Source organism: Pararobbsia alpina, assembly GCF_965118125.1.
GTDB lineage: Bacteria > Pseudomonadota > Gammaproteobacteria > Burkholderiales > Burkholderiaceae > Pararobbsia > Pararobbsia alpina_A.
Genome location: NZ_OZ221287.1, coordinates 691457 through 805353, shown reverse-complemented (window position 1 = coordinate 805353; position 113897 = coordinate 691457). Strand labels below are relative to the sequence as shown.

General features: G+C 61.8%; 106 protein-coding genes, 1 tRNA gene and 2 pseudogenes (2 of these 109 running past the window's edge). 47 read left to right on the top strand and 62 right to left on the bottom strand.

The features are described from left to right. Positions 1-1180, top strand: partial view of an NAD(P)/FAD-dependent oxidoreductase gene (locus tag ACMFWR_RS03405; protein ID WP_413193624.1) — the 3' portion only. The gene continues 74 nt to the left of window position 1, outside the view; 1180 of the gene's 1254 nt are visible here — the last part of the coding sequence; its start codon lies off the left edge, out of view; the stop codon is at positions 1178-1180. A 142-nt stretch (positions 1181-1322) separates the two neighbouring features. Further along, positions 1323-1838 carry a DUF1697 domain-containing protein gene (locus ACMFWR_RS03400; RefSeq protein WP_413193623.1) on the top strand — a complete coding sequence of 172 codons (516 nt, stop codon included), beginning with the start codon at positions 1323-1325 and terminating at the stop codon, positions 1836-1838. Positions 1839-1993: 155 nt separating this feature from the next. Here ACMFWR_RS03400 and ACMFWR_RS03395 read toward each other — a convergent pair whose 3' ends face one another. Beyond that, positions 1994-2632 (bottom strand): OmpW/AlkL family protein, encoded by a 639-nt coding sequence (locus ACMFWR_RS03395; RefSeq protein ID WP_413193622.1) that lies wholly within the window; start codon positions 2630-2632, stop codon positions 1994-1996. Positions 2633-3302: 670 nt separating this feature from the next. On the opposite strand from ACMFWR_RS03395, the gene ACMFWR_RS03390 reads away from it, so the two are divergent. Further along, positions 3303-4865, top strand: a complete 1563-nt coding sequence (locus ACMFWR_RS03390) for a methyl-accepting chemotaxis protein (RefSeq protein ID WP_413193621.1) — start codon at positions 3303-3305, stop codon at positions 4863-4865. A 106-nt stretch (positions 4866-4971) separates the two neighbouring features. Here the strand turns inward: ACMFWR_RS03390 and ACMFWR_RS03385 are convergent, their stop codons facing one another. Then, positions 4972-6183: a DUF2252 domain-containing protein gene (locus ACMFWR_RS03385; protein WP_413193620.1), complete on the bottom strand. Its 1212-nt coding sequence runs from the start codon at positions 6181-6183 to the stop codon at positions 4972-4974. Between the two features lie 393 nt (positions 6184-6576). Here ACMFWR_RS03385 and ACMFWR_RS03380 point away from each other — a divergent pair, with 393 nt between their 5' ends. Next, a complete protein-coding gene (locus tag ACMFWR_RS03380) occupies positions 6577-7134 on the top strand; it encodes a nucleotidyltransferase domain-containing protein (RefSeq protein WP_413193619.1) in 558 nt (185 codons plus the stop codon). A 14-nt stretch (positions 7135-7148) separates the two neighbouring features. Here the strand turns inward: ACMFWR_RS03380 and ACMFWR_RS03375 are convergent, their stop codons facing one another. The 11 genes from ACMFWR_RS03375 to ACMFWR_RS03325 all read right to left on the bottom strand — a co-directional run bounded on the left by ACMFWR_RS03375 (position 7149) and on the right by ACMFWR_RS03325 (position 18335). Next, the gene (locus ACMFWR_RS03375) at positions 7149-7295 is read right to left on the bottom strand and encodes a DUF3563 family protein (protein ID WP_413193618.1); all 147 of its coding nucleotides are present in this window, start codon (positions 7293-7295) and stop codon (positions 7149-7151) included. 397 nt (positions 7296-7692) lie between these two features. Beyond that, complete coding sequence (locus ACMFWR_RS03370) at positions 7693-7983, bottom strand: XRE family transcriptional regulator (protein ID WP_413193617.1); 291 nt, start codon at positions 7981-7983, stop codon at positions 7693-7695. 65 nt (positions 7984-8048) lie between these two features. Further along, entirely contained in the window at positions 8049-8408 is a 360-nt protein-coding gene (locus tag ACMFWR_RS03365; protein WP_413193616.1) for a type II toxin-antitoxin system RelE/ParE family toxin, read from the bottom strand. A gap of 653 nt (positions 8409-9061) precedes the next feature. Next, positions 9062-10621, bottom strand: coding sequence for a DHA2 family efflux MFS transporter permease subunit (locus tag ACMFWR_RS03360; RefSeq protein WP_413193615.1), 1560 nt, complete (start codon positions 10619-10621; stop codon positions 9062-9064). A 331-nt stretch (positions 10622-10952) separates the two neighbouring features. Continuing rightward, complete coding sequence (locus ACMFWR_RS03355; protein ID WP_413193614.1) at positions 10953-11837, bottom strand: NmrA family NAD(P)-binding protein; 885 nt, start codon at positions 11835-11837, stop codon at positions 10953-10955. Positions 11838-12162: 325 nt separating this feature from the next. Then, entirely contained in the window at positions 12163-12975 is an 813-nt protein-coding gene (locus ACMFWR_RS03350) for an oxidoreductase (RefSeq protein WP_413193613.1), read from the bottom strand. A 71-nt stretch (positions 12976-13046) separates the two neighbouring features. Then, positions 13047-13934: an alpha/beta fold hydrolase gene (locus ACMFWR_RS03345; RefSeq protein WP_413193612.1), complete on the bottom strand. Its 888-nt coding sequence runs from the start codon at positions 13932-13934 to the stop codon at positions 13047-13049. A gap of 57 nt (positions 13935-13991) precedes the next feature. Then, entirely contained in the window at positions 13992-14456 is a 465-nt protein-coding gene (locus ACMFWR_RS03340) for a TIGR01244 family sulfur transferase (protein WP_181157008.1), read from the bottom strand. A gap of 137 nt (positions 14457-14593) precedes the next feature. Continuing rightward, positions 14594-15469: an MBL fold metallo-hydrolase gene (locus ACMFWR_RS03335; RefSeq protein WP_413194764.1), complete on the bottom strand. Its 876-nt coding sequence runs from the start codon at positions 15467-15469 to the stop codon at positions 14594-14596. Positions 15470-15664: 195 nt separating this feature from the next. Beyond that, entirely contained in the window at positions 15665-16606 is a 942-nt protein-coding gene (locus ACMFWR_RS03330; RefSeq protein WP_181157003.1) for a helix-turn-helix domain-containing protein, read from the bottom strand. Positions 16607-17000: 394 nt separating this feature from the next. Continuing rightward, positions 17001-18335, bottom strand: a complete 1335-nt coding sequence (locus tag ACMFWR_RS03325; protein ID WP_413193611.1) for an RES family NAD+ phosphorylase — start codon at positions 18333-18335, stop codon at positions 17001-17003. Positions 18336-18499: 164 nt separating this feature from the next. Between ACMFWR_RS03325 and ACMFWR_RS03320 the strand changes: the two genes are divergently transcribed. Continuing rightward, entirely contained in the window at positions 18500-19201 is a 702-nt protein-coding gene (locus tag ACMFWR_RS03320; protein ID WP_413193610.1) for a hypothetical protein, read from the top strand. Next, entirely contained in the window at positions 19155-20282 is a 1128-nt protein-coding gene (locus ACMFWR_RS03315; RefSeq protein WP_413193609.1) for a helix-turn-helix domain-containing protein, read from the top strand. The genes ACMFWR_RS03320 and ACMFWR_RS03315 overlap by 47 nt, the downstream gene beginning before the upstream one ends. A gap of 224 nt (positions 20283-20506) precedes the next feature. On the opposite strand, the gene ACMFWR_RS03310 is transcribed toward ACMFWR_RS03315, so the two are convergent. Continuing rightward, positions 20507-21025, bottom strand: a complete 519-nt coding sequence (locus ACMFWR_RS03310; RefSeq protein WP_413193608.1) for a hypothetical protein — start codon at positions 21023-21025, stop codon at positions 20507-20509. 149 nt (positions 21026-21174) lie between these two features. Next, entirely contained in the window at positions 21175-21585 is a 411-nt protein-coding gene (locus tag ACMFWR_RS03305) for a hypothetical protein (protein ID WP_413193607.1), read from the bottom strand. 566 nt (positions 21586-22151) lie between these two features. Between ACMFWR_RS03305 and ACMFWR_RS03300 the strand changes: the two genes are divergently transcribed. Next, on the top strand, positions 22152-22403 hold the full coding sequence (locus ACMFWR_RS03300) for a helix-turn-helix domain-containing protein (RefSeq protein WP_169496865.1): 252 nt from the start codon (positions 22152-22154) through the stop codon (positions 22401-22403). A 195-nt stretch (positions 22404-22598) separates the two neighbouring features. On the opposite strand, the gene ACMFWR_RS03295 is transcribed toward ACMFWR_RS03300, so the two are convergent. From ACMFWR_RS03295 to ACMFWR_RS03270, 6 genes are all read right to left on the bottom strand, one after another. Next, positions 22599-23033: a hypothetical protein gene (locus ACMFWR_RS03295; protein ID WP_228977512.1), complete on the bottom strand. Its 435-nt coding sequence runs from the start codon at positions 23031-23033 to the stop codon at positions 22599-22601. Then, positions 23030-25036, bottom strand: coding sequence for an integrase (locus ACMFWR_RS03290; protein ID WP_413193606.1), 2007 nt, complete (start codon positions 25034-25036; stop codon positions 23030-23032). Before ACMFWR_RS03290 ends, ACMFWR_RS03295 begins: the two co-directional genes overlap by 4 nt. Further along, complete coding sequence (locus ACMFWR_RS03285; protein ID WP_413193605.1) at positions 25033-26577, bottom strand: site-specific integrase; 1545 nt, start codon at positions 26575-26577, stop codon at positions 25033-25035. The genes ACMFWR_RS03290 and ACMFWR_RS03285 overlap by 4 nt, the downstream gene beginning before the upstream one ends. Then, a complete protein-coding gene (locus tag ACMFWR_RS03280) occupies positions 26552-27814 on the bottom strand; it encodes a tyrosine-type recombinase/integrase (protein WP_413193604.1) in 1263 nt (420 codons plus the stop codon). Before ACMFWR_RS03280 ends, ACMFWR_RS03285 begins: the two co-directional genes overlap by 26 nt. Before the next feature lie 133 nt (positions 27815-27947). Continuing rightward, positions 27948-28502, bottom strand: coding sequence for a single-stranded DNA-binding protein (gene ssb / locus ACMFWR_RS03275; RefSeq protein WP_413193603.1), 555 nt, complete (start codon positions 28500-28502; stop codon positions 27948-27950). Between the two features lie 161 nt (positions 28503-28663). Further along, entirely contained in the window at positions 28664-29890 is a 1227-nt protein-coding gene (locus ACMFWR_RS03270) for an MFS transporter (RefSeq protein ID WP_413193602.1), read from the bottom strand. 96 nt (positions 29891-29986) lie between these two features. Here ACMFWR_RS03270 and uvrA point away from each other — a divergent pair, with 96 nt between their 5' ends. After that, positions 29987-32872, top strand: a complete 2886-nt coding sequence (uvrA, locus tag ACMFWR_RS03265; protein ID WP_413193601.1) for an excinuclease ABC subunit UvrA — start codon at positions 29987-29989, stop codon at positions 32870-32872. 271 nt (positions 32873-33143) lie between these two features. After that, positions 33144-34214, top strand: a complete 1071-nt coding sequence (locus ACMFWR_RS03260) for an AI-2E family transporter (RefSeq protein ID WP_413194763.1) — start codon at positions 33144-33146, stop codon at positions 34212-34214. Positions 34215-34278: 64 nt separating this feature from the next. On the opposite strand, the gene purU is transcribed toward ACMFWR_RS03260, so the two are convergent. The 4 genes from purU to ACMFWR_RS03240 all read right to left on the bottom strand — a co-directional run bounded on the left by purU (position 34279) and on the right by ACMFWR_RS03240 (position 38954). Continuing rightward, the gene (purU, locus tag ACMFWR_RS03255; protein WP_413193600.1) at positions 34279-35154 is read right to left on the bottom strand and encodes a formyltetrahydrofolate deformylase; all 876 of its coding nucleotides are present in this window, start codon (positions 35152-35154) and stop codon (positions 34279-34281) included. A gap of 112 nt (positions 35155-35266) precedes the next feature. Further along, the gene (locus ACMFWR_RS03250; RefSeq protein ID WP_413193599.1) at positions 35267-36292 is read right to left on the bottom strand and encodes a DUF4743 domain-containing protein; all 1026 of its coding nucleotides are present in this window, start codon (positions 36290-36292) and stop codon (positions 35267-35269) included. Beyond that, positions 36292-36927, bottom strand: coding sequence for an adenine phosphoribosyltransferase (locus tag ACMFWR_RS03245; protein ID WP_413193598.1), 636 nt, complete (start codon positions 36925-36927; stop codon positions 36292-36294). The genes ACMFWR_RS03250 and ACMFWR_RS03245 overlap by 1 nt, the downstream gene beginning before the upstream one ends. A gap of 23 nt (positions 36928-36950) precedes the next feature. Beyond that, positions 36951-38954, bottom strand: coding sequence for a cation:proton antiporter (locus ACMFWR_RS03240; RefSeq protein ID WP_413193597.1), 2004 nt, complete (start codon positions 38952-38954; stop codon positions 36951-36953). An 80-nt stretch (positions 38955-39034) separates the two neighbouring features. Here ACMFWR_RS03240 and ACMFWR_RS03235 point away from each other — a divergent pair, with 80 nt between their 5' ends. The 11 genes and pseudogenes from ACMFWR_RS03235 (at position 39035) to ACMFWR_RS03185 (ending at position 48987) form a co-directional block, all read left to right on the top strand. After that, on the top strand, positions 39035-40021 hold the full coding sequence (locus tag ACMFWR_RS03235; RefSeq protein WP_413193596.1) for a KpsF/GutQ family sugar-phosphate isomerase: 987 nt from the start codon (positions 39035-39037) through the stop codon (positions 40019-40021). 89 nt (positions 40022-40110) lie between these two features. After that, positions 40111-40599 carry a KdsC family phosphatase gene (locus ACMFWR_RS03230; RefSeq protein WP_413194762.1) on the top strand — a complete coding sequence of 163 codons (489 nt, stop codon included), beginning with the start codon at positions 40111-40113 and terminating at the stop codon, positions 40597-40599. Between the two features lie 14 nt (positions 40600-40613). Then, complete coding sequence (gene lptC, locus ACMFWR_RS03225) at positions 40614-41204, top strand: LPS export ABC transporter periplasmic protein LptC (RefSeq protein WP_413193595.1); 591 nt, start codon at positions 40614-40616, stop codon at positions 41202-41204. A 71-nt stretch (positions 41205-41275) separates the two neighbouring features. Next, positions 41276-41890: pseudogene (gene lptA / locus ACMFWR_RS03220) on the top strand (lipopolysaccharide transport periplasmic protein LptA); the annotation flags it as partial. A 146-nt stretch (positions 41891-42036) separates the two neighbouring features. Further along, positions 42037-42819 (top strand): LPS export ABC transporter ATP-binding protein, encoded by a 783-nt coding sequence (gene lptB, locus ACMFWR_RS03215; RefSeq protein WP_413193594.1) that lies wholly within the window; start codon positions 42037-42039, stop codon positions 42817-42819. Positions 42820-43261: 442 nt separating this feature from the next. Beyond that, a complete protein-coding gene (locus ACMFWR_RS03210; RefSeq protein ID WP_413193593.1) occupies positions 43262-44767 on the top strand; it encodes an RNA polymerase factor sigma-54 in 1506 nt (501 codons plus the stop codon). A 235-nt stretch (positions 44768-45002) separates the two neighbouring features. Then, entirely contained in the window at positions 45003-45374 is a 372-nt protein-coding gene (gene hpf, locus ACMFWR_RS03205) for a ribosome hibernation-promoting factor, HPF/YfiA family (protein ID WP_413193592.1), read from the top strand. 368 nt (positions 45375-45742) lie between these two features. Next, positions 45743-46198, top strand: a complete 456-nt coding sequence (gene ptsN / locus ACMFWR_RS03200) for a PTS IIA-like nitrogen regulatory protein PtsN (RefSeq protein ID WP_413193591.1) — start codon at positions 45743-45745, stop codon at positions 46196-46198. Between the two features lie 122 nt (positions 46199-46320). After that, a complete protein-coding gene (hprK, locus tag ACMFWR_RS03195; RefSeq protein ID WP_413193590.1) occupies positions 46321-47289 on the top strand; it encodes an HPr(Ser) kinase/phosphatase in 969 nt (322 codons plus the stop codon). 168 nt (positions 47290-47457) lie between these two features. After that, on the top strand, positions 47458-48333 hold the full coding sequence (gene rapZ / locus ACMFWR_RS03190) for an RNase adapter RapZ (RefSeq protein WP_413193589.1): 876 nt from the start codon (positions 47458-47460) through the stop codon (positions 48331-48333). 27 nt (positions 48334-48360) lie between these two features. Further along, positions 48361-48987 carry an LON peptidase substrate-binding domain-containing protein gene (locus tag ACMFWR_RS03185; RefSeq protein ID WP_413193588.1) on the top strand — a complete coding sequence of 209 codons (627 nt, stop codon included), beginning with the start codon at positions 48361-48363 and terminating at the stop codon, positions 48985-48987. Positions 48988-49115: 128 nt separating this feature from the next. Here the strand turns inward: ACMFWR_RS03185 and mutY are convergent, their stop codons facing one another. Next, the gene (mutY, locus tag ACMFWR_RS03180; RefSeq protein ID WP_413194761.1) at positions 49116-50222 is read right to left on the bottom strand and encodes an A/G-specific adenine glycosylase; all 1107 of its coding nucleotides are present in this window, start codon (positions 50220-50222) and stop codon (positions 49116-49118) included. 149 nt (positions 50223-50371) lie between these two features. Next, a complete protein-coding gene (gene mutM / locus ACMFWR_RS03175; protein WP_413193587.1) occupies positions 50372-51202 on the bottom strand; it encodes a bifunctional DNA-formamidopyrimidine glycosylase/DNA-(apurinic or apyrimidinic site) lyase in 831 nt (276 codons plus the stop codon). A 94-nt stretch (positions 51203-51296) separates the two neighbouring features. Here mutM and ACMFWR_RS03170 point away from each other — a divergent pair, with 94 nt between their 5' ends. The 8 genes from ACMFWR_RS03170 (at position 51297) to hisC (ending at position 58774) form a co-directional block, all read left to right on the top strand. Next, complete coding sequence (locus tag ACMFWR_RS03170) at positions 51297-53123, top strand: tetratricopeptide repeat protein (RefSeq protein ID WP_413193586.1); 1827 nt, start codon at positions 51297-51299, stop codon at positions 53121-53123. Between the two features lie 10 nt (positions 53124-53133). Continuing rightward, complete coding sequence (gene lolB / locus ACMFWR_RS03165) at positions 53134-53724, top strand: lipoprotein insertase outer membrane protein LolB (RefSeq protein WP_413193585.1); 591 nt, start codon at positions 53134-53136, stop codon at positions 53722-53724. A gap of 171 nt (positions 53725-53895) precedes the next feature. Continuing rightward, positions 53896-54768: a 4-(cytidine 5'-diphospho)-2-C-methyl-D-erythritol kinase gene (gene ispE / locus ACMFWR_RS03160; RefSeq protein ID WP_413193584.1), complete on the top strand. Its 873-nt coding sequence runs from the start codon at positions 53896-53898 to the stop codon at positions 54766-54768. Between the two features lie 49 nt (positions 54769-54817). Then, positions 54818-54894: transfer RNA gene (locus ACMFWR_RS03155), tRNA-Gln, on the top strand. A gap of 69 nt (positions 54895-54963) precedes the next feature. Further along, positions 54964-55923: a ribose-phosphate pyrophosphokinase gene (locus tag ACMFWR_RS03150; protein ID WP_413194760.1), complete on the top strand. Its 960-nt coding sequence runs from the start codon at positions 54964-54966 to the stop codon at positions 55921-55923. 174 nt (positions 55924-56097) lie between these two features. After that, complete coding sequence (locus tag ACMFWR_RS03145; protein WP_413193583.1) at positions 56098-56718, top strand: 50S ribosomal protein L25/general stress protein Ctc; 621 nt, start codon at positions 56098-56100, stop codon at positions 56716-56718. A 287-nt stretch (positions 56719-57005) separates the two neighbouring features. Beyond that, a complete protein-coding gene (gene pth, locus ACMFWR_RS03140) occupies positions 57006-57596 on the top strand; it encodes an aminoacyl-tRNA hydrolase (RefSeq protein WP_413193582.1) in 591 nt (196 codons plus the stop codon). Between the two features lie 101 nt (positions 57597-57697). Beyond that, positions 57698-58774 (top strand): histidinol-phosphate transaminase, encoded by a 1077-nt coding sequence (gene hisC, locus ACMFWR_RS03135; RefSeq protein ID WP_413193581.1) that lies wholly within the window; start codon positions 57698-57700, stop codon positions 58772-58774. Positions 58775-58809: 35 nt separating this feature from the next. Here hisC and ACMFWR_RS03130 read toward each other — a convergent pair whose 3' ends face one another. The 3 genes from ACMFWR_RS03130 to rsmD are packed head-to-tail and all read right to left on the bottom strand — an operon-like array spanning position 58810 to position 60251. Beyond that, positions 58810-59070: a YfhL family 4Fe-4S dicluster ferredoxin gene (locus ACMFWR_RS03130; RefSeq protein WP_121083035.1), complete on the bottom strand. Its 261-nt coding sequence runs from the start codon at positions 59068-59070 to the stop codon at positions 58810-58812. A gap of 18 nt (positions 59071-59088) precedes the next feature. Next, positions 59089-59580, bottom strand: a complete 492-nt coding sequence (gene coaD / locus ACMFWR_RS03125) for a pantetheine-phosphate adenylyltransferase (protein ID WP_413194759.1) — start codon at positions 59578-59580, stop codon at positions 59089-59091. 53 nt (positions 59581-59633) lie between these two features. Next, entirely contained in the window at positions 59634-60251 is a 618-nt protein-coding gene (gene rsmD / locus ACMFWR_RS03120) for a 16S rRNA (guanine(966)-N(2))-methyltransferase RsmD (RefSeq protein WP_413193580.1), read from the bottom strand. A 155-nt stretch (positions 60252-60406) separates the two neighbouring features. Here rsmD and ftsY point away from each other — a divergent pair, with 155 nt between their 5' ends. Then, positions 60407-61786: a signal recognition particle-docking protein FtsY gene (gene ftsY / locus ACMFWR_RS03115; protein ID WP_413193579.1), complete on the top strand. Its 1380-nt coding sequence runs from the start codon at positions 60407-60409 to the stop codon at positions 61784-61786. 55 nt (positions 61787-61841) lie between these two features. Here the strand turns inward: ftsY and maiA are convergent, their stop codons facing one another. Further along, positions 61842-62498, bottom strand: coding sequence for a maleylacetoacetate isomerase (gene maiA / locus ACMFWR_RS03110; RefSeq protein WP_413194758.1), 657 nt, complete (start codon positions 62496-62498; stop codon positions 61842-61844). 17 nt (positions 62499-62515) lie between these two features. Then, positions 62516-63214 (bottom strand): fumarylacetoacetate hydrolase family protein, encoded by a 699-nt coding sequence (locus ACMFWR_RS03105; protein WP_413193578.1) that lies wholly within the window; start codon positions 63212-63214, stop codon positions 62516-62518. Between the two features lie 195 nt (positions 63215-63409). Here ACMFWR_RS03105 and ACMFWR_RS03100 point away from each other — a divergent pair, with 195 nt between their 5' ends. The 4 genes from ACMFWR_RS03100 (at position 63410) to leuA (ending at position 68476) form a co-directional block, all read left to right on the top strand. After that, positions 63410-64066 carry an ANTAR domain-containing response regulator gene (locus tag ACMFWR_RS03100; RefSeq protein ID WP_413193577.1) on the top strand — a complete coding sequence of 219 codons (657 nt, stop codon included), beginning with the start codon at positions 63410-63412 and terminating at the stop codon, positions 64064-64066. An 81-nt stretch (positions 64067-64147) separates the two neighbouring features. Further along, entirely contained in the window at positions 64148-65278 is a 1131-nt protein-coding gene (locus tag ACMFWR_RS03095) for a CmpA/NrtA family ABC transporter substrate-binding protein (protein WP_413193576.1), read from the top strand. 65 nt (positions 65279-65343) lie between these two features. After that, positions 65344-66300 (top strand): DNA-binding protein YbiB, encoded by a 957-nt coding sequence (gene ybiB / locus ACMFWR_RS03090; RefSeq protein WP_413193575.1) that lies wholly within the window; start codon positions 65344-65346, stop codon positions 66298-66300. 493 nt (positions 66301-66793) lie between these two features. After that, positions 66794-68476, top strand: coding sequence for a 2-isopropylmalate synthase (leuA, locus tag ACMFWR_RS03085; protein WP_413194757.1), 1683 nt, complete (start codon positions 66794-66796; stop codon positions 68474-68476). 36 nt (positions 68477-68512) lie between these two features. Here leuA and ACMFWR_RS03080 read toward each other — a convergent pair whose 3' ends face one another. Next, positions 68513-68911 (bottom strand): nuclear transport factor 2 family protein, encoded by a 399-nt coding sequence (locus ACMFWR_RS03080; protein ID WP_413193574.1) that lies wholly within the window; start codon positions 68909-68911, stop codon positions 68513-68515. A 263-nt stretch (positions 68912-69174) separates the two neighbouring features. Here ACMFWR_RS03080 and rpoH point away from each other — a divergent pair, with 263 nt between their 5' ends. The 5 genes from rpoH to cydX all read left to right on the top strand — a co-directional run bounded on the left by rpoH (position 69175) and on the right by cydX (position 73801). Beyond that, the gene (gene rpoH, locus ACMFWR_RS03075) at positions 69175-70095 is read left to right on the top strand and encodes an RNA polymerase sigma factor RpoH (protein WP_413193573.1); all 921 of its coding nucleotides are present in this window, start codon (positions 69175-69177) and stop codon (positions 70093-70095) included. A 525-nt stretch (positions 70096-70620) separates the two neighbouring features. Further along, the gene (gene cydP, locus ACMFWR_RS03070; protein WP_413193572.1) at positions 70621-70842 is read left to right on the top strand and encodes a cytochrome oxidase putative small subunit CydP; all 222 of its coding nucleotides are present in this window, start codon (positions 70621-70623) and stop codon (positions 70840-70842) included. Further along, positions 70832-72445 (top strand): cytochrome ubiquinol oxidase subunit I, encoded by a 1614-nt coding sequence (locus ACMFWR_RS03065; protein ID WP_413193571.1) that lies wholly within the window; start codon positions 70832-70834, stop codon positions 72443-72445. Before cydP ends, ACMFWR_RS03065 begins: the two co-directional genes overlap by 11 nt. A 49-nt stretch (positions 72446-72494) precedes the next feature. After that, entirely contained in the window at positions 72495-73634 is a 1140-nt protein-coding gene (gene cydB / locus ACMFWR_RS03060; protein ID WP_413193570.1) for a cytochrome d ubiquinol oxidase subunit II, read from the top strand. A gap of 11 nt (positions 73635-73645) precedes the next feature. Next, positions 73646-73801, top strand: coding sequence for a cytochrome bd-I oxidase subunit CydX (cydX, locus tag ACMFWR_RS03055; protein ID WP_413193569.1), 156 nt, complete (start codon positions 73646-73648; stop codon positions 73799-73801). 221 nt (positions 73802-74022) lie between these two features. On the opposite strand, the gene nagE is transcribed toward cydX, so the two are convergent. The 10 genes from nagE to ACMFWR_RS03005 all read right to left on the bottom strand — a co-directional run bounded on the left by nagE (position 74023) and on the right by ACMFWR_RS03005 (position 86546). After that, complete coding sequence (gene nagE, locus ACMFWR_RS03050; protein ID WP_413193568.1) at positions 74023-75765, bottom strand: N-acetylglucosamine-specific PTS transporter subunit IIBC; 1743 nt, start codon at positions 75763-75765, stop codon at positions 74023-74025. A gap of 313 nt (positions 75766-76078) precedes the next feature. Beyond that, a complete protein-coding gene (gene ptsP, locus ACMFWR_RS03045) occupies positions 76079-78730 on the bottom strand; it encodes a phosphoenolpyruvate--protein phosphotransferase (protein ID WP_413193567.1) in 2652 nt (883 codons plus the stop codon). Positions 78731-78767: 37 nt separating this feature from the next. Further along, positions 78768-79775, bottom strand: coding sequence for an SIS domain-containing protein (locus ACMFWR_RS03040; RefSeq protein WP_413194756.1), 1008 nt, complete (start codon positions 79773-79775; stop codon positions 78768-78770). After that, positions 79768-80874 (bottom strand): N-acetylglucosamine-6-phosphate deacetylase, encoded by a 1107-nt coding sequence (gene nagA / locus ACMFWR_RS03035; RefSeq protein WP_413193566.1) that lies wholly within the window; start codon positions 80872-80874, stop codon positions 79768-79770. The genes ACMFWR_RS03040 and nagA overlap by 8 nt, the downstream gene beginning before the upstream one ends. Before the next feature lie 169 nt (positions 80875-81043). Then, positions 81044-81778 (bottom strand): GntR family transcriptional regulator, encoded by a 735-nt coding sequence (locus ACMFWR_RS03030; protein ID WP_413193565.1) that lies wholly within the window; start codon positions 81776-81778, stop codon positions 81044-81046. Between the two features lie 463 nt (positions 81779-82241). Beyond that, a complete protein-coding gene (locus tag ACMFWR_RS03025; RefSeq protein WP_413194755.1) occupies positions 82242-82835 on the bottom strand; it encodes an SCO family protein in 594 nt (197 codons plus the stop codon). A 13-nt stretch (positions 82836-82848) separates the two neighbouring features. After that, the gene (gene cyoE / locus ACMFWR_RS03020) at positions 82849-83754 is read right to left on the bottom strand and encodes a heme o synthase (protein ID WP_413193564.1); all 906 of its coding nucleotides are present in this window, start codon (positions 83752-83754) and stop codon (positions 82849-82851) included. Positions 83755-83761: 7 nt separating this feature from the next. After that, positions 83762-84895, bottom strand: a complete 1134-nt coding sequence (locus tag ACMFWR_RS03015; RefSeq protein ID WP_413193563.1) for a COX15/CtaA family protein — start codon at positions 84893-84895, stop codon at positions 83762-83764. 164 nt (positions 84896-85059) lie between these two features. Next, positions 85060-85692: an SCO family protein gene (locus tag ACMFWR_RS03010; protein WP_413193562.1), complete on the bottom strand. Its 633-nt coding sequence runs from the start codon at positions 85690-85692 to the stop codon at positions 85060-85062. Between the two features lie 38 nt (positions 85693-85730). Then, on the bottom strand, positions 85731-86546 hold the full coding sequence (locus tag ACMFWR_RS03005) for an SURF1 family protein (protein ID WP_413193561.1): 816 nt from the start codon (positions 86544-86546) through the stop codon (positions 85731-85733). Between the two features lie 223 nt (positions 86547-86769). On the opposite strand from ACMFWR_RS03005, the gene ACMFWR_RS03000 reads away from it, so the two are divergent. Continuing rightward, positions 86770-86979 (top strand): twin transmembrane helix small protein, encoded by a 210-nt coding sequence (locus tag ACMFWR_RS03000; RefSeq protein ID WP_413194754.1) that lies wholly within the window; start codon positions 86770-86772, stop codon positions 86977-86979. 143 nt (positions 86980-87122) lie between these two features. Here ACMFWR_RS03000 and ACMFWR_RS02995 read toward each other — a convergent pair whose 3' ends face one another. The 6 genes and pseudogenes from ACMFWR_RS02995 to ACMFWR_RS02970 all read right to left on the bottom strand — a co-directional run bounded on the left by ACMFWR_RS02995 (position 87123) and on the right by ACMFWR_RS02970 (position 93329). Further along, on the bottom strand, positions 87123-87980 hold the full coding sequence (locus tag ACMFWR_RS02995; protein ID WP_413193560.1) for a cytochrome c oxidase subunit 3: 858 nt from the start codon (positions 87978-87980) through the stop codon (positions 87123-87125). Positions 87981-88233: 253 nt separating this feature from the next. Further along, entirely contained in the window at positions 88234-88494 is a 261-nt protein-coding gene (locus ACMFWR_RS02990) for a DUF2970 domain-containing protein (RefSeq protein ID WP_413193559.1), read from the bottom strand. A 249-nt stretch (positions 88495-88743) separates the two neighbouring features. Beyond that, a complete protein-coding gene (ctaD, locus tag ACMFWR_RS02985) occupies positions 88744-90366 on the bottom strand; it encodes a cytochrome c oxidase subunit I (protein WP_413193558.1) in 1623 nt (540 codons plus the stop codon). A gap of 22 nt (positions 90367-90388) precedes the next feature. Next, positions 90389-91555, bottom strand: a pseudogene (gene coxB / locus ACMFWR_RS02980) (cytochrome c oxidase subunit II); the annotation flags it as partial. Positions 91556-91599: 44 nt separating this feature from the next. Beyond that, complete coding sequence (locus ACMFWR_RS02975; protein WP_413193557.1) at positions 91600-92076, bottom strand: DUF2244 domain-containing protein; 477 nt, start codon at positions 92074-92076, stop codon at positions 91600-91602. Between the two features lie 272 nt (positions 92077-92348). Then, a complete protein-coding gene (locus ACMFWR_RS02970; RefSeq protein ID WP_413193556.1) occupies positions 92349-93329 on the bottom strand; it encodes a methyltransferase domain-containing protein in 981 nt (326 codons plus the stop codon). 73 nt (positions 93330-93402) lie between these two features. On the opposite strand from ACMFWR_RS02970, the gene ACMFWR_RS02965 reads away from it, so the two are divergent. Both ACMFWR_RS02965 and trmL read left to right on the top strand, forming a co-directional pair. Next, positions 93403-94245, top strand: a complete 843-nt coding sequence (locus ACMFWR_RS02965) for a ComF family protein (protein ID WP_413193555.1) — start codon at positions 93403-93405, stop codon at positions 94243-94245. 18 nt (positions 94246-94263) lie between these two features. Next, positions 94264-94734 carry a tRNA (uridine(34)/cytosine(34)/5-carboxymethylaminomethyluridine(34)-2'-O)-methyltransferase TrmL gene (gene trmL / locus ACMFWR_RS02960; protein WP_413193554.1) on the top strand — a complete coding sequence of 157 codons (471 nt, stop codon included), beginning with the start codon at positions 94264-94266 and terminating at the stop codon, positions 94732-94734. A 163-nt stretch (positions 94735-94897) separates the two neighbouring features. Here trmL and ACMFWR_RS02955 read toward each other — a convergent pair whose 3' ends face one another. The 4 genes from ACMFWR_RS02955 to ACMFWR_RS02940 form a co-directional block, all read right to left on the bottom strand. Then, the gene (locus tag ACMFWR_RS02955) at positions 94898-95908 is read right to left on the bottom strand and encodes an NAD(P)H-dependent glycerol-3-phosphate dehydrogenase (RefSeq protein ID WP_413193553.1); all 1011 of its coding nucleotides are present in this window, start codon (positions 95906-95908) and stop codon (positions 94898-94900) included. 11 nt (positions 95909-95919) lie between these two features. After that, entirely contained in the window at positions 95920-96420 is a 501-nt protein-coding gene (gene secB, locus ACMFWR_RS02950; protein ID WP_413193552.1) for a protein-export chaperone SecB, read from the bottom strand. 159 nt (positions 96421-96579) lie between these two features. Beyond that, positions 96580-96870, bottom strand: coding sequence for a glutaredoxin 3 (gene grxC, locus ACMFWR_RS02945; protein WP_413193551.1), 291 nt, complete (start codon positions 96868-96870; stop codon positions 96580-96582). 12 nt (positions 96871-96882) lie between these two features. After that, the gene (locus ACMFWR_RS02940) at positions 96883-97290 is read right to left on the bottom strand and encodes a rhodanese-like domain-containing protein (protein ID WP_413193550.1); all 408 of its coding nucleotides are present in this window, start codon (positions 97288-97290) and stop codon (positions 96883-96885) included. Between the two features lie 255 nt (positions 97291-97545). On the opposite strand from ACMFWR_RS02940, the gene gpmA reads away from it, so the two are divergent. From gpmA to ACMFWR_RS02925, 3 genes are all read left to right on the top strand, one after another. After that, complete coding sequence (gene gpmA, locus ACMFWR_RS02935; RefSeq protein WP_413193549.1) at positions 97546-98292, top strand: 2,3-diphosphoglycerate-dependent phosphoglycerate mutase; 747 nt, start codon at positions 97546-97548, stop codon at positions 98290-98292. Between the two features lie 490 nt (positions 98293-98782). Next, complete coding sequence (locus ACMFWR_RS02930; protein WP_413193548.1) at positions 98783-100375, top strand: S41 family peptidase; 1593 nt, start codon at positions 98783-98785, stop codon at positions 100373-100375. Between the two features lie 193 nt (positions 100376-100568). Further along, positions 100569-101324, top strand: a complete 756-nt coding sequence (locus ACMFWR_RS02925; RefSeq protein ID WP_413193547.1) for a HesA/MoeB/ThiF family protein — start codon at positions 100569-100571, stop codon at positions 101322-101324. A 135-nt stretch (positions 101325-101459) separates the two neighbouring features. On the opposite strand, the gene ptsP (ACMFWR_RS02920) is transcribed toward ACMFWR_RS02925, so the two are convergent. From ptsP (ACMFWR_RS02920) to ACMFWR_RS02890, 7 genes are all read right to left on the bottom strand, one after another. Next, on the bottom strand, positions 101460-103220 hold the full coding sequence (gene ptsP, locus ACMFWR_RS02920) for a phosphoenolpyruvate--protein phosphotransferase (protein WP_413193546.1): 1761 nt from the start codon (positions 103218-103220) through the stop codon (positions 101460-101462). Between the two features lie 405 nt (positions 103221-103625). Next, positions 103626-103895: an HPr family phosphocarrier protein gene (locus tag ACMFWR_RS02915; protein WP_413193545.1), complete on the bottom strand. Its 270-nt coding sequence runs from the start codon at positions 103893-103895 to the stop codon at positions 103626-103628. Beyond that, on the bottom strand, positions 103864-104343 hold the full coding sequence (locus ACMFWR_RS02910; RefSeq protein WP_413193544.1) for a PTS sugar transporter subunit IIA: 480 nt from the start codon (positions 104341-104343) through the stop codon (positions 103864-103866). Before ACMFWR_RS02910 ends, ACMFWR_RS02915 begins: the two co-directional genes overlap by 32 nt. Positions 104344-104609: 266 nt before the next feature. Beyond that, complete coding sequence (gshB, locus tag ACMFWR_RS02905; protein ID WP_413193543.1) at positions 104610-105590, bottom strand: glutathione synthase; 981 nt, start codon at positions 105588-105590, stop codon at positions 104610-104612. Positions 105591-105675: 85 nt separating this feature from the next. Further along, positions 105676-106974 carry a glutamate--cysteine ligase gene (gshA, locus tag ACMFWR_RS02900; protein WP_413193542.1) on the bottom strand — a complete coding sequence of 433 codons (1299 nt, stop codon included), beginning with the start codon at positions 106972-106974 and terminating at the stop codon, positions 105676-105678. Between the two features lie 444 nt (positions 106975-107418). Further along, complete coding sequence (locus tag ACMFWR_RS02895) at positions 107419-108897, bottom strand: ammonium transporter (RefSeq protein ID WP_413193541.1); 1479 nt, start codon at positions 108895-108897, stop codon at positions 107419-107421. Positions 108898-108916: 19 nt separating this feature from the next. Then, entirely contained in the window at positions 108917-109255 is a 339-nt protein-coding gene (locus tag ACMFWR_RS02890) for a P-II family nitrogen regulator (RefSeq protein WP_121082910.1), read from the bottom strand. A 524-nt stretch (positions 109256-109779) separates the two neighbouring features. Between ACMFWR_RS02890 and ACMFWR_RS02885 the strand changes: the two genes are divergently transcribed. Both ACMFWR_RS02885 and ACMFWR_RS02880 read left to right on the top strand, forming a co-directional pair. Continuing rightward, complete coding sequence (locus ACMFWR_RS02885) at positions 109780-110031, top strand: accessory factor UbiK family protein (protein WP_413193540.1); 252 nt, start codon at positions 109780-109782, stop codon at positions 110029-110031. Positions 110032-110259: 228 nt separating this feature from the next. Next, complete coding sequence (locus ACMFWR_RS02880; RefSeq protein ID WP_413193539.1) at positions 110260-111861, top strand: YifB family Mg chelatase-like AAA ATPase; 1602 nt, start codon at positions 110260-110262, stop codon at positions 111859-111861. 374 nt (positions 111862-112235) lie between these two features. Here ACMFWR_RS02880 and ACMFWR_RS02875 read toward each other — a convergent pair whose 3' ends face one another. Continuing rightward, positions 112236-112796 (bottom strand): hypothetical protein, encoded by a 561-nt coding sequence (locus ACMFWR_RS02875; RefSeq protein WP_413193538.1) that lies wholly within the window; start codon positions 112794-112796, stop codon positions 112236-112238. Positions 112797-113085: 289 nt separating this feature from the next. On the opposite strand from ACMFWR_RS02875, the gene ACMFWR_RS02870 reads away from it, so the two are divergent. Continuing rightward, positions 113086-113607 (top strand): TlpA family protein disulfide reductase, encoded by a 522-nt coding sequence (locus tag ACMFWR_RS02870; protein WP_413193537.1) that lies wholly within the window; start codon positions 113086-113088, stop codon positions 113605-113607. Positions 113608-113755: 148 nt separating this feature from the next. Here the strand turns inward: ACMFWR_RS02870 and lipA are convergent, their stop codons facing one another. Then, a protein-coding gene (lipA, locus tag ACMFWR_RS02865; protein WP_413193536.1) for a lipoyl synthase crosses the window boundary here: on the bottom strand, positions 113756-113897 show its 3' end. Its footprint extends 857 nt past the window's final position; the window shows 142 of its 999 coding nt (coding positions 858-999); the start codon falls outside the window, past its right edge; its stop codon occupies positions 113756-113758.

Below are 113897 nucleotides of genomic sequence, written 5' to 3'. Positions count from 1 at the left end.
TGCAGCGTTGTTGCGAAAGGCCGGGCGTTCTGTCCTCGTGCTCGAGCGGCAACACTTCCCGCGCTTCTCGATCGGCGAAAGCCTGCTGCCGCAGAGCATGGCGTATCTCGAAGAAGCCGGCATGCTTCAGGCGGTGGTCGAAGCCGGCTTCCAGTACAAGAATGGCGCGCATTTCTGCTGGCGGGACAAGACATCGTCGTATGACTTCCGCGACAAGCATTCGGCGGGCTGGGGCACGACCTATCAGGTCGAGCGCGCGCAATTCGACGACGTGTTGATTCGCTGCGCGGCGCAGCAGGGTGCCGAAGTCCGTTTCGGCCAGACTGTGCGCGCGATGCGCACTGGCGATGCGCCGGTGCTCGAGGTCGTCGACGAAGCCGACGAAAGCGGCAAGGGCTACGAGGTTCACGCGCGTTTCGTGCTCGATGCGAGCGGATTCGGTCGCGTGTTGCCGCGCCTGCTGAATCTCGAGGCAGCGACCCGCATGCCCACGCGCGCGGCCATCTTTACGCACGTGCGCGACGGCATTGCGCCTGATGCGCACGATCGCAACAAGATCACCATCGCGACACACCCCGAGCATCGGGACGTGTGGTTCTGGATGATTCCGCTTGCGGGCGGCCGCTCGTCGGTGGGCTGCGTCGCGGAAGCCAGCTTTCTGAATGCCCCCGACGCCGAGCGCGAGGCACTGCTGCGCAAACTGATTCGCGAAGAGCCGACCCTCGCGCGCCTGATCGGCGATGCGCCGTTCCTGATGCCGGTGCGTCATATCGGCGGATATGCCGCCAACGTCGAACGACTGCACGGCCCGGGTTATGCGCTGCTCGGCAACGCGGGTGAATTCCTCGACCCCGTGTTCTCGTCAGGCGTGACGATCGCGCTGCGTTCATCGCATCTCGCGGTCAAGGCGCTCGAGCGGCAGCTCAACGGGGACGCCGTCGACTGGCAGAGCGAGTACGACAAACCGCTGCGCAAGGGCATCGATGCGTTCCGGGCCTTTGTCGAACGCTGGTACACGGGTGAGTTGCAGGACATCATCTACTATCCGAAGCAGACCGAGTTTGTGCGCCGCTATATCAGCGCCATTCTCGCGGGCTACGCGTGGGATGAGACGAACCCGTATGTCGCCGACCCCGAACGGCGCCTGAGCGCGCTTCACGAGGTTTGCATGGTGTATTGAGGTCGTTCGCGGTCGGGCGGCTCGGCGGTCAGGCCGTTGAGCCGTTGAGCCGTTGAAGCGGTAAAACGTGATGCGTTGAACGGCTGGATATCAGAGCCGGCGACGGTGTGACGCCAATTTGCCGAGCAAGCCAGGAGCACCGATGACGGTCTTTGTCGCACTACTTCGCGCCGTCAATGTCGGCGGAACGGGCAAATTGCCGATGGCCACGCTCGTCGACATCTGCAACGACGCGGGCTTTACCGACGTGCGGACCTATATCGCCAGCGGCAACGTCGTGTTTCGCAGCACGCTGACGGAAGCCAAGGTGCGTTCGGCGCTTGAAGCGCGGCTGCATGCGTATGCGGGCAAGCCAGTCGGCGTGCTCGTGCGCACGGCCCGCGAGATGTCCGAGGTGCTCGATCGGAATCCGTTCTCGAACGAAGCCGGCAACCGCGTGATGGCGCTATTCTCCGACGCCGCGCTGCCTGTCGATCCCAACGAGGGCGCGACAGGCACGCGCGACGAACAACTCCGCCTCGGGCCGCGCGCCCTGTACGTGTTCTACCCGAGCGGGATGGGTACATCCAAGCTCAAAGTACCCTGCGCCAAGGATGGAACCGGGCGGAACATGAATACGGTGGCCAAGCTCGTCGAAATGGCCGCGGCGCTGGGATAGGTGCGTGGGGGATGGGCTGCTTGGATAGGTTGTCGTTGCAGTCGCCTCCCAAGGCCTGAACGCCATTTCGACGTACCCGCCAGCACGCGGCGCCGACAATGGCGCGTTCCGATTCCATGCCGATGGACCGCTGGCGGCGGCTCGGCCTACGCCGCTCAAAATCGCCGTCCGACGCCGAACCCTACGATCCACGGATCGATCCGCAATCTGCCGAGATCGGTGCCGCCGAGTGAGGCGTCCGTCCGGATCCAGACTTTCTTTACGTCGAGATTCACGAACCATGCGTCGGACACGGCGAAATCAACGCCTGCCTGCAGCGCCGGTCCGAAGCTGTGGTTCGTGATATCAACACCCTGCCCGCTGACCGCCAGGCTGTTGTGATAGAACAAGGTGTAGTTGATGCCCGCGCCGATATAAGGCCGGATTCGGCCCGCGTCGTTGAAGTGATACTGCAGCGTCAGTGTCGGCGGTAACACACTCACCTTACCGAGGTTACCGAGGTCCGACGTGACCCCGTGACGGCTCGTTGCAAGAATCAGTTCCGCACCGAAGCTGTCGGTGAACATATAGGTGAAATCGAGTTCCGGAACGGCGGTCGTATCGACTCCCGAATGAATCGTCGACAGCGTGCCGGTCGACGACACGTCGGGCGCCACCACTATTCCCCGCAATCGGACGATCACGTCACCCTGCGCCGCTTCGGCATGGGTCGACGCAAACCCGCCGAATATCACCAGCACTGCGCTTACCCATGCAGCACCCAACCCCCGCAATGTTTTTTTGAGTCCAGACATTTTTTCGCGATATCAAAACCGTCGCGAGACGCAGCCGGCCGCCTCAGCCAGCACTGGATTGCTTCGCGAACGCGTCCAGACTAGGGTTTTCGACGACGCGTTTTTTTGATTTGCGTCACGCGGGGCAAGTCGTGGCCCGGATATCGCAGTGCGTTGATGCGGATCAAAACGCCTCGCATCGATATGTTTAATGCAGCGAGCGCCCATCGCAGAGACGGGTAATGCGTTACGTCGCAATCATTTTGTCGAGACATTGTCGACGTGATTTCGATCAAGTTGCCGTTTATTCACCCTCTATCATTTTATTGACAAGACAATAAATAATATCTGAATGTATTTATCCTATCATCGTGAAATAGGATTTATTGCATTGAAACCTTTGGTTAGATATGTGCGATTTTGAGATATTTTCTGCTGCAGGAATACAACATCAAAAAACACGATTCACGAATATGTTGTTTTGCCATGTTAGAAACGGCCTGCGCGCGTTGTATCAAGCCAGTTCTCTGCGATATCGGAACACCCATGTCGTCTTACGGCATGGCCGGCTCGATTCGGCGCGACAGCGCAATGATTCACCCACGGGGAAGCTGGGGATTCATTGCGAATTCGTTTAAATAAATCGCCCGTTTATTGGCGATCGGTCATTCACTGGTAAATCAGAACACAAATGAGCGTAAGAGCAAAATTAATGGCCGGATTCGGCCTGATGTGCATATTGCTGGTCGTGATTTCCTTCATGTCATTAAAGACCTTGCGCGAGACCAACGCGCAATTCACGCGGTATGTGACTGGAATCAACGCGCGTGAAGCCGAAGCGACGCAAGTGCGCACCGCCGTTGACCGCCGCGCGATCGCGGCACGTAATCTCGTGCTGGTAACTCAGCCGTCCGATGTCGAGCTCGAGCATGCGGCCGTCGTGAAAGCGCACGAGGACGTCAAGAGTCACCTTCAGAAGCTCGACGCGATGATCGCGGCTTCCGACGCGACCGAACAGGCGAAGGCACTCGTCGGCAAAATCGACAGCGTCGAAGCGCAGTACGGTCCCGTCGCCCTCGCCATCGTCGATGCGGCGTTGAAGAACCAGCACGATCAGGCGGTGTCGATGCTCGACGAGCAATGCCGTCCGCTCCTCGCAGCTCTGGTGAAGGCCACCGACGACTACACCGAATACACCCGTGCTCGCGAAGCGTCGTTGATCCAGAAGGCCGACGACACCTACGCGTTTCAATTTGCTGCGCTGATTGCGCTGAGCCTCGCCGCCATTGTGAGTGCCGTTGTCGCCGGCGTCATGATCACGCGCGGTTTGCTTCGCGATCTCGGCGCCGACCCCGTGGCGTTGATTGAGGCCGCGAAGCGCGTCGCATCAGGCGACCTGAGCCAGCCGATCATGACGCAGCGTACGCGGGGCAACAGCGTCTTGACGTCGATCGCCGAGATGCAAACCCAGCTGGCCAACCTGATCGCCGCGGTGCGCGAGGCATCGGAAGGCATCGTATCGGGATCGACTCAGATAGCCGCGGGGAATTCGGATCTGTCAGCGCGCACCGAACAACAGGCTGCGTCGGTCGCCGAGACCGCATCGAGCATGGTGCAACTGACTGCCACGGTGAAACAGAACGTCGACAACACCATCCAGGCGCGCAGCCACGCTGAAAGCGCTTCCACCGTATCCGCCAAGGGCAGTGCAGTCGTCGGTCGCGTCGTCAGCACGATGTCGAGCATCCGCGAGAGCTCGACCAAGATCAGCGAGATCATCGGCATCATCGAAAGCATCGCATTCCAGACCAACATCCTGGCGTTGAACGCTGCCGTCGAAGCCGCTCGCGCCGGCGAGCAGGGACGCGGTTTTGCTGTCGTCGCAAGCGAGGTGCGTAACCTTGCGCAGCGTTCGTCCGTCGCCGCCAAGGAGATCAATGACCTGATCTCGGCCTCGGTCGAAACCATTCGCACGGCGTCGTCGCTCGCTGACGATGCGGGGACCACCATGGCCGAGATTCGCGACGCGATCCAGCACGTCGCCGAGCGGATCAGCGCCATCGCAAGCGCGTCGGAAGAGCAGAGCCACGGTATCCGCGAAGTCAATCTCGCCATCTCGCAGATGGATGAGACCACCCAACGCAACGCTGCACTCGTCGAAGAAGTCGCGGCCGCGTCACGTTCGCTCGAAGATCAGGGCGCGCTGCTCAGACAGACGGTGTCGGTGTTCCGTGTCAGCGGGGCGTTGGCATAGCAAGGGCGGCTTCGCCCGGATCCAGATTCCGCCCTGATAGGCGGCATCTGGATGGGTCTCCCGAACCGCGCACGTGGCTTCGGCGGCGTCCGCCACGTCCACGTCGCTACACGCCCGTTGCGTATCGTCGGCAATGTTCGAGATACCCCGCTTCATGGCTACTCACGAGTTCGACGATGCTGTTCCACAACCACAGCGGCGCGTCGATCGTTTTTGAGCGACTCTTGCGAAGTTCAGCGAGCCATTGCTTGCGTGTCGCATGGTCCATCTGACGCGCATGCGCTTTGCCGATCACCATCGCAAGGTAGCCCGATAGCTTCATCGCATCCTTTTGCGTGAGTTGCTCGACGTCCAGCTTGAGATCCTGAGGCAGCAATTCGCGAATCACGACTGCGCGATCAAGAAGGCGTGCAGCGCGCATTCGCTCGCCGAGAAACGGTGATAGATGACGTGCCCCTTCGACGACGCGTTCCGCGTTATCGCGCGGCATCGCTGACTGCGTGTAGCGAGGTGCCGCCGCCTTCACGCCTTCCTTGATGTCCATCAGGCAAAGATCGTCACCATCGATCACTCCACCGTCGACATCGAGCAGCACGGCATAACGCAGTCGCCCCAGCGAACTGCATCCTTTAACCCAGTACGCGGCATCGATCAGCGAAACGGCGCCCGAGTCACTTCGCCCCTTCAGGCTCGTCGCCAGCCCGGACAACTCCGAGCGCTCGAAGAGCGCGGTGATCTCTTTGCGCTCAGATTTGTCGAGCGGCCAGAAGCGCTTGCCCAAGGGAATCGTCGGCTGGAGATCTTCGATGCGCTCGCGCGCGAGGTGCTGCCACGAACGACGCACCGCTTCACGCATCACGACATGCACCGGAGTCGGACGCTTGCTCAGGTGCACCTTGTCCGGGTCGCTTTCGAGTGCCGATTCGTACCCTGCCGCGAGCGCTTCGACAATATGCACCGTCGTCAGGCCGGAAAGATCCGATCCGCGCGCCGCCGTGGCCAACGACAGACCAAGCCGAATCACGTCGTGACATGGATTGCCGATCACAGCCTGGTCGAGATCGCGAATCTGAATTTCGACCTTGCCTCGGCTGTTGGCGATCGGACCGAGGTTGCCCGTGTGACAGTCGCCACAGATCCAGATCGCCGGACCTTGCGGCAGCGTACGGATATCCGCTTGCTCGAGCCATTCGTAGAACTGCGCCGTATTGCCGCGCACATAGGCATGCGCGGACCGGGCCATCTTGAGGTTGCGCAACCGGGTCAGGGCTTCGGAGCGAGACTTGGGAGTGGGCGGCTTGTTTGAAAGCATTTTCATCGGGCGCGAGGTGGTTGTTGTAATGGTTGCGGTCATTGCGCAGTCGCAGGACCCTCACGTCAGCAATTTGTGTGCGCACTGATTACATTTTCCCAACGCGCCCTCCCGTTCCTGCACCTCGAACGGCCATTCTCGTGGAATAGATCGGCGAGCCTCGTGGCATCCGGCAGATCGGACTCGCCCCGCCCGGCTTGTCGGACTGCGACTTCCGATGCTTCCGATCTCAGTCCTTCGATTTGACGCGTGCCGGTACATCGGCGCGAAGCGCCAGCCGCCTACTCGCTGAGGGCGAGCATCCACCGAATCCTCAAAAGAGGGACAATCATCCTCAAGTTGAGGATTTACGCAAAATCCCTATAATAAGGACAAATATCCCCATATTAAGGATTCGAAATGAGCCTGGCGGATTTTCTGTTCACTCCGGGCTTGCAGCGCGTGCTCGGTGCAACGCTTCTCGATCCAGAGCGAGCTTTTACGCTGCAGGAGCTGCTGCGTCTGGCCGACAGCGGGCGCGGGAGCGCGCAGAAGCAAGTCGACCGATTGGTGGAAGTCGGTGTGCTTCAGGAGGACGCCCGCAGGGGACGGCAACGGAGCATTCGAGCGAACACCGAGTTCGTTTTCTACCCGGAGTTGCTCAGCATCGCCCGCAAATCGTTCGCGGTTGCGGAGCCGCTCAAAGAAGCGCTCACCCCCTTCTCCGACCACATCAAGGCCGCGTTCGTATTTGGATCTGTAGCGAAGGGCACTGACAGCGGCCGAAGCGATATCGACCTGATGGTGATCGGCACCGCTCCACTTCTCGAACTCTCGGAAGCCCTGCACACAGTCGAGCAAACCCTTCGACGCCCGATTAACTTCGCTTTGTACGAGCCGAGCGAATGGGAAGCCCTGACAATCTCGGATCCCGTAATGGGCCAGATTGCTCAAGGCCCCCTGCTAAAGATCCTGTGATGCCACGGCCGGCCTCAACGATCGATATCGATCGCCTGCATGCGGCGCTCAAGTTCGCTGATGTCGTTGGCAGATGCGAGGTACGCGTCGCGACGGCTATGCTCGGCGCGGTCGAGTGCCTTTCGCAAGAGCGGGAACAAATAGATGAACAGGATGAGCATGACGTCCTCCGAACGACGGCCGGGTGAAGTACGTATCGGCCGAATCGGGGGCACGACACTGACGAGCCAGGCGCGCATCGGGTGCGGATCCAGATGGTCGGATCGGCGAGTCATGCTACGGCTGGGACCCAATCCATTGCAGAGTCCGTGCCAAAAGGCTCGAACCTATATCTGGCGGGCATTCCCGGCGTCCGGGAGGACAATTCGAAAGCTAAGTGTCAGGTGCCGGCAAACGGATAGGCAGATAGGTGTCGGGGCAGACCTGACACGCATCCGGCCCCTTCGGCGACGCGCCATTTTTTGTACGTAGCGACGTGCCCCTATCTCTTCAATTCGCTTGGTGGAGGGTGCTTTCCGAGGCTCACGTCGCCTTCCGTCGTGAGCGCCTTGTGCAGGATTACGCGGGCAAAAAAGAAATACTGAGCCGCTTTCCAAGCGCCGTTGCGGCGCTCATGAGGGTGGCAAGGGTAAGGCTCAGATCCTTCTCGTCGAGCAGACGGTTAAGCACGGTCCTGCTCGTCTGCATGCGCTCGGCCATCGCAGTTTTCGTGATCTGTTGCGCTTCCATCTCCTGTTGGATCAGCATTGCGATGACGCGTTTGGTCGCCGCTGCGTGCACCTCTTCAAGGATCCCTTCATCGGCGAGGAAATCGTCGAAACTGCTACCAATGTGCTTGCTCTTTGCCATGATTCACCTTCCAGCTAACGAAAGATCCTGATACCCGACCACGTACTGAGGCCGGTCACGTGCGTTCAAATCAGCGCCTTCCGAATCCGCGCGATGTTGATATCTGCGTCTGGTGTGGCTTGCTGTTTTTTAATAAAACCATGCAGCAACACCATGTCCGCTCCTTCAAGCGAGAAAAGCACGCGTGCAATCCGCGTTGGTAGATTGACGCGCACCTCGAACAATCCTTTTCCCATCGGCCTTACGAGCGGTAACCCGAGCGGCCAGCCGATCTGAACTTCGAGGATGGCCTGCCCCACCTTTTTGCGGTCGTCGATCGGCAAGCCGACCAACCACTCACGCACAGGTTCTTTTCCGACATCCGTCGCAAAAAAGACCACGCTCAGCTTCTTGACTGGAAGTGGCCGTGAAAATGAAAGGCGCATAGTTCCGACCCACAAAGCGTACCGAAATCGGTACGAAAAGTAAACCCCAGGAAATCGGGGCTAGCCGCCGACGGCCGCTCGAATTTCGTCCCAAAAAAGCGAAAGCCCCAGGGACTCGTCATCCCTGGGGCTTGTTTGTCGCTGTGAGGCGCGCTTGTTCGGATCAGAACGGTTATCCACATTCGTAAGTGTTGGTAGATGAGTCAGTGCCAATAAGCACGGCACTTTCATGCCACCATACCCTCAAACAATGTGGGTAAGTGTAACTAGAAGCGCATTTTCCACGCAAAAATCGACGCGAATCACCAAACTGTGGGTAGCACTTCGTTTGCCGCAAATGCCCGCACAGCGGGTGTTTGCGGCATTTTGTCGTTTTAGACGTTTAAACAACAATATCTCTCCTTGGCACGAGGGGGTGCGGGGGAGTAGTGAGCAAAAGTTATCCACAAGCAATTGCCACGGCGATCACGCGTGCCCATCTGCAATAGGAAGCCCGTGTTAGCTGGAAAACATGCGGCCGGTCCACCACACAACCTCCGACCCCTGCCCGATACATTCAGCGAGCGACGCCTATAAGCTATTTTGTACCGTCTACCAGGTACAACAAGCGAAAGCAATGTTTTGCGACGCGACCGCTAAGGCCCGATCGCCGCTCAGTGCGCCGCCGAGGCGGCGTCACTGGCACCACCGGCCTTGCCTGGCTTCGTTATCCAGATCAGCGGAATGATGATGATCATAATGATCGCCGCGCCGTAGAACACGTCATTCAGCCCGAGCATCGCTGACTGGGTCTGCACCATATGATCGAACAGCGCATAGGACGCGTTGGTACCGAGTCCAAGCAGCGAATGGTAGGCATCCATCTGCTGGTTGAACTGCGGGTTGGTCAGGCTCGACTGCTGCGTCAGGATCTCATGGTGCATGATGGTGCGGTCGTTCCACACCACGCCCGCAAGCGAGGTGCCGATGCCGCCGAAGAACATGCGGGCAAACGTCGACAGGCCGGCCGCGGCCGGCACCTTCTCCGGCGGCTGCCCCGACAAGATGATCACCGTGAGCGGCGCGAAGAAGAGCGCCATTGGGACGCCTTGCAACAGGGTCGGCAGTATGATGTAGCCCTCGCTTAGATCTGTGTAGAAGAAGCTGCGCATGTAGTAAACGATCGCGAAGCCGATGAACGCGAGCGTGCCGATGATGCGAGCATCCGAGCGTGGCAGGATCTTGCCCATGATTGGCGCGCCGATCACCGCGAAGATGCCGAGCGGCGCAGTTGCGAGACCAGCATCCACCGCGCGGTAGCCAAGATACTCCTGCATCCACTGCGGCAATAACACTAGCGTGCCGAAGAAAATTGCGTACGCGACGGCGATCGAAACCGTGCCACCCAGGAAGTTGCGCTGCCTGAAAAGCGTCAGGTCGACCACGGGATTCTTCTCCGTCAACTCCCAGACAATGAAAAACGCGAGCCCCACCACTGCGACGATGGTGAGAATGACGATCGTCTTCGACGAGAACCAGTCAAGATCCTTGCCCTTGTCGAGCATCACCTGCAGCGACGCGACCCAGACGATCAGCAGCGCGAGCCCGACGACATCAATGGGGATCGTCCTCGTAGGTGTATCGCGGTGCCGGTAGAGCATCCAGACCATCGCCGCCGCGAACAGTCCGACCGGAATGTTCAGGTAAAAGATCCAAGACCAGCTATAGCTGTCGGTCACCCAGCCACCGAGCGCGGGCCCGACGATCGGTCCGGTCACCACAATCATCGAGAAGATCGAGAGCGCCAGCGACGACTTCGCCTTGGGCCACGAACTGAGCAGAAGCGCCTGGGACATTGGAATCAGTGGTCCGGCCACGGTCCCTTGGAGTATGCGCGCTGCCAGCAGGATGGGCAGCGACGGCGCGATGCCGCACAGCCAGGAAGCGAGCGTAAATAGCAGGATCGAACCCACGAACAGACGGACCTGCCCCAGCCTCTGCGTGAGCCAGCCCGTCAGCGGTATTGCGACGGAGTTGGCCGCCGCGAACACGGTGATGACCCACGTGCCTTCATCGACCGATACGCCCAGGTTGCCTGAGATGGTCGGAATCGCGACGTTGGCGATCGACGAGTCGAGCACGGTCATGAAACCCGCCAGGCCCACACTCAGCGAGCCTAGCGCGAGCGTCGCCCCGCTGAGCGGGGGATGTTGAGGTTGAGTAGTGGTAGACATGATGGCGGACGCTCATTCGTTGGCGACGATGATTCCGAGGATCGCAGCATCCGCATCGTTGCCGTACCTCGTGCACATCTCAGTCCTGTTGGTTGACGTCGGCGTTGCCGACGAATCAGGCCCGTCACCGCTGAGATGTTTCGAGTTCACGTCCACGTTCATCAAAAGGCCCACGCGCAGCGGCTTCTGTTGCAGTTCGGCGGGTGGAATGGCAACGTTTCACCGGTCTGACGTAAGGAGCCGCCTCGGGTCACAGAAATCAATCGTGGATGTCACCTGCGCTCTTCGTTCCCCACCCGGGGCGTGGCTGCTGTCGTAGATAACTGGCACCCTAGTCGGCGAATACTGCAGCATGTTTTCGGATGTACGTTTCGACGGTCATCGGCGGTTCACCGGTTATATCGGCGACGACGTCATTGGTCCCCGCGAAAACACCGTTCTGATAGTCGAGAGCGACGGACAAAAGATGCTGCGCGAACGTATCGCTGAACCTACTATCGCTATCGAGACGCTTTTTGAAAAGCTCAAGGTCGATTGGCTCATATTTCACATCGCGGCCCAGCGCGCGTGTCATCTCAGCAGCAATTTCGTGGTGATTCATTTCGACCGGTCCATGGAGCGGATAAACCTTACCCGCATGGGTGCCAGGCTCCCTGAGAATCGCCGCGATGACCCGTCCCTGGTCTTCAGCCGCGATAGGCGCATGACGGCCTTCGCCAAACGGGAGCCGAAGCATGCCATCTTTCTTGACGTTGGCAACTTGCCCTGGATATGTCAGCCATTGTGCAAAAAAGGTTGGACGGATATGCGTCACCGGGGTACTGAAGCCGTCGAAGACACGCTCCGAAATCCAGTGGTCGCGAGCGGCACGACTTTTTGCCATCCGTCGTGCGGAGATTTGCGACATGTTCACGATGGCGGTCAGGCCTGCCTCTTCGGCGGCCTGCGCAAAATAGGCGCTTGCCTGAATACCGCCTGCTTCGATGGGAAACACAAAGTACGCAGAAAAAATTCCCTGCAGAGCGCCCGCTACATCGTCGAGGTCGCCAAGGTCACCGACGATGACCTCGACACCTTGTGACTTGAGTCGCTCGCTTTTTTCGCTCTCCTTGCGCACCAGGGTTCGCACTTTTTCGCCTGCGTGTAAGAGTGCGTCAGCCGTAGCACCGCCTGTATCGCCAGTCGCGCCTGCGACGAATAATATCCGGTCAGTCATTTCAGGTACCCTCACATGTCGAGACGGGATTGGCAGCACCGTCCATTCAAGGAATTGATGAAACTTCGTATCCTGTGGCTCGCCCGCCAGACGCAACGCAGCGAGAAAAGTTTCGTACGCTTGCCGCTAAGGCGCCCGAGCCGCGAGGCGGCGCCTCGCGGAATCGTCGTATCCGTTCGCTCCTGGCGCGCGAGGTCATGGCATCTAGCAGCCTGTTCGCGCCAGTCGCGTATGACGCTACGGAGCCCACGATACTGTTCGTGAGCCTGGCTGTCGCGCAAACGCCACCACTTGAAACTTCGCAAATGGAAGCGCCGCGATTTGCTCAAGACTGAAGTCCGAACGCCCGCCTCAAGCTTTTGTCGACCTGCCCGAACGGCGCAAAGCGACGCAAGAGGCTGAGCACCCTCGCCCTGCCGTCCGCAGGCTGTCTCAGCCGATACGTGCCGCGAACTATCGAAAGGATTTTTCCCGCCACCTCCTCGGGCGCTGGCCCGTCGTTGATCTGCTGCCGCACGGCGCTGACGCTTTGGGCGCAAGCGGCGGCGTAATCTTCGATCACCGCCTGGGTCCGCGTTGCGTTTATGTCCAGATTCGTTCGACTGAAGCTTGGCTCAACGAGCACGACTCGCACGCCAAACGTCCGCACCTCGTGATCGAGCGATTCCGAGAGACCCTCCAAAGCGTGCTTGCTGCTCGCGTACAGCCCCATGTAAGGAGCAGGCAGAAAGCCCAGTACCGAACTGATATTAAGGACGAGGCCGCTTCGATTTCTGCGCATGGACGGCAAAACGGCCCTAATGACCCGCAGCACACCGAATACATTCACATCGAACAGTGCCGTCGCCTCGGCATCGCTGGTGGCTTCGACAGGGCCAACCAGCGAAACGCCAGCGTTGTTAATCACAATGTCGATTCGCCCGGCTTTTTCAATCACTTTGCTCACGGCCGCCACGACGGATGCATCGTCTTGCACGTCCATTCCGACGTACTCAACGCCGGGTGCCGTTGCAGCGGCTTCAGGTCTGCGAACGCCGCCAAACACGCGGTAGCCAGCGCCCGCCAGCGTCCGTGCGGTCGCGCCACCGATACCAGAGGACGCCCCTGTAATCAACACCACTGAACCTTCAGCCTTCATATTCTCTCCAAGACGTCTCGGGGCACCTCAGAACCTCTGCCGGTCACTCGCAGCGAACAGCAGAGATGGGTTCAGCGCACGCCGAGCATGATTTGCGCAACTTCGTCGGCGGCGTCGATCTGAGGCCAGTGCCCAGCATCCAGTGCGTGGAGTGAGGCGTTCTTCGCCTGCGACTGAATGTGTTGCGCGACGCTCAGGTGAAGGTAAGGGTCGGCATTACCCCAGACCAGATGAAGCGGAACCGCAGAGCGCCTGAAATCGACGATCCGAGCCGTGTTCGCCGCCACCTCTTCATGCAACTGCGACGTCATTTGCGCGAACGCGATGGCTGCGCTCGGCTGTTGGCGAAAGTTGTTGTCAATGACAGGGCCTAGGAACTCAAAGTAGTTCACTTTCTGTTCGTCGGTCAGCCCGTGCTGAAGCAGGTTGCGCTGGAAATCAATCAGCCAGGCAAACTGCTGCGGACTTTGCAGGAAGTGCATCGCCAGCTTGCGCAATTCCCTGTTCGAAAAAAGCTCGATCAGCTCAGGCACCCGCAGGCCTGGTGCATCTCCGTAGAAGGCGTTCATCACCACGACCGCGCTTGTACGGTCGGGGTGCTTCAGCGAGAAGTTGATGGCTGCGGGTCCACCGGCGTCGTGGCCGACAGGAATGATCTGCTCGAGGGCGAGCGCCTCGACGACCGCTTCGAGATCTCCCAGTTGTTGCGGGAAACTATATTGCGCCCCGACCGCCTTATCGGACCCGCCAAATCCGAGGAAGTCGACGGCGACCACTCGTCGGCCCGCCGAGACGAGGCGAGGAATGAGCAGGTCGTAGATGTGCGAGTCGTCCGGAAAGCCGTGCAGCACAACGAATGCGGGACCAGTGCCGGCGAAGTCGCGGACGTAGACACTCCCGCTGTCACGCCTGACGCGATGCTCGACGAATTGCGGCAGGGGGGGATTGGTGGTTGCCATTTCGAACTTCTCCTTTCTAGTCGGGGTTGGGCACACAGTGAATTGCGCGGTGCAACGCTATCCGCGTTTGCCAGCATCTGGTTCGCCGCCTGGCTGATCGCTTCTGTAAAGTGCTTCAAGTCGAGGGCGTAGCCCGCTCAGGTCGTAGCCAGCGGCGGTGATCCGTTGCAGGATTTCCTCCGGCTCGATCGACGCGCCGACCGATAGCGCCCACAGCGTGGCGGCCCGTACACCGGTGCGGCAATACGCAATCACGGGGCCATCCAACGTTTCGAGCGCGGACGAAAACTTCGCGGCGTCGTCAGCCGTGGCTTTTCCAGGTAAAACGGGAATCGCCGCGAAACCAAGCCCGACCATGCGGGCGGCCTCACGCATTTCGGCGATGGTGGGCTGCCCCGGTTCCTCGGCGTCGGGACGGTTGACGACGACGGAGAGAAAACCGCGCGCCTTTGCCTCGCCGATATCGGCAATGCTCAGCTGCGGACTGACCGAGAGGTTCGGCGCAAGCTCTTTGGGGTTCATCAGAATCCTTCCTGGGGGGTTCGTTCATGGGAACAAGTGGCCGGGGCGAGAGAGGCTCCGCGCATTCGCTTTGAGCGACTGAACCGGGACGCTTCGCTATCGGACCGCAAACGGCTCCTGCGCGCGCGTCCAACTAATCAGATCGTATCGAGCGGAATCCTGAGGTAGCGCCGGCCATTGCTTTCCACGCGCGGTAGTGCACCGCCGCGCATGTTCACCTGGATGGCAGGAAGGATCAGCTTCGGAACGGCCAATGTTGCATCGCGCGCGTTACGTGCGGCGACGAACTCGCCTTCCGTCACGCCGTCACGAGCATGCACATTCGCCATACGTTCTGCGCCAATCGTTGTTTGCCAGGCATAGATGTCACGTCCCGGAGCCTTGTAGTCGTGACAGAGAAAGAGCCGCGCTTCGTCGGGCAGGCTGAAAAGCCGCCGAATCGAGCGATAGAGCTGGCCTGCATCGCCGCCTGGAAAATCTGCTCGCGCGGTTCCGTAGTCCGGCATGAAGAGCGTGTCACCGCAAAACACGGCGTCGCCAATCACATAAGCCACGTCCGCCGGCGTGTGGCCTGGAACGTTGAGCACGGTGCATTCAAGCGTCCCGATCGTGAACGATTCGCCGTCATCGAAAAGATGATCGAACTGCGATCCGTCTCGCTTGAATTCCGGCTCGGCGTTGAAGATGTCGCCGAAGATCTTCTGTACGGCTGTGATGGCACGCCCGATGGCGATCTTGCCGCCCACCTGCGCCTGCAGAAAAGGCGCAGCGGTGAGATGGTCCGCATGAGCGTGGGTTTCAAGCAGCCATTCTATCGATAGCCCCTCCGACTCGACGTAGGCAACAATAGCTTGTGCCGACCGCGTTGAGGTGCGGCCCGCGGGTGCATCGAAGTCCAGCACGGAGTCAATAATAGCTGCCGTAAGTGTGACCGGATCGTGCACGACATAGCTTGCCGTGCACGTGCCCTCGTCGAAGAACGAACGTACGATCGGTGCTTTGCGTTTGCCAATTCGCGTCTCGACAATGCCGGCCGACGCGTGTTCAAGCAACTGATCCAAGATTTTTCTCCCCAGCTCGATGTAGTTGCAGCGTAGCTGGGTGAGGCGGCCCGGTCTTGGATAAAGCGACGGCGCGATGGACAAAACGCGGATAGGCGCCTGGAATCAAGGCGGGCAGGCTGGGGACGCGACGCGTCAACGCATGCGTCAGCGGGCGCGGTTGTGTAGCCGCCAATCCTTCGGCCTGCAACCCACGAGGCGGACGAACACCCGAGAAAAATGGCTCTGATCAAAAAAACCACAGTCGGCTGCAATGGCGGCAAGGCTCGCGTCCGTGCCGCTGAGTAGCGATTTCGCGCGATCAATCCTGCGCCTCAGTAGCCATTGATGCGGCGAGAGCCCGGCTGTCTGTTTGAAGGCTTCCGCAAAGTAGCTCGCGGAAAGATCGCATTGGCTTGCGAGATCCAGAATGGACGGGTTGCCATTCAGGTTCGCCTCGAAGAAATCGATAATGCGCTGCATCTGCCAGGGAGCCAGCTTGGGCCGCTGGACAGGTTCTGAAGTGACGCTTGCACCATATCGGGCTATCACGTGCTCGCAAAACGCGACGGCGAGGGCATCGACCAAAAGCGTATTTACCTCGCAGGGGCGCTCCAGGACCGACATTAATGTCTGCGAGAAGTGAAATAGCACGGCGTCCCACTCACCGAAGCCCTGCTGCACGAGCCCGTGGATGCGGCGCCGGCCCTTCTGATACACAAATTCGTCGATCGTGCGCTGCGAGATGTAGAGTCGCATGTTATCGAACGGCGTGTCGAGCCGGCGTGTGGGGCCATCGCGCAAGTCCAGCAGACAAGACCAGCCAGGCTTGCCAGCGTCTGCTGAACGGGCGGTCGGCTTGCCGGAGTAGCGAATATCCGGGTCAGGGTTAGCAATGAGCGGTACCTGAAAGATGAACGCTTCTTCCGGTTTTGGCGCGAGTGAGCGACCTGGCTGAGGGCGATTGTTGGTCAACCTCGAAAATATTACAGGAGGTGCCAGCGTCGCCACGCCGGCCCGCAGCGTCGGTACATCCCTTAGGGAAAAGCTTTTCGCAAGGCTCGCTTCAAAAGTAAGCGGCCCGTGGTCAGCTCGACTTGTTTCATTCATATCCATTTCCCGTGATACCGGAGTGTCGGCGCTGGTACTGCGGTTTCACCGGTGTTTCCGCCGTAGTCTCCCGGCCAGGTTGAATGACAGGGGAGTAGCTTAGCTTAATCCGATTTATTTTCCGGACCAGCACCAGCCTCGAATCCCGGCAGTCCGGCGTGGGCAACTGCTGCTCCGATCGCGGATGACCGTTTTGGAGCGATATCCGAGCGGCGGCGATGGGTCGACTTTGGCCGGTGAGCCATCAAAGGCTCAGACTAACCGCCAATAACAACGCCCGGAACTCCCGGGCGTCTTGACCTTCACTAGCTATCGGATTTTTCGTTATCTATGTCAGAAATTTTTCACTTACCTGACAGCTTGCACTTTCCGTGTCATTCGACATCTCGGGCGCCTAGTCCCAGTCGCCATCGTCAAGATCTTCGTCAGCGTCGTGAATGAACACGTACTCTTTGCCAACAGAGAAGTGGAGTTCATGGTGCGAGTATTCAATTGATCGGGTTACGAAGAGTTTCGCACTGCCTGTCACATACTCAACGGGAAAGCTCAGCACTTGCTTTGGCTCGCTTCCCGGCAGCGCCGGTGCGAAAAGCGGCAGCGCGCCCGAGTCATCCTCTGTGACGTCGATCACCGGCTCAAAGACATCACGGCCGAACAGGACCATGTTCGCGCCTCCTTGACGCTGAACCGACTGAAAGATCACGCCGTCAAAGGCTGGCAGATGCACGTGTGCTAGATATTCGGTCAGTGTCTGCGTAATGAGGTACTCATCCTCATGCCCCGGGACCACTGGACGGCTAATAAGGCCATGCAGCCGCCGCAGAAATACGGCACGCTCCCGTTGCTCTGCATACTTTGAATCGAAGTAACTGAGTGCGGCGAGCTTCGCAGCTTCGAGCCGCCGAAAGTCGAGGATACGTAGTGCCTGAGTCGTCCGAAATTCACCGACCAGCACTCGCCCCCCAAGTGCCGGGCGCATCTCGGCAAGGCAGGTGCCCGAGTCCAGAGCCCCGTAGAAAACAGCGATTCCTGCCGCGTTCATCCGGCCGGCCGGCGCCTTCTCGGCCGGCGGCGCACCCAGTTCCCGCGACGGCGCTTCGACGAACGCCCGTAGCTCAGGGTCTGAGCGAACCACGCGCGCACGAAGAACATCCGTCCCTGCCGGCAGGTCATTCACCACGGGCAGCCACTGATCAGTGTCTTTGTCGAAGAATTTCAAGCCCGTAACGCCTTCGAATAGCCGATCGAAGAGCGCCCTCGCGCCGTCGCTGAAGAAACGTCGCCGATGCGCCAACTCTTCCCGAAGGTAGTGCCATTCAGCCATCCAGGTGTGCGGCGTTGCCTTGCACGGCACGTAGAGCTGGGTGTCGTCGTAGAAGGCCTCCTCGCCGTCGCCTGGCCAATAGTCTTCGGCGTCCATAAGCGCGGTGACAAGCGCGTCCGGATCGTCAACGTCCTGGCCTAGCACCATTTGGACTATGTCCGACAACAAGTCGCCCTCCTGTTCCCAGCCCTCCTTGTCGTCATCGTAAAACTTTCGAACCGTCGGCCCGAGTTGAAAATGCTCACGGACGATTGGCTCCAACTCCTCGCCAAGCCGTTCATAGGAAAAGGCGTTGTTGCTCTCTTCACCGCAGCACTCGCAGAGCAGTGGTTCACCGTCGCTCTCGACTGTCCCGCGCAGTACCTCGTCCTCGATGCACTTGAAGCAGATGGCGTGTTCGGTCATGTATTAAGGCCTTCATCCTCTGTGCATTCCATTCTATGTCTACCTGCGTGCTGGCCCGAAAAGACTTTGCTCATGCCAGCCGCGCCCGCGCACCCTCGTCACCCTGAGGCACGTCACCAAGTAGCGTGAGCAAATAACACCGCTAGAGCGGGCTGGAATAATTTTTGGAATATTTTGTTGTGCATTTTGTAGTCGCCCGCTATGATAGCGCCCATGTCATCTGCCTGAGTGTTGCTATGCCTTTCATCGCCGAAGAAGAAGTGCGCAAGGTAGTGCTCCCTTATTTTGCTGATTTCCAGCACATCTATGCTTCGGCATGGAAAGATTGGCTTGCCAGCCCAGTGGCGTCTCGGATGCAGCACAAACGCGTGCGTGCAAACCTGATGTGGAATCAATTGATCTCGCACGCCAAAGTACGATTCGACGGCCACCCTACCGCACGCGTCGAAACATTGCGCAATTGGGATGGGGTGTTGATCGATGACCGAATTTTCATTCGCATGAAGAAGGCAGAAGAGTCGCTTCTGTCTCGCAACTATCCGACGCAGGCCGCTCTGGCGTTTCACGATCAAATTCAGGATCTTTTCGGCGGGATCGCCAGACTGGAACTGCTGTATGTGCTCTCGAAAGACGAAACCGAGATCGAGCAAATCGTACTGGTGCAGCGACACAAGAAGCAGATCCTTTGGAAAATCGACGTGCATGGCGAGTCGGGCACCGACACGCAAACGGTAATGCCGTTTGCCCCGTCCCCGACGATGGACGGAGTGGCAGTTGCCGACCGCGTTATCAAGCCGAAAACAGACGGATCACGGAAAGATGGAACTCAAGACAAGGCAGCCGCTGGCGGAGACATTCCGACCTGAGCTTGTTTCACTGCGCAGGCGGATGCTCGGGCTGGGACAAATTCAACTCGCTGAGCGAGCCGGAATTGCGCAAGGAACTCTCTCAAAGCTTGAACAGGGACTTCGGCCGGCTACGGACGACGTAATAGAGAAACTGGGCGTCGCGTTGGACTGCCCGGTTTCGTTCTTTTGCCGTACGGAGCGCGTGTACGGCGCGCCGCTGAGTGCGCACCCGATGTTTAGGAAGCGAGCGGCGACGGGACAAAAGGTGATCGACAAATTGATCGCTGAGATCAATGTCCGCATTGGCCATGTCAGAACTTTACTGGAAAGTGCAGATATCGCACCGGAGTTACCGTTTCCGCACTATGACCTTGATGATTTCAACGGGGATACGGCACAGATAGCACGCAATGTCCGTCGCGCCTGGTATATGCCGTCCGGCCCCGTTAGTAATCTGGTCGAGTATGCCGAAAGGGCGGGATGCATCGTCGCCTTCTGTGAAATGGCAGACGCTGGAGTGGACGGTATTAGCTACCGCGTTGCCGGGCTTCCGCCGTTGATTTTTCTAAACAAGGATCGACCAGCCGATAGGCAGCGGTTCTCGCTCGCGCATGAACTCGGACACCTTGTGATGCACGACTATCCGACGCCGAGCATGGAGGAGGAAGCAGATCAGTTCGCATCCGAATTGCTCATGCCAGCCGACGATATTGGGCCGTACCTTGGCAATCTGACGTTGGAAAAAGCTGCCTATATGAAACCGTTCTGGAAGGTCTCGATGGCAGCCTTGATTGTGCGCGCAACGTCACTTCATCGGATCGATAGCAACAAATCACAATGGCTTTGGCGACAGATGTCGAGCCGTGGTTATCGAACTCAGGAACCGCAAGCACTCGACTTCGCCCCTGAAACGTCTACGGTCATGAACGGCTTGATCAACAACCTAACTACGACCCTCGGGTATTCGGACGAAGACCTCGTTGGCGCGCTTTGCCTTCATTTCGAAGAGCTGGCTCGACTATATGGTCTACGTCCTCAAGGTGGTCTCAGGCTAGTAAAGCAGGACGGGGCAACACCGAAGCAAATCACTCGCAACTGAGCGAAGCGGCCGCAAACCGCACGAGCACGAAAGTTGGCACCATCCAGTCAAGGCGGCGAACGACGCCGCCGACGGCTTGCGTAAAACTGCGTCGTTTAGGAGCGTGCCGGTCGTCCCGCCCCCTCCCGATGGATGAATGCGTTAGTAATGCGTCGTTTGCGACGCATTACAGCGCGATCGGACACCGTCACCTTGTGGGACTGGTGTCCTGCGGCGGTCTGGACTCAAGGGAGATCAGGAACCCGCCCGTCGAGCCAGTCCGACCAGTCCCACACATATATACAGTCGCCGCAGCCATCCGGATCGAACAACGGCAGGCACCACATCCGCCACCACTCCCTCAATTCCTCCCGCAGAGGCTCGGGCACTTCCGCGATCCGCACTGCGTACGGCTCGCCTACGTCCTCAATCACGGGCACGGCTTGCTGCAGAACCTGACGGTCGTCCCGGGTCAGAGGAGTGTGCAGACCCAGCGCGAACCGCAGCCGCCGTCGCTCCCATGACGGCAGCAGAAACCGGTGAGAGCCGTCAGCGTTCCAGCCGCGCTTCGCGACCATCGTCAGTCGGGAGCCAGCGGGCAGATCCAGGACATGCTGCACTTCGTAGCGTTCGACGTCGATCGCCAGTGCCAAAAGTTGGTCGTCCTCCGGCGTGCCAAGCGCCGGGTCACGCCTAACCAGATCGAGGAGTGTCTGTCGGGCTTCGCGATACTCCTGGCGATTCTGGATGATGCGCACAGTCATGGTTCGCCCCCGGGAAAAATGCTACCAATGTACCGGCCAGCGGGCCGCCTGCTGTTCGTTATCACCTCGCCGCGCCGCGGACCCAGTCCGCAGAGTGCCAAGCATGCGCGAGACGGAAATCCTGCCCGCCGCACGGGCCAGTTGATAATTCACCAGGTCGCCTCGCGATCGCCCAGAAATTCCTCTCGCGCAACAGCGATCACCCGCGCCGGATCGTCAATAAAGATCTCCGCGGGCGTCCGGTCATCAAGCAACGCATGCGGCGAATATAGCCAGAACGTCCGTCTCCAGCCTCCGCGATCGTCTTCGCTGGGCAGGACGACGAGGAGGCCGGCAACGTCCTTCCGTATCGCGCCCGAGCGGTGGAACTGGAAGTCGGGGTAGAGGAAGCAACGCCGGGACGCAGACCATACTCCCAGCAGCTCACCGCTCGCTTGCGCCCGGAACGCAGATGTTGTGAGTTCCGGGCCGGGCGCCTCGCCGGCCAGCACGGCAACCCGAAGATCGTCGGGCCATCCCTTCTCAAGCAGCAGTTCGTCACGGAACTCGATCGCTGACACGATGCTTGGCTCCTAGCTTTCGCTTTGACGACCACTCAACCGTCAATTGGTGGTCGGAACTCGCACGAGGCTGCCAAGGGAGGCAAGGAGTAATGGTGCCGTCTGTGGTGACATATGAAAACCAAGTCACGCCGTCTTCGCAATAGCTCGTGATATCGACGATCGCGTTCATGACACATCGCTCGTCCTCCATTGGTTGCGTCGGAAATGCATAAACGCGACTGCAACCGGCTTCGAGTTGCCCAACGACTTCGAGAACGTCCTCGGCCTTCGTCACAAGATAAGTGTCCAAGGGTAGTGAATCTTCCTCGATGTCCTCGCGAGTGTGCTGAATTAAAAAGCAAGGAGATTCGCTGGAGACAGCCACGCATCGGAAGGCGGTGTAGGGGCTGACTAGTTGTCGGCGTACGGGATTCTTTTCTTCCCAGGTCGTCTGAGTCAAAAGCATGGGTGTGCTGGGTGTCTACCATGAGCACGAGTGCAGAACGACTCGCATCTGGCGCCTACAGTAAAAATGCTAATCTTAGTATGTAGAATCAAAGTATGCAACGACGGACATTTCATAGATGTCCGTTGCTCCCACTCAGTGCCGCCTGGTTGCCATTTTCGCCGCTAACGTTCGGCGAAGACGCATCGAGTTAGATCTCTCGCAAGAGGCCCTTGCAGAGAGGGCCGGCGTCCATCGTACGTATGTTGGGATGTTGGAGCGCAGCGAAAAGAACGTGACGATCTATAACATCGAGCGTATCGCTGACGCTCTGGGGGTCGAGCCAGCATCGCTGTTGCAGGATCGCAAGAAATCGGCGCGTCGAGCGTAAGCGGCAACGACGGCAATTCGTTGACGGGTTGGGGAAAACATCAACTTCCGCGCGCGAGCGTGGCTTGTCTACGTAAAATGGGACCGCGGCAACGCAGCCAGAATGCTTGATAACCGCGACCTGCGCCATTTCAGCGTCGAACTGCACCATTCCCAAGTCTGACGTTTTCTTCTGTAAGTTGCTGTCCACTCGCCATCACTCCACCCCTTTGGTTCGGTCGCGCGGGGGCTTGGGCAGGGGGGCATTTAGCATCATCACCGTCACCCCCTTGAGCTCGGCGTTGTGCGCCCAGGTCACGAATTGCTCCAGGAGCAGTTGGTTTTGCATTTCGAGACGCTCGACCTTGGCCTTGTAACGTTCGACCTGCTCAAGGGCGGCCCGGACACGTTCGTCCCGAGGCTGACCGCCTTCGCCCTTCCAGGTGCCCCGCAAAGCGTCTTTCTTCAGCGAGAACGCGTTGGCAATTTCCGTGTATTCCGCGAACGTGAACCGCGAGTACGTGTGGCCGGTATCCTTCCGGATCGCGTCAATCAGCAGGTCCCAAGTCAATTTGCCTTTCCACCGATCCAGAGTATCGAGCACAAGCTTGATACGCTCTGCGGTCAAATCAGGTGCGCGGGTCTTCTTCATGGCAGCAGCTTTTGGTCCTCGGCTTTGAGGAAGTAGACGGGTTGCGTGGACTCAGCGGTAATCAGGGCAGCGTTCTCCAGGTTGAGCCGAATCCGAGCTCCGCGTTCTACCGACGGGTCGTCCATTAAAGACAGGAGGGCGTTCACGCGCTCCAGCGTCCTTGATTGATGCACCACCCAGACATCGGCACCGTATTCTTCGTCGTTCAACGCCTCCCGCGCCTCATTCAGAAGGAACTCGGTTTCTTCCTTCAGCAGGCGCAAGTTGGCTTCCTTGTGCGCATCGCCTTTGACGCACTCCTGCTCCTCGCAGTTTATGCAGTCGCGGTACATCTGACATGGCTCGCTAGCGAAGTTGTGCATGCACCAGCCATATTCCGTCGTATGGGCGGCGACGACCCCAAACCTCTTGAACTCGCTACGCGTTATCAGATCCCGCGTCGCCGCAGGAACAAGGCCGGCTGTAAAACCCGCCTTCAGAGCTTGACTGATGGGTGCCTGAGCCTCGTCCGAGCTCATGTGGTCATAGGCCCTGTTCTGACGAACGTCCTTACGACCGGAGAAGATAGCGATCTCTGCGTTGCTAAGACCACCCAACTGGGCGAGCATGTTCAGGTAATGCCGAAGAGCATGGCTTCGGAGCTCGATGGGCGAACCGTCGTCCTCCGTGTAGTTGAAGCGCTCAAAGATCGAAGACCGACCCTCCCGTGCCCCGAGCGGATTCGTTATCGAGCTGTAGTCGACGCAAGTAATCATGCAGAGGTACGTCGCCTTCTGCGCGTGCATCTCGTTTGTCCGGATGATGGCCACGGCGTCCTTGCAAAGAAGCTCGGGAGCACCCGGAACGAACGGAAAGGTCTCTGGAAGCATTGCCAGTACCGCGAGCTCAACGTCTTCGAACCGGTACCCAGCCTTGCGACCGGCAAGCTGAACTTTCGGCAACTCAGCTGTCATCCGAGCCCAAGTGTTAGCCTGGTCAGTCGCATCCTCATCTCCCCACAGGATCAGCGCCACTTCTGCTGCCGTAAGGACCTCTTGACCGCGGAGGTGCGCCGCGCCGTCGTGAAGGTAAAGCGTGTTCGAATTGTCGGTGTACCACGCTGCTATATTTTTGGCGGGTGCTGTCACTTTCAGCAGGTTGGAAATAGCCTGCCTTGCCACTGGGACCATCTGGGTGGGGAGCCATTTCGTCGTGTCCTTCGCACCTTTGGACCCCGCCCAGCGGAGGCCAAGCTTCCCGTCGAATCTCCCGTCGCCCTCGACCAGACAGTTGCGCGCCAGTCGGAGCACCTCGTTGATCCGCTCCGGCGCACAGAGCATCACCGCCAGGTAGCTGGACACCGCCACGTCTGCCGGTTGAACCGCCTCCTGGAAGATACCGCCTAGCGCTCGTAGCACCGCTGCGGAAGGTAACTTCTCCTGGCGAGCATCGAGAGCCTCTTTAGAGATTCGCGAACCGAGCTCCCGAGGCCTCTTCATCCCATGGACCCATGTCTGCCGATGCGAGATGAAGCCTTTCGAATTCATGAATTCCGCAATCAGCTGCAGTTGGCCGGCAATACGGTAAGCCACCGCATCCGAGACCTGCTTTTTGGCTAACTCGACCGCAGTGTTCAGCACCTCAACGTTAACCGCCGCCGGGCGCGACGCCTTGTTCCATTCTCGCAACGCCGCCTCTAAACATCGAAGAGCCGCGATGCGCTGAGCTTGAGACGTGACCGGGCGCTTATCGTGAAGGTAGACGATAGTCGCCTTCGCGAAGTCCAGAAACGGATGTGGCAGACTCGGCTCGGACCTGTCTTCGCGGGATGCTTCGAGGGTGCTGAACACAACCCGATTTACTTTGTTCTGTCCTTTGACGTATCCGACTTCCCAAGCGTTCTTATCGAACTGCTCCCGGGCACCGAGCACGTCCGAATTCCTGCAGAGCGCAATGAAAGCCTCGAGATTGGCCTGCGGCTCCAGCTCTGCGCGGGGAGTGAAATGAAGGACAGGCGCGTTCATGCGGCCCCTCCCGATCTGCGCTGTTCATTGGCCTGTGCACATTCCGCAATGACCTCTCGTACCGCCCGGATGGCGTCATCGTTAATAGCCGCCAGTCGCTCGTCGCCTTCCGCACGTTTTCGCTCATCTTGTAGTCGCCGGAGCACCTTGTCATGAGGTGCATCAAGCCACGGCTCGAACTTGAAACAGGTGTAGCAAGCAGTCGGACGGGAGAATCCGCACCCTTCGCCTTTGCAGCCGCAACTTCCGACGGGCGCCTTTGACACGCGGAAGTCAATGATGCGGCTACCGGGAGCGCCCCTGTGTGTCGAGTGTTCCTCGTCCGCAATGAGGCGCCCCTTGAAGGCTTGCGCCAAGGGCGCAAGTTGAGGGTCCATCGCTTTATCGATGTTTTCAATAATCTTCGGAGAGGCTTCAAAGTACACGTCTACATTCTGAAGATCCGCGTGACCCAGGCCTTCCGCGATGACAGCTTTACTGGCACCTTCCTCCGCAAGTCGTGTCCCGAATGTGTAACGGAATCGCTTTGGCGCAACCGGAGTCGGTCCGAAAGCAAGACGCTCGGTCGGCGGAGCAATCGGATTCACAATACCCATGAACGCTCTGGAGAGAGCATCTCTCGTACAGTGGCCAAAGAACAGATCTCCCTTAGATCGAAGCTGCTCCCGTGGACCCCGTGTCATCACCACAGTCGCCGGAAACAGCGGCGCATTGTCATCGAAACCTCGCGACTTCAAATCTTCGATGTGCTCCAGCACAAGTCTGCCCGTTTGCGGGCTTAGGTCGAACTCTTTGAAAGAAACGCGAGAGTGCACTTCCCTTGTTTTGACCTGTGGAAGACTAAGCACGAAGGGGGCTTGGCGCCCGGCAAGATCCGACATTTTGAGAGAGGCGTACTGCGAAATCCGGCCGCCGCACGCGAACAGTAGCCGGGTCAGGACGGCGATCCACCGCGGCACCTCGCCCGAGCCGTACGCCGCATCTACCGCTTTGTAGAGTGCCGAGTATTCCGCTTCGCTGAATGGACCCACCTCAGGGTCGCGGGTGCGTACGGCGGCCCCCTTCTCATTACCTGGCTTGCGCCGCTCGCGCAAATACCGCGTGCAATCCGGTTCGACGCCGCAGAGGGAAAGGGCTGCCCACTTCTGAAGGAGCACATTCAAGGTCCCGACTCGCCATTTTTCGTGGTCTTGCAGCCGAGCAGCATAGTTCGAAACCTCTTGGGCAGTTATCGAGACCAGCGGCGCGGCGCCCACCCGAAGAGCAAGAAAGTGCTGGAATACGTTGAACAGATTGATGACATGCGATGCCGAGCTACGTTTCGCGAACACCAGCAACGTGTGCTTCAAGGAATCGCGCAGGAATGCCGCGTGCACCTCCACCTTGCCAAAGTCCAAATGTAGGCGAAAGGGTCCGTCGGTCCAATGCCAGACATCGTCATGTGGTCGAAATTCAACGCCGCTTCTCGTGAACGCAGTCTCGGGCAGGTGGAGCGCGAGTCCAGTCGGAGGGCCTTCACTTGTCGCGATCGAGCTTGTCATCAAGTCGTTCCTGAAGTTTCAAAGACATCTCACGTCCCTTTTTCGCGGTATGTCTACGTGTGTATGTCGCCGCCATTTCCGAATTGTCGCTCCAGCCTTGCTGGCTGTTACGGGCCTTCTGCTCCACGGCATCACTAAGGCCCATCGTTTCAGCTTGCTCCGAAAAACGCTCGTTCCACGTATGTCGCATCACATGGCTCGTCAGCGCTACCGACAAACCAGGGCACGCCTCACGCAGTTGCGCGAAGATCTTGTCAATGCTCGACTGGGATAGTGCCTTCCCTTTGCCAGATACAATGACCTGCGGAACAGCACGCGCTGCCTTGATCTGATAGCGCACCTTGTTGATGTGGTTCCACAACACCCTCATGATGACGGGCGTCAGCTCAATCTCACGGTCATATGTCTTCGTGTTGGCTTGAATAGGGCGGGAATCTTCCACCGCATCGGCCCGCCGGATGATGCGCAGCTTCGGTTGGCTCGGATGCAGGTCTCCGATCTGCAAGCCAAGCAGTTCACCACTTCGCATTCCAGTGGCGAGCAGGAGGACCACAATGAGCCAGTTACGCTGGCGACCGAAGCCTCGGGCCCATAAGTTCTCTGGTGAATCAGGATGCACCAAGCTGACAAGCCGGTCCTGTTCCTCTTGGCCCAGACCTACGCGGGCGTCAAGTTTCGCTCGTCTAGACACAGGGGGAATGTGTTGCCGAAACGCGGTCAGCGCCTGGTCACTTTCCGCCTTGAGTTCCCGTTTTAATTCTTTTGGAAGGGTGGAACCGACGTAGTCGGATATGAAGGCGAGAAAGTCGGCGATGTATCGGAGGCGCGACGCCTGGGTTCCAGGGTCGACAGGCTTGCGATCGGCGGCGTTGCTCCGCCGACGCAGGCCCATTTTTGCAATGTGAATGACGTTGGACTTACTTTCATCTTGCTCATCCTCATCGAGGTCTCGGGCCCGATACTGGACCGCCGACGCTAGTCGGTTAAGTTCCACAGTGCTCAGAAACCGCCCCTCTGCCAACCGGTCGAGCAAATTGACCTTCGCATTGCCTAGCTCCCGGTAAAGAAGAGCAAGACTGCAACAGACGAAGTGGATCGTGTTCGCAGCTCGGCCCCGCTTTCGGAACGTGTCCAGAAAAACTGTCACTTCATGAACTGGAAGTCCATAAGGAACCTGTAGAACTGAGCAATGCTCTCCGTTCCGAAAGCGGATTCGCTTCGCGACATATTGCGGCATCTACCCACCTTTTTTTTCGAGTAGTGGTTTAGTTGTTTATTCAGTAAAGCACAAAAAAATGTGTGGGTAAAGAAAAAGCCCGCGCTCCAAGGGAGGGCGGGCTGCTACCAACAAAAAACTGTGTTAGTCGGAATTAGAACGGAATATCGTCGTCCATCTCGTCGAACCCGCCGCCGGCCGGCGCATTCGAACGGCCGCCGCCGCCCGGGTTCGAGCCGCCACCGCCACCCGAACCACCACGGCTGCCGCCACCCGACGGTGCGCGCGAACCGCCACCACCGCCGCCACCGCCGCGCGATTCCATCGGCTCACGGCTGTAACCGCCGTCATCGCCACCGCCGGCGCCCATGCCGCCACGGCCGCCCAGCATCTGCATTTGCTCACCGACGATTTCGGTCGAGTAACGCTCTTGCCCCGATTGATCGGTCCACTTGCGCGTACGAATCCGGCCTTCGACATACACCGACGAACCCTTCTTCAAGTACTCGCCCGCGACCTCGGCCAGACGACCGAAGAACGCCACGCGGTGCCATTCGGTCATTTCCTTCATATCGCCCGACGCCTTGTCCTTGAACCGGTCAGTCGTTGCGAGTCGCACGTTGGTCACGGCATCGCCGCTCGGCAGATACCGCGTTTCCGGATCGGCACCGAGGTTGCCGACCAGAATGACTTTATTGACGGATGCCATGATTTCTCCTCTGAATGCCTTAACGCTATCCCGTAGATCGCCGCATGTCGATTCTGGCTTTCGGCCAGGTCGTCCCGGTCACGCCGGGGCGGCTGCTGATGTGTATCTGTACTTTCCGAACTGTCCAGCCAAGCCGCGACGCACCGCCGCGGCAGGAGATTTCAATGCTGTCCCGTCGTCGCCTTGCCATGGCCGCGCTGAGGCGGCCGGGCCATGCTGGCGGCGATTATAAGCCACAGGAAAACGAGCACGGAGCACGCCCCGAACACGGCGTTCGCACTCACATGAGCGAGCAGCCAGCCACCGCCTGCACCGCCCACCGCGTACCCCAAAGACTGCGTCGTGTTGTACACGCCCATGGCCGCACCCTTGCGCTCGCCGGGTGCGAGTTTCGACACCAAAGACGGCTGACACGCCTCGAGAATATTGAAGCCCAGGAAGTACACGAACAGGAACGCAGCCACCAGCCACAGCGTGTGCGGCATGGTCGCGAGCAGGATCTGGCCCGCCAGCAGCAACACGATTGCGCCGAGCAACACCGGCTTCATCTTCCCGTGCTTCTCCGCCACGATGATGGCCGGGACCATGAGCACAAAGGTCAGGCCCATCACCGGCAGATACATCTCCCAGTGGCGCACGACCGGCAGCCCCGCGGCGACCAGCGCGCGCGGGATCACGACGAACAAGGCGATCTGCGTCGCATGCAGCGCGAACACGCCGAAGTTGATGCGCAGCAGTTCCGGGTTATGCAGCACGACCGAAAACGGCGCCTTGCGGTGTACGGGCTTCGACCCCGGATCCGGCACGATCCAGAAGACCACGCCGATGGCCACGACGGCCAGCGCCGCGATCAGCAGGAAGATCCCCTTCATGCCGATCCACTCGAACAGCACCGGCGCGGACACGATCGCCACCGCATACGAAATGCCGATAAACCCGCCGACCATGGCCATCGCCTTGGTCCGGTTCGCCTCGCTCGTGAGGTCGGCGACAAAGGCAATGACCGCCGACGATACGGCCCCAAGCCCCTGGATCGCCCGCCCCAGAATCAACCCGTTCATATCGTGCGCGAGCGCGGCAACCACGCTCCCTGCGGCGAAGATCGCGAGCCCCGCGGCGATCACCGGCTTGCGGCCAAGGTGATCGGACATCCATCCGTACGGGATATAGAAAAGGGCTTGAACGAGACCATAGATGCCGATCGCGATCCCGACCGTTGTCGCATTCTCGCCGCCCGGCACGGAGCGCGCGTAGATCGTGAAAACGGGGATGATCATGAACAGCCCGAGCATGCGCAGGCCGATCACGGCGGCCAACGATGCGCTTGAACGGACTTCCAGGGGGCTCATTCGCTCTGCGGCCTGCGGCGTGACGGTCGTTTGCGACATGGGATAGCTAGGTGGGAACGGCCTTGGGCGGGCCGATCGGCTCGCCGCAAAAGTCGTTATAGTAGCAGGTTTGGCCCCCCCTAAATTCGGCAGGACATGGAACAGATCCGGATCCGTGGCGCTCGCACCCACAATCTGAAAAACGTCAATCTCGACCTGCCGCGGCACAAGCTGGTCGTGATTACCGGTCTGTCGGGATCGGGCAAATCGTCGCTCGCGTTCGACACGCTCTACGCTGAAGGCCAGCGCCGGTACGTCGAAAGCCTGTCGGCCTATGCGCGGCAATTCCTTCAGTTGATGGAAAAACCCGACGTCGATCTCATCGAAGGGCTCTCGCCCGCGATCTCGATCGAGCAGAAGGCCACCTCGCACAACCCGCGCTCGACGGTCGGCACCGTCACCGAAATTCACGACTACCTGCGCCTGCTCTACGCACGCGTGGGCACGCCGTATTGCCCCGATCACCATATTCCGCTGCAGGCGCAAAGCGTCTCGCAGATGGTCGACGCGGTGCTCGCGTTGCCAGAGGAAACGAAGCTGATGATCCTGGCGCCGGCCGTCGCGGGCCGAAAAGGGGAGCATGTCGAACTGTTCGAGGAGATGCAGGCGCAGGGTTTCGTGCGTTTTCGCATCAAATCGGGCGGCGGCACCACGCATGAAGGCGAGGCGCAGGTCTACGAAGTCGATTCGCTGCCCAAGCTCAAGAAGACCGACAAGCACACGATCGACGTCGTCGTCGACCGCCTGCGTGTGCGCGGCGACATGAAGCAGCGCCTCGCCGAATCGTTCGAAACGGCGTTACGCCTTGCAGACGGACGCGCGATTGCGCTCGAAATGGATTCGAACCACGAGCACCTGTTCAGCTCGAAGTTCGCGTGTCCGATCTGCTCGTATTCGCTGCAGGAACTCGAGCCGCGCCTGTTCTCGTTCAACAATCCGATGGGGGCGTGCCCGCACTGCGACGGCCTCGGCCAGATCACGTTCTTCGACCCGAAGCGGGTCGTCGCCCACCCGTCGCTGTCGCTCGCCTCAGGCGCGGTCAAGGGGTGGGACCGCCGCAACCAGTTTTACTTCCAGATGCTGCAGGGCCTCGCCGCGTTCTACGATTTCGATATCGATACGCCGTTCGAGGACCTGTCGGCCGAGACGCGTCAGGTGATCCTGCACGGGTCGGGCAAGCAGACCATCCCGTTCACCTATATGAACGAACGCGGGCGGCCCACGGTCCGCGACCACGCCTTCGAAGGGATCATTCCGAACCTCGAGCGCCGCTATCGCGAAACGGACTCGGCCGCGGTCCGCGAGGAACTCGCCAAGTACCAGAACAACCAGGCCTGCCCCGACTGCGAAGGCACGCGCCTGCGTCGCGAAGCGCGCCATGTGATGCTCGGTGAAGGCGACGAGGCGCGCCCGATCTATTCGATCAGCAACCAGCCGCTGCGCGATGCGCTGAGCTACTTCCTCACGCTGCATCTCGAAGGCTCGAAGCACGAGATCGCCGACAAGGTCGTCAAGGAGATCACGGCGCGCCTGAGCTTCCTGAACAACGTCGGCCTCGACTACCTGTCGCTCGATCGCAGCGCCGATACGCTCTCGGGCGGCGAGGCGCAACGGATCCGGCTCGCGTCGCAGATCGGCTCGGGCCTCACGGGTGTCATGTACGTGCTCGACGAACCGTCGATCGGCCTGCACCAGCGCGACAACGACCGGCTGATCAAGACGCTCATGCATCTGCGCGATCTCGGCAACTCGGTCATCGTGGTCGAGCATGACGAGGACATGATCAACGCGTCGGACCATGTCGTGGATATGGGTCCGGGCGCGGGCGAGCACGGCGGTATCGTCGTCGCCGAGGGCACGCCCACGCAGATCAAGCAGAACCCTGCATCGATGACGGGCCAGTACCTGTCAGGCGAGCGTTCGATCCCGCGCCCGACGAAGCGTAACGAGCCCGACGAGCGCCGGCTCACGATCGTCGAGGCGTATGGCAACAACCTCAAGCACGTCACGCTCGATCTGCCGGTCGGCCTGCTGACCTGCGTGACCGGCGTGTCGGGCTCGGGCAAATCGACGCTGATCAACGACACGCTCTATCACGCGGTCGCACACCATCTGTACGGCTCGGCGACCGAACCGGCGCCGTACGAATCGATCGACGGTCTCGAGCACTTCGACAAGGTCATCAACGTCGACCAGTCGCCGATCGGGCGCACGCCGCGCTCGAATCCGGCAACGTACACGGGTCTGTTCACGCCGATTCGCGAACTCTACGCGGGCGTGCCGGCCGCGAAGGAACGCGGTTATGAAGCCGGGCGCTTCTCGTTCAACGTCAAGGGCGGCCGCTGCGAGGCCTGCCAGGGCGACGGCGTGATCAAGGTCGAAATGCACTTTCTGCCCGACGTCTACGTGCCCTGCGATGTTTGCCACGGCAAACGATACAACCGCGAGACGCTTGAAATTCTCTACAAGGGCAAGAACATTAGTGAGGTGCTCGACCTGACCGTCGAGCAGGCCCATGAGTTTTTCCGGCCGGTGCCGGTGATCGCGCGCAAGCTGAAGACGCTGCTGGAAGTCGGGCTCGGGTATATCCGGCTTGGCCAGTCGGCGACGACGCTGTCGGGCGGCGAAGCGCAGCGCGTGAAGCTTTCGCTGGAACTGTCGAAGCGCGATACCGGTCGCACGCTATATATCCTCGACGAGCCGACGACGGGTTTGCACTTTCACGATATCGCGCTGTTGCTGGAGGTCATTCACAGGCTTCGCGATCAAGGTAATACTGTCGTTATCATCGAGCATAATCTGGACGTGATCAAAACCGCCGACTGGGTCATCGACCTGGGCCCCGAGGGGGGCGCAGGCGGCGGGCAGATCATTGCGCAGGGGACGCCGGAGGTGATCGCGAAGGCCAAGGCAAGTTTTACCGGGCGGTATCTCGCACCGTTGCTCAAGCGCGGCGCGCCCGTGACGAGCGACGACGCGTAGGCAGGACGGCCGGCGACGACCGGCATTGACGGACCAAAACGGGGGGTCCGGCAATTGCTGCGCAATAAAAACAGCAACACAAGCACCTTCCCGACAAGGGAAGGCGCTTCAGGCAAGGCGCGGGCGAGGTTGCCCGCAGGTACGATTGGAATGAACCGGGTGCCCCGGCGGCACCCACGGAGACTACGCGATGTCACGTCAGGCGCAGGATGCCCGCAGAGACAGGCAGGAACGCCCCGCGTCTCAGGAAGGTGACCCCGGGGCGGACATCGTGCGCCCCGGCCCGTCTCCCGAAAGGCGAATGAACGCGCGCCAGCTCAGGTCGATCGTCCGCGAGCAGGCGGATTACACCAAAGTGGAAATCGCGAGCTTCCTGCTCGCCGGCATCGCGCTCGTCGCGATCATGGTGCTGCATCTGCTATCCGGCGTGCTCTCGGCGCTGCTGGTGTTCCAGTTAATCCAGCTCACCAAGCCGCTGCTCGAACGGCGGCTGTCGAGCAAACGCTCGATCTGGATTTCCGTCGTATTACTCTCGGCCGGGATTATCGGGCTGCTCACGATCGCCATTCTCGGCATGATCGAGCACGTCGAGCACGCATTGCCGCATGCGCAGGTGCTGGTCCAGCAACTCGGCAGCATTCTCGACGGCGCACGTGCACGGCTACCCGAGTGGGCGCAGATTTACGTGCCGGCCGACAACGCCGACATGCGCGACAAAGTGATCGAATTCGGCCGTTCGCATATGGTCGATCTCCAGCAGGGCGGGATCAGCGTCGCGCGCACGTTCACGCATATCGTGATCGGCATGATTCTCGGCGCGATGATCGCCATCAGCGTCGCATCATGCCGGCGGGACAAGCTTCCGCTGACGGCCGCGCTCACGACGAGAGCCTCACGGCTCTCCGACGCGTTTCGCCGCATCGTGTTCGCGCAGGTCAAAATCTCGTTTATCAATGCGGTGTTCACGGCAATTTATTTGCTCGTCGCATTGCCGATTTTCCACTCGTATTTGCCGCTGTCGAAAACGCTGGTGTTGCTTGCGTTTATCGCGGGCCTGTTGCCGGTAATCGGCAATCTGATTTCGAATACGGCGATCCTGATTATTTCGCTGTCGGTCGGACTGCCGGTTGCGATCGCATCGTTTGTGTTTCTCGTGGCGATTCACAAGCTCGAATATTTCCTGAACGCGCGCATTATCGGCGGCGAGATCGAGGCGCGTGCGTGGGAACTGTTGCTGGCAATGCTCGTGATGGAGGCGACGTTCGGACTGCCGGGCGTCGTAGCGGCGCCGATTTTCTATGCGTATATCAAGCGCGAGCTGATCGTCGCGCGGCTGGTTTAACGCAGGCTTCCGGGCCGGCGATCCGCTGAAACGCGGTCGCCTTCGGCCCGGGTGCAAACCACCGTTACTTGAACACCACCGTCTTGTGACCGTTGAGCACGATCCGGTGCTCGACGTGCCATTTGACCGCGCGCGCAAGCGTCACGCATTCGACATCGCGGCCGATGGCCGTCAGCTGATCCGGGTCCATGCCGTGATCCACGCGCTCGACTTCCTGCTCGATGATCGGACCTTCGTCGAGATCGCCCGTCACATAGTGCGCCGTCGCGCCAATCAGCTTCACGCCACGATCGAACGCCTGGTAATACGGCTTCGCGCCCTTGAAGCTCGGCAGGAACGAATGGTGAATATTGATCGCGCGGCCCTCTAGCTTCCGGCACAGCGCAGGCGACAGGATTTGCATATAGCGCGCAAGCACGACGAGATCGATATTCTCGGCGTCGATGATCTCAATGATCTTGGCTTCCTGCGCGGCCTTCGCTGCATCCCCCGCCCCTGCGGCCAGCGGGAAATGATGGAACGGGATGTTGTAGCTCGCGGCGAGCTGATAAAAATCCTTGTGGTTCGACACGATCGCGGCAATCTCGATCGGCAACTGATCCGTGCGGTGGCGGAACAGCAAGTCGTTGAGGCAGTGACCGATCTTCGACACCATGATCAGCACGCGTGGCTTGACGTTGGCGTCATGCAATTGCCAGCGCATGCCGAATGTGTCGGCGAGCGCGCCGAAATCGCCACGGAGCTTGTCTTCGCCCGGATCGCCACCGATCTGCTGAAAGTGCACGCGCATGAAGAACTCGCCCGTATAGCGGTCTCCGAATTGCGCCGAGTCAAGAATGTTGGCGCCACGTTCGAACAAAAAGCCCGACACCGCGTGGACAATCCCGGGCCGGTCGGCGCATGAGAGCGTGAGAATAAAGCTGTGTTCAGTCATGGTCATGCGATGGTGTCCTTACGGCGTTGTTCTTACGGCGTTGCTCTTGGATGTTGTTCTTGAGACCGGGCTATTGCGTTCGTCATGTTGCGATCGTGTCGTTGCGCCGGGTTCGTTGCTATACCGGGGCGTTCGAAAGCGCAGCAAGTTCGGCGCGTGCGACCTCACCAAGCGCCCCGTGGCGCGACATCCAGTCGAGCGCGGCAAGGCTCGCGTCGACCGTCATGCGGCCTTGCTGAATCCATTGCAGGACATCGTCGATCGCCGCAAGACGATGATCGGCGACTTCGCCGTCCTGATTTTGCGGCTCGAAATCCGCCCCGACATCGAGGTCGAAAATAAACAGCTGCTCGGCCTGCGTGCCTTCTTCGATTTCCTGGAGCACGTGGATCGTGCCGCCTCGCACCGCGCGTCGCGCGAGCGAATCGGGGATGCCGGACTCCTCCCAGCATTCCTTGATCAGCGTTTCCTCGATGCCGTAGCCCCAGCCGATCCCGCCGCCGACGAGATTGTCGAGCATGCCCGGATCGGTGGCCTTTTGAAGGCTGCGGCGCGCAATCCACATGCGCGTGGTTTCGCGCGCGGCGTCGGAAAGCTGGCCACCTGCGCTACGGAGCGCATCGCCCGCCCCGATGACGTCGCTGACGCCGATGACATCGCCTTCCGACGTGCCGGCCCGACCGAACACCACGCCATTCAGATGCACGGCAAACGTCTGCGTACCGAAGAACCGCGAAGCCGCGCGTTCGATATACGCGAGCGGCGCATCATCGAAGTGATTGCGGATCGCATACGTTTCATCGCGCCACCCGGGAATGCAGCCCTCGGCTGCAAGCGCGCCGATGACCTCTCCAAGCACGCGCGTGCGCGCGTCGACGGTGTCGAACTCCGCCCGCAGCGCGACGCGCGCGTCGTCGATATCGAACACGTGCCGCCACACATCGAGGCGCGCGAGGTCGCTGCGGCGAATCCAGCCCACCCGGATACCCGCGATATCGAACACGACGTGACGCGACGCATCGAAGCGCCGCGCCGCACGGATGCACGGAAACGGGCCGTGTGACACGGCAAGCCGCTGCTCCACACCCACCGCGGCCGTCAAGTTTTGAGTCGCCTGCTCTGCGTCGGACCGCTGACCTGCCATCACTCCCCCGCGAATTCGCAGATCGAGAACACCGGCAAGCCCGCGGCGCGCAAGCGCTCCGAACCACCGAGATCGGGCAGGTCGATCAGCGCGGCGGCTTCAATGACAGTCGCACCGAGCTTCTCGAGCAGGTTCTTGCCCGCGAGCATCGTGCCGCCGGTGGCGATCAGATCGTCGATCAGCACGACGCGATCGCCGGGGTTGCACGCATCGGCGTGGATCTCGACGGTCGCGCTGCCATATTCAAGTTGATACGACTCGCGCACGGTCTTCCACGGCAGTTTGCCGGCCTTGCGAACGGGCACAAAGCCGATATTCAGTTCGTACGCGACGATCGGCCCGATCATGAAGCCGCGGGCGTCGAGCCCGGCGACGTAGTTCAGCTTCGCGTCGAAGTACCGGTCGACGAGCACATCGACAAGCGTGCGCAGGCCTTTCGGGTTCTTGAAAACCGGCGTGATATCGCGGAATTGCACGCCCGGCTCCGGCCAGTCCGGCACGGTGCGCACGAGGCTGCGCACATAGGCGCTCGCCTCACGCGGCGCGAGCGCGGCAGGTCGCGCGCCGGCGCCCTGCGTCTCGTTTTGGGTGACAGGGCCGTTCGAAGACCCGCCTTGAGTCGGCGATTCCGACATGGTGACTCCAGATTTTTGAAAGATCAGACGGTGCTCGGATGGGAACGCCGAATTACCGTCAAACGTTGTTCAGCCTTCGCCAGGGCGTCAGGCAGGCCGCGCAGCACGAGAATGTCGTCCGCGCGCAGCCGGGTGCTCGGATCGGGTTCAACGCCGCGGATGCCATGCCGGCGGATCGCGGTGACGTTGACCCCGAGTTCGTCGAGCGACAAGTCGCCAAGCGTGCGCCCGACTGCATCGGCACTCGCGGGTAGCGAGACCGGCTGCAGGCGTACGCCTTCGCGTTCGTAGTCGTCCTCCTCGTCGTCGGCGCCGTGGAAATAGCCGCGCAGCAGGCTATACCGCGCGTCGCGCATTTCCTCGACTCGCCGCACGACCCTGCGCATCGGCACGCCGACGAGCACGAGTGTATGCGATGCGAGCATCAGGCTACCCTCCACGATCTCGGGGATCACTTCGGTCGCCCCCGCCGCGACGAGCTTTTCCATCTCCGCGTCGTCGACGGTGCGCACGATCACGGGCAACGCAGGCTCAAGCTCATGCACGTGATGCAATACCTTGAGCGCGGAAGGTGTCTCGGCGTAGGTGATCGCCACCGCCGCCGCGCGATGCAACCCCGCCGCCAGCAGCGACTCGCGGCGCGCGGCATCGCCGAACACGACCGACTCGCCCGCCGACGCCGCGGCGCTGACCCGGTCAGGGTCGAGGTCGAGCGCGACGTAGCTGAGCCCTTCCTGTTCGAGCATGCGCGCCAGATTCTGCCCGCAACGGCCGTATCCGCAAATAATGACATGCCCGCTCGTCTTGATCGTCTGCGTCGCGATCCGCGTCATCTGGAGCGATTGTCTCATCCATTCGGTCGACGACAGCCGCATCACGATCCGGTCGGCATTCTGAATCATGAACGGCGCGGCCAGCATCGACAGCAGCATCGCGGCGAGGACTTCGTTGAGCAGCTCGGGCGGCACGAGCTTGTTGCCCGAAATCACATTGAGCATGACGAAGCCGAATTCACCGGCCTGGGCGAGCCCGATACCCGTGCGCATTGCTTCGCCCGAGGTGGCACCGAACAGCCGCGCGAGCGCCGTGATCAGCACTGCCTTGGTCAGCGTCGGCACGATGAAGAACACGAGGACGAGCACGGGGTGCGCGACCAGGATCGACGGGTTCAGCAACATGCCGGTCGTGATGAAGAACAGGCCGAGCAGCACGTCGCGAAACGGCTTGATGTCTTCTTCCACCTGATGCCGGTACGGCGTCTCGGCGATCAGGATCCCCGCGATAAACGCGCCCAGCGCCATCGACAGACCCAGCACCTCGGTCACGAATGCGATGCCGAGCGTGACGAGCAGCAGGTTCAGCATGAACAGTTCTTGCGAGCGCCGGCGGACCACGACGTTGAACCACGGGGTCATCACCCGTTGACCAACCCACAGCAGTAGCGCGAGGGCGCCGACGATCTTGACGGCCGCGAACATCAGCGCCTTCGCGAGCTGCGTCGGATCGTTGCCCAGCGCTTCGAGCACGATCAGCAACGGCACCACGGCGAGATCCTGGAACAGCAGCACGCCGATGATATTGCGACCGTGTGCCGACTCGAGCTCGAGCCGTTCGGCCAGCAACTTGGTCACGATCGCCGTCGACGACATCGCCATCGCGCCGCCGAGCGCCAGACTGGCCTCCCAGCCGAACCGGAAAAAGAAGTTCACGACGAAGCCGCCGGCCATCGACAACAAGATGGTCAGCACGACCTGCGACAAGCCCAGACCGAATACGATGCGACGCATGGCCCGGAGCTTCGCGAACGAAAACTCGAGCCCGATCGAGAACATCAGGAACACGACGCCGAACTCGGCGAGATACTGGACACGCGGCGCGTCGCTGGCAACCCCCAGCGCGTGCGGCCCGATCAGGATGCCGACGACGAGATAGCCGAGAATCGGCGGCAGATTCAGGCTGCGAAACGCAACGACCCCCACCACCGCGGCAGCCAACAGCACGAGCGTCAATTCCAGCGGTGAAGTCATCCGGACTGCTTCTCCAAGTACGTCGATAGGCCGCGACAGCTTGCGCCGCTTGGCTCAGAGGGCTTTGTTATACTCCGCGCATGATAGCGAAAATCAATGGAAATCGGGCCCTGGAGCTCGCTCGCGAGGTGCTCGAGATCGAAGCGGACGCGGTGCGTTCGCTGATAGACCGGCTCGACGACGCCTTCGCCCACGCGGTCCAGGTCCTGCTCGAATGTAAAGGCCGCGTGGTCGTTTCGGGGATCGGAAAATCAGGTCACGTCGCGCGCAAGATCGCAGCGACGTTCGCAAGCACCGGCACCCCGGCTTTTTTTGTGCATCCCGCCGAGGCCAGCCATGGCGATCTCGGCATGGTCACCGCCGACGACGTGTTCATCGCGCTGTCGAATTCGGGCGAAACGGAGGAGCTGCTTAACATCGTGCCGCTGGTCAAGCGCACGGGCTCGCAGCTCATCGCCATCACGGGCAACAGCGGGTCGAGTCTCGCAAAAATCGCCAGCATCCATTTGAATGCCGGCGTCGACAAGGAAGCGTGCCCCAACAACCTCGCACCGACCGCGAGCACCACGGCGGCGCTGGCCTTCGGCGACGCACTCGCGATGGCCGTGCTCGACGCGCGCGGGTTCACTTCGGAAGACTTCGCGCGCTCGCATCCGGGCGGCGCGCTCGGCCGGCGCCTGCTGACCTACGTGCGCGACGTCATGCGCACCGGCGACCAGATCCCGCATGTCGGTCTCGATGCGACCGTCGCACAGGCGCTGCTCGAGATCACCGACAAGCGCATGGGTATGACGGCGATCGTCGATGGCGCGTTCCATGTGGCCGGCATCTTCACCGACGGCGACTTGCGGCGTGTGCTCGCCCGTGACGGCGATTTCCGGCACCTCCCGATCCGGGAAGTCATGACATCGCGTCCGCGTACGATCGGTCCCGACCATCTGGCCGTTGCGGCCGTGGAACTCATGGAGCGCCACCGGATCAATCAGGTGCTCGTCGTCGACGAGAGCAGCGGCAAGCTTATGGGCGCGCTCAATACGATCGACCTGCTCGAAGCCAAGGTAATGTGATGGTCGACCCTATTCAACAAGTTGGTGCCAATGACGCGCCCGGCGGCGATCTCGCCCGGATCACTGCGCTCGCCGCGCAGGTCCAGCTCATGGTGTTCGATGTCGACGGGGTGCTGACCGACGGCCGCCTGTACTACGGCCCGGACGGCGAAGTGCTCAAGACCTTCGACACGCTCGACGGCCATGGCGTCAAGATGCTGCGCAGCGCCGGCGTGCAAACCGCCATCATCACGGGTCGCAGCTCGAAGATCGTCGCGTCGCGTGCGCGCGAACTGGCGATCGATCATGTGTATCAGGGCGTGCACGACAAGACCGTCGCGTTCGCCGAACTGCTGTCGAAGACCGGCGTGAGCGCGCAGGACGCGGGCTATATGGGCGACGACTGGCCCGATCTCGCCGTCATGCTCAAGGCAGGCTTCGCGGCCGTGCCGGCCAATGCGCATATCGAGCTCGTGCGTCGCGCGCACTATGTCACGCAGGCGCGCGGCGGACGTGGCGCCGTTCGCGAGGTCTGCGATCTGATCCTGCGCGCGCGCGGTTACTATGACGCGCTGCTCGAACAAGCCTGCGGAGCATGACGATGGTGCGGCGGATGAACCTTCTGCAGTGGTTGCCTGTGCTCGCGATGGCTGCGATCGCGGGCGGCACCTATTGGCTGCTGCAGGCCAATTTGCCTTCGCTCGCGCATCAGGCCGCGCGGCCGAAGACGCACACCCCCGACTACTTCGCCGATCATTTCTCGATCACGACGCTCGACGAGACCGGTCAGACGCAATACCGGATCAACGCGACGAAGATGACGCACTACGAGGATGACGACAATATCGATGCGGTGCTGCCGTCGATCCGGAGCTTCACGCCGGGCAAGCCTGATGTGACGTCGTACGGCGACACCGGGGTCATCAAGGGCGACGGTTCCATCGTCGATCTCTACGGCAACGCCAAGGTGCTGCGCGACCCGGGCGCGGGCGATCCGGCCATGGCAGCGTATTCCGAGCATTTCCACGTGCTCGTGAACGACGACATCGTGGAAACTGAAAAGCCGGTTAAACTTGTGCGCGGTCAGTCTCTCACGACCGCAAACGGCATGATTTACAACAATGTCACGCGCGAAATGAGGCTGCTCGGCCAGGTCCGCGGCCAGATCGCCGCGTCCGAAACCTTGCCGGGAAGCTCGAAATGACCGGGGCGACTCCTTCCACGCGCGCCCTCAGCAACCGAATCTTCACCGAACAGAATAATTTGACGCGCTCCATGACCTTTCCGCTCGCCCGCCGCTCGGCCTCGCCGCAGCGACTGCTCGCCGCGCTTGCGCTGCTGCTGGCCACGGTGCTGCCGGGCACTGCCGCGCACGCCGAACGCGCGGACCGCGACAAGCCGGTCAATATCGAAGCCGACAACATGACGTATGACGACCTCAAGCAGGTCAACGTCTTCACGGGTCATGTGGTGCTGACCAAGGGCACGATCCTGATCAAGGCCGATCGCGCTGTTGTCACGCAAGACCCGCAAGGCTATCAATACGCCGTGGCGACGATGGACTCGGGCAACCTTGCGTACTTCCGTCAGAAGCGCGACGGGCTCGACGAATATATCGAAGGCAACGCCGACAAGCTCGAATACGACGGCAAGCGCGACTTCACGACCCTCACGGGCCGCGCCGTCGTGCGCCGCCTGCAAGGGCTGTCGAAGGTCATCGACACCGTCAGCGGCAACGTCATCACTTACGACGGCCAGAAGGACTTTTATACGGCGAGTTCGAACAGCGGATCGAGTTCGGGCAGCGGTCGCGTGCGCGCCATGCTCGCCCCGGCGGTCAACAACGGCGCGTCGGCGCCCGCAGGCACAAGCGCACCGGCCTCGCCGAATGCGGCAAGCGGCGCGTCGACAGGCGGCAGCAGCACCAATAGCAACAGCAGCGGCAACGGCGGCAACAGCAGCGGTAGTAGCAACAGTAATAGCAACGGCAACACCACGGCCGCACCGGCCGCGAAGATGCAGGGGACAGACAAGAATTGAACGCGCCTGCCCTTCCCCAACAACCGGCGGCCGGCTCGACGAGTACGCTTAACGTTCGCAATCTTCAGAAGCGCTACGGCGCGCGAACGGTGGTCAAGGATGTGTCGATCGACGTCAAGAGCGGTGAGGTCGTCGGACTGCTCGGCCCGAACGGCGCCGGCAAGACGACGTCGTTCTACATGATCGTCGGGCTGGTCGCGCTGGATCGTGGCGACATCGTGCTCAACGGTCACTCGATCAGCAAGAAGCCGATCCACGAACGCGCTCGCCTCGGCCTGTCGTATCTGCCGCAGGAAGCGTCGGTGTTTCGCAAGCTCACCGCCGAGCAGAACATTCGCGCGGTGCTCGAGCTGCAGGTCGATGCGAACAACAAGCCGCTGACCCAAGACGCCGTCGCATCGCGAGCCGAAGCGCTCATGGAAGAGCTTCAGATCACGCACCTGCGCGACAACGCTGCGTTGTCGCTGTCGGGAGGCGAACGCCGCCGCGTTGAAATCGCACGGGCCCTGGCGACCAATCCGAGCTTCATCCTGCTCGATGAACCGTTCGCCGGCGTCGATCCGATCGCCGTGCTCGAAATCCAGAAGATCGTGCGCTTCCTCAAGGAGCGCAATATCGGCGTGCTGATCACCGACCATAACGTGCGCGAAACGCTCGGTATCTGCGATCACGCGTACATCATCAGCGATGGCAGCGTGCTTGCCGCCGGCGCACCGAAGGACATTATCGAAAACGAACGCGTACGTCGGGTCTATCTCGGCGAGCACTTCCGGATGTGATACGCGTCTCCCTGGCGCGGGCCACTCCCGGAAGTCACGCTCCGGCATAGCCTGCGCTGCCATGCTTTAAACGTCTCGCCCGTGCGCTGCCGAAGCCCGGTTGCGTTGCGTGAGTTCTCCTCCCCGATACACAGACACGCCGCCCCCGACCCGGGGCGACGCGTTCGTCAGCCGCACAGCGCCCGGATCGGCCTCGCGGCATCGTCTACGTGCGCGCAGGCCCACCTGTCATCGATGCGCACGGGAATGATCGGGAATCGTCATACCGAATGCCGCGGGTGCACATGCTTAGTGCCTCGCAATTGCCGCGTCAAGCGCCGTTTCCCCGGCAAATTTCCGAGGTTCCCGCTGCGCGGCAAACTCTCTACAATGAATACGACCGTCATCGCAGGCACCGGCCCGACCGAATGCCGACGCGCTTACTGACGGACCCGCACCCGACATGAAAGCGAGCCTCCAACTTCGTCTCTCGCAGCATCTGGCCTTGACCCCGCAATTGCAGCAGTCCATCCGGCTGCTGCAATTGTCGACGCTCGAACTCCAGCAGGAGGTGGCGACCGCGGTCCAGCAGAACCCGCTGCTCGAGAACGACGAGGACTGGCTGAGCAGCCCGCTGCGCGTGGCGGCCGATGGTTCGGTGCTCGCGTCGCAGCAAAGCGCGCCGCCGACGGCCCCCGAGGCCCCGACCAGTTCGATCCCTTCCGGCGGCAACGGCGAAAGCGAAGAAACGCACGAGCGAAACGGGCTCGACGATTTCAGCAATGGTTCGGGAGACAGTGACTCGCCCTGGAGCCTGGACGACTATTCACGCCCGGGCAGTGCGGCCGACGACGACGATTTGCCTCCGATGCAGCTTCAGGAGTCCGGCACCAGCCTGCGCGATCACCTGAGCGTCCAGCTGCGCCTGACGAGCGCCAGCCCGCGTGACCGTGCGCTCGTGACCTTCCTGATCGAATCGCTCGACGACGATGGCTATCTGTCGATGTCGCTCGACGAGGTCGTTGCGGACCTGCCCGAAGAACTCGAGATCGATACCGACGAAGCGGGCGCCGCGCTGGCGCTGCTTCAGAGTTTCGATCCGCCGGGAGTCGGCGCGCGCTCGGCGTCGGAATGTCTGAAGATCCAGTTGCTGCGCATGGACGACTCGTCGATCCGCGAACTGGCGATCGATATCGTGTCGCAGCATCTCGAACTGCTTGCGGCGCGCGACTTCACGCGCCTGCGCAAGCAGCTCAAGGTCGGCGACGACGACCTGCGCGACGCCCACACGCTGATCCGCTCGCTCGAGCCCTTCCCGGGCGCGGCGTACGGCAAGGCTGAAGCCGACTATGTGGTGCCCGACGTGATCGTGCGCAAGACCAAGGACGGCTGGATCGCCGACCTCAACTCGGACATCGTGCCGAGGCTGCGCATCAATCACCTGTATGCCAACATCCTGCGCAACAATCGCGGCGATCCGGGCAGTGGCTCATTGCGCCAGCAACTCCAGGAAGCCCGCTGGCTGATAAAAAACATCCAGCAACGCTTCGAAACGATATTGAGAGTTGCGCAGGCGATCGTCGATCGGCAGAAGAATTTTTTTGTTCACGGCGAAATCGCCATGCGCCCCTTGGTCTTGCGTGAGATTGCTGATACGCTGGGGCTACACGAATCAACGGTTTCCCGCGTAACGACCGGCAAGTACATGCTGACGCCCTTCGGGACGCTCGAATTCAAGTACTTCTTTGGTTCGCACGTGTCGACCGACACCGGCGGGGCAGCATCCTCGACGGCGATCCGCGCCCTCATCAAGCAACTGATAGGAGCCGAAGAACCGAAGACACCTCTTTCAGACAGCCGCATCGCTGAACTGCTGGCTGAACAGGGTTTCGTGGTCGCCCGCCGCACCGTGGCCAAATATCGAGAAGCCCTGAAGATCCCAGCCGTCAACCTGCGCAAGTCCCTTTAGGCCTGCGACATACCGTTGTGGGCATTTCCCGGCCGCGAACGCATCGCGCGATCCAGGCCGGCCGACGAAGAGCGCGCCTCGACGGGGTTTCCATGCAAGCAAGGCTCGCACGGCATCTCTCACCGGACGTTCTCCGCGCATCCGTGCACGGACATGGCTGCGCGGCTGGCTCAAGCCGACCGACGCTGTGGTCGTACGGAAGTACGCGTAAGCGGCTTTCTGTACGGAGAGCACTATGAACTTGAAGATCAGTGGACACCATCTCGAAGTCACGCCCGCCTTGCGCGAATACGTGACCACCAAGCTGGATCGCGTGCTACGTCACTTTGACCAAGTGATAGAGGCCGCGGTGCTACTGACCGTCGACAATCATAGGGAAAAGGACAAACGCCAGAAGGCAGAAATCAATCTCCACCTCAAAGGCAAGGACATCTTCGTGGAAACATGTGACGAGGATATGTACGCTGCCATTGATCTGCTCATCGACAAACTGGACCGTCAGGTCCTGCGTTACAAGGACAAGCTGCAGGGCTACGCGCATCACGCCATCAAGCATCAGGGCGACACGCTGTCGCCGTCGATCAACGAACAGCCTGCTGCGCTATAGGCGCGATGCACACGTCACGCACGGCGCGGACGTTGTGCTTCAAGCTCAAAACAACGCGTTGATCCGGGACGCTGTTTGAAGGTACCACCGCAGAACATCGTCACGCCGACGCTTCATGAAATCGCCCCGCCTTGCGGGGCGAAGTCGTTTTTGATGCTCGCGTATTCCGCGCGCTGCAACGTCCGGCAGCACAGGGGTTCTGCGGCGCACCATCGCCTGATTGGCTGATCTATAATGTGCCGACTCTTTACGGGGACCCATAGAGCCGGAATACGCGACACGACCCGACATGCTGTTGAACCCTCGCAGGGTTTGAAGCTCGAAATGTCGTGCCGGACGCGCCGCGAGGGCGCGATCCGCCTGCCAATATGAATCGTCTAGCCAAACTCTTACCGCTCGAAAACGTCGTTCTCGGGCTTGCCGTTACAAGCAAAAAGCGTGTATTCGAACAGGCCGGTCTCATTTTTGAGAACCAGCACGGTATCGCACGCAGTATCGTGACCGACAACCTGTTCGCACGGGAGCGCCTCGGCTCGACAGGGCTCGGCGAAGGCGTTGCCATTCCGCACGGCCGGATCAAGGGGCTCAAGCAGCCGCTCGCGGCGTTTGTGCGCCTGGCCGAGCCGATCGCATTCGAATCGCCGGATGGCCAGCCGGTCGGCTTGTTGATCTTCCTGCTCGTGCCCGAGCAGGCGACCCAGCAACATCTGGAAATATTGTCGGAAATCGCGCAATTGCTGTCGGACCGCGACGCGCGGTCGCGATTGACTTCGGAGCCTGATCGGGCGGCTGTCCATCAGCTGATTACCGAGTGGCAGCCTTGATAGACCGACGTACACACTGGCTCGAATTCACCGAACCGGCCGTACTCGGGGTGTCCGGGCGCCAGATGTCACACTTCGACCGCGGCTGATGACCCGGCCCTCCCCACGATCGCGATCATTTCATGGACACGTCTAGCATCAACGCCCAAAGCATCTTCGACGACAACGCCGCGTCGTTGAAACTCAGCTGGCTGACGGGTCATGAGGGTTGGGAACGCGGCTTTTTGCCGGAAACCGTCGCCACGGCCACGTCGAGCGCCGACCTCGTCGGCCACTTGAACCTGATCCACCCGAACCGGATTCAGGTGCTTGGCGAAGCCGAAATCCAGTACTACCAGCGCCAGACCGACGAAGACCGGCGCCGCAATATGGCCGAGCTGATCGCCCTCGAGCCGCCGTTCCTCGTCGTGGCCGGCGGCATCGAAGCACCGCCCGATCTCGTGCTGCGCGCGACACGCTCGTCGACACCGCTGTTCACGACGCCGATGTCGGCCGCAGCGGTCATCGACAGCCTGCGTCTGTACATGTCGCGCATCCTCGCGCCGCGCGCGACGATGCATGGCGTGTTCCTCGATATTCTGGGTGTCGGTGTGCTGCTCACAGGCGATTCCGGGCTCGGTAAAAGCGAACTCGGTCTCGAACTGATTTCGCGTGGCCACGGCCTCGTGGCCGACGATGCCGTCGATTTCGTCCGGCTCGGCCCCGACTTCGTCGAAGGGCGCTGCCCTCCGCTGCTGCAAAACCTGCTTGAAGTCCGCGGCCTTGGCCTGCTCGATATCAAGACGATCTTCGGGGAAACCGCGGTCCGCAGAAAGATGAAGCTCAAGCTCATCGTTCAGCTGGTGCGTCGCCCCGATGGCGAATTCCAGCGCCTCCCCCTGGAATCGCAGACGATCGACGTGCTCGGCCTGCCGATCAGCAAGGTCACGATTCAGGTTGCAGCCGGCCGCAACCTCGCCGTGCTCGTCGAAGCCGCCGTGCGCAACACGATCCTCCAGCTGCGCGGTATCGATACGCTGCGCGATTTCATGGATCGCCAGCGCCTCGCCATGCAGGATCCGGACAGTCAGTTCCCGGGCAAGCTGATCTAGGCAGCACTTCTGACCGCTTGCGATATCGGCATCGCGGGTGCATCTTCTGTTTATCTTCTGTTTCAGCCCGCTACGGCCGCCAGCCCCGCTCGGGGCGGCTCGCCGCGCGATCCGGACCCTGTCCGCGACCGCATTCTGACGGTATGATGGGCAAAACTCTTCATATCCATGCGCATCGTCCTTATCACCGGCATCTCCGGCTCCGGCAAGTCAGTCGCGCTCAACGCGCTCGAAGACGCGGGGTATTACTGCGTCGACAACCTGCCCGCCGGCTTCCTGCCTGAACTGGCGACCTACCTCGCCCGTGAAGGTCAGGAGCGCCTCGCCGTTGCGATCGACGCCCGCTCGGGTACATCGATCGCCGGTTTGCCAGCGATCATTCGCGAGTTACGCACGGCCCACCAGGTCAGCGTGCTGTTTCTCAATGCGAGCACGACCGCGCTGATTCAGCGCTTTTCCGAGACACGGCGCCGCCACCCGCTGTCGGGCGGCAATCCCGAAGTCGGCATCGATTCGCTTGCGGACGCCATCGAGCGCGAGCGCGAACTCGTCGCGGGGCTTGCGGAGCTTGGACACCAGATCGACACCAGCAATCTGCGCGCGAATGCGCTGCGTGCATGGGTCAAGAAATTCGTTGAACACGAGCATGCCGGACTGCTGCTGATGTTCGAATCGTTCGGTTTCAAACGCGGGATCCCGCTCGATGCGGACCTCGTCTTCGACGTGCGGACCCTGCCGAACCCGTATTACGACCATCGCCTGCGGCCGTTGACGGGTCTGGACCGTCCCGTGATCGACTTCCTCGAGGCCGAGCCGGATGTGCTCGAAATGATCGACGATATTTCGTCGTATCTTCACAAGTGGCTGCCGCGTTTTCGTGACGATAACCGCAGCTATCTGACCGTGGGTATCGGCTGCACAGGTGGCCAGCACCGGTCGGTGTACATATCGGAGACGCTGGGTCGGCGCTTTGCAGGCGAAGCGCAAGTCCTGGTCAGGCATCGCGAAATCGCGCCGCCCGACGAACTGAGGAAAATTGCCTGAACCCTTTGCATCACGTTGCGGAGCGCCATGTCATCCATCCTTGCCGACTTGCCGCTGTTCCCGTTGCATACGGTGCTTTTTCCTGACGGCCTGTTGCCGTTGAAGATCTTCGAGGCGCGCTATCTCGATATGATGCGCGACTGCCTGCGTGATCAGGCGCCGTTTGGCGTGTGCATGATCCGCAGCGGCAACGAAGTGGCCCGCCCCGACGAACCCACCGTTCCCGAGCCCGTCGGTTGTCTCGCGCATCTGCTCGATTGCGATGTGCAGGAATACGGGCTTATGCAGATCAAGGTCAAGGGCGGCCACCGCTTTCGGCTACTGTCGACGCGTGTCGAGCCGAGCGGATTGCTGCGCGGCATGGCCGAGCCGATCGGCGAAGATCCGCAACCCGACGGCAACGGCTATCTCGCAGCCCACGCGGCCTGTGCCGAAGTGCTCGAGCGGATCATCAAGGGCGTGGCTGAACGCGATCCGGCCAACGTGCCGTTTCTCGAGCCGTACCGCTTCGACGACCCGATCTGGCTATCGAATCGCCTGGCTGAGATCCTGCCGATCCCGCTTCGCGCGCGGCAGAAGCTGATGGAGATCGAAGACGCGGAAGCGCGTCTCGAGATCGTGCATCACTTCATGCAGCAACATCAGATGCTTTGAGGCGGGCACGCCGCATCCGATCGGGACCTGACCGGAGCGCAAGCGCCGCACGATCTCGACAGGGTGCCGTTGCGCGTGCACGGCTGCTTCGCGCTCCCACCCGATTAAGCGGGGCGCTCCCGGTGTAATCAGAGCAAGGTGCCCGTGAGGCCAGAAAGCAGCTTTTTGACCGGCGCAGGCAGACCAAAGTCTTCGAGATCGGCGAGTTCCACCCAGCGGCCTTCCGAGTCGTCGCGTGAACGCACCTTGATGCTCGACGGCACATCGAGCAGCACCGGCTCGATCTCGAGCCTGAAATGCGTGAAGGTGTGTGACAACGGCGAGAGCGGTTCGAATTCAACGGCCGAATCGCGCACGCCATGGCGTTCGGCTTCGAACGCGAGCGCTGCACTGTCCTGCCCCTCGGGCAAGCTCCAGAGACCACCCCAGATTCCCGTCGGCGGACGGCGCTCGAGCCAGACCGACGGCCCCCGCCGCATGACGAGCATCAAGGTATGGCGCGTCGGCACTTCCTTGCGCGGCCGTGCGACAGGGAGTTCGCGCTGGCGTCCTGTCGCGTTTGCCACGCAATGCGACGCGAACGGACATTGCGCGCAATCGGGCCGCCCGCGCGTGCAAAGTGTCGCGCCGAGATCCATCAACCCTTGCGTGTAGGCATCGATTCCCGTATCGCCGTGCGGCGGCAGCAGTGACTCGGCGAGCTCCCACATCGCATTTTCAATGCGCTTTTCGCCGGGAAAGCCGTCGATGCCGAACACACGCGCAAGAACGCGTTTGACGTTGCCGTCGAGAATCGTCTCACGCGCGCCGAACGAAAAGGCGGCGATTGCCGCCGCCGTCGATCGGCCGATGCCCGGCAGATCCGAGAGCGCTTCGACAGTCTGCGGAAATTCACCGCCATGCTCGCTGACGACGACTTGCGCGCAACGATGCAGATTGCGCGCGCGCGTGTAGTAGCCCAGTCCGGCCCACAGGCTCATCACCTCGTCCGACGGTGCCGCCGCAAGCGCGTGAACGGTTGGAAAACGCTCGAGAAAACGCGTGTAGTACGGAATGACGGTCGAGACCTGCGTCTGCTGCAGCATGATCTCGGAGAGCCACACGCGATAAGCATCGCGGCTCTGCTGCCACGGCAGATCATGCCGCCCATGCTTGCGCTGCCAGGCCACCAGGGTCGGCGCGAACTGTTCGATCAGTTCGCCACGTCCGGCCGCCGGGCCGAGCACATCGGCCATCGCAGTGCGGTTCGTATCCGTGCGGATCGTTTTGGTACGGGGTGTCTTCGCGGGCGTGGTCGGCAAGATCGTCGAAAGCGCTGAGTTAGGGTGAGACGTCGGGTCGGGACGAACATCGGCTCAAACGAGCGACGCGGCGAGCATGACCGTCAATGCTGGCATTGCGGGCAATAAAACGTTGAACGTTGTCCCTGCACGATCTGCCGGATCGGCGTGCCGCAGACCTTGCAGGGTTCGCCGGCGCGATCGTAAACGAAATTATCGAGCTGGAAATAGCCTTGCGCACCGTCGCTGCCGACAAAGTCGCGCAAGGTGCTGCCGCCTTTTGTAATCGCTTCGGCGAGGGTATCGCGAATGGCGTCAGCGAGAATCTCATAGCGGGGTTTGGCAATGCGCCCCGCGGCGCGCGCGGGATGAATGCGCGCGCGAAACAGGCTTTCCGATGCATAGATATTGCCGACGCCAACGACGATATCGCCCGCAAGCAAAGCTTGCTTGATCGATACCGAACGCCCGCGCGTACGGTCAAAAAGCAATTGCGCCGTGAACTCGGGCGAAAACGGCTCGACGCCGAGCGACAGCAACAGAGGATGACCGGTGATGTCACCGTGCTCACGCGAATGCCACAAGACCGCGCCAAAACGGCGCGGATCGCGAAACCTCAGCACGGTTTGCTCGAAGACGATATCGACATGCTCGTGTTTGTCGGGCCGCCGTTCGAGCGCTGCCCGCGGCAGAACCCGCAATGTGCCGGTCATTCCCAGATGCACAATCAGCCAGCCGGCATCGACTTCGATTAAAAGATATTTGCCTCGGCGCTCGACACGCTCCACGCGTTTTCCGCCGACAAGGGCTGTCAAATCGGCCGGAATAGGCCAGCGCAGCATGGGTGTGCGTACATCCACGCGCTCGATCACCTGCTCTGTAATGTGCGGTGATATGCCCCGGCGCGTCACTTCAACTTCCGGCAACTCTGGCATATTGATTGGGTCTGCTGTTCTGAACGGGGTGGGAACGTTGCGCGTTATTTTATCTACCCGCGTTACAATCATTGGAAACCTGGCCCGGATATTTATGGAATTCCTTTTCGCGGACCTTCTCTCGAAGCGGTCGAAACTTCAGCATACCCCCAAGCGAGCACTGACGCGGCTGAGCGTCGCGGCGCTGGCGGCCTTTACTCTCATGGTTTCCGGCGCGCATGCGCAGCCGGCCGACGATGACGACGACAGCGGCCCGACGGTGGTCAACAGTGCGGCAGCTGACGATTCGAAAGACTTGCCCAACGTTGAGCTGTCGGGCGAAATCATGTTCCAGGTGCTGGCAGCGGAAATCGCGCTTCAGCGCGGCGAACCGGCTCCGGCCTACCAGACGTATATCGCGCTCGCGCGCGACACCAAGGATCCGCGCATGGCCAAGCGCGCGGCCGAGATCGCACTGCGCGCGCAAAGCCCGTCCGACGCGCTGACCGCCGCACGCTTGTGGCATCAGTACGCACCCGATTCGGATCCGGCAGCGCAGCTCGATGCATCGTTGCTCGTGCTCAACGGCAAGCTCGACGAAGCGCAGCCGCTGCTGGCCCAGCAGCTCGCCGGGGTGCCTGAAGATCAACGCGTGAGCGCAATCGTCTCGCTCCAGACGCTGATCTCGCGCGGCCCCGACCGCTCGGGCGGCCTCAAGCTGCTGCAAGCGCTGCTCAAGAACGATATGCAACGCCCGGTCGCGCAGCTCGTGATCGCGCGCCAGCAATTGATCGCCGGCGATCAGCCGGGTGCGCGTGCGTCGCTCGAACAGGCGCTCAAGCTCAAGCCCGATTTCGAACCGGCTGCGCTGCTGCTCGCGCAGATGGGTCCGGACGAACGCAAGGAAGCGATCGTTGCGATGGAGAAGGCCGTGGCGGCCAGCCCGACGCGCGACTTGCGCACGACGCTCGCCCAGCTGTATCTCGCCGACGACCAGATCGACAACGCGCGCAAGCAGTTCGAAGCAATGCGTCAGAACGATCCGAAGGATCTCGCACCGTTGCTCGCGCTGGCACTGATCGACTTGCAGCAAAAGCAGTTCGACGAAGCGAGTTCGTATCTGCAGCAATATGCGGCGGGCGCGGAAAAGCAATCGAACAACCTGCGCATCGATGCGGGTCAGGCCTATATCTATCTGGCCGAGATCGAGGTCAATCGCAAGAATTATCCGGCTGCCATCAAGTGGCTCGGCAAGGTCACGGCAGGCAGTCCGCAATATGTCAGCGCGAGAATTACACTTGCGCAAGTGCAAGCGCAGGATGGTGATGTCGAAGGCGGCCGTCGCACGCTCGCCGCGCTGCAATCGCCCGATCCGCGTGATCAGGCAGCGATCGCGCGCGCCGACGCGGGCATCCTGTTCGACGCCAGGCGTTATTCCGATGCGCGTGCGCGACTGAATCAGGCGATCACACAATTCCCTGACGATCCGGATCTGCTCTACGACCGCGCGATGGCGGCTGAAAAGCTCGGTGATTTTGGTCCGATGGAAACCGATCTGCGCAAGCTCATGTCGATGCAGCCGAACAATCCGAATGCGTTCAACGCACTTGGGTATTCGCTTGCGGATCGCAACGAGCGGCTCGCCGAAGCGCAAAAGCTCGTCGAACATGCGACGGCGCTGTCGCCACGTGATGCGTTCATCATGGACAGCCTCGGCTGGGTCAAATACCGCCAGGGCGACAAGGACCAGGCCATCACGTTGCTGCGCCGTGCGTACCAGATTCAGCCCAACGCGGAAATCGGCGCGCATCTCGGCGAAGTGCTCTGGGTCACCGGACATCAGGATGAAGCCAAGCAGGCCTGGCATGATGCCCTCAAGCTCGAGCCCGACAACGAGACCGTGCTCAACACGCTCAAGCACTTCGACGTGACCAACCCCTGATCCTCTTCTGATGCGAGCTCTTTCGTTCTGTTCGGCCGCCAGCGTGGCGGCCCTCGCCTTATTGCTCGGCGCGTGCGCGCAGGCGCCGGTCAAACCGGAAACACCTGGCCAGGCCGAGGTCACCGCACGCACACAGATCGACTACACCGGTCGATTCGCGATCAAGTACAACGACCAGAACGGCACGGAAAAGAACGCGTACGGCAATTTCACGTGGCATCAGGATGGTGAAACGGTCAGCGTCGAGCTCAAGAGCCCGCTGGGTCAGACGCTCGCCGTGATCGAATCGGCGCCGGCAAGCGCGACGCTCGAGTTGCCCAACCGTGCGCCCCAGACGGCCGCGAGGGTCGATGACCTCATGCATGACGCGCTCGGCTTCTCGTTGCCGGTGTCGAACCTGCGCTACTGGCTTGTGCCCATGCCGGCACCGACCTCGAAGGCGACCACGGACATCGATCCGAAAAATCGCCGTATCAAGGAACTGAAGCAGGACGGATGGACGGTGGACTACTACGAGTACACCGACGACAACAACGTCAAGCGGATGAACCTCACGCGCGAAGAACCACCTCTCGCGATCCGGATCGTGATAGACCGATAGGCGTGCGGTGAGTCCGGCGTTGCCCGCTCAAGGCCTTCGTAGTTCGAGTCGGTCATGCTGCGCGACGCCGCTCGCACTGCGCCCTTTGCATCCTTTGCACCCTGCGGCTCGCATCGGTGAACTGCCGGCTTCACGCGAATCTTTTTTTGTCTTGCTTTGCCGTCCTACCGTATGACCACTACCCTGCGCGATTGCCCTGCTCCGGCGAAACTGAATCTGTTCCTGCACATCACGGGACGACGTCCCGATGGCTATCATCAGTTGCAGACGGTGTTTCAGTTGATCGACTGGGGCGACGTCCTGCACTTCAATCGTCGCGACGATGGGGCGATCCATCGCGTCAACGATATTCCGAACGTCCCTGAAGATACCGACCTGACCGTGCGCGCGGCACGCATGCTACAGGCGCATACCGGCACGCATTTCGGCGCCGATATCGAAATCGACAAACGTCTGCCGATGGGCGGCGGCATTGGCGGCGGAAGCTCCGATGCGGCGACGACGCTGCTCGCGCTCAATCATCTGTGGGACACGCGCGTGTCGCGCGAGGATCTGCAAAAAATTGCCCTCAAGCTTGGCGCCGATGTGCCGTTCTTCATCTTTGGAAGAAATGCATTTGCTGGGGGTGTCGGAGAAGAGCTGGAAGCAGTAGAATTGCCGGCTCGGCACTTTCTGGTGATTGTGCCGAACGCGCAGGTTCCGACTGTCGAAATATTTTCAGATCCGGAATTGACACGCGACACTGAAGTCGTCACAATGACGGACTTTCTTGCAGAGCACGGCAGCAAGGCGGGTTGGCCAGATACTTACGGCCGAAACGACATGCAAACAGTGGCTGCAAAAAAGTACGCGGAAGTTGCGAAAGTGCTCGATTGGTTGGATATAATCGCGGCCTCGCGCATGACGGGTTCCGGGGCGTGTGTGTTTGCAGCGTTCCCCAGTCAGGCAGCAGCACTCGAAGCGCAAGCTAAAGTGCCGTCGGATTGGAAGAGTGTTGTAACGGCAAGCCTGCAGCGTCACCCGCTGTATAGCTTCGCGTCATAAGTTTTTGCTTCGCCGGACGCCTACAGTCCGACGAGCTATCGGTTAGTGTAGGGGAGTCGCCAAGTTGGTTAAGGCACCGGATTTTGATTCCGGCATTCGAGGGTTCGAGTCCTTCCTCCCCTGCCAAATATCTCGCTTTTGCCAAAGTCCGCGTCCGGTCGCTCCATCGCGTAGGGCGTCATTTGCAGGTACATGATGAGCAGCGACGGCCTGATGGTTTTCACTGGCAATGCCAACCCTGGCCTTGCTCAGGAAGTGACCCAAACTCTCGGCATCTCGCTTGGCAAAGCGATGGTCAGCCGTTTCTCTGACGGCGAGATCCAGGTCGAAATCCAGGAAAATGTTCGCGGCAAGGACGTCTTCGTCCTTCAGTCCACTTGCGCGCCGACGAACGACACGCTGATGGAACTGATGATCATGGTCGACGCACTCAAGCGTGCATCGGCAGGTCGTATCACCGCAGCGATTCCGTACTTCGGTTATGCACGCCAGGATCGCCGTCCGCGTTCCGCTCGCGTGGCCATCTCCGCGAAGGTCGTCGCGAACATGCTGCAGATCGCCGGCGTCGATCGCGTGATCACGATGGATCTGCATGCGGACCAGATTCAAGGTTTCTTCGACATTCCTGTCGACAATATCTACGCAACGCCGATCCTGCTGCAGGACTTGCGCAAGCAGAACCACGACAACCTGCTCGTGGTTTCGCCGGACATCGGTGGCGTGGTGCGTGCCCGAGCGCTTGCAAAGCAGCTGAACACGGACCTCGCGATTATCGACAAGCGCCGCCCGAAGGCGAATGTCGCGGAAGTCATGAACATCATCGGTGATGTCGCCGGTCGTCAATGCGTGATCATGGACGATATGGTCGACACCGCCGGTACGCTGTGCAAGGCCGCACAGGTGCTGAAAGACCGCGGTGCATTGAGCGTGTTCGCGTATGCGACGCACCCCGTTCTGTCGGGTGGTGCGGCAGCGCGCCTGACGGCGTCGGTGCTCGACGAGCTGGTCGTGACCGACACGATTCCGCTCAGCGATGAATCACTTAACTGCGCGAAGATCCGCACGTTGTCGAGCGCACCGCTGCTCGCCGAAACGTTCAAGCGGATTCGCAGCGGCGAATCGGTCATGTCGTTGTTTGCCGAGCACGCGGTCTGAACGAAGTTTGAGTTTGAATCGGACTGCTGAAGTTCAGGCAGTTCGCGGAATTTGCCGGTACGCGTCCGTACCGGGAATCGAAGCGACGCATACGGCGTCGCTTTCGTTGTTTTGTAACCGGACTCGTCGAGTCCTAATCCACTGTCTGGTCGCGGACAGTTTTTGGAGAACACCATGAAAGTCGTCGCTTTCGAGCGCAGCCTGCAGGGAACGGGTGCGAGCCGCCGCCTGCGTAACGCCGGCAAGACCCCGGCCATCGTCTACGGTGCAACGGCCGAGCCGCAACTGATCGAACTCGATCACAACGCGCTCTTCCACGCACTGAAGAAGGAAGCTTTCCACTCGTCGATCCTCGAGCTCGAAGTCGCAGGCAAGACACAGCAAGTGCTGCTGCGCGATGTTCAGTACCACCCGTGGAAGCAGATCATTCTTCACGTGGACTTCCAACGTGTCGACCCGTCGAAGAAGCTTCACACGAAGGTGCCCCTGCACTACCTGAACCAGGAAACGGCCAAGGCAGTGAAGCAAGGCGGTGCTGTGCTCACGCACGTGATGAACGAAGTGGAAGTCGTTTGCCTGCCGAACGCACTGCCCGAGTTCATCGAGATCGACCTGACGAACGTTGAAATCGGCAAGTCGCTGCACGTCAAGGACCTGAACCTGCCGAAGGGCGTGGAACTGGCTCCGCACGTCGAGCAAGAAAACCCCGTGATTCTGTCGGTCACCGTGCCGGCAGCCGTGGTGTCGGAAGAAGGCGCAGCAGCTGCAGAAGGCGGCGAAACGCCGGCAGCCTAAGCCGGAATCGCAGGGCGCTTTCGGGCGCCCTGACCCGCGAGCCGCGACTCCGTCAGCCTGTTTTTTCGGGCTGTGTTTCCGGGGTCAACGCTCCCGGCCGCTGTCCGGGAAGCATCGCCCGATCAGGTACGCTTCCCCGATACGCACAATGCTATCCTCTCGAACCGTCTCGCGACGGTCGAACTATCCGCCGCGGCACGTCGCCCCGGCGGATTTTTTTTGCCTGTCTCGAATTCGCCGTTTTACGTTCGATCTTCCTTTCTGATTCTCAATCGGTTTCGCCTGTCATGATCAAGCTGATCGTCGGTCTCGGTAACCCGGGCGCGGAATACGCGGCGACTCGCCACAACGCGGGCTTCTGGTTCGTGGATATGCTCGCGCGCGAAGCGGGCGCCACGTTGCGCAATGAATCGCGCTTCCATGGGTTCGCAGCCAAGGCGCGACTGCATGGTGAAGAAGTGTTCCTGCTGCAGCCACAGACATTTATGAATCGCTCGGGCTTGTCGGTCGTATCGCTTGCGCGTTTTCACAAAATCCTGCCCGATGAAATCGTGGTCGTGCACGACGAGATGGACCTTCCGCCCGGTACGACCAAGCTCAAGCTCGGTGGCGGCAGCGGCGGTCACAATGGCCTCAAGGACATCAGCGCGCACCTCACGACGCCGCAATACTATCGGCTGCGTGTGGGGATCGGACACCCTCGGGATCTGATTCCGGGTGGCGGTCGCGCCGATGTGGTCAACTTCGTCTTGAAGCCCCCGCGCAAGGAAGAGCAGGAATCGATCGATGCGTCGCTCGAGCGCGCAAGCGCCGTGATGCCGATGGTGATCAAGGGCGAGGTCGAGCGTGCGATGATGCAGTTGCATCGTCAGCCATAGACGACTTCCCATCATGCAGTGCGAGTGCGACGCGAATCGCACGTCAGGCTCTGAAACGCACCGCGTTCGCAGCCACTCAATGAGTTATCCGAAGCAAGCTTATGAGCCGATTCTGGAGCGACATCGTTCACCGCCTGGCCCCGTACACTCCGGGTGAGCAACCCGCGGTCAGCCATCCGGTCAAGCTGAACACCAACGAGAATCCGTACGGCCCCTCGCCGCGCGTGCTCGCCGCGCTCAATGCTGAACTCGGTGATCACGCCGACTCGTTGCGCCGCTACCCCGATCCGACTTCGCGCGCCTTGCGCGAGGCCATCGCGCGTCGCATGGGCGTGCGTCTCGAGCAGGTGTTTGTCGGCAACGGTTCCGACGAAGTGCTCGCCCATGTGTTCCAGGGCTTGCTCCGCCATGCGGACCCCATTCTGTTTCCGGACGTCACGTACAGTTTCTATCCGACCTACGCGCGCTTGTTCGAAGTGCAGTACTCGACCCTTGCGCTCGAAGCGGATTTCTCGATCGATGTCGATGCGTATCGCCGTCCGAATGGCGGCGTGCTGATCGCGAATCCGAATGCCCCTACCGGGCGTGCTTTACCGCTGTCGGAGATTGAACGCCTGCTCGACGCGAATCCCGATTCCGTCGTTGTGATCGATGAAGCGTATGTGGATTTCGGTGCGGAGTCGGCTGTCGCGCTGGTGGATCGCTATCCGCAATTGCTCGTCGTGCAGACCCTGTCGAAATCGCGCTCGCTGGCTGGATTGCGCGTTGGATTTGCGATCGGCCACCCCGACCTGATCGAAGCGCTCACGCGGGTCAAGGACAGCTTCAATTCCTATCCGATCGACCGGCTTGCACAAGTCGGCGCAGTGGCCGCGCTCGACGATGTCGAATGGTTCGACAAGACGCGTCATGCCGTCATGGCGACGCGTGATGCGCTGACTGCGGATCTGCAGGCACTCGGATTCAGTGTGCTGCCTTCCGCGGCGAATTTCGTCTTTGCGACCCACGCGGAAGAAGATGCAGGAGCACTGGCCGCGGCACTGCGCGAACGCGAGATCTTCGTCCGGCACTTCCGCTTGCCGCGTATCGATCAGTTCCTGCGGATTTCCGTGGGCACCGATGCGGAATGCGCAGCGCTTGTCGAAGCACTCAAAACGCTGATCAAAGTCGCGAGCTAGTCAGAAGAGACCGGGCGGCATCGGTGCCGCCCTTCTCACTTCCCGGCTTTTTCCGCAGTCAGCCGCAGATACTTCGCCATCAGCTGCTCTTTGGACTCGACCCACTCGGGGTTCAGCGGAATGCATTCGACGGGGCAGACCTGGCGGCACTGCGGCTCGTCAAAGTGACCGACGCACTCGGTACATTTGTGCGGATCGATCACGTAGTAGTCGACGCCCATCGCAATGGCGTCATTCGGGCACTCAGGCTCGCAGACGTCACAGTTGATGCACTCGTCGGTAATCAACAAAGCCATAATTTCAGGCGCTCAGCGCTAGGCGCGCTTGAGTATCGCCACCTTCTCGATCAGGCGTTCCTCGACGGAGGGGAACACGAATTTACTGACATCACCGCCCAGTTGGGCGATCTCACGGACGATGGTACCGGAAATGAACTGGTACTGGTCGGACGGGGTCATGAACATCGTTTCGACGTCCGGCAGCAGGTAACGGTTCATTCCGGCCATCTGGAATTCGTACTCGAAGTCGGAAACGGCGCGCAGGCCGCGCACGATCACGCGCGCATCGTTTTTTCGAACGAAATCTTTCAAAAGCCCCGTAAAGCTTTCGACCTCGACATTCGGATAGTGGCCGAGCACCTCGCGGGCGATGTCAAGTCGCTCCTCGAGGGTGAAGAACGGACGCTTGGCCCGGCTGTCCGCGACACCGACAACTAGCTTGTCGAAAATGCTCGACGCACGGCGCACGAGATCCTCGTGTCCACGCGTGAGCGGGTCGAACGTGCCCGGATACACCGCAACCACCATAGCCATCTCCTTAGAGCACCCGGCCGGGCCACTGGCCGCAACGGGCGCATTATTCATTTAATCTCGCGACGCAGCAAATGATAATGCACGAGCCCCGCCTTACCTCGCCGGTCGACGCTCCAGCCTTCCGGCAGCTCGCCGAGCGACTCGACAGGCTCCTTCGATTCGACGTAGACCGCGCCGCCCGGTGAGACCAGTCGCAATGCGTCAGCAAACACGGCGGCGAGCAGCGGCGAATCGAACGGCGGATCCAGAAACACGACATCGACGCTGTCCGTGACCCGACTGCGCACGAAGCGGACCGCGTCCGCTTCCGCAATATCCACCGATTCGGCGGATAGTTTCTGTTTGATCGCGCGCAGTTGCGCCGCCGCTCGCGAATTCTGCTCGACGAGCACCACGCGCGCCGCGCCGCGCGACGCGGCCTCGAACCCCAAAGCGCCGGTGCCGGCGAACAAATCGATGCACGACAGGCCGTCGAGCGTCTGCCCCAGCCAGTTGAACACCGTTTCACGCACGCGGTCCGGCGTCGGGCGCAGCCCGTCGATCGCGGCGACGGGAAGCGGTGTCCGCTTCCACTGCCCGCCAATGATCCGGACCTGCTGGGGAGCATGGCGAAGCCGCACGGGCGGACGGGATGGCGGGGCGTCTGGCTTGTTCGGGCGCGGCATGGTGAATTCCGTGAAGTGGCCGAATTATGCCCGATGGCGAACCCGATGCACCTTGCACGGCGGGATCAGGATGTGCGGGCGGATAGCGGCAGGCCCGCTCTGTTAAGATTCGGCTTCCAACGACCCGACGTCCCGACGGGTTTCGATCCTCCGCCATGTTCAGTTTTTTCAAACGTTTCAAATCCGGCTCGAAGACGTCGAGCGACACGGCCACCCCCGAAAACGAATCGCCGCAGGACCTGCGCGACGACGAACGGCCTGCTACAGCGCAACCCGCGCCGGCACCGGCGCCGGTGGCCGCTCCGCCAGCAACGCCCGCGGCCGAACCCGCCGTTCCGCAGCCGCCTGCTACCGCACGCACCCCGGACTACGGCACCGAGGCGCCGCGCCCTGTTTCACCGCAATCCGCACCGGCCGCCCAACCTGCAGCTCCTTCGCAGCCCGTGCAGGCGGCTACTCCTTCGCAGCCCGCGCGTCCTGCCGCATTCGGCTCGCCGGCACCATCAGCGCCTGCCCAGGAGAGCGCCGCGGCGCGTGCGCAGGCAGCAGCGGCCCGCGTCGCATCGTCCCGGCCCGAGCCCGAAGACGACTACGAAGAAACGGTCGTGATTCCGCCGCCGCCCGTGGCGCCTGAGAAGAAGTCCTCGTGGATGCAACGCCTGCGGACCGGCCTGTCGAAGACGAGTTCGAACATCAGCGCGCTGTTTATCGGCGTCAAGATCGACGAAGCGCTCTATGAAGAACTCGAAGCCGCGCTGCTGATGGCCGACGCCGGCATCGACGCCACGCAATATCTGCTCGACGCGTTGCACGAGAAGGTCCGCGCCGAACGGCTCACCGACGGTGCGCAGGTCAAGACGGCCTTGCGCTCACTGCTGATCGACCTGCTGCGTCCGCTCGAAAAATCGATGATGCTCGGCCGTGCCGAACCGCTCGTCATGATGATCGCGGGCGTCAACGGCGCAGGCAAAACCACGAGTATCGGCAAGCTGGCCAAGCATCTGCAAAGCTTCGACCAGACAGTCCTGCTGGCGGCCGGCGACACCTTCCGTGCAGCCGCACGCGAGCAGCTCACGATCTGGGGTGAACGCAATAACGTGACCGTCGTTGCGCAGGAAAGCGGCGATCCGGCTGCCGTCATCTTCGACGCCGTCGGCGCAGCGCGTGCGCGCAAGATCGACGTCGTCATGGCCGATACGGCGGGTCGCCTGCCCACGCAGCTGCACCTGATGGAAGAGCTCAGGAAGGTCAAGCGCGTGATCGGCAAGGCGATGTCCGGCGCGCCGCACGAAGTGCTGCTGGTGCTCGATGCGAACACGGGTCAGAACGGCCTGACGCAGGTCAAGGCGTTCGACGATGCACTCGGCCTGACCGGCCTGATCGTCACGAAGCTCGACGGCACCGCGAAGGGCGGCATTCTCGCCGCCATCGCGCGTCAACGCCCGATCCCGGTCTACTTTATCGGCATCGGCGAAAAGGTCGAAGATCTGCAGCCGTTCTCGGCGGAAGAATTCGCCGACGCCCTGCTCGGCTAAGTCAAAGCGAAAAACCGCGCCGCTCTTCTTGCGGCGCGGGTAAAAAGATCGCGACCTACTCCGAATCCGGCTGACAATCCGGCGCCGCGCGACGGAATGCATCGAGTGCCGCAGCGTTGTCGGCGACGCGAACCAGCGTCGGATACGGCGTCAGGTCCGTCTTCATCCGGCGTGCATTGAACACCTGCGGCACCAGGCACATGTCCGCCATCGTCGGCGTGTCGCCGAATACGAAGTCGCCCGTGCGCGAATCGTTCGCAAAACGCTGCTCGAGCGTCGCGAAGCCATCCTGAATCCAGTGCTGATACCACGCCTCACGCTGCGAATCGTCCGCATTCAGCGTGTGCTTCAGGTACTTGAGAATCCGAAGATTGTTCACCGGATGAATATCGCAGGCGATTTGCAACGCGACCCCGCGCACGTACGCCCGGTCGACGGGATCGGCCGGCAGCAACGGCGGAGCCGGGTGCGTTTCCTCGAGATATTCGATGATCGCGAGTGATTGCTGAAACGGTTCGCCGTGCATCTCGTCACCATCGACGAATGCGGGGACGAGGCCAGCCGGGTTCACGGCACGATACTCAGCAGACAGTTGCTCGCCACCGTTGCGCAGCAAATGAATGGGCAGGTAATCGTAACTAAGACCCTTCCAGTTCAACGCGATCCGCACGCGGTATGCGGCCGAACTCCGGAAATAGCTATAGAGCTTGATCATGGCATCGCCCCGGCTCACACCACCTGAAGCCGGAGTTGTCCGACGCCTTCGACACCGCCTTCAAGCAATTGGCCACGCTTGACCGGACCCACGCCCGACGGTGTGCCGCTGAATATCAGATCGCCCGCCTTCAGCTCGAAGAACCGTGACAGATAGGCAATCGTCTCGGCCACCGACCAGATCAGCTCGCGCAGATCGCCGCGTTGCGCCTGCTTGCCATCCACATCGAGCCAGATGGCGCCCTGGACAGGCTGACCGATGTCCTCGACCCGGTGCAGCGGTCCGATCGGCGCACTCCCGTCGAAACCTTTTGCCGTGTCCCACGGACGGCCCGCTTTCTTGGCTTCCGCCTGCAAGTCACGGCGCGTCATGTCGAGGCCGACCGCATAGCCGAACACGTGTTCGAGCGCATGGGCCTCGTCGATATCGGTCCCGCCGCTCTTGAGTGCGACGACCAGTTCGATCTCGTGATGCACATCGTCCGTCTGCGACGGATAGCGGAACTCGCCAGTCGTGTCTTCCGGAACGACGACAACGGCGTCGGCCGGTTTGGCGAAGAAGAACGGCGGCTCACGGTTCGGATCGTGCCCCATCTCGCGCGCATGCGCTTCGTAGTTACGACCGACGCAATAGATTCGACGGACCGGGAATTGCGCGTCCGATCCAGCCACCGGCACCGACGCAACGGGCGCCGGCGTAAAAACGTAAGTCATGCAACCTCCAAGAATGTGTCCGAAGCGCAACCGGACTATTGATCCTGATATTGACATGTTACAGTCCGCGCCGCCGGCACGCCGTTGTGACCGTCGCGACTTTCGATACCGTCGATGTCGTGCGATGTCACGCGCTGCGCGATGTGCTGCGATATGTGACGTAGCACGTGCCGCACGGCCTGTACTCTGAGCATCATGCGTTCGTCCAAGCCTCCGCCCCCACCGCCGCCTGTGCAGCCGCCGGAATCGCCCGCGGGCACGCCGCTGCGTATTCTTCTCGTGCGGGATCCGTTCAATTCGCACGATGAGGACGTCGAAGCCATCCGTTCCGGACTGGCCGAGGCCGGCTATGAGCTCGTCAGCGTCGCCGACGCCGACGTCGATCTGCCGGAACGCATCGAGGCCTCGCAGCCCGATATGCTGATCATCGAATCGGAAGCCGCCGCGCGCGATGTGCTTGAACACGTGTGCTTCTCGACGCGCAATGCGCCGCGCCCGATCGTCCTGTTCACCGACAACAACGATTCAGAGCGCATGCGCACTGCGTTCGCAGCAGGGATCACGGCTTATATCGTCGACGGACTGACCGCGGAGCGCGTCAAACCCGTGCTCGACGTCGCACTCGCACGATTCGGTTTCGAGCAGCAATTGCGGGGCGAGCTCGCTTCAGCGCGCAACCAGCTGGTCGAGCGCAAAGTCATCGAACGCGCCAAAGGCCTGCTCATCAAGCAGTTCGGCATCACGGAAGACGAGGCCTATCACCGCTTGCGGCGTCTCGCCATGGACAAGAAACTCCGGCTCGCCGACGCCGCGCAACGCATCATCGATATCTCTGCCGCGCTCGACGACTGAACGTCGACTAAAGTCGACTGTGCATCAACTCAACATGACGCACCGCCCTTTCACTATGCCGCTTGTGAGTGTGAGATCAGCATGACGATCGAGAAAACCGAAGTCCGGGTGGGGTTTCTTCCGCTGACCGACTGCGCCCCCATTGCGGTGGCGATCGCACTCGGGCTCGACGCGAAGCACGGCATCCACATCGTTGCGCAGCGCGAGGCGTCCTGGGCGGCGGTCCGCGACAAGCTCGTCAGCGGTGATCTCGATGCGGGACATGCGCTCTACGGCATGGTGTATGGCGTCGAACTCGGCATCGGCAGCCGTCAGACGGATATGGCGGTCCTCATGACGCTGAATCAGAACGGCCAGGCCATCACGCTGTCGTCGCAGCTCGCCGGCGAAGGCGTGACCGACGGGACTTCGCTCGCGGCCTATCTGCGTTCGTCCGGCCGGCGCGCCGTGTTCGCGCAGACGTTCCCGACAGGCACGCACGCGCTCTGGCTCAACTACTGGCTCGCCGCGCACGGCATCGATCCGCTGCGCGACGTGCGCACCGTCACCGTGCCGCCGCAGCAAATGGTCGCCGGCATGGGCGAGCACCGCATGGACGGCTTCTGTGCGGGCGAACCGTGGCACGCGTACGCCATCGCGCGCGGCGCAGGGTTCACCGTGGCAGCGTCGCAGGACGTCTGGCCCGATCATCCGGAAAAGGTGCTCGCGTGCACGGCCGACTTCGCCGAACGGCATCCGCACACCGCGCGCGCACTGATCGCCACCCTGCTCGAGGCCGCGCGATTTATCGATGCCTCGAACGAGAACCGCGCCTGTGCGGCCGGCATCATCTGCTCACGCGACTTTATCGACGTGAATCCGTTGACGATCGCCCCGCGCATGCAAGGACGGTACGCGAGCGGGACCGGCCGCACATGGGAAGATTCGCACCGCCTCCGGTTCCACGCCGACGGCGCCGTCAATTTCCCTTATTTGTCCGATGCGATGTGGTTCATGACGCAGCAAAAGCGCTGGGGCATGATCGACGCGCACCCCGATTACCTTGGTGTCGCCACGCGTGTGAATCGGATCGACCTGTATCGCGATGCCGCCGCTGCAGCCGGTGTCCCGATTCCGGAGCAGCCGATGCGGCGGTCCACGCTGGTGGACGGCTCGGTCTGGGATGCATCTGATCCACGCGCGTACGCCGACGGATTCGCGATTCGAGCGTGAGGCGAAAGGTCGCGCGATAATGAGTGCTTAAGCCGTGCGCGCTCAACCCCACACTTCAAAACGCAATGACTGAGTCGACGTTCTCCTGCGCCCGCTTTATCAAGGAAATCGGCCGAGGCCCGAATGGCGCGCGCCCGCTTTCACGCGACGACGCACACGACCTCTATGCAGCGATGCTCGACGGGCGCGTCAGCGATGTCGAACTCGGCGCGGTATTGCTGGCTTACCGCCTCAAAGGCGAAACGCCGGTTGAACTGTCGGGCATGCTCGCCGCCGCTCATGCGTCGATCGATCTGCTGCGCACGCCGGAGGGCGCGTATCGCGCCGTCTCGATCCCGACGTACAACGGCGCACGCAAGCAAGCGAACCTCACGCCGCTGCTGGCGATGCTGCTCGCCAAGGAAGGTGTGCCGGTCCTCGTGCACGGCGTGACCGAGGATCCCGGGCGCGTGACGAGCGCGGAAATCTTTGCCGAACTCGGGATTCCCGCCGCGTCGGAGACCCCGGATATTGAAGGCGCGCTCGATGTGAAGCGCGTCGCGTTCGCGCCGATCGCGACGCTGTCGCCGAAACTGGCGCGCCTGCTGTCGATGCGGCGCGTGCTGGGCGTACGCAATTCGACCCATACGCTGGTGAAATTGCTGCAGCCGTTTGCCGCCTCCAATCCGGCACTGCGACTGGTCAATTACACCCACCCTCCGTACCGCGAAAGCCTGTCGTCGCTGTTTCGCGAGCATCCCGAGATCGGCGTCGGCGGCGCGCTGCTGGCGCGCGGCACTGAAGGTGAAGCCGTGGCTGATACCCGCCGTCAGGTGCAGATCGACTGGCTGCACGACGGTGTGATGGAAACGATCGTCGAGCCGGAGCGCCGGTCGGACGACGCACCGCCGACCGCATTGCCGGAGCGCGATGCCGCTTCGACTGCGCGCTGGATCGAGGCCGTGCTCGAGGGCCGGCAACCCGCTCCGCCCGAAATCGAGCGGCAGGTCGATCTGATCAAGCGTCTGGCCGCCCGTCCGTAGCGGCGTCGATAGCGGCGTCCGTAGCGGGCGCCCGGCTCGGGCATGCATGCCGCGCGGTCGTTGCACAACACGGCCCCGAAATTCCGGGTTGACAGGTTCCGAGGCCGCCCTCTATAGTCGGCCTCATGCAATCTACTGCACAGTCCACCCTCCGCGTTACCCGCCTGCTATCGCAGCGGCTATCGCTACGCCTACTACCGGCGCTAGCGTAAGGCCCCTGCGCGTCAGCGCATCCGCAGTTCCAGCAACACCCCCAAGTTTTCAGTTGAAGTGGTTTTGAAGGCACGAGGCCATCCGCCCGCCGTTCGCACCATTTCATAACCTTTGGCCCGCCCACCGGCGGCCAGACCTGGAAAAAGCCATGTTCCGCACCGTGAACCTCGATTCGACCCTATCGCTACCGCTACCGATCGGCTGACGGAACGCGCGCCCTGTGGCAATTCCGTTCGCCTTGAGCCACCTCTCTGAACCCCATATCGAATTCGAGGCGAACATGATCACCAACCCGTCCACCAAGTACCGTCCGTTCCCCGCCGTCGCGCTCCATAGCCGCCGATGGCCATCCCGCACGATCACCCAGGCGCCGATCTGGATGAGCACCGATCTGCGCGACGGCAACCAGTCGTTGATCGACCCGATGAGCATCGAAACGAAGATCGAATTCTTCGAGATGCTCGTCAAAATCGGCTTCAAGCAGATCGAAGTCGGCTTCCCCTCCGCGTCGCAGACAGAATTCGATTTCATCCGCCGCCTGATCGTCGAAAAGCGCATTCCCGACGACGTGACGATCGAAGTGCTCACGCAGTCGCGCACCGACCTGATCGAACGCACATTCGAATCGCTCGAAGGCGTGCCGCGCGCCATCGTGCATCTCTACAACGCGATCGCACCGTCGTTCCGCAAGATCGTGTTCAGCATGAGCAAGGACGAGGTCAAGGCGTTGGCCGTCGAGGGCACGCGCACGATCAAGCGTTGCGCCGCCGAGCGGCCCGACACGGAATGGACGTACCAGTACTCGCCCGAAACGTTCAGCATGACCGAGTTGAGCTTCGCGCGCGAAGTCGTTGACGCGGTGTCCGGGATCTGGCGCCCGACGCCGACGCACAAGATGATCGTCAACCTTCCCGCGACGGTCGAAGCGGCGATGCCCAACGTGTTCGCCGACCAGGTCGAGTGGATGGACCGGAATATCGCGTTCCGCGACAGCATCGTGTTGTCGGTGCACCCGCACAATGATCGCGGCACGGCCGTCGCGGCTGCCGAAATGGCGATCCTCGCCGGCGCCGACCGGATCGAAGGCTGTCTTTTCGGCAACGGTGAGCGCACCGGCAACGTCGATATCGTCACGCTTGCGATGAACCTCTACACGCAGGGCATTTCGCCGGGCCTCGACTTCTCGGATATCGACGCCGTGCGCCGCACCGTCGAACGCTGCAACAAATTGCCTGTGCATCCGCGCCATCCGTATGCCGGCGACCTCGTCTATACCGCCTTTTCGGGCTCGCACCAGGATGCGATTCGCAAGGGATTCGCGGCCCAGAAGGCCGACGAAATCTGGGAAGTGCCTTATTTGCCGATTGATCCGGCGGATGTAGGCCGCAGCTATGACGCCGTGATCCGGGTCAATAGCCAGTCCGGCAAGGGCGGTACGACCTATTTGCTCGAACGCGGCATCGGCGCGACGCCGCCGCGCCGCATGCAGATCGAGTTCAGCCGAATCGTTCAGGAACGCGCCGACGAGACCGGCATCGAGGTCACCCCGCAAGGCATCTGCGACTTGTTCCGGCAGACGTACTTTGACGCTAAAGGCCCCGTCGAACGCGTCGCGCCGAACACCGTGCGCTTCCTCGGCGTCGATACGCCGACGACGGGTGCAACGGACGTGACGGGCATCGCAGCCGTGATCGCAAAGGCGATCGGGCAGGCGGTCAGCGTCGTCGATATCGAGGAGCAGCGCACGGCCGACGGCAAGACGGCAGTGTTCGTCGGCGTCCGGATCGGCGGCACGCGCGGCACGAAACATGGCGACCAGGGCCGTGACGAGTCAGGTGTGCATCGCTACGGTGCGGCCATTCGCGATTCGAGGGAGATGGCGGTCGTCGACGCCGTCGTGTGCGCCGTCAATCGCGGCGCGCGTGCGGCGATGTCCGCAGAACCCGCGCTCGTAGCGGCGTGAGCGGCGGCCGGACGGGCTGACAGCTTTGCGGGCCGGTCAGCTCTCCGTGGCGCAGCGGGTCGCCTGCCATGCGGCGAGCCGCCAGCCGTCGGTTTCGAGCACCTGGACGGCCGTGTAGGCGATATGGAACAGGATCGCGCCGTTATTGGCCTCAAGTTCGACGAGGGCCTTGCCGGTCACGATGCACATCGAATCGCTCGCAAGCAGGATATCCTGCGATTCGGCCTCGATCTGGCGGTATCGGCGCTTGCCGTTGGTGATCGCCGCCAGAAATTGCGCCTTCGACTCGCGCTTCCCATTCGTATGAATATAGCTGACGGCGTCCGACAGCAACGCGTCGAGCTGGTCACCGTCCGCCTCGACCATGGCGCGAAAGCGCTCGCGCTCGAGCTCTCTGACCGTATTCACAACCGTGTCGCTGAACTTTGCCGCCATCGTCGGAACCTCTTCGCCTGGAAAGCATCGGACCATCGATTTGCTGCAATTTACACCACGTTCGCAAGGCTTCCTATGGCTGTCGAAAATCTGACGCTTCGGCGCAAACACTCGGCAATCCAAAATCGACCTTGACAGATGACTATCATCATCTATATTTCAATAGCAACGGGGGAACTCTGAGTAACATCGTTGCTCTAATGGCTTAGCACTCGAAATTGGAGAGTGCTAAGATGGACCCCGACTATTGAGGAGCTTGCCGAGTGAGCACTGCCACTTTTCCGAACACAACCCGTTCCGTCGCGCCGGCTGGCGCCCTTGCGCTCGCAGGGAACGCGATGTTGCCGGGTCAGCTTGGCAACATCGACGCTTACATCCAGGCCGTCAACAAGATTCCGTTGTTGACGCCGGGCGAGGAAAAGCAGCTGGCGACCGATTACCGTGAAGACGGCGACCTGGACGCGGCGCGACGCCTTGTCCTGTCGCACTTGCGACTGGTGGTGTCGATCGCGCGTAACTACCTGGGCTACGGACTGCCGCACGCCGACCTGATTCAGGAAGGCAATATCGGTCTGATGAAGGCCGTCAAACGCTTCGATCCCGCACAGAACGTACGCCTCGTGTCGTACGCGATGCACTGGATCAAGGCCGAGATTCACGAATACGTGCTGCGCAACTGGCGCACGGTCAAGGTCGCAACGACGAAGGCGCAGCGCAAGCTGTTCTTCAACCTGCGCAGCCATAAGCAAGGCACGCAGGCGATGACGCCGGACGAGATCGAAGGTCTCGCGAAAGAGCTGAGCGTCAAGCGTGAAGACGTGATCGAGATGGAAACGCGTCTGTCGGGCGGCGATATCGCGCTCGAAGGTCAGGTCGAGGACGGTGAAGAAAGCTATGCACCGATCGCGTATCTGTCCGATACGACGCAGGAACCGACCGCCGTGCTCGCCGCACGTCAGTACGACCACCTGCAATCGGACGGCCTGGCATCGGCACTGGAGTCGCTCGACGCACGTAGCCGCCGCATTATCGAAGCGCGCTGGCTGAACGTGGCCGACGACGGTACCGGTGGCGCGACGCTGCACGATCTCGCCGCTGAGTTCAGCGTCTCGGCCGAACGGATCCGCCAGATCGAAGCCAGCGCCATGAAGAAGATGCGCGCGGCGCTTGCGGAAGCCGCTTAAGTCGTCAGCACAACGCTAACGGCGCGCACGCGCCGGCCCGCGACAAAAGCCAGCACTGCCTTCGGGCGCTGCTGGCTTTTTTATTTCCCGACACGGCGCTTCGCTCTATGGCGTCGACTTGACGCGGGCCTCGTTCGCGCAAGGGCAGGATGCGACCTGTATCGCTCGATTCCCCTCCGCGGCTTCGCTGCCCCTCCCCAGCGCCCTTCCCGGCCGCCGGACTCCGCCTCCCGGCTTCAGGTCGCCTCATCCGAGTTTCCCGTTCTAATCACCTACTGACAGTAGGTGAATTAAACCTGATTCTCGGCGCGAGTTGCGTCCGCGCCTGCGACATATTGTCGCGCCGCAGCACCGGGAATGCCCGACTGTATGGGCTTTCGCGCCTGCGACACCGCACTGCGACAATTTGGCGCATGGGCACCTTTTAAGTGGATTCCTACAATCGGTGTCGGCTAGATCGCTCACCGACTCCGCGAACCTTCTTATCCACGCAGATTCGATCTCCGTCGAGCGGCAGCCCCGCTTATGAATCTGCTCATTTCCGTATTCGATCGCGCGCGCCGTCGCGGCACGCTCAAATTCGAAATCGCCGGCGTTTTGCTCGTCAAGGCCGCACTGCTGTTCGCACTCAAGACCCTGTGCTTCAGCCATCCCGCCGCCGAACACATGCAATTGCCGCCGGCCGTCGTCGCACAGGCCCTGCTCGGGCCTGCCGTCTCCGCTGAAGGACCCCACCATGATAAGTAGTGACGTCGTCGAGCTCTCGCGGCTTCAGTTTGCCGTGACCGCGCTCTATCACTTTCTGTTTGTCCCGCTGACGCTCGGCCTGTCGTGGCTGCTCGTGATCATGGAGTCGTGTTACGTGATCACCGGCAAAACGATCTACAAGGACATGACGCGCTTCTGGGGCAAGCTCTTCGCGATCAATTTCGCGATGGGCGTGACCACGGGCATCACGCTCGAATTCCAGTTCGGCACCAACTGGTCGTACTACTCGCACTACGTCGGCGACATCTTCGGTGTGCCGCTCGCGATCGAAGGGATGATGGCTTTCTTCCTCGAGTCGACGATGGTCGGTCTGATGTTCTTCGGCTGGGACAAGCTCTCGCGCGCGAAGCACCTGATGGTCACGTTCCTCGTCGCGCTCGGGTCGAACCTGTCCGCGCTCTGGATCCTTGTCGCGAACGGGTGGATGAACAACCCGGTCGGCGCCGTCTTCAACTACCAGACGATGCGCATGGAACTCGCGGATATGACCGACGTGCTGTTCAATCCGGTCGCTCAGGTCAAGTTCGTGCACACCGTCTCGGCGGGCTACGTGACGGCGGCGATGTTTGTGCTCGGCGTGTCGTGCTGGTATCTGCTCAAGCGCCGCGACAGGGCGTTTGCATTGCGTTCCTGCGCAATCGCGGCAGCGTTCGGTCTGGCCTCCACGTTGTGCGTGATCGTGCTTGGCGACGAATCGGGCTATACGACGGGCGAAGTGCAGAAAGCCAAGCTCGCGGCGATCGAATCCGAATGGGATACGACGCCCGCGCCTGCCTCGTTCACGCTGTTCGGGATTCCCAATCAGAAGGAACAGCGCACGGACTACGCGATCAGGATTCCGTACATGCTCGGGCTGATCGCGACGCGTTCGCTCGACGATCAGGTCACGGGTCTCAAGGACATCATCCATTCGAACGAAGCGCGCGTGCGCAGCGGTATGGTCGCGTACTCGGCGCTCCAGGAACTCAAGGCAGGCAATCCGACCGACGCAGCGCGTGCGGCCTTCGCCAAGCATCAGGAAGACCTCGGCTACGCGTTTCTGCTGAAACCCATCGCACCGAACGTCGTCGATGCGACCGATGCGCAGATCGCCGAAGCCGCACGCGATTCGATCCCGAAAGTCGCACCGGTCTTCTTCTCGTTCCGGATGATGGTCGGCCTCGGCATCCTGTTCCTGCTGACCTTCGTAACGGCGTGCTACCTGTCGATCCGCAACAAGTTCGAGAAGCGGGGCTCACGCTGGTTCCTGCGCTGGGCCGTGTTCGCCATTCCGTTGCCCTGGCTCGCTGCCGAGTTCGGATGGGTGACGGCTGAAATGGGCCGTCAACCGTGGACGATCGCGGGCATTTTGCCCACGAGCTCATCGGTATCGACGCTGACAAAGGGCGATCTGTACTTCAGCCTCGGCGGCTTCGTGTTTTTCTACACCGTGCTGTTCGTCGTCGAGATGTTCCTGATGTTCAAGTACGCACGCCTCGGCCCGTCGTCGCTGCACACCGGCCGCTACCACTTCGAAGCACCGCCGACGCAGGACGACGCACCCCGTGCGCCGGCAAGCCGCGCACTTCCGAGCGCATCGTGACCGGCAGCAACGTCTTCAGCGTGGCGTACCACGACAACAAGGACACCTCATGTTCGACTACGAAACACTCAAACTGATTTGGTGGGGCTTGATTGGCCTGCTGATGATCGCCTTCGCGCTGACTGACGGCTTCGACCTCGGGGTCGGCATCCTGCTGCCGTTTATCGGCAGGACCGATGTCGAGCGCCGCGTCGTCATCAACGCGATCGGACCCACGTGGGAAGGCAACCAGACGTGGCTGATCACGTTCGGCGGCGCAAGCTTCGCGGCCTGGCCGATGGTCTATGCGACATCGTTCTCGGGCTTCTACGTCGCGCTGCTGCTCGTGCTGTTTGCCCTGTTCATGCGGCCGGTCGGATTCGACTATCGCGGCAAGATCGACCATCCGCGCTGGCGCTCGGCGTGGGACTGGGCCCTGTTCGCAGGGAGCGCGGTGCCGGCGCTGGTGTTCGGCGTCGCATTCGGCAACCTGCTGCAAGGCGTTCCGTTTGCGTTCGACAGCGATCTGCGCTCGACCTACACGGGCTCGTTCTTCGCCCTGCTCAATCCCTTTGCGCTGCTGTGTGGCGTACTCAGTGTTGCGATGCTCGTCGCGCACGGCGCGGCCTTCCTGAAGCTCAAGACGGATGGCGTCATCGCGCGTCGCGCGAAGCCCGCGGCCCGCTACGCGTCGCTGCTCGCGCTCGTGCTGTTTGTCGTCGCGGGCTTCTTCGTGCTCACGCAGGTGCCGGGCTACGAGATCGTCGGCGAACCCGCAACGCAAGGCGTAGCGAATCCGCTGGGTAAGGAAGTCGTTGCGCAGACCGGCCTCTGGATCACGAACTACGGCCGCTATCCGATCACCATGCTGGCACCGCTTGCTGCATTGATCGGCGGCCTCCTCGTCTGCCTGACCGCAGGCTGGCGCAACGGCATCGTGACGTTTCTCGCATCGGGCGTGCAGGTGATCGGCGTGATCCTGACCGCAGCCTGCGCGATGTTCCCGTTCATCATGCCGTCGTCGCTCGACCCCCGCAGCAGCCTCACGCTCTGGGATGCGACGTCGAGCCAGCGCACCCTCGAGATCATGCTGTTCCTGACGGCCGTGTTAGTGCCCGTGATTTTTATCTACACGGGTTGGGTGTACCGCGTCCTGCGCGGAAAGATCAGCGCCGAGTCGGTCGAGCGCGATTCGCATGTCATGTACTAAGGAGCAAGACGATGTGGTATTTCAGCTGGATTCTGGGCGTCGGCGTCGCACTCGCCGCAGGTGTCATCAGCGCGTTGTGGTTTGAAGCGCACGACGATCGCCACGCAAGCCATCGCAAACCGGGCAAGCCCGCGGCGCTGCGAAAGCCTGTAGCCGACGCGGCTTGATACAGCACGTGTCGATGTAACGCGCATCTACGAAAGCGCGCATGGCTCTGAAGGCACGCATCGATACAAGCAAGTATCGATGTGTGTCCGAAACAATGTACGTTGGCATCCAGCATCGACTCCGCCCGAAGCACGCAGAAACAAAAAGGGGTGGCCTCATGGGCCACCCCTTTTTTACCTACAGGGCGCGAATCGCTTAGACCCGCACCGTGTGACGACGCTTACGCCGGTTGCGGCGAAGCACCGCCCGAAGGCAGACGTGCGCCGAGCACTTGTGCGTAGCGTTGTGCAGCATTGCCGCAGACGATATGGAACGTATCCGGCGACACCCATGCGACGTCAAGCGTGTCGAGACGCGAACGATCGACCGCCGACGGATCGCGGACCACCACGCGCAGGCGCGTCGTTGCCACGGCGTCGAGTGCAGCGACGTTGCCCGCACCGCCGAACACGGCGATCCAGCGAACCGGATCCGGATCCAGAGGACCTGCATCGGCAGCCTTGACCGGTGCAGCAGCAGCCGGTGCCGCAGCGCGGCCCGCGCCTGCATCGACTTCCTGGCGGATTTCATCCGCGATCAGATCGGCTTCCGGTCCGATGATGACCTGGACCGTCGTCTTGCCCTGACGCAACAATGCACGTGCACCTGCTGCCTTCAATGCCGGCTCCGACACGACTTCGCTATCGACCACGTTCAGACGCAGACGCGTCGTGCACGCATCGATCACCGTCAGATTGCCTGCACCACCCAGTGCTGCAATGTACTTCGAGGCACGCGTATTCGATGCCGTGACCGGTGCGCTCTGGTTGCCACCGTACACCGGCGACGGACCATCCGCTGCGACTTCCGCATCCGTTTCACGACCCGGCGTTGCGAGGTTGAACTTGGCGATAAAGAAACGGAACAGGCCGTAATACACGATGAAGTACACGATACCGACCGGAATCGCTTCCCAGCCCTTCGTCGACAGGCCGTAGTTCAGCACATAGTCGATCGCGCCCGCCGAGAACGTGAAGCCGAGCTTGATGCCGAGCGCGCTGCAGATCGCGAGCGAAAGGCCCGTGAGCACAGCGTGGATCGCGTAGAGCACCGGTGCGAGGAACATGAACGCGTATTCGATCGGCTCCGTCACGCCCGTCAGGAACGAGGTCAGCGCCATCGAAGCCAGCAGGCCGCCGACGATTGCGCGACGGCCCTTCGGTGCTGCGTGATACATCGCCAGACACGCTGCCGGCAGACCGAACATCATGATCGGGAAGAAGCCGGCCATGAAGCCGCCTGCGGTCGGATCGCCCGCGAAGAAGCGGTGCAGGTCGCCCGTGACGACCTTGCCGTCGGCGCCGGTATAGCTACCGAACACGAACCAGCACAGGCTGTTGATGATGTGGTGCAGACCCGTGACGAGCAGCAACCGGTTCAGCACGCCGTACACGAACGCACCGGCAGCGCCTGCCGTCACGATCCAGTTGCCGACGTTGCCGATCAGCGTCTGGATCGGGGGCCACACAAAGCCGAAGATCACGCCGAGAATCAGGCAGCTGAAGCCCGTGACGATCGGCACAAAGCGCCGGCCGCCGAAGAAGGCCAGGTACGAGGGCAGCTTGATGTCCTTGTACTTGTTGTACAGCATCCCTGCGACGATACCGTCGATGATGCCGCCGAGCACGCCCATGTCGAGCTTGGCGTCGATCGACTTGAGCACTGCAACCTGCACGAGATAACCGATCGCGCCGGCCAGACCCGACGTACCGTTGTTGTCCTTCGCAAAACCGACCGCCACACCGATTGCAAACAACAGTGCGAGGTTCGAGAAGATCGCGTCACCGGCATTCGCGATCAACGCGACATTGAACACATCAGGCTGTCCAAGGCGCAACAAAATCCCGGCCACGGGTAGCACCGCGACCGGCAGCATCAGGGCGCGCCCCAATCGCTGGACCTTTGCAAATGGATTCGAATCCATGTAGTTCTCCAGAAGTTCTCGTCGTTGATTTACTGGCTGGTGCACTCACCGCACATTGCGTCCTCCACCGCGTTGCCGAAGCAACCCGTACAGCGAACGCAGCGTCAGATGCAAACGGCACAAAGGTCTGCCCGTCCCCATCGCCTCGCGGCCGGCGCGTGCACCACGCGCTTCCCCATTTGCGAGCTACCCGCTTGTCTCCCCCAGGCGTCTCGATACACCGGCAGTCTTGCGCCGCCTGCCCGACACCCGTGATCGACGCTCAGGGCATCCGGCGGGCGGCGTGTCGGCAATGCCGGTGCGCCAAGTCCTCCTAGTCGAGCGGCCAGACTTCGCGACTTGCTGCTCGTACTGCCTGCGCCGATTCGAGCGCCAGGGCATCCTGGGCGCGCTGACGGCACAGCTGATAATCCAGGCTCCGGACGCGGGCCTTGATGGCAGGCACCGAAACCGGATCCACGGACAACTCGGTCACACCCAGGCCGACCAGCAGCGGCACCGCCACCGGGTCGCCCGCGAGCGCGCCGCATACGCCGACCCAGCGACCGTACTTGGCGGCCCCTTGAGTCGTCGCGGCAATCAGGCGCAACACAGCCGGATGAAGGCCATCGGCCTGATCGGCAAGCTGCGCCTGCATGCGATCCATCGCAAGCGTGTACTGCGTGAGATCGTTCGTGCCGATCGACAGGAAATCGGCATAACGCGCAAGCTGGTCGGCGAGCAACGCAGCCGACGGCACCTCGATCATCACGCCGACCTCGATCGGATCGGTCCGGCCCATCTCGCGCTGAAGTTCATCGATCCGCGCACGCAGGCGGATCAGTTCGTTGACGTCGGTCACCATCGGCAACAGGATGCGCACCGTGCCGTACGGTTGAACCGCGACGAGACCCCGCAGCTGATCCTCGAGCAGATCGGGGCGCACCTGGGCGAGACGAATCCCGCGCAGGCCCAGCGCCGGGTTCGGCTCCGGCGGCAGCGTCAGGTAATCGACTTCCTTGTCGGCGCCGACGTCGAGCGTGCGGATGATTGCCGTGCGGCCTTGCAGCGCCGTCACGATCGACTGATAGCTCTCGGCGTGTTCCGCGGCCGTCGGCGCTGTCGGGCGATGGATGAACATTAGTTCGGTCCGCAGCAAGCCCACCGCATCGGCGCCGTTGTCGACGGCGACTTGCGCGTCGTTCACGGTCGCGATATTGGCGGCGATCTCGACGGCATGGCCGTCGGTCGTCTGCGCAGCGAGCTGCGACGTCTTGCGGTTCTGTTCGCGAACCGACGCGAGACGTGCACGCTCGGCACGCGCGCGATCGATGTCGAGCGTGGTCGGTGCGTACTCCAGACGCCCTGCGCTCGCATCGACCACCACCATCGTGCCGTCGGGAATCGCGTGCAGCGCATCGCCGATCGCGACCAGCGCCGGAATACCGAGCTGGCGCGCGATAATCGCGGCGTGCGTCGTTGCACCGCCGCGCGCGGTGACCAGGCCGGTCACGCGCGAGGTATCGAGTCCCGACAGATCCGACGGCGTGAATTCGTCGGCGCACAGCACCGCTTCGTTCGGCAGGTCGCGTGCACGGCTCGGGCTCGAGAGGCCCAGCGCACGCAGCACGCGCTTTTCGATATCGCGAAGATCAGCCGCACGCTCCGACAGCAAGGTGTCGTCGAGGCTACCGAGCATGGCCGTCTGTGCGCCAATCGATTCGCGCCATGCAAAGCCTGCGCTCTTGCCGAGGCTGATCAGGTCGCGAGCCGCGTCGACAAGCGCCGGATCTTCGAGCAGGACGCGATGAACCGCGAAGATGCCGGCCTCGCCGACAGCACCGCGTTGCGAGGCCTGATGCACGGTCGACTTGAGCTCGTCGTCGACGACCGCAAGTGCCTTGTCGAGCGCACGGCTTTCCGAAGCCGGCGTACCCGTTGCGAGTTCCGGCGGCGTGATATCGCCGTCATCCCAGCGCACGAGCGTACCCACGCCGACACCCGGCGAGGCCGCAACGCCGGCCAGTGTGTTCGGCTCGAGCGGCCGCGATGTCGCCGCCGTGCGCGGTGCGGGCGAGACCGCTTGCGCCGGGCTTTGCTGCTCGTGTTCGGCCGGTGCGTCGTGTTCGAGTTCGGCGATCACGGCAGCAAGTGCTTCGTGCGCGTCATGACCGGTCGCGACGACCGTGACGTTCGCGCCTTCGCCCGCGCCCAGGCCCAGCAGACCGACGATGCTGTTCAGCGACGCAGCCTTACCGCCATAGTGAAGCTCGACCTTGGACGCGAACTTGCGCGCCGCTTCGCGCGCACGCGCTGCCGGACGTGCATGCAAACCGCCCTTGTGAGCGAGCGTGACGTCCGCGCGCGCTTCGGCCGCGGCACCCACTTGCGTGGCGACGGCGACGGTGGATTCCGTCATCGTGAATCCCGTCGCGGGATCGGAGACCGTCGTGGTCGATGCGATCGCGGCTGCGCGCTCGGCATCCGAGGCCGTGGGGCTCACGGCCGGGTGGCCGGTCGACACGAGCGTCAACAGCAGCGTACGGCCCGATTGCATCATGCCGCTGCCGCGACGTGCGATCTGAAACGCGTCGCCGTTGGCGATCGCGACAACCGTGACGAGGCTGTGCGCGCGGCGTGCAACGTAATCGGGATCGAATTCGATCAGCGCCTGTCCGGCGACCACACGCTCGCCTTCCTTGACCTTCGGCGTAAAGCCCTCGCCCTTGAGTTCGACGGTATCGATACCGACGTGCAGCAAGACTTCAGCGCCTTCACCCGTGGTGATCGTGACAGCGTGGCTCGTACGGGCGAGGTGCGAGATCGTGCCGTCGCACGGCGCGACGAGAATATTATCGAGCGGATCGAGACCGATGCCGTCGCCGAACAGCTTGCCGGCGAACACGGGATCGGGCACATCCTCGATGGGAACCACCGGCCCCGTCAGCGGAGCAAGCAGTTCGATTTCCTTAACCTGGCGATTCATTACGACGCCTCCTCGGCGTGTCGTCCGTGCGACGGACTCAATGGGTTTCAGTCACTTTCTTCAGATGGCGCGGGGCGTCCGGATTGCGTCCGCGCGCTTGCGCGAGCGACGCCGCCATCACATAGAAGCTCACGATCGCCGCGATCGGATCGAGCAGCGGGTCCGCCGTCGTGACCAGCGGGAGATCGCGTTCTGCAATATCGTCGGGTGCCGCGAGCAGCACGCGCGCGCCACGCTCACGCATATCGGAGGCGAGCTTGAGCAGGCCTTCTTGCGTCGGTCCGCGCGGAGCGAACACGAGCAGCGGGTATTCGCTGTCGATGATTTCCATCGGTCCGTGACGGACTTCCGCGCTCGAAAACGCCTCGGCCTGAATGCCCGACGTCTCCTTGAGTTTGAGCGCCGACTCCTGCGCGATCGCCAGCGACAGACCGCGGCCGATCACCATCATCTGATCCGCGCCCGCGAGCACCTCGACGGCCTTAGACCAATCGAGCGCTCCAGCCGCGCGCAATGCGTCGGGCAGCGACTCGAGCGCGTGCAGCAGCGCCGTATTGCCGTTCCAGTGCGCGACCAGTTGCGCCGAGATCGCGAGCATCGCGACATAGCTCTTCGTGGCGGCGACCGACAGCTCGGGCCCGGCCAGCAGCGGCAACGTGAACTCGCTGGCCTCGCTGAGCGGTGAATCGGCGACATTGACAGCGGCTGCCGTCAGCGCACCTGCATGCCGCAGCGCCTTCATCGTGTCGACGAGATCAGGGCTCTTGCCCGATTGCGAGAACCCGAGCGCGAACTGGTGCTGCACCTTGAGCGGTGCTTGCTGCAGCGTGGCGATCGACATCGGCAGCGACGCGACGGGCACGCCCGCAACGCTCATCGCGAGACCGGCGAAGTAGCTCGCCGCATGATCGGAACTGCCGCGCGCGACGGTGAGCGCGACCTGGCGCTCGCGTTCGCGCAGTGCGGCGGCGACGCGCGCGACGGGTTCCGGCGCGGCGAGTTGGGCAGCGACAGCATCCGCGGATGCCAGCGCTTCTTTAAGCATATTCGACGACAATTTCCTCTCCTTCGACGTAGGTCGCCTGCAGGGCAAGCGCGCGGTCGAGCATGACCAGATCGGCCCATGCCCCTACTTCGATACGACCGCGGTCGGTGATACCCAGGTAATCGGCGGCGTAGCGCGACAGCCGGTTCGAGACATCGGCGAGCGGCAGGCCGAGCGACACGAGATTGCGCAGTGCCTTGTCCATCGTGAGCGTGCTGCCCGCGAGCGTGCCGTCCTTCAGGCGCACGGCGCCCAGACATTTGACGACGCCCTGGCTGCCGAGCCGGTATTCGCCGTCGGGCATGCCCGCGGCGGCCGTGCTGTCGGTCACGCAGTACAGATTCGGGATCGCGCGCAGCGCAGCGCGGATCGCGCCGGGGTGCACGTGAAGCAGGTCGGGGATCAGCTCGGCGTAGTCCGCATGCGCGAGTGCCGCGCCGACCATGCCGGGCTCGCGATGGTGAAGTCCCGACATCGCGTTGAACAGATGCGTGAAACCCGTTGCGCCGTGCTTGAGTGCGTTGACGCCCTCGTCGTAGCTACCGAGCGTGTGACCGATCTGCACGCGGATACCGCGCGAAGCGAGTTCCGCGATGATCCGCGGATGGCCGCTGATTTCCGGCGCGAGCGTGACGACCTTGATCGGCGCCACGTTCAGGTAATCGAGTACCTCGTCGAGCACCGCGACGACTGCTTCCGGCGGCTGCGCGCCGAGCTTCGACGGGCTGATGTAGGGGCCTTCGAGATGCACGCCGAGCATGCGCGCCGAACCGGCGGGCCGCTCGCGCGCGACTTCGCCGAGTTCGACGAGCACCTTGCGCAGCTCGTGGCGAGGCGCCGTCATCGTCGTTGCCAGCAGGCTGGTCGTGCCAAACCGCGCGTGCAGACGCGCCATCGTGACGGCCGCCGCGCCGCCTTCCATCGTGTCGGCGCCGCCGCCGCCATGCACGTGCAGATCGATAAAGCCCGGCACGATATAGGGCGCGTCGTTGCGCGCCGGGTCGACCGGCGACGCATCGATCGCAGCGATGCGTCCGGCTTCAATCTCGATCCGGCCATGACGCCAGCCAGCAGGGGTCAGAATATTGCCCGTAACCACATGAACTCCTTGGAGTGGCCCTCGTCAGGTCCGGTGCGGCGCGCCGGGCTAGCAGGATGGCGAGCGCTGTGTCGCGGCGAGCGGGTTGCGCTTCGCTCGCGACAGGTGCCTCGCGCCTCGCTGCATCGCCCGGTGCGCCACCGGAGCAAGAGGGTCCAACCGTCTATGCCTATCGCCTCAGTTCCGCAACGAAGTCGTAGTAGTCGTTGCGGCAATACGTGTCCGTCAGTTCGATCGCGCGTTGATCGGTGGTAAAGCCGATACGCGTGATCAGCAGCAAGGCCTCACCGGTTTCGATACCCATGCGACCCGCAATTTCCTCGGTCGCATTGACCGCGCGGAAGTGCTGCAGCGCGCGGACGATCGACAGTCCGCGCTTGTCCAGATAGGCGTACAGCGAGTCACCGATCGCGGACGGATCCGGAATCAGCGCCGCCGGAAACGTCGAATGCTCGACCGCCATCACCACGTCGTCGGCCAGGCGCAGGCGTCGAAGACGCGCGACCGCAGCTGCCGGCGACAGTCCAAGCTGAATCACTTCGGCCCGGTTCGCCGGCACGATTTCGCGTGACAGCCACTGCGAGCTCGGCGTAAAGCCACGTCGCCGCAACATCTCCGAGAAGCCGGTGAGCTGCGACAGCGGATCCTCGAGACGCGGCGTGATAAAGCTGCCCGCACCCTGCGTGCGCTTGATCAGGCCTTGTTCGACGAGCAGCGCAATGGCCTTGCGCGAGGTGATTCGCGACACGCCCAGCGCTTCCGACAACGCGCGCTCGGACGGCAACGCTTCACCTGCAGACCACACACCCGCCTGAATCGAATCGGCGAGCTTCCGTGCAAGCTGCAGATACAGCGGTGTCACGCTGTCGGGATCGGGTTTCAACTCTTGCCAGCGTGTTTCCATCGGCCTTCCGTCGACGTCGTCATACGGCTGTTATTTGCGGGCCATTATAGGACCAAAGTAATACCAGTCAATTTAAATCTAAATTCGGCAGTTGAAGGCTTGAATCCCTTGATGCATAAGGATTTCAGGCGATTTCTTAAGGTAAAAATCGAAGCATTATCAGGGTATGCCCTATCAGAATTGCATACCAGTTCAAGCATTTTGGATGCACCGGTATCATGCGGCACCGCGCGATATTTGGACGTGTGCGGGCGAAGGGCGGGCAGCGTGCACTGGCCGCGAGCACGGCGACACTCGCGCGACGCGCGGAGGGCGGACGTTGCGGGATCAGGTTGACTTGGACAAACGTGGAATGGCGTGCTGCTCAGGCGATTGTGCAGCGCGACGCGCGCGTCATCGGTGCGCGCGAATCGGATCGACCGAAGCGTCGACGTCGAAGCGCGACGTCAGACGCAAGGCGGCTTTAATCGAGCAGTAACTTCAGATCATGAACCCACGGATCGGGTCCCTGGCCATCGCGGGCGAACAGCCGCAATTGGCCTGAAGGGTCGAAAACATAGCTGCCGGCGGTGTGGTCAAGCGTGTAGTCGCCACCTGACTTGGCCGGTACCTTCGCGTAGACCACGCGGAAGGCTTTGGCGAACGCCGCGAGATCGGCGTCGGACGCCGGCCGCAGGCCTTCGAATGCGGGACTGAAGGCGTGGACGTATTGTTCGAGCACGGACGACGTATCGCGCGCCGGGTCGAGAGTCACGAACAGGACCTGCACACGTGATGCATCCGGACCCAGTCGCTGAAGTGCCTGCGCGAGATCCGCCATCGTGGCAGGGCAGACATCGGGGCAGTGCGTATAGCCCACGAAGAGGACGACAGCTTTGCCCCTGTAGTCCGCGAGCGTGCGGACCTTGCCGTGCGTATCGGGCAACGAGAAATCGGTCGCGAAACTCTTGCTGCCAGTGATATCGACGTTTGTGAAATCGGGCGCCTTGCTGCATCCGGCCACGACGGCCACACAACTGATCACCGCCGCAGCGGCCAGACGGCGCCAGCTCAATATCACAGTCACGTCCTCAGAGGCCGACGCCAAGCGGCACGTAGTGATCGACGAGCAACGCCGCGAACAGCAGCGACAGGTAGATGATCGAGAAACGAAACGCACGGCGCGCGAGCGCGTCGCTGTACTGACGCCAGATCTTCCACGCGTACACAAGGTAGATCGCCCCGAGGATCACGGCGGCCACGAGATAGACGAGCCCGCTCATCTTCATCGCATACGGCAGCAGCGTCACGCCGAACAACACGATCGTGTACAGGAACACATGCAGGCCGGTGAATTTCTCACCATGCGTGACAGGCAGCATCGGCAGGCCGGACTTTTCGTAGTCGGCACGGCGGTACAGTGCGAGCGACCAGAAATGCGGCGGCGTCCAGACGAAGATGATCAGTACGAGAATCCATGCCTCGGCAGGCAGGGTGCCGGTCACGGCGGCCCAGCCCAGCGCGGGCGGCATCGCGCCCGATGCGCCGCCGATCACGATGTTCTGCGGTGTCGCGGGCTTCAGGATGATCGTATAGACGATCGCATAGCCGACGAACGTCGCAAAGGTCAGCCACATCGTCAGCGGGTTCGTGAACGTGTCGAGCGTCCACATGCCGAGCCCGCCAAGCACGCACGAAAACACGATGATCTGCACCGACGAGATTTCGCCACGCGCGGACGGACGCCACGCAGTACGGCGCATCAATGCATCGACCTTCTGTTCGACCAGGCAGTTGATCGCGAACGCGGCGCCGGCGAGCAGCCAGATGCCGACCGTGCCGCCGATCAGGGCACGCAACGGCACCATGCCGTGCGTCGACAGGAACATGCCGATCACGGCGCAGAACACGGCGAGCTGCGTGACGCGCGGTTTCGTCAGCGCCCAGTATTGAGCGAGACGGTTACCGGCCGACGGATGAGCGAGGGATGCGGGCATGGCTGGATCAGGCGCGGGCCCCGGCCTGTGCAGGCGCGGCGGCCGCGATCGCGCGACGGGAAATGAGCCGGAAGTTTAACATGACGAGGGTCAGCAGCAGGATCGCAGCGCCCCCGTTGTGTGCGACGGCGACCGGCAACGGCCAGTTCAGCAGCACATTCGACAGGCCGGTCGCGACCTGGATCACGAGCACGGCGAGCAAGGTCGTCGCGAGTCCGCGCAGCGCGGGATCCTGTCGCAACCGCAGAGCCAGCCAGCCGACAAAGAAGAACACCACGAAAGCGAAGGTGCGGTGCGTCCAGTGGATTGCGACCAGAGCGTCCTGGGTAATGAAGCCGCCGTCACCGGTGCGGCCGAGTGCACGCCAGAGATGGAACCCGTTCGCAAAGTCCATCGTCGGGATCCACTGACCGTTGCAGGTCGGGAAGTCGGTGCACGCGAGCACCGCATAGTTCGTGCTGACCCATCCACCGAGCGCGATCTGCACGACGAGCAGGATCAGCGCAATCACCGCGGCGGAGCGCAAGCGCGCGCTCGACGCCAGGACGGCGCCGCCAAACGGTTTGCCGCGCGGCCCGACGCCCGTTGCGTCGGAGCGCATCGCGGCAAGCCATCCGAGGCCCGCAAGCAGGCAGAGGCCGAGCAGCAAGTGCGTCGTCACGATCACAGGCTGAAGCTTGAGCGTGACGGTCCACGCGCCGAATGCCCCCTGAACCAGAATCAGGCCGAGCAGCGCCGTCGGGGCCCATGGGTTGATCTTGAGTCGCGCGCGGCGCAGCCATGCGATGAGGGTCAGCGCAATGATCAGCACGCCGACGGCCATCGCGATGTAGCGGTGGACCATCTCGATCCACGCCTTGCTCATCGTCACGGGTCCCGTCGGCATCGCGGCCTCGGCGGCGTGGATCGCGGCATGCGCCACGAACGGGGACGAACTCGCATAGCAACCCGGCCAGTCGGGGCAGCCGAGTCCCGAGTCCGTCAGGCGCGTAAAGCTGCCGAACATGACGAGATCGAGCGTCAGAAAGGTCGTGATCCAGACGAGCTTGCGGAATTTGTCCGGGTCACCGCTGCCCCATACGTAGGACAACGGCACCAGCGCGACACACAGCCCGATCAGTCCGAGTTGAAGAATAAACATGAAGCAGGGTCACTCAAGCGTTGGACGCGTTCGTTGGACGCGTTATCGGCGTTGCGCGAGTTGCGCATCGCGCGGGTGAGACAGTTCATACAGGTCATTCGGGTGAGGCTGGCGCGAAGCACGTCGAAGGCCTGATCGCCAGGTTCCGACCTGCGTGAAGTACGTTAACTGCCCGTACCCAGTCCCGTATTGATCTTGAGCAACTTGGCGAGGTCGCGCTTGATCTTCGACGGATCGGGGTCCTTCGGGAAGCGCATCATCAGGTTGCCGTTCGGGTCGACGAGATAGATATGGTCGGTGTCCTGCGTGCCGCTTTCCGCGGGCAGCCAGGCGGCCAGCGCAGCGGGGTCGGCCACGAGCATCCGCGTATCGGCATAGGCGTCGAGGACCTTGGCCGGCACCGGCGCGTTATCCGTACGCAACCAGACGGTCTGCACGCGATCGCGCTCCGCACCCTGCGTGAGGCGGATCTGGCGACTGAGGTAGAGCTTCGTCGCGCACGCATCGTCGCAATCACTCTTGTTCACGACCACCATCAGCCAGTGCCCCTCGAGCGAGGTCAACGGAACCTGTTGCCCGTGCTCGTCGGTCACTTGCAGCGACGCCGGAATCGGACGCTGCGGATCGACCAGCGCGCCATAGTTCGTCGAACCGCCACGGGGCTTCACGACGTAGTACGTGAAATACGATGCGATCACCGGTGCCGCGCAGATCCCGATGATGAGCAGCAGCATCCAGCGACCCTGGTTCCAGCTTCCCTTCTTCGGGGCTTCGATCACGCCGCGCGGCTTTGCCACGGCCGGTCCGTTTGGACGCGGCACTTGTTTCGAATCAGTCAAACCTTCCCTCTATTCCGTTGTGCTGCCTGAGCGGTTGCCTGAGCGGTTGCGTCTGCTTTTACCTCGCCGCTCGCCTGAGGTGCCTCGGTCGCCACGATCTGCGAACGTCGCCCGTGCACCGCCGCGCGGCGCGCCGCATACACCCCGAAGGCGAGCGCGGCGAGCGCCATGGCCCACCATTGAACCATATAGCCGTAGTTGCGCTCGGCATCGGCGGTCTGGACGGGCCAGTCGCGTACGAGCCCATCGTTCGCGCCGCCGGTTTGCTGGATGACGAACGGCTGAAGCCTCAACCCCGTTTCCTGCGCATACGCGTCGATCGCGAGATTCTGCCGAATCTTCAGATGCGCAGCCGATCCACCGTGGCCCAGCTCGAACGCCTGGCTCGCATTCGCACGCGCGGTACCGGTGACATCGACCTCACCGTCACTTGTGCGGTACGACGCGATACGAGAACGATCTTCGTCATTGCGCGGCAGCCATCCGCGATTCACCAGTATCGCGCTGCCGTCGGCGAACTGCAGCGGCATGACGACATAGAAGCCAGGTGCATCCTTGTATGGCCGATTGTCGAGATAGACCGCTTTCTCGGGCATCCACTTACCGTGCGCGACGACGCGATGATATTCGATCGACGACAGCGCAACAGGCGATGCGGTCACCGGAATCGGCGTCTCGTTCTGATATTCGGTCATATGCGCGTTGAGCGCTTCGCGCTGATGCGCGCGCGAAAGCTGCCAGAAGCCCAGCCGCGTCGTGATCAGCACGACCGCCAGCACAATCAATGCCGGCCAGAACCGGATCTTTAACATGCGTAGTCCTACGTCAATGAGCGTGCTTCAATTAGCCTGCGTCAATTTGCCGCACCCCCGGTGTGGCGAAATCCCATCACCTCTCGGGCCGTTGCACCGCAACGAGCTGCCGGGCACGCGCGATGCTCGCTTCAAGAGCAACGAAAGACGACGGCCCTCGCCTGGCACGCCGCGGGTGCGGCGCGGTGCGATAATGGCCGCCATCCTCCACGTGGTCCGATTCATGCACATCCTGGTTCCCATCGTCTTTGTCCTGATCATCGCGAGCATGGCCTCCGCGCTGTACTTCATGATGCACGACAAGGGCAAATCGCAACGCATGGTCTGGTCGCTCGCGACGCGCGTGGGACTGTCGATCAGCTTGTTCCTCTTCATCCTGTTCGCGCATTGGATGGGCTGGATCCAGTCTTCGCAGATCCCGCTCGGACGCTGACCGCAACGCAAATACGATCCCAAAACGACAACGCCGCCCCGAGGGGCGGCGTCGTTCCGATACAGCTTGTCACTACTGCAATCCGGTATCCGGCGTCGGGCGGCATCGCCGCCCTGCCCATCGATTCCTGGAGTCTCGCGTCTTTACAGCCAGTACACCACGACGTAGAGACCGAGCCAGACGACGTCCACAAAGTGCCAGTACCAGGCTGCGCCTTCGAACGCGAAGTGGTGATCCGGCTTGAAGTGACCGCGAATCACGCGAACCAGCACAACCGACAGCATCAGGGCGCCGAGCGTCACGTGGAAACCGTGGAAGCCCGTCAGCAGGAAGAACGTCGAACCGTATGCGCCCGAGGTCAGCTTGAGGTTGAGCTCGTTGTAAGCGTGGAAGTATTCGAAGCCCTGCATGAACAGGAATATCACACCGAGCAGGATCGTCGCGGCGAGCCACACGATCGTCTTCTTGCGTTCGTTGTGCTGAAGCGCATGGTGAGCCACCGTCAGCGTCGCGCCCGACGACAGCAGCAGTGCCGTATTGATCGTCGGCACCGGCCACGGTTGCATCGGCTTGAAGTGCGACACGAGATTCGCCGGACCGGTGTTCGGCCACACGGCAGCGAAGTCAGGCCACACCAGCTTGCTGTCGAGACTGCCGAGCAGCGCCTGCGCGAACTCACGCGTGTAGAACAGCGCGCCGAAGAATGCGCAGAAGAACATGACTTCGGAGAAGATGAACCAGCTCATGCTCCAGCGGTACGACTTGTCGACGCGCTTGCCGTACTGGCCACCTTCCGACTCGGTGATCGAGTCACCGAACCAGTGCCACAGCACGTACAGCAGCCACACGAGGCCAACGACGAATCCGATCGGGGCCAGCTTCTCGCCGTTGATCCACGACGCAAGCGAAGCCATCATGCACAGCAGCCCGATCGACGCCGTGATCGGGTGCCGCGATGGATGCGGAATAAAGTAGTAAGGGCTCTGGTTCTGAGCGTTCATCAGGGATTCTCCACTTCGATCCGTTTCTTGTATTCCGTCACTTCGCCTGCTCGATACGGGAACAGCGTCCCTTTATCAGCGGGGCATACATTCGTCGCTGCTACTGCTCAGCTGCAATTCGATGCGTCGCCATCCTGCTTATCGACGTTCTGACCGACGTTCTTAACGTCCTTCATGTCCTTAATGCAGGCCCGACTGCATGACTGCCCGCACGACCCAGGCTTCACCCAAGTCGCGCATCACCGCGCTTCGTCTACTTCGACGACACCACGAAGTGCACGACCGTCAGCAGGATCCCGATAAAAATCGCCATCATCACAAACGCCGTGATGACGACGTGCACCGGATTCAACCGCTTCGAGTCCCGTTCGAGGTCGCGGCGCTTTCTCACGCCAAAAAACGACCAGAACACCGCCTTGAACGATTCGGAGAACCGAATCGGCCGATCCGTCGCTGACGCGTCCGGATCGTCCGGGTCGCGTTCGCCACCGATATCGTTCTTCGCCGCGTTCATTGCGAAGCCTCGCTCAGTGAAACCACATTAGTGAGACCGCACCTGCTGGACAATCGCAGCGGCAAAAAACACTGCGGCAATCACGAACAGGAAGACGCCCAGACGCCAGTTATTACGTCGCTGCGTGGCCTTTCGTGCTGCCTCGTTCTGCTGCAGTGGCTTTTGTCGTTGCCCCGTCATTTCACTTGCACCATCGTACTCTGGACAAACGACGCCCCGACGACAGCGTCGGGGCGCCTGCGATTCTGCTTATTCGACGAACGGCGGTTCTTCGAACGTATGGAACGGTGCCGGGCTCGGAATCGTCCATTCGAGGCCCGTCGCGCCATCCCACGGCTTGTCGCCAGCCTTCTCGTGCTCACCGCCTCCGCGGTACGTCGGCAATGCGACGAAGAACAGGAAGTAGACCTGCGACAGACCGAACCAGAATGCGCCGATCGTAGCGACCTGATTGAAGTCCGTGAACTGCGCCGGGTAGTCCGCATAGCGACGCGGCATGCCGGCCAGACCCAGGAAGTGCATCGGGAAGAACGTCAGGTTGAAGCTGATCAGCGAGCTCCAGAAGTGGATCTTGCCGCGCGTCTCGTTGTACATCCAGCCCGTCCACTTCGGCGACCAGTAGTACCACCCCGAGAACAGCGCAAACAATGACCCCGCGACCAGCACGTAGTGGAAGTGCGCCACCACGTAATAAGTCCCGTGCATCGCAATGTCGAGCGGTGCGACCGACAGGATCAGGCCCGTGAAGCCGCCCATCGTGAACACGAACAGGAAGCCGATTGCAAACAGCATCGGCGTCTCGAACGTCAGCGAGCCGCGCCACATCGTGGCCGTCCAGTTGAACACCTTCACGCCCGTCGGCACGGCGATCAGCATCGTCGCGTACATGAAGAACAGCTGGCCCGTGACCGGCATGCCCGTCACAAACATGTGGTGCGCCCAGACCATGAACGACAGCACGGCGATCGACGACGTTGCGTAGACCATCGAGCTATAGCCGAACAGCGGCTTGCGCGAGAATGCCGGCACGACCTGGGAGATGATCCCGAAGGCCGGCAAGATCATGATGTACACCTCGGGGTGACCGAAGAACCAGAAGATGTGCTGGTACAGAACCGGGTCACCGCCGCCCGCTGCATTGAAGAACGACGTGCCGAAGTGGCGATCGAACAGCAGCATCGTGATCGCGCCTGCGAGCACCGGCATCACGGCGATCAGCAGGAACGCCGTGATCAGCCACGTCCACGCGAACATCGGCATCTTCATCAGCGTCATGCCGGGCGCGCGCATGTTCAGGATCGTCACGATGATGTTGATCCCGCCCATGATCGACGAGGCACCCATCAAGTGGACCGCGAAAATGCCGAGGTCCATGCCCGGGCCCATCTGCGTCGACAGCGGCGCATAGAGCGTCCAGCCCGCAGCCGTCGCGCCACCCGGCACGAGGAACGAGCCCGACAGCAGCAGACCGGCGACCGGCAGCAGCCAGAAGCTGAAGTTGTTCATCCGCGCGAAGGCCATGTCCGACGCGCCGATCTGCAGCGGCACCATCCAGTTCGCGAAGCCGACGAAGGCCGGCATGATCGCGCCGAACACCATCAGCAGCCCGTGCATCGTGGTGAGCTGATTGAAGAATTCAGGCCGCATGATCTGCAAGCCCGGCTCGAACAGTTCCGAGCGGATCAGCAGCGCCATCACGCCGCCCGTCAGGAACATGATGAACGAGAAGATCAGGTAGAGCGTCCCGATGTCCTTGTGGTTCGTCGCATACAGCCAGCGACGCCAGCCGGTCGGGTGACCGTGTGCATGATCGTCGTGTTCATGCTCGTGGCCGGTGTGGCCAGCGTGTTCGTGATCCGTGATCGTCGACATGGTGCTTCTCCTAGGTCTTGCTGCCGTCGCGCGCGGCGGCCACTTGCTTCGGCTGGACAGTCTCACCCGTGTGGTTCGACCACGAATTACGTTCGTACGTAATCACCGCGGCGATCTCGACATCGTTGAGCGTCTTGTCCCAATTCGGCATCGCGGGCTTGCCGGCGTCCTGCTTGCCGTGCAGCACCACGTTGATATGCGCGGCGAGCGGGCCCTGCACGACAGCGTCGCCGTCGAGTGCCGGGAATGCGCCGCCGCCCTTGCCGCTGGCCTGGTGGCAGACTGCGCAGTTCGCCGTGTAGACCTTCTGGCCGCGCGAGATCAGCTCGGCCTGCGTGTAGGTCTTGGTCGGATCGTCGTTGGCCGCAGCCATCTTCTTCTGTTGCTCGTCGACCCACTTCGCGTAGTCGGCGTCCGACAGCACTTCGACGACGACCGGCATGTAAGCGTGTTCCTTGCCGCAGAGTTCGGTGCAGAAGCCGCGGAACGTGCCCGTCTTATCGGCCTTGAACCACGTTTCGCGCGTGAAGCCCGGAATCGCATCCTGCTTGACGCCGAACGCCGGCACGTACCACGAGTGAACGACGTCGGCCGCCGTGGTCACGATCTTGATCTTCTTGTTGACCGGGACGACGAGCGGATTGTCGACTTCCTGCAGATACAGATCGGTTTTCGGGATCTCGCCGTTGACTTCGCTACGCGGCGTCGTCAGCGTCGAGAAGAAGCCGATACCCTGGCCCGGGCCGCCGACGTAGTCGTAGCCCCACTTCCATTGGTAGCCGGTGACCTTGATCGTGACATCGGCGTTGGTGGTGTCCTTCATTGCGACGACGGCGCGCGTAGCGGGCAGCGCCATCAGGATCACGATGAGGAACGGCACGACGGTCCAGATGATTTCGACCGTGGTGCTTTCGTGAAAATGGGCAGGTTGAACGCCACGCGACTTACGGTGCATGACGATCGAATAGAACATGACACCGAAGACGCCGATAAAGATCACCAGACAGATGATCAGCATCATCGTGTGCAGGTCATACAGCGTCTCGGCAACGTGGGTGGCCGGTGGTTGGAAGTTCAGCTCGTAGAGCGCAGGGCCGCCCGGACTGTCGTTGACCGCCTGTGCCAGGCCGGCAGTCAGCAAACCGCCGCCCGCGAGCAGACCCGCGAGGGCTCGCTTCATTATTTTCATGGCTTCCTTACCCAAAATTACTTCAAACCCTCGCCCGTGTGATTTCAGGCACATCGTCTCAGCCAGCTACGCAGCTCGTTCGCAAATTGCGCTCGAAGGTGCCAGGCGAGGTGCTGCCCGATTGTCACGGATTGTCCGGCGGAGTGCAGTGTTATCCGGTCCCGCGGTGTCGCTCCGGGTTCGACCCGCACCCAGCGCGGATTGAATTCGAATTGCGACACACGGTCGGCAGACACACGCTCAATGACAAGACGGTGTTCGCACAGCCGGATATATTCATAATCGACTGCGTGCCGTGCGTAAATAACAAATGCCACTCCCACTACGAGGAGGTCAAGCCCGGTAAACGGCAGTACCAACCACGCACCCCAGAGCACCACCGTCAACGCAACCGACAACGACACGACGCACAGCGACACATAGAAAACGAGAAACTGTTTCGGCGACACCGAGCAGTTCCGCTTGAGCATCCAGTCCTTCAGGACAGGTTCGTCTTCGACCCCTTCACTGTTGGCGTGCATCCCCGGCCTCGCAAGACCCCACCCGCAAACGGACGCATTATAGGCGGGTTCCCCATCAGCGACAAGCGAACGGGATTCGCTTCGGAGGCACGCCGGACGGCCGTTTGCGGGCGATGCGCCGGCACCCTGCTCACCTGCTTCAATCGCGGAGCGCCCCGTCTGGTCACCCTTTGCGGGCACGTTCTCATGCTTCTCGCAAGACCGACACGAGGGTAAGTCCGATGTTGCCGATTCGTGTGTCCGTTGCATGAATCCGACTCGCGACGCGTACGTCAGTTGCGCGGGCGCCGGCCGCCGATCTGGTCGGCTCGCACGATCGCATGGCCATCATCGGTGGTGGTGCGCTGCGCTTTCCATGCGTGTCCGTAGACCAGCTCGAAGCTCAGCGCGAGCGTGCCGTCGGGATTGCGCACACGCTCGAGCGCCTCGCCCAACGCGGCTCTCCAGCGCTTGCCGCCCAGCCCGGTCATACGTTCCGATGCCGGATCGCCGAACGGATAGGCGCCCCAGCGCCGGATATCGGCGAGCATTTTGTCCGCACTCGGATACGTCACCGTCAGGCGCTCGACGTCCATCACCGGCACTTCGAACCCGCTGTTAACAAGCATGTCGCCGAAATCATGCATATCGGTGAAATCGATAACGCGACGGCCGCGATGACGCAGGCTCGAACCCGCCTCGGATTCGACGGTCGCCATCGCTGCACGCAATTCCTTTAATGTGTCAGGACCGAAGGTACTGAACATCAGCAGACCACCCGTCTTGAGCACGCGATTCCACTCGGGGAACACCTCGTGCGGACGCGGATGCCAATGCAGGGCGAGATTGGACCAGACGAGATCGAAGACTTGCGGGGCAAAAGGCAGCGCGCCGAAGTCGGCTTGCGCGACGGGCGCACGCCGTGTCGTCAGGCGTTCGCGCAATGCGCCGGGCAAGAGCCGCTGCAACCCGCTTGCCGGAGCCGTCACGGCCGGCACGCGCGACAGCATGCGATGTGAAGCGTCGATGCCGAACACCGATGCCTGTGTGAAGCGCGTGCCGAGCGGTGCGAGGTCTTCGCCTGCGCCACACCCTGCGTCGAGGACGGTTTGCGCATCGATCTTTATGTAATCGAGACGCTCACGCATGCGCTGCGCGACCTCGCGCGGCAGAAACGCGACCTCAGCGAAGGTGTTCGCGCGGCGGTCGAAAATTCGGGTGATCCGGCGGATATCGGCATCGGGCCGCACCGAATCGGTATAAGAAGAAGACATCGTGACTGAAATTTCGCGGTCGGGTGCGCCTGAGCACGGCAGTATACCCGGACGCTCATTGTCGCCTTCTTCGATGAAACGCGCTCTCTACGTGACCCTCGGTGCGGTATGGCGAAGCTTTGTGGCCGCGCTGCTGCCGAGTGTCTGCGCGTTGTGCGGCGCGCGCTCGCAGGATGCGCTTTGCCGCGGATGCGCACACTGCCTTGCCGACGCAGCGAGCCGCTGTCCGCAGTGCGGCATCCCTGTTGAGGCCGGTGCCGAAGTCAGCCGCGAAGTTAGCCGCGAAGTTAGCCGCGAAGCTAACCGGGAAATCGGCCCGGAATTCGGCGTGCGGGTCGGCACAGCGTTCAACGACCCGGACCGCAACGCCTTCCGCACGGTGTGCGGCCGATGCATCGCAAGCGCGCCTGCATTCGACGCGACCGTCTGCGTCGCTGACTATGTGGAACCCGCCGATTCGCTCGCCATTGCGTTGAAGTTCCATGGCCAGCTCGCGCTCGCCACCTTGTTCGGCTCAGTGCTCGCCGCACGCATTCAGGAGCAGCAGCTCCCGCTGCCCGACGTCATCGTCCCGGTTCCGCTATCGTCGGCCCGCCTTGCTTCGCGCGGATACAACCAGGCCTGGGAGATCGCGCGTGTCACGGCGCGCCGGATCCGGCGCCCTGCCCAGCCGCGGTGTCTCGTGCGTACGCGGGACACGCGCGCACAATCCGGGTTGCGGGGTGCGGATCGATGGCGCAATATGCGGCGCGCGTTCGTCGTCGCGCATCCCGAACGCGTGCGCGGCGCGCACGTCGGCCTCGTCGACGATGTGATGACTTCCGGCGCAACGCTCGATGCGGCCGCGCGTGCGCTCAAGCGCGCGGGCGCCGTGCGCGTGACGGTGTTTGCCGTATTGCGTACGCCGACACCCTAGATCCAGGCTGGCCAGACCATGTTCAACGTCGTATTGGTTCACCCCGAAATTCCGCCCAATACGGGCAACGTCATCCGCTTGTGCGCCAACACAGGCGCGCGCCTTCATTTGATTGAACCGCTTGGCTTTCCGCTCGATGACGCGAAGATGCGCCGCGCGGGCCTCGATTATCACGAGTATGCGGAGATGGCCGTGCATGCCGACTGGGATGCCTTTCTCGTGAGCGAGCAGCCCGATCCGTCGCGCATGTTCGCGTTCACGACACGCGGGTCGAGCCCCTTCCATAGCCATACGTTCAACGACGGCGATTACTTCGTGTTCGGTTCCGAGACGCGTGGCTTGCCGCCCGAATTGCTCGAGCGTTTCGACACCGCGCAACGCGTGCGTCTCGCGATGCGTCCCGGCAACCGGAGTCTCAATCTGTCGAACACGGTGGCGGTCGTGGTCTATGAGGCCTGGCGCCAGCAGGGCTTCGAGGGCGGCGCCTAGTTGGTCAAGCAAAACGAGCAAACGCAATGAGCAAACAAAAGGCCCGGCGATCGTTCGATCGGCCGGGCCTTATCCATTCGCGTGGTTTGCTACGGGTTGCGCGGTCTTCGCGCCGCACACAAGCGACCCCGAGGGAAGCCCTCTTGGTGGGCGCGTTGCGTCGTCACTCTGAAGCCCCTTCAGCGCGCGCATCGCGCCGAAGCAATGCGTCGACCGCGTCAGCAGGCGGCAGTCCCTCGAACAACACGGCGCAGACCGTCTCGGTAATCGGCATCTCGACCTGATTCGCGCGAGCCAGTGCAGCCACAGCCTGAGCACAGCGCACGCCCTCGGCCACATGCCCGAGGCTGTCGAGAATGTCCTTCAGCGTGCGGCCCTTGGCGAGCTCGAGACCCACGGTCCGGTTGCGCGACAAATCACCCGTTGCAGTCAGGATCAGGTCGCCGATGCCGGTCAGTCCCATAAACGTATCGGCACGACCGCCCAGTGCGACACCCAGGCGCGTCATCTCCGCCAGTCCGCGCGTGACGAGTGCCGCGCGCGCATTGAGGCCGAGCGACATGCCATCGGCAATACCCGTTGCAATCGCGAGCACGTTCTTCACCGCGCCGCCGACTTCGACGCCGACGACGTCATCGCCTGTATAGATGCGCATCGCGCCCGCGTGGAACGCTTCGACGGTCCGCGCACGGCAGACTTCAGAGGCACTCGCGATCGTCAGCGCGACCGGCAGATGCGCCGCGACTTCACGCGCAAAACTCGGCCCCGACAACGCACCGCAACTCGGATGATCGCCGAGCACCTGATGCACGACCTGATGCGGCAGCAGATGCGTCTCCTGCTCGAAACCCTTGCACAGCCAGATCAGGTTGGCGGGCACGCACGATTGTGCGCGCATCGCCTCGCACGTCATGCGCAGGCCGGCGACCGGCGTCGCGGCGACGACGAGTGCATCGTCATCGCATGCGTGGCGAATCGCCGTTGCGAGATCGGCTTCGTAGCGTAGCCCATCGGGCAGCGCGGCGCTGGGCAGATACGCGGTATTGCGTCGATCGCGCGCGAGCGCGGCCACGAGTGCCGCATCGCGCGCCCACAATACCGTGTCGTGACGCTCACCCAAGTGCGCGGCGAGCGCCGTGCCCCAGGCGCCCGCGCCGAGCACAGCCACTTTCATGCGCTGTTCGCTCAGTGCTTGCTTTGCGAAGCGTCGCCGACGACGACCGACGCATCGCCACCGTTAGCCGCTTGCTGCGCCTGGAACTGCGCAAGACGTTGCTCGTAGAGCGCCTGGAAGTTGATTTCCGCGAGATGGATCGGCGGGAAGCCGGCACGCGTGACCATATCAGCGATGTTCGAGCGCAGGTACGGGAACAGGATCGTCGGGCATGCGATGCCGAGCAGCGGATCGAGCTGTTCGTTCGGAATGTTGCGGATGTCGAAGATGCCGCCTTGCTTGGCTTCAACGAGGAACGCAACCTTGTCCTTGACCTTCGCCGTGATGGTGCCCGTCACCATGCTTTCGAACACGCCGTCAGCGAGCTTTTCAGCCTTCACGTCGACCTCGACTTCGACCGACGGCATTTCCGTTTCAAGGAAAATACCCGGCGAATTCGGTTGCTCGAGCGACAGATCCTTCAGGTAGATGCGCTGGATATTGAAGAACGGCTGGTTATTCTGGTCTGACATGAAAATTCCTTGGTGGAAAAACAATAAAACGTATGCCGCGCAACCATGACAAAGCGCCTGGCAGGGAGGTCAAGCCCCGCAAGGCGCACTCGGATTTTTCAAACTCCCGGTGCGTCGCGCCGGTCGCCGCTGCAGCGGCGGACGGCGCGCGCCCCGCGGTCAGGCCGTTTGAAGCAGCGGTACGAGACCACCGCGGCGATCGAGCGCCGACAGGTCGTCGAAACCGCCTACGTGCTGCTGACCGATGAAGACCTGCGGGACGGTGCGTCGACCGGTCCGCGTCATCATCTCTTCGCGCCTGCCCGGCTCGCGGTCGATCAGGATCTTCTCGATATGCTCGACACCGCGCGCCTTCAAAAGGCGTTCGGCCATCTGGCAATAGGGGCAGACCGTCGTGCTGTACATCACGACCTTGTTCTCGACCTGTGCTTCGCTAGCGCTGCTGCTCATGTTGCGGGCTCCTTATTTGACCACCGGCATGCCGGCAGTTTGCCACGCCTCGATTCCCCCCTGCAGCGTATGGACTTCCGCGTAACCCGCTTCCGTCAATACCTGTTCCGCCTTGCGTGAACGCTGGCCGGTCTGGCACACGAGCAGCACGGGTGCGTTCTTGTTCTTGCTGATTTGTGCGGCCTTGCCCGACAGCTCTTCGAAAGGAATGCTGCGCGCCTGCGGCAGATGGCCCTTCCCATATTCTTCAGCTGTGCGCAGATCGAGCACGACGGCATTGCGGCGGTTGATGAGCTGCGTCGCGTCGGCCGCCGACAGGCCGTGCCCGCGCCGCGTGATCGTCGGCCAGGCCAGCATCACGCCGGAAATGACCGCAATCGCGATCAGCGCCACATTCAGGTAATTCGTAAAGAAGCTCACAAAAGTCCGCTCGGTAGGGTGACGAGCGCGCATTATAAAATATCTGCTTGACGCCACGGCTCGCCGACTTCGATCATTTAAAGTTCGATGCGCGTGCAAATCGTGCGGCGCTGCACCGGCATGCAAGCCCATGCGATCGCGGCGCCCTCGCCCGCACCGTCCGGGCAGCGCGAAAGCGTCGTGCCAGCCGGCCTCGTGCCGGGTTTTGCCGTCTTACCCGTTCAACCCCCGTATCACCCTCGGAAAGCACATCCCATGTACAAACTGGTCCTGATCCGCCACGGCGAATCGACGTGGAACAAGGAAAACCGCTTCACTGGCTGGGTCGACGTCGACCTGACCGAGAAAGGCGCAGACGAAGCGCGCCAGGCCGGGCGACTGCTCAAGGAAGGGGGCTACCGCTTCGACATCGCCTATACGTCGGTGCTCAAGCGCGCGATTCGCACGCTCTGGCACGTGCAGGACGAAATGGACCAGATGTACATCCCGGTGGTCCATTCGTGGCGCCTGAACGAGCGCAGCTACGGTGCGCTTGCCGGCCTGAACAAGGCCGAAACCGCCGCCAAGTACGGCGACGAGCAAGTGCTGATCTGGCGCCGCAGCTACGATACGCCGCCGCCCGCGCTGACTGCGGAAGACGAGCGCGCACCGTACAACGACCCGCGCTATGCGAAGGTGCCGCGCGAGGAACTGCCGCTGACCGAATGCCTGAAGGACACCGTCGCGCGCGTGCTGCCCGTGTGGAACGAGTCGATCGGACCCGCAATCAAGGCCGGCAAGAGCATCGTGATCGCCGCACACGGCAATTCGCTGCGCGCACTGATCAAGTACCTCGACAAGATCTCGGACGACGACATCGTCGCGCTCAATATCCCGAACGGCGTGCCGCTCGTGTATGAGCTCGATGCCGATCTCAAGCCGATCAAGCACTACTACCTCGGCGATGCCGACGCGATTGCCAAGGCCCAGGCGGCCGTGGCGAATCAGGGCAAGGCGGCTTAAGGCGACTTGAAGTGACGTGGCGTAGAGCGACTCGATGCGGCTGACGGCAGCGCGTGTCGCCCTACATCGCACCACATCGGCTTACATCGATTCACGCGGCCGCAATCAGTCATCGAGGCCGCGTGGCCCCGTCCATTACCGTGTTTTGCAGCGGGCGGGCGGCACCAATTGCGACACAGGGCGCCGCTCGACGCGCTGTATCGCAATGAATATTGACCGCACGTAAACCCGCATGACCACCCTTGAGAGCCGCGCCAGGCCTTATTTGCGAAATGACGGTCCAGGCGCGCCCCGTGCTATTGCGAACCTTGTGAGACGCGTTGCGTCGAACCCAACACCCGATGCGGCCCCCACGACACGCCCCCCGCGTACCCCGTGAAAGCCGATGGCATCGGGCAAATGCGGGGCTTGCCGACGGCAATGCTGCGTTGATCTTCGTTATACTGCCTGCAACGGCGACGCCGCCGGCCGTTTTATCTTTCTGATCTCTATGCGCAAATACGTGAAACCTCTGGCCTTGATTGTGGCCGGCCTCATGACTGGTGCGTTGGCCACCCACCAATTCAATGCCGTTGCCGCGACGCAACCCGATAACACGTCAGCGCCCTTGCCGCTCGACCAGTTGCGCACCCTCGCTGAAGTCTTCGGCCAGATCAAACATGATTATGTCGAGCCGGTCGACGACAAGAAGCTGCTGACCGCGGCAATCAAGGGGATGGTCTCGAGCCTCGACCCCCACTCGTCGTATCTCGACAAGAAGGACTATCAGGATCTGCAGGAACAGACGCGCGGACGCTTCGCGGGTCTGGGCATCGAAATCGGTCAGGAAGACGGCCTGATCAAGGTGATCTCCCCGATCGAAGACACGCCGGCGTTCCGCGCCGGGATCCGTCCGGGTGACCTGATCACCCGCATCAACGACAAGCCCGTGCGCGGCATGACGCTCGACCAGTCGGTCAAGCAGATGCGCGGCGAACCGGGCACGAAGGTCACGCTGACGATCTATCGCAAGAGCGAAGAGCGCACGTTCCCGGTGACCGTCACGCGCGCTGAAATCAAGATCCAGAGCGTCAAGGCGAAGATCGTCGAGCCCGGCTATGCATGGGTGCGCGTCACGAGCTTCCAGGAACGCACTGTTCCGGATCTCGCCGCGAAGCTTGAAGACCTCGCCAAGCAAGACCCGCATCTGAAGGGTCTCGTGCTCGACCTGCGCAACAACGGTGGCGGCCTGCTCCAGAGCGGCGTCGGTGTCGCCGGCATCTTCCTGCCGAACGACTCGGTCGTCGTGTCGACCAACGGTCAGATCCCCGACTCGAAGCAGGTCTACCGCGATACGTACTCGGATTACCGTCTGCCGTCGTTCGACGGCGATCCGCTCGCGAACGTGCCGTCGATCTACAAGACGATCCCGATGGTGGTGCTGACGAGCCCGTACACGGCATCGGCGTCGGAAATCGTGGCCGGCGCGCTCAAGGATGATCACCGCGCAATCACGATGGGCAAGACGACGTTCGGCAAGGGCTCGGTGCAGACGGTTCGCCCGCTGACCTCCGACACCGCGCTGCGTCTGACGACGGCGTACTACTACACGCCGTCGGGCCGTTCGATCCAGAACAAGGGCATTCGCCCGGATATTGCGGTCGACCAGTTCTCGGATGGCGACCCGGACGACGCGCTCGTCACGCGTGAAGTGGACTACTCGAATCACCTGGCCAACACGCAAGACCAGAACGAGCAGGCCGAACAAGAGAAGCGCGAACAGGAACGCATGGACGCGTTGCGCGAGCTTGAAGAGAAGAACGACAAGCTCACGGCCGCCGAGAAGGAAAAGCAGCGTAACCGCGCGCCGGTCGAATTCGGCAGCAAGGACGACTTCATGCTCCAGCAGGCGCTGAACCAGCTGCAAGGCAAGCCGGTCGTGCGCTCGAAGTCGCCGTTCGAACGTGTGTTCGCGCAAGACGACTCGAACTCGAAGCCTGAAGCGGCGCCTGCAGGTGCCTCGTCGGCACCGCCGGCAGCACCCGCTTCGTCGGCTTCGTCGCCGCTGCCGGTGTCGGCACCGACGGGTCAGCTGAGCAAGTGATCGTGGCGATGACTGCGCGGCGGTTCGCGCGCAGTTCGTCGAGCAGTTTGCCACGCAGTTTTCCAGGAGCGCAGCAGGGTCAGTTTCAGCCGCAGGCGTCTGACCACCCGTTCCAAAGCTCAGAAGTAAAATAACGCGGCCGGTGCGTCATGCACCGGCCGCTTTTTTATTGCGGGCCCGCTGGCCCCTTGTGATGAACGACGATCAACTGCTCCGGTATTCGCGCCATATCCTGCTCGACGAAGTCGGCATCGAGGCGCAGCAACGCTTTCTCGATGCGCATGCCCTGATCATCGGGGCGGGCGGCCTGGGGTCGCCCGCTGCGATGTATCTCGCCGCTGCAGGCGTCGGACGGCTGACGCTTGTCGATGAGGATACGGTCGACCTGACCAACCTCCAGCGTCAGATCGCGCACACGACGCGCGCGGTCGGTGAACGCAAGGTCGATTCGGCGCGCGACACGCTGGCCCGGCTCAATCCGCAAACCGAGGTGACGACCGTCTCGCAGCGCGCCGATGCGGCACTGCTCGACTCACTCGTTCCGCACGCGACCGTGGTGCTCGACTGCACGGATAACTTCGTCACGCGCCATGCGATCAACCGCGCCTGCGTCACGCATCGCGTGCCGCTGGTCTCAGGTTCCGCGCTACGTTTCGACGGTCAGATCTCGACCTTCGACGCCCGCAATGCACAGTCACCGTGCTATGCGTGCATCTTCCCGCCCGATGACGCCTTTGAGGAAGTCGCGTGCTCGACCATGGGCGTGCTCGCCCCGGTCGTGGGTATCGTGGGTTCGATTCAGGCAACGGAAGCACTGAAGGTCATCGGTGCATTCGGCACGCCGCTCGTCGGCCGCCTGCTGATGCTCGACGCCCTGACGATGCGCTGGGACAGCTTCGAGGCGCATCGCCACGCCGATTGCCCGGTGTGCGGGCACGCGGAACCGTAATCGCGCCGGTGCTCTTTCAGAGGCCGACTGTGCGAGCCCCCACCCATCGGCCGCGTTAGCGAATGCCTGCGAATTTGCATGACGCACTCGACGGTGCGCCATGGCACCCCGACGTTCAACACCTTTCGGAGACGCTTAGCAGCGTTCCAGTCGTTTCAGCGCCGCAAGCTGCTCGTTCGGCTCGAACGCCGCGAGCACATCCTGCACGTGACGCTCGACGGTCGGAATATGTGCGCGCAGCACTTCCTGTTTGACCTCGAGCAACTGACTCGGATGCATCGAAAACTCGGTGAGTCCCATGCCGAGCAGCAGACGCGTCAACGCGGGATCGCCGGCCATTTCACCGCAGACCGACACCGGCACGCCCGCGCGCTTGGCTTCGCGCAGCGTATGCGCGATCAGGTGCAGCACGGCCGGATGCAGCGGGTCGTAGAGGTGTGCAACCGCATTGTCCGCGCGATCGATCGCTAGCGTGTACTGGATCAGATCGTTCGTGCCGATCGACAGGAAGTCGAGCCGGTTCAGAAACATCGGCAACGCAATCGCCGCCGCCGGAATCTCGATCATCGCGCCGACCTTGACGTTGCGGTCGTACGGTTGTCCGGCGAGATCGCATTGCCGTTTCGCTTCGGCGATCAGATCCAGCGTCTGATCGATCTCGCGTGCATGCGCGAGCATCGGAATCAGAATCTTGATCGGCCCCAGCGCGGAGGCTCGCAGAATGGCGCGTAACTGCGCCAGGAACATTTGCGGTTCCGACAGGCTGTACCGAATGGCGCGCAAACCCAACGCCGGATTGGGCGCCACCTCGTAGTCATCGCGGCTTTCATCGCGGTCACGATAGTCGAGCGGCTTGTCCGCACCCACGTCAATGGTCCGGATCGTAACGGGATGCCCGCCCATTCCGGCAACCACACGGCGATACGCTTCGAACTGTTCCTCTTCGCCAGGCATATGGTTGCCCTGGTTCATGAACAGGAACTCGGTGCGGAACAAGCCGACACCCACCGCTCCCGCGGCAACCGCCGCGGCGGCGTCGTCGGGCAACTCGATATTCGCGCACAAATCGATATTCGTGCCGTCGACCGTTTGCGCCGGCGCGAATTTCAGGCGTTGCAGCTTGCGCTGTTCGAGCGCCTTTTCGCTCTGGCGATACGAATACTCCTCGAGCACGATCGGCGCCGGATCGACGATCACGATGCCCTGGTCGCCGTCGACGATGATCAGGTCGTTCTGGCGGATCAGTGCGCTTGCCTGTTGCACACCCACTGCGGCCGGTATGCCAAGACTGCGCGCCACGATCGCCGTATGCGACGTGCGTCCACCGAGATCGGTCACAAACGCACGAAACGTCTGCGCCTTGAATTGCAGCATGTCGGCCGGCGCAATATCGTGCGCGACCACGATCATCTCTTCGTTCTCGGCTTCGGCGCCGAGTTCGTCGGGTACACCCGGTGCACCGGCGAGTGCCTTGAGCACGCGCTCGACCACTTGTTCAATGTCCGCCTTGCGTTCGCGCAGGTACTCGTCTTCGACGTCATCGAACACGCGGCCCAGCAATTGAAGCTGTTCGGTCAGCGCCCATTCCGCGTTATAGCGGCGCGTACGAATCAATTCAACGGTCGCTTCAGCGAGCATCGCGTCGCGAAGGATCAGCGTATGGACGTTAAGAAATGCGCCCATCTCGCTGGGTGCATCGGCAGGGAGGTCAGCGCGCAGCGTATCGAGTTCGAGTTGAACGACATCTTGTGCCGTGCAGAATCGGCGGACTTCCGCTTCGACCTGATTGGGCTCGACAAGATAATGATCGACGTCCAGCGCAGCGGGCGCGATCAGGTAGGCCCGTCCGATGGCGATGCCTCGGGAGACCGGAATACCGTGCAGCGTGAACGACACGCGCGCCTCCTTGATAGGTTTGTTGTTTGGCGCCAGCGGTACTGGGCAGCGTGGCCTGCGAGACTCGCAGGTACTGCACCGCGTCAAAGAATCGACTTCCGCATCCAGGCGCAGAAGTAGACCGCTCGACGCATTATAAGGTTCGGCACATGTGCATCGCAGCCTACACATGAGGCTTGCGGGGCCTTACATCGATTCTTTTTTTACAGCCGTCTTGCGCCGCTTATTGGCATGCGTTCTGTAAGCCCTTCCTGCCCGCATTAACGGCATGCGAGCGCCACGGCTTGAGGCGCGAATACGGTCGTCAAGCGAGATACGCGCGGGGCAACCGGCGATTCTCGCGTTCACGGTTCGTGCGGAAGCAAAGGCAGGCCGCGCTGACGATCCCGCCTGTCGAGTTTGTGCTTACTGACCTTCGCCGAATTTGTCGGCGATCAAGGCAAGCATGGCCTGCATCGCGTCGGCTTCATCCGGGCCATCGGTTTCGATTTCGACTTTTGCACCGATGCCTGCTGCCAGCATCATGACGCCCATGATGCTCTTCGCGTTGATGCGACGACCGTTCCGCGTCATCCAGACTTCCGATTGGAAGCGTGCGGCCAGTTGTGTGAGCTTGGCCGAAGCCCGAGCATGCAATCCCAGTTTATTGACAATGGTCGTTTCTTGTTGAAGCATGGTGCTCGGTTTCAGTAGCGGGTTCGCAAGGAGTCAGAAGGGAAGCCAGCGGAGCGGGCGCCGGCGGGGCAACGCCCTGAATTCCCTTGGCGCCGCCCGACAGGGCTTTGTCGACAAGCGTATCCAGCGGCGTGGAACGATAACAGACCGCGCGCACCAGCATCGGCAGATTGACGCCGGCGACGACCCGCACATCGGGCAGCGACGACAATCGGCCTGCGATATTGGCCGGTGTCGCACCATAAATATCGGTGAGCACCAGCACGCCGTTTTCCTCTCGAAGTCTTTCGACTTCAGCGCTCGCGTTGCTCAGTTGTTCGACCGGGTCGCAATTCGGCGTCACATCGATCACGCCGATACGTGCGGGAAGCCCGCCGTAGATATGCGAAATACAGTCGCGTAGTGCGCTCGCAAAAGGCGTATGCGCAATAATCAGTATGCCTGCCATGATTGCTCGGAATTCCGGATTCCGTCCTTTCGCCCCGATTGTACTCGCGCGATCGCAACCGGCCTGCCTCCGGACGGTTCGGCGTCCGGGGCGCGGCTATCTGCCAACAGTCCGCTTGACGCCGTCGGGCAGCCATTGTCGCGCTTTGTCCCGATCGATGCCCGCCGGCCGTCCGGCGCGGCGTGTCGGCTGCCGCGCGTCTGGCTCATGCGTTCAAGCGATGCATTCGCGTCGTGCTCTTAGTGCTCGTTTTGCTCGTCGTGCCTTTACGCCGGTTCGCCGACCTTGTTCTGGCTGACTGCCGCTTCGAGCGCGTCGATCAGCATGCCCGCCACGTCAAAACCCGTCTGGTCCATGATTTCACGGAAGCAGGTCGGACTCGTGACATTGACTTCCGTCAGCCAGTCGCCAATCGAGTCCAGACCTACCAGCAGCAGGCCGCGTGCCGCGAGGACCGGCGCCAGCGTTTCGGCAATCTCGATGTCACGCTTCGACAGCGGCTGGGCAACGCCCAGACCGCCCGCCGCTAGGTTGCCGCGCACTTCGGTGCCTTGGGGAATACGGGCCAGCGAGAACGGCACCGGCTTGCCGCCGATCAGCAGAATGCGCTTGTCGCCCGCCTTGATCTCGGGGATAAAGCGCTGCGCCATGATCGTGCGCGCACCGTTGTCCGACAGCGTTTCAATAATCGAGCCGAGATTCATCGCGTCTTCCTTGACGCGGAAAATCCCCATCCCGCCCATGCCGTCGAGCGGCTTGAGGATCACGTCGCCATGCTCGGCGTGGAACGCGCGAATCCGGCTTGCATCGCGCGTGACCAGCGTCGGCGCGACGAATTGCGGGAATTCGCCAATCGCGAGCTTCTCCGAGTGATCGCGGATCGCCTGCGGGCGATTGAAGATCCGGGCGCCCGCGCGTTCGGCGAGTTCAAGCAGCCACGTCGACGTCACGTATTCCATGTCGAACGGCGGATCCTTGCGCATCAGCACCGCGTCGAACTTCGTAAGCGGTGTGACGACCGGCGTCTCCGCGCGATACCAGACATGCGGTTCGTGATTGCGGTGGTCGCCGATCAGCGTGATCTCGCGCGTACGCGCTTCGACGACGCCCGCCGAATACGCAAGCTCAGACGGTTCGCAGGTATGAATCCGATAACCGCGGCGCGCGGCCTCGGCCATCATCGCGTACGTGCTGTCCTTGTAGATCTTGAAGTGGTCGAGCGGGTCCGCGATAAAGAGAATGTTCATGTCGGCCTGTGTTGTCGCCTGGATGTTCGCCTGAGCATCGCTCAACAGGCGAGGGGCAGTCGATAAATGGACGAGGCGCCGGCGCTCAGACCTGAATCGCCTCGGGGTCGGTCTTCTCGAGTTCGATCGACGAAGCGAGCAACGCGAGCCGGGCCACGACACCATACAGATAGAAGCGGTTCGGCGGCGCGGCACCCGGCTTCGCATGCACGTCGGGCAATGCGGCATGCTCGAACGGCAGCGGCACGAACTTCATGCCCGGCGCGTTGAGATTCTCTTCGTTCGTGCGCGCATTGTGCACACGATAGAACCCACCCACGACGTAGCGGTCGATCATGTAGACGACGGGCTCGGCGACGGCATCGTCGACGCGCTCGAAAGTCTGCACCCCTTCCTGCACGATCACGTTGTGAATCTCGACGCCGTCCTTGCCCACCGCCATGCGGCTGCGTTCACGACGGTTCAGGCCCGCGACCTCCGACGCATCGCGCACAATCGTGACGCCCATGCCGTACGTGCCTGAATCGGACTTGATCACCACATACGGCGCATCTTCGATGCCGTATTCGCGATACTTGCGCGCTATTTTGCGCAAGATCGCGTCGACCGTCTCAGCGAGCTGCTCTTCGCCCGTGCGGGCTTCGAAATCGACACCGCTCACGCTCGCGTGATACGGATTGATCATCCACGGGTCGATATCGAGCATCTTCGAGAAGCGCTTCGCGACATCGTCGTAGTGGTTGAAGTGATTCGACTTGCGACGCGTGCTCCATCCCGCATGCAGCGGCGGCAGCAGATATTGCTCGTGAAGGCCTTCAAGGACCTCAGGCGTGCCCAGCGACAGATCGTTATTGAGCAGAATCGAGCACGGATCGAAATTCTTGAGCCCGAGCCGGCGCTGCGAGCGCTCGAGCGGCTCGATCACGATCTTCTGTCCGTCGGCGGCCGTCAGCGAAAGCGGTTCACGCAGTTCGTCGTCGAGCGCGCCGAAGCGCACGTTGAGGCCCGCCTGACGCATGATCGCGGCGAGGCGCACCATATTCTCGAGATAGAACGTCTGGCGGCCGATGCCCGCATGCCGCTCAGGAATCACGAGCAGATTCTTCGCGTCGGGGCAGATCTTTTCGATCGCAGCCATGGCGGCTTGCACCGCCAGCGGCATGACCTCGGGCGGCAAATGATTGAACCCCGACGGGAACAGGTTCGTATCGACCGGCGCGAGTTTGAAACCCGCGTTACGCAGGTCCACACCGCAATAGAACGGCGGTGTGTGCTCCATCCACTCGAGGCGCAGCCAGCGCTCGATAGCCGGCGTCGCATCCAGGACGCGCTGTTCGAGGTCGAGCAGCGGACCATCGAGCGCAGTAACAAGGTGCGGAACCATGGAATTCTCTGTACGGGGGAACGACGATTGTAGGGTATTCGCCCTGCCCATCTGGGGATGACCGGTCGGTTTGCAAGTGTTTTATGCAGAATGACGCGATCAATATGCGGAATTAGGGGATAAATAAAGCTGACAAACTGACTTGCAACATAAATTGTTAGCGATTCGTAATATTTGACGGTGCAAAAGCGGCCAGCAACGAAAACGGCCCATCGAAGTGGGCCGCTGCGTCAGTCGTCTCCAGGGGGAGGCTTTCGCCAACGAAGACCCGGAGCACACGGTTTGATTATAGGGAGCGGCGTTGCGCGCCTCAATGCGATGACCCAAACATGATCGCTTTAGACAAAAAAGGCCCGCCAGAAGGCGGGCCCGAATACCGCGTTGCTACCCCGATAAAACCTTGTTGCTCGCATCGGCGCAGGCTGTGCTCCGACGTGATGCGACTTATTCGACGTGTTCGCCGTGGAGCGTCACATCCAGACCTTCGCGTTCTTCTTCTTCCGTCACGCGCAGGCCGATGACTGCATCGATGATCTTGAGCAGGATGAAGCTCACGACACCGCTGTAGATCAGCGTGGTCAGCACGCCCTTGACCTGGAGCAGCACGCTCGAGTCGAGGCCGCTGATGTCCTTGACCGCGAACACGCCGGTCAGGATTGCGCCGACGATACCGCCCACGCAGTGCACGCCGAACGCGTCGAGCGAATCGTCGTAGCCCATCTTCGACTTGAGCCACGTAGCCGACCAGAAGCAGACCACGCCTGCGATGATGCCGATGGCGAGGGCACCCATCGTGCCCGTGAAGCCCGAAGCCGGCGTCACTGCAACCAGGCCGGCGACTGCGCCCGAAGCGATACCGAGCACCGACGGCTTACCCTTGAAGATCCATTCAGCGAACATCCATGCGAGTGCGGCAGCCGCCGTTGCGACTTGCGTCGTCAGCATCGCGAAACCGGCACGGCCATCTGCTGCGACTGCCGAACCTGCGTTGAAACCGAACCAGCCCACCCACAGCATGGCTGCACCAACCAGCGTCAGCACGAGGTTGTGCGGTGCCATGACTTCACGGCCATAGCCAACACGCTTGCCGAGCACCAGGCAGCACACCAGACCAGCGATACCGGCGTTGATGTGAACGACCGTACCGCCTGCGAAGTCGAGAATGCCAGCGGCTGCGAGCCAGCCCGTCGGTTCCCACACCATGTGTGCGATCGGCGAGTACACAATGATCGACCAGAGCGTCATGAACACGAGCATGGCCGAGAACTTCATACGGTCGGCGAACGCGCCCGTGATCAGTGCCGGCGTGATGATCGCGAACGTCATCTGGTAGCACATGTAGACCGACTCAGGAATCGTCGTCGCGAGGTGGCTGACCGTCAGCGTGGTCGCCTTGTCGCCCTTCACGTAGGCGAGACCGTTGAGGAACACGCGCGAGAAGCCGCCGATGAACGCACCGCCCGGCGTGAACGCGAGGCTGTAGCCGACGACGACCCAGACGATCGTCACGACGCAGGTGATTGCGAAGCTCTGCATGAGCGTCGCCAGCACGTTCTTCTTGCGGACCATGCCGCCGTAGAACAGTGCGAGGCCCGGGATCGTCATGAACAGCACGAGTGCGGTCGACGTGAGCATCCACGCCGTGTCGCCGCCGCTGATCTTCGACGAATCCACCATGACCGGTGCCGTCGGGGCAGCCGGTGCGGCATCCGAAGCGCCCGATGCCGGAGCGGCAGCGGCGGCGCTTGCATCCGAAGCAGCGGCAGCGGCCGGTGCGCTTGCGTCAGCAGCCGGCGCGCTGGCGGCCGGTGCGGCTTCGGCGGACGCGGCCGCCGGAGCAGACGCGTCGTCGGCGAGTGCGGAGCTCACGCCCGCTCCCATCAACGAGCCCGCCATGAAGAGGGCTAGCAAAAATTTACGCATGGTCGATATCCCCTGTTTCTTAGAGAGCGTCCGCGCCGGTCTCGCCGGTGCGAATGCGAATGACTTGTTCGATCGGCGTGACGAAGATCTTGCCGTCACCGATCTTGCCCGTACGTGCTGCACGTTCGAGCGCTTCGATCGCTTGCTCGACGATGTCGTCGGACACAGCGGCTTCGATCTTCACCTTGGGCAGAAAATCGACCACGTATTCCGCGCCGCGATAGAGCTCGGTATGGCCCTTCTGACGGCCAAAGCCCTTGACCTCGGTCACCGTGATGCCCGAGACCCCGATGCTCGACAAGGCCTCGCGCGCCTCATCGAGCTTGAAGGGCTTGATGATTGCTGTAATCAATTTCATAAAAAACTCCGTCAAAGAGTGTGCGAAACGGATGAATGCGTTCTTACCTCGACGGCTGCCGGGCGCTTTGGCCCCGGCCGACGCCGCCGCGTTCAGGCTTCAGCCCGATCGCGACGGTGTTTGCACGCTTTCAGGGCGGTCCATTCCCTGAAGCGCGACGTGTTCGATGAGCTCCTCACTGACATGAATGACTCGCCGCCGTGCCGCGGCAGGTAACAGCAACCTCTATGCCAATTTGATGAAAATAAATCGGCAATATTGTCGGAAGCCGTATCAACATCCTCATTCGCAAGGAGAAAGCGGCCTCGCGGGCAAAGTGCGAACGAGGGCGTGCAGGGGTCAGAGTGCGTGACGCTTCGTGCTACAGTTGTTCGCATGGACATCGGAGAGCCGCTCCGATGCTTCGAACACGGGCATCGATGCACCATGCTGGCGCTCACGGCCAGAGCTCAGGAACGGTTCAGGGGCGTACGCACGGACGCTGTGCGTGACGCCTCGAAGCGATGCATGCAAGGAGAATTCAAATGAAACCGAATGAAGCATTTCAAGACATCCAGAACAAGATCGGCGAGCTGTTTCGCAACTCACCGGCCAAGGATGTCGAGCGCAATGTGAAGGCAATGCTCACGCAAGGGTTCGCGCGGCTCGACCTCGTGACGCGTGAGGAATTTGATGTTCAGGCCCAGGTGCTGGCGCGTACGCGGGCACGGTTGGAAGAGCTTGAGCGTCGGGTAGCGTTGCTCGAGCAGAAGATTTCGGCGCCTGAGGCGCAGTAAGGTTTAACGAAGGCTTGCGTAAGGCGAGCCCGTTCGGGCTCGCGTCCCCCCCCCCATCCAATTCGTTGGTCGCTTCTTGAAAGCGACTCCAACGTCTGACGCTTAGCGTTCTCGGAATGATCGATTCGAGGACGCGTCGCGCTCGAATCCCTTCCTGTCGCGCCGTCAGATGCGTTGCCTGGGCGACGCGACTGCGCTATTGCACGACGCGTTAACTCCGGAATCTTCATGTCCCAATCCGTCGCGGTGGTCAGGAGCCGTGCGCTTACGTCTGCGCGCGCGGTTGAAGTCACGGTTGAGGTGCATCTCGCCAATGGGTTGCCTTGCTTTGCGATCGTGGGACTTGCCGCCACGGAAGTGCGTGAGAGCCGCGATCGGGTGCGTGCGGCGATTCAGAATTCGAAGTTTGAGTTTCCCACGCGGCGGATTACGGTCAACCTCGCGCCAGCAGATCTGCCGAAGTCGGCGGGGCATTTTGATTTGCCGATTGCGCTCGGCATCCTGATCGCGAGTGGGCAGTTGCCTCCGGGGTGCGCGCGGGATGCGGAGTTCGCGGCGGAGCTCTCGTTGACCGGTGAGTTGCGGCCGATGCGCGGTGCGTTTGCGATTGCATGTGGGATCGCACAAGAGAAGCGCAGCAGCACGCCTCGACTGTTTGTGCCGTCGGTGAATGCCGGCGAGGCAGCGTTGGTGATGGGGCTGACGGTCTACGGTGCGCCGACGCTGACGGCTCTTTGCGCCCATCTTGCGAATCGGCCAGACCACGCGCTCACGCCGGCCGGTGGCTCCGCAGGCGAAGGTGTTGGCGGCGCGCTGACCGAAGGGGCGAACGGCGAACCGCGCGCCGGGCTAAGCGTCGACACGCTCGCGGCGCGCCATGCCTTTCCCGATATGGCCGATGTGATGGGGCAAATGGGCGCACGTCGGGCGCTTGAAGTCGCAGCAGCCGGAGCGCACCACTTGTTGATGGTCGGTCCGCCGGGTTCGGGGAAATCGATGCTCGCTGCGCGTTTGCCCGGCATTCTGCCGCCGATGACCGATGACGAAGCGCTCGCGTCCGCTGCGCTCCTTAGCGCGAGTCACCACGGATTCTCACCTTTGCATTGGCGACGCAGGCCGTTTCGTGCGCCTCACCACTCGGCCACAGCCGCGTCGCTCGTGGGCGGTGGCAACCCGCCGCAGCCCGGCGAGATTTCGCTCGCGCATCACGGGGTACTGTTCCTCGACGAGCTTCCAGAGTTCGACCGACGCGCGCTCGAAATGCTGCGCGAGCCACTCGAAACAGGTTCTGTGACAATCAGTCGCGCTACACGTCACGCGGACTTCCCCGCCAACTGCCAACTCATTGCGGCGATGAACCCCTGTCCGTGCGGGTGGCTTGGTGATCCGAATGGCCGATGCCGGTGCGGCGCCGAAGCGATCGATCGCTATCAGCGGCGGCTATCCGGTCCGCTTCTCGATCGGATCGATGTGCTGGTCTCGGTTCCCGCGCTCGCTCCGGCGGAACTGGCCGGATGCCCGTCAGCTGCGCCCGAGTCCAGTCGGTCGATCTGCGAACGCGTTGCCGCGGCGCGCAGTCGTCAGCTCGACCGACAGGGCGTGCCCAATCGCTTGCTCACCGCTCGCCAGGTGCAAGACGTCTGCAAGCTTGATTCCGCCTCTGAGCGCCTGCTCGAACGCGCAGCAAGCCGACGCGCATGGTCAGCCCGTGCCCATTTCCGCACCTTGCGCGTCGCCCGCACGATCGCCGATCTGGCCGATCAGGCGCAACCCGCCGTCGAACATCTCGCCGAGGCGATCCAGTATCGGCGCTCGATTCGAAGCGAGTAAATCCTTACCGTCCTTGTCAAGGGCTTGACTTATGCACAATGTGAGGGCCCTCGCACTTTGAAGGGGTGCGTTTTCGCAACAGGCTGGGGCACTTCGATCAAGTCATTGATTTTTCACAAAAGCCTGGATCTGCGCAGTTTCAAGGCAATGTGACTGAAAGCCTTGTCCTGCGGCCCTTCCGGGGGTTGGCGACCGCTTACCCACACAGTTATCCACAGGTTCTGTGGATAGCAGATTTTTGGCTGAAGAATCGGGGCTTTAGCAGCGCAACCTCGTGTTCTGCATTCAATTTTGCGCGGTATGTTCAAACGCAGATGCAGTACATCTTTCTTCAGATAGTGGGTTGCGCCCCACTTCGAAAACCACGCGGCGGATTAATAAACGCGCAGTGAATCGAGAAATTGGGCGACCTGCTCAGCCGGGACTTCCTTGTCGGAAATCACGACGGCCTGAATCACGCGCTGGCCACGGATCACGAAATGCGCGGCGACGGTCCGGTGCTCGGAGCGGCCGGCGACCTTGCCGCTACCCGACAGCGCTTCGCCGTCGACGAACTGGCCGTTCTCGGTCAGTGCGATCTGAACCTTGCTTGGCTTGTCGTCGATACCGACGTTACGTGCGAGGCCCGTCTCGAGCGCCTCGAGCACCGCGCGCTGCAATGCCGGATCTTCGCTCGGCAGCAGGACTGAACCCACGGCGAACAAGGCGCCGCCGACCTTCGCCGACTGCATCTGCATCTTGAGGGCATGCCCGGCGATCGGGATCACACGCTCGTCGAGCCCTGGCTTGGACGGGTACATGACCGAGAAGCGTCCGTCGTCGTTCGTAATGGTTCGCCAATCGAACTTCGCGGAACATGCCGCAACGATCGGGATCAGCAGGGCGATGGCGAAACGGCGGAAGGAGGTGGAAAACAAGGCGCGGAGAGACGGCACAGCGTATCGATTCGGTTGGTGTGAACGGCGACGGATCATTGCTGCGCCGTAAGGCCCCATTATCTCCGATCGTTGTCGCGCACGCTTTTTTGGGTCCTCAGCCTCGCCTTCGTCCTGTTCTCGCCGTCTCCCTCACCTTCCGCGACGCAAACCCGCTTTTTTCGAGCGAAAACCCGCCCAAGGCGACGCAATCGGATCCGCTTCATGAAAGGTGATCCGGTGTACATACGCTACGGATCGTTCAGCGCTACAATGACGCCCAAATTCCCTTTCCGATCAGGGTTCTGCCATGTCCAGCACCACCGCTAAAAAGACTCCGGTCGCCGGTATTGCGATTGCGCTCGTCGCGGTCGCGCTCGCCGTCGCCGGCTGGTTTGCGTTCAATTCGTCGAAGCACGTGCCGCAAGCCTCGTTCACGCTGCTCTCGGGCGAGCACATCTCGACCGATCAACTCAAAGGCAAGGTGTACCTGATCAACTTCTGGGCAACCGACTGCACGACCTGCATCGAGGAAATGCCGAAGATGGTCCAGACGTATAACCAGTTCAAGGGCCAAGGCCTCGAGTACATCGCCGTCGCGATGAACTACGATCCGCCGAGCTATGTCACGAACTACGCGCAAACGCGCGCGCTGCCGTTCAAGGTTGCGATGGACGACGGTTCGGCCGCCAAGGAATTCGGCAACGTCCAGCTGACGCCGACGACGTTTGTCGTCGACAAAGACGGCAAGATCCTCAAGCGCTACGTCGGCCAGCCCGAATACAGCGAACTCGACAAGCTGCTCAAGGACGCACTCGCCAAGCAGGCATAAGGCGAATGAACCGGCCGCGGCCTGAAGGTCTCTGACCGCGACCTTTGGTCGCGGCAGCCAGAAGCGCCCTTCGTTCCGCTCCGCAAAAAAAACGCCCGACCGGCTATGCCGATCGGGCGTTTTGCTTGATGCGAACCGGGTCGAACGCTCAGACCACGCCGGCCTCGTGCGCCTGCACGTCAGCGTGATAGCTCGAACGCACCATCGCACCGACGGCCGCGTGTTCGAAGCCCATCTCGTACGCCGCGGTTTCGTAGCGCTTGAACGTATCGGGATGCACGTACTCGCGC

Bases quoted from the DNA above. Each gene is read 5' to 3' on its own strand.
- ACMFWR_RS03395 (WP_413193622.1), bottom strand. From the start codon at position 2,632: ATGTCTGGACTCAAAAAAACATTGCGGGGGTTGGGTGCTGCATGGGTA.
- ACMFWR_RS03005 (WP_413193561.1), bottom strand. From the start codon at position 86,546: ATGTTAAAGATCCGGTTCTGGCCGGCATTGATTGTGCTGGCGGTCGTG.
- ACMFWR_RS03340 (WP_181157008.1), bottom strand. From the start codon at position 14,456: ATGAACCCCAAAGAGCTTGCGCCGAACCTCTCGGTCAGTCCGCAGCTG.
- leuA (WP_413194757.1), top strand. From the start codon at position 66,794: ATGATCACCAACCCGTCCACCAAGTACCGTCCGTTCCCCGCCGTCGCG.
- cydP (WP_413193572.1), top strand. From the start codon at position 70,621: ATGAATCTGCTCATTTCCGTATTCGATCGCGCGCGCCGTCGCGGCACG.
- ACMFWR_RS03105 (WP_413193578.1), bottom strand. From the start codon at position 63,214: ATGACTTACGTTTTTACGCCGGCGCCCGTTGCGTCGGTGCCGGTGGCT.
- ACMFWR_RS03270 (WP_413193602.1), bottom strand. From the start codon at position 29,890: ATGTCGCAAACGACCGTCACGCCGCAGGCCGCAGAGCGAATGAGCCCC.
- ACMFWR_RS03080 (WP_413193574.1), bottom strand. From the start codon at position 68,911: ATGGCGGCAAAGTTCAGCGACACGGTTGTGAATACGGTCAGAGAGCTC.
- ACMFWR_RS03030 (WP_413193565.1), bottom strand. From the start codon at position 81,778: ATGGAAACACGCTGGCAAGAGTTGAAACCCGATCCCGACAGCGTGACA.
- ACMFWR_RS03325 (WP_413193611.1), bottom strand. From the start codon at position 18,335: ATGACCGAACACGCCATCTGCTTCAAGTGCATCGAGGACGAGGTACTG.
- ACMFWR_RS02965 (WP_413193555.1), top strand. From the start codon at position 93,403: ATGAAACGCGCTCTCTACGTGACCCTCGGTGCGGTATGGCGAAGCTTT.
- ACMFWR_RS03235 (WP_413193596.1), top strand. From the start codon at position 39,035: ATGATAGCGAAAATCAATGGAAATCGGGCCCTGGAGCTCGCTCGCGAG.
- ftsY (WP_413193579.1), top strand. From the start codon at position 60,407: ATGTTCAGTTTTTTCAAACGTTTCAAATCCGGCTCGAAGACGTCGAGC.
- ptsN (WP_413193591.1), top strand. From the start codon at position 45,743: ATGAATCGTCTAGCCAAACTCTTACCGCTCGAAAACGTCGTTCTCGGG.
- uvrA (WP_413193601.1), top strand. From the start codon at position 29,987: ATGGAACAGATCCGGATCCGTGGCGCTCGCACCCACAATCTGAAAAAC.
- gshB (WP_413193543.1), bottom strand. From the start codon at position 105,590: ATGAACATTCTCTTTATCGCGGACCCGCTCGACCACTTCAAGATCTAC.
- rapZ (WP_413193589.1), top strand. From the start codon at position 47,458: ATGCGCATCGTCCTTATCACCGGCATCTCCGGCTCCGGCAAGTCAGTC.
- ACMFWR_RS02870 (WP_413193537.1), top strand. From the start codon at position 113,086: ATGTCCAGCACCACCGCTAAAAAGACTCCGGTCGCCGGTATTGCGATT.
- ACMFWR_RS03000 (WP_413194754.1), top strand. From the start codon at position 86,770: ATGCACATCCTGGTTCCCATCGTCTTTGTCCTGATCATCGCGAGCATG.
- ACMFWR_RS03280 (WP_413193604.1), bottom strand. From the start codon at position 27,814: ATGCCGCAATATGTCGCGAAGCGAATCCGCTTTCGGAACGGAGAGCAT.
- ACMFWR_RS03355 (WP_413193614.1), bottom strand. From the start codon at position 11,837: ATGACTGACCGGATATTATTCGTCGCAGGCGCGACTGGCGATACAGGC.
- ACMFWR_RS03095 (WP_413193576.1), top strand. From the start codon at position 64,148: ATGACGATCGAGAAAACCGAAGTCCGGGTGGGGTTTCTTCCGCTGACC.
- ACMFWR_RS03330 (WP_181157003.1), bottom strand. From the start codon at position 16,606: ATGAATGAAACAAGTCGAGCTGACCACGGGCCGCTTACTTTTGAAGCG.
- lolB (WP_413193585.1), top strand. From the start codon at position 53,134: ATGCGAGCTCTTTCGTTCTGTTCGGCCGCCAGCGTGGCGGCCCTCGCC.
- ACMFWR_RS02915 (WP_413193545.1), bottom strand. From the start codon at position 103,895: ATGCTTCAACAAGAAACGACCATTGTCAATAAACTGGGATTGCATGCT.
- coaD (WP_413194759.1), bottom strand. From the start codon at position 59,580: ATGGTGGTTGCGGTGTATCCGGGCACGTTCGACCCGCTCACGCGTGGA.
- ACMFWR_RS03370 (WP_413193617.1), bottom strand. From the start codon at position 7,983: ATGGCAAAGAGCAAGCACATTGGTAGCAGTTTCGACGATTTCCTCGCC.
- mutY (WP_413194761.1), bottom strand. From the start codon at position 50,222: ATGGCCGATGTGCTCGGCCCGGCGGCCGGACGTGGCGAACTGATCGAA.
- ispE (WP_413193584.1), top strand. From the start codon at position 53,896: ATGACCACTACCCTGCGCGATTGCCCTGCTCCGGCGAAACTGAATCTG.
- ACMFWR_RS02910 (WP_413193544.1), bottom strand. From the start codon at position 104,343: ATGGCAGGCATACTGATTATTGCGCATACGCCTTTTGCGAGCGCACTA.
- mutM (WP_413193587.1), bottom strand. From the start codon at position 51,202: ATGCCAGAGTTGCCGGAAGTTGAAGTGACGCGCCGGGGCATATCACCG.
- ACMFWR_RS03145 (WP_413193583.1), top strand. From the start codon at position 56,098: ATGAAAGTCGTCGCTTTCGAGCGCAGCCTGCAGGGAACGGGTGCGAGC.
- ACMFWR_RS03360 (WP_413193615.1), bottom strand. From the start codon at position 10,621: ATGTCTACCACTACTCAACCTCAACATCCCCCGCTCAGCGGGGCGACG.
- trmL (WP_413193554.1), top strand. From the start codon at position 94,264: ATGTTCAACGTCGTATTGGTTCACCCCGAAATTCCGCCCAATACGGGC.
- ACMFWR_RS03380 (WP_413193619.1), top strand. From the start codon at position 6,577: ATGAGCCTGGCGGATTTTCTGTTCACTCCGGGCTTGCAGCGCGTGCTC.
- secB (WP_413193552.1), bottom strand. From the start codon at position 96,420: ATGTCAGACCAGAATAACCAGCCGTTCTTCAATATCCAGCGCATCTAC.
- ACMFWR_RS03345 (WP_413193612.1), bottom strand. From the start codon at position 13,934: ATGGCAACCACCAATCCCCCCCTGCCGCAATTCGTCGAGCATCGCGTC.
- ACMFWR_RS03230 (WP_413194762.1), top strand. From the start codon at position 40,111: ATGGTGTTCGATGTCGACGGGGTGCTGACCGACGGCCGCCTGTACTAC.
- ACMFWR_RS03315 (WP_413193609.1), top strand. From the start codon at position 19,155: ATGGAACTCAAGACAAGGCAGCCGCTGGCGGAGACATTCCGACCTGAG.
- cydB (WP_413193570.1), top strand. From the start codon at position 72,495: ATGTTCGACTACGAAACACTCAAACTGATTTGGTGGGGCTTGATTGGC.
- hpf (WP_413193592.1), top strand. From the start codon at position 45,003: ATGAACTTGAAGATCAGTGGACACCATCTCGAAGTCACGCCCGCCTTG.
- purU (WP_413193600.1), bottom strand. From the start codon at position 35,154: ATGACCATGACTGAACACAGCTTTATTCTCACGCTCTCATGCGCCGAC.
- ACMFWR_RS03040 (WP_413194756.1), bottom strand. From the start codon at position 79,775: ATGCTTAAAGAAGCGCTGGCATCCGCGGATGCTGTCGCTGCCCAACTC.
- ACMFWR_RS02975 (WP_413193557.1), bottom strand. From the start codon at position 92,076: ATGCACGCCAACAGTGAAGGGGTCGAAGACGAACCTGTCCTGAAGGAC.
- ACMFWR_RS02885 (WP_413193540.1), top strand. From the start codon at position 109,780: ATGAAACCGAATGAAGCATTTCAAGACATCCAGAACAAGATCGGCGAG.
- ACMFWR_RS02880 (WP_413193539.1), top strand. From the start codon at position 110,260: ATGTCCCAATCCGTCGCGGTGGTCAGGAGCCGTGCGCTTACGTCTGCG.
- ACMFWR_RS02970 (WP_413193556.1), bottom strand. From the start codon at position 93,329: ATGTCTTCTTCTTATACCGATTCGGTGCGGCCCGATGCCGATATCCGC.
- ybiB (WP_413193575.1), top strand. From the start codon at position 65,344: ATGACTGAGTCGACGTTCTCCTGCGCCCGCTTTATCAAGGAAATCGGC.
- ptsP (WP_413193567.1), bottom strand. From the start codon at position 78,730: ATGAATCGCCAGGTTAAGGAAATCGAACTGCTTGCTCCGCTGACGGGG.
- ACMFWR_RS03210 (WP_413193593.1), top strand. From the start codon at position 43,262: ATGAAAGCGAGCCTCCAACTTCGTCTCTCGCAGCATCTGGCCTTGACC.
- ACMFWR_RS03245 (WP_413193598.1), bottom strand. From the start codon at position 36,927: ATGTCGGAATCGCCGACTCAAGGCGGGTCTTCGAACGGCCCTGTCACC.
- ACMFWR_RS03375 (WP_413193618.1), bottom strand. From the start codon at position 7,295: ATGCTCATCCTGTTCATCTATTTGTTCCCGCTCTTGCGAAAGGCACTC.
- ACMFWR_RS03290 (WP_413193606.1), bottom strand. From the start codon at position 25,036: ATGAACGCGCCTGTCCTTCATTTCACTCCCCGCGCAGAGCTGGAGCCG.
- ACMFWR_RS02990 (WP_413193559.1), bottom strand. From the start codon at position 88,494: ATGAACGCGGCGAAGAACGATATCGGTGGCGAACGCGACCCGGACGAT.
- rsmD (WP_413193580.1), bottom strand. From the start codon at position 60,251: ATGCCGCGCCCGAACAAGCCAGACGCCCCGCCATCCCGTCCGCCCGTG.
- cyoE (WP_413193564.1), bottom strand. From the start codon at position 83,754: ATGCCCGCATCCCTCGCTCATCCGTCGGCCGGTAACCGTCTCGCTCAA.
- ACMFWR_RS03400 (WP_413193623.1), top strand. From the start codon at position 1,323: ATGACGGTCTTTGTCGCACTACTTCGCGCCGTCAATGTCGGCGGAACG.
- ACMFWR_RS02890 (WP_121082910.1), bottom strand. From the start codon at position 109,255: ATGAAATTGATTACAGCAATCATCAAGCCCTTCAAGCTCGATGAGGCG.
- grxC (WP_413193551.1), bottom strand. From the start codon at position 96,870: ATGAGCAGCAGCGCTAGCGAAGCACAGGTCGAGAACAAGGTCGTGATG.
- ACMFWR_RS02995 (WP_413193560.1), bottom strand. From the start codon at position 87,980: ATGAACGCTCAGAACCAGAGCCCTTACTACTTTATTCCGCATCCATCG.
- ACMFWR_RS03365 (WP_413193616.1), bottom strand. From the start codon at position 8,408: ATGCGCCTTTCATTTTCACGGCCACTTCCAGTCAAGAAGCTGAGCGTG.
- nagE (WP_413193568.1), bottom strand. From the start codon at position 75,765: ATGGATTCGAATCCATTTGCAAAGGTCCAGCGATTGGGGCGCGCCCTG.
- ACMFWR_RS02895 (WP_413193541.1), bottom strand. From the start codon at position 108,897: ATGCGTAAATTTTTGCTAGCCCTCTTCATGGCGGGCTCGTTGATGGGA.
- ACMFWR_RS03385 (WP_413193620.1), bottom strand. From the start codon at position 6,183: ATGAAAATGCTTTCAAACAAGCCGCCCACTCCCAAGTCTCGCTCCGAA.
- ACMFWR_RS03185 (WP_413193588.1), top strand. From the start codon at position 48,361: ATGTCATCCATCCTTGCCGACTTGCCGCTGTTCCCGTTGCATACGGTG.
- ACMFWR_RS03250 (WP_413193599.1), bottom strand. From the start codon at position 36,292: ATGGCAGGTCAGCGGTCCGACGCAGAGCAGGCGACTCAAAACTTGACG.
- ACMFWR_RS03100 (WP_413193577.1), top strand. From the start codon at position 63,410: ATGCGTTCGTCCAAGCCTCCGCCCCCACCGCCGCCTGTGCAGCCGCCG.
- ACMFWR_RS03065 (WP_413193571.1), top strand. From the start codon at position 70,832: ATGATAAGTAGTGACGTCGTCGAGCTCTCGCGGCTTCAGTTTGCCGTG.
- hprK (WP_413193590.1), top strand. From the start codon at position 46,321: ATGGACACGTCTAGCATCAACGCCCAAAGCATCTTCGACGACAACGCC.
- lptC (WP_413193595.1), top strand. From the start codon at position 40,614: ATGAACCTTCTGCAGTGGTTGCCTGTGCTCGCGATGGCTGCGATCGCG.
- ACMFWR_RS02925 (WP_413193547.1), top strand. From the start codon at position 100,569: ATGAACGACGATCAACTGCTCCGGTATTCGCGCCATATCCTGCTCGAC.
- ACMFWR_RS02930 (WP_413193548.1), top strand. From the start codon at position 98,783: ATGCGCAAATACGTGAAACCTCTGGCCTTGATTGTGGCCGGCCTCATG.
- ACMFWR_RS03170 (WP_413193586.1), top strand. From the start codon at position 51,297: ATGGAATTCCTTTTCGCGGACCTTCTCTCGAAGCGGTCGAAACTTCAG.
- hisC (WP_413193581.1), top strand. From the start codon at position 57,698: ATGAGCCGATTCTGGAGCGACATCGTTCACCGCCTGGCCCCGTACACT.
- ACMFWR_RS03390 (WP_413193621.1), top strand. From the start codon at position 3,303: ATGAGCGTAAGAGCAAAATTAATGGCCGGATTCGGCCTGATGTGCATA.
- ACMFWR_RS03015 (WP_413193563.1), bottom strand. From the start codon at position 84,895: ATGTTTATTCTTCAACTCGGACTGATCGGGCTGTGTGTCGCGCTGGTG.
- ACMFWR_RS03350 (WP_413193613.1), bottom strand. From the start codon at position 12,975: ATGAAGGCTGAAGGTTCAGTGGTGTTGATTACAGGGGCGTCCTCTGGT.
- ctaD (WP_413193558.1), bottom strand. From the start codon at position 90,366: ATGTCGACGATCACGGATCACGAACACGCTGGCCACACCGGCCACGAG.
- ACMFWR_RS03295 (WP_228977512.1), bottom strand. From the start codon at position 23,033: ATGAAGAAGACCCGCGCACCTGATTTGACCGCAGAGCGTATCAAGCTT.
- ACMFWR_RS03150 (WP_413194760.1), top strand. From the start codon at position 54,964: ATGAGCAGCGACGGCCTGATGGTTTTCACTGGCAATGCCAACCCTGGC.
- gpmA (WP_413193549.1), top strand. From the start codon at position 97,546: ATGTACAAACTGGTCCTGATCCGCCACGGCGAATCGACGTGGAACAAG.
- ACMFWR_RS03310 (WP_413193608.1), bottom strand. From the start codon at position 21,025: ATGACTGTGCGCATCATCCAGAATCGCCAGGAGTATCGCGAAGCCCGA.
- ACMFWR_RS03285 (WP_413193605.1), bottom strand. From the start codon at position 26,577: ATGACAAGCTCGATCGCGACAAGTGAAGGCCCTCCGACTGGACTCGCG.
- gshA (WP_413193542.1), bottom strand. From the start codon at position 106,974: ATGGTTCCGCACCTTGTTACTGCGCTCGATGGTCCGCTGCTCGACCTC.
- ACMFWR_RS03130 (WP_121083035.1), bottom strand. From the start codon at position 59,070: ATGGCTTTGTTGATTACCGACGAGTGCATCAACTGTGACGTCTGCGAG.
- pth (WP_413193582.1), top strand. From the start codon at position 57,006: ATGATCAAGCTGATCGTCGGTCTCGGTAACCCGGGCGCGGAATACGCG.
- cydX (WP_413193569.1), top strand. From the start codon at position 73,646: ATGTGGTATTTCAGCTGGATTCTGGGCGTCGGCGTCGCACTCGCCGCA.
- ACMFWR_RS03300 (WP_169496865.1), top strand. From the start codon at position 22,152: ATGTCCGTTGCTCCCACTCAGTGCCGCCTGGTTGCCATTTTCGCCGCT.
- ACMFWR_RS03240 (WP_413193597.1), bottom strand. From the start codon at position 38,954: ATGACTTCACCGCTGGAATTGACGCTCGTGCTGTTGGCTGCCGCGGTG.
- ssb (WP_413193603.1), bottom strand. From the start codon at position 28,502: ATGGCATCCGTCAATAAAGTCATTCTGGTCGGCAACCTCGGTGCCGAT.
- ACMFWR_RS02955 (WP_413193553.1), bottom strand. From the start codon at position 95,908: ATGAAAGTGGCTGTGCTCGGCGCGGGCGCCTGGGGCACGGCGCTCGCC.